The organism is Halobacterium jilantaiense (assembly GCF_900110535.1).
Lineage (GTDB): Archaea > Halobacteriota > Halobacteria > Halobacteriales > Halobacteriaceae > Halobacterium > Halobacterium jilantaiense.
In genome coordinates this window covers 604,341-711,985 of sequence record NZ_FOJA01000001.1, presented here as the reverse complement: position 1 = coordinate 711,985, position 107,645 = coordinate 604,341, and the positions used below count along the sequence as shown (strand labels likewise).

General features: G+C 69.3%; 122 protein-coding genes (2 of these 122 cut by a window edge). 63 read left to right on the top strand and 59 right to left on the bottom strand.

The features are described 5' to 3' along the window. On the top strand, positions 1–72 hold the 3' portion of the coding sequence (locus BMW35_RS03730) for a hypothetical protein (RefSeq protein WP_089668059.1). 132 nt of this gene lie to the left of the window's left edge; the window shows 72 of its 204 coding nt (coding positions 133–204); its start codon lies beyond the left edge, outside the window; its stop codon occupies positions 70–72. On the opposite strand, the gene BMW35_RS03725 is transcribed toward BMW35_RS03730, so the two are convergent. The 6 genes from BMW35_RS03725 to BMW35_RS03700 form a co-directional block, all read right to left on the bottom strand. After that, positions 47–367: a hypothetical protein gene (locus BMW35_RS03725; RefSeq protein ID WP_089668058.1), complete on the bottom strand. Its 321-nt coding sequence runs from the start codon at positions 365–367 to the stop codon at positions 47–49. The two genes, BMW35_RS03730 and BMW35_RS03725, sit on opposite strands and share 26 nt — an antisense overlap. After that, positions 367–2,748, bottom strand: coding sequence for a penicillin acylase family protein (locus tag BMW35_RS03720; protein WP_089668057.1), 2,382 nt, complete (start codon positions 2,746–2,748; stop codon positions 367–369). The genes BMW35_RS03725 and BMW35_RS03720 overlap by 1 nt, the downstream gene beginning before the upstream one ends. Before the next feature lie 129 nt (positions 2,749–2,877). Beyond that, positions 2,878–3,513: a class II aldolase/adducin family protein gene (locus BMW35_RS03715; RefSeq protein WP_089668056.1), complete on the bottom strand. Its 636-nt coding sequence runs from the start codon at positions 3,511–3,513 to the stop codon at positions 2,878–2,880. Continuing rightward, positions 3,513–4,211, bottom strand: a complete 699-nt coding sequence (locus BMW35_RS03710) for an HAD family hydrolase (protein ID WP_089668055.1) — start codon at positions 4,209–4,211, stop codon at positions 3,513–3,515. The genes BMW35_RS03715 and BMW35_RS03710 overlap by 1 nt, the downstream gene beginning before the upstream one ends. Before the next feature lie 74 nt (positions 4,212–4,285). Further along, complete coding sequence (locus tag BMW35_RS03705; RefSeq protein ID WP_089668054.1) at positions 4,286–5,479, bottom strand: hypothetical protein; 1,194 nt, start codon at positions 5,477–5,479, stop codon at positions 4,286–4,288. 40 nt (positions 5,480–5,519) lie between these two features. Further along, complete coding sequence (locus BMW35_RS03700; RefSeq protein ID WP_089668053.1) at positions 5,520–6,695, bottom strand: hypothetical protein; 1,176 nt, start codon at positions 6,693–6,695, stop codon at positions 5,520–5,522. 98 nt (positions 6,696–6,793) lie between these two features. Between BMW35_RS03700 and BMW35_RS03695 the strand changes: the two genes are divergently transcribed. Next, complete coding sequence (locus tag BMW35_RS03695) at positions 6,794–7,120, top strand: hypothetical protein (RefSeq protein ID WP_089668052.1); 327 nt, start codon at positions 6,794–6,796, stop codon at positions 7,118–7,120. A 34-nt stretch (positions 7,121–7,154) separates the two neighbouring features. On the opposite strand, the gene BMW35_RS03690 is transcribed toward BMW35_RS03695, so the two are convergent. The 5 genes from BMW35_RS03690 to BMW35_RS03670 form a co-directional block, all read right to left on the bottom strand. Further along, positions 7,155–7,385, bottom strand: a complete 231-nt coding sequence (locus BMW35_RS03690) for a HalOD1 output domain-containing protein (RefSeq protein WP_089668051.1) — start codon at positions 7,383–7,385, stop codon at positions 7,155–7,157. Between the two features lie 188 nt (positions 7,386–7,573). Then, complete coding sequence (locus BMW35_RS03685) at positions 7,574–8,824, bottom strand: Glu/Leu/Phe/Val family dehydrogenase (RefSeq protein ID WP_089668050.1); 1,251 nt, start codon at positions 8,822–8,824, stop codon at positions 7,574–7,576. A gap of 75 nt (positions 8,825–8,899) precedes the next feature. After that, positions 8,900–10,072, bottom strand: coding sequence for a helix-turn-helix transcriptional regulator (locus BMW35_RS03680; RefSeq protein WP_089668049.1), 1,173 nt, complete (start codon positions 10,070–10,072; stop codon positions 8,900–8,902). A 54-nt stretch (positions 10,073–10,126) separates the two neighbouring features. Beyond that, a complete protein-coding gene (locus BMW35_RS03675; protein WP_089668048.1) occupies positions 10,127–10,939 on the bottom strand; it encodes an enoyl-CoA hydratase/isomerase family protein in 813 nt (270 codons plus the stop codon). Beyond that, positions 10,936–11,823 (bottom strand): 3-hydroxyacyl-CoA dehydrogenase family protein, encoded by an 888-nt coding sequence (locus tag BMW35_RS03670; protein ID WP_089668047.1) that lies wholly within the window; start codon positions 11,821–11,823, stop codon positions 10,936–10,938. The genes BMW35_RS03675 and BMW35_RS03670 overlap by 4 nt, the downstream gene beginning before the upstream one ends. A 401-nt stretch (positions 11,824–12,224) precedes the next feature. Between BMW35_RS03670 and BMW35_RS03665 the strand changes: the two genes are divergently transcribed. Further along, positions 12,225–12,437 (top strand): hypothetical protein, encoded by a 213-nt coding sequence (locus tag BMW35_RS03665; RefSeq protein ID WP_089668046.1) that lies wholly within the window; start codon positions 12,225–12,227, stop codon positions 12,435–12,437. Positions 12,438–12,472: 35 nt separating this feature from the next. Beyond that, positions 12,473–12,634: a hypothetical protein gene (locus BMW35_RS15485; RefSeq protein WP_177170764.1), complete on the top strand. Its 162-nt coding sequence runs from the start codon at positions 12,473–12,475 to the stop codon at positions 12,632–12,634. A gap of 42 nt (positions 12,635–12,676) precedes the next feature. Here BMW35_RS15485 and BMW35_RS03660 read toward each other — a convergent pair whose 3' ends face one another. The 3 genes from BMW35_RS03660 to BMW35_RS03650 are packed head-to-tail and all read right to left on the bottom strand — an operon-like array spanning position 12,677 to position 16,634. Beyond that, complete coding sequence (locus tag BMW35_RS03660; RefSeq protein WP_089668045.1) at positions 12,677–13,972, bottom strand: 5'-deoxyadenosine deaminase; 1,296 nt, start codon at positions 13,970–13,972, stop codon at positions 12,677–12,679. A 59-nt stretch (positions 13,973–14,031) separates the two neighbouring features. Then, positions 14,032–15,453, bottom strand: coding sequence for a zinc ribbon domain-containing protein (locus tag BMW35_RS03655; RefSeq protein WP_089668044.1), 1,422 nt, complete (start codon positions 15,451–15,453; stop codon positions 14,032–14,034). Further along, positions 15,450–16,634 (bottom strand): thiolase C-terminal domain-containing protein, encoded by a 1,185-nt coding sequence (locus BMW35_RS03650; protein WP_089668043.1) that lies wholly within the window; start codon positions 16,632–16,634, stop codon positions 15,450–15,452. The genes BMW35_RS03655 and BMW35_RS03650 overlap by 4 nt, the downstream gene beginning before the upstream one ends. Before the next feature lie 74 nt (positions 16,635–16,708). Here BMW35_RS03650 and paaK point away from each other — a divergent pair, with 74 nt between their 5' ends. The 7 genes from paaK (at position 16,709) to BMW35_RS03615 (ending at position 21,354) form a co-directional block, all read left to right on the top strand. Continuing rightward, entirely contained in the window at positions 16,709–17,992 is a 1,284-nt protein-coding gene (paaK, locus tag BMW35_RS03645; protein WP_089668042.1) for a phenylacetate--CoA ligase PaaK, read from the top strand. 43 nt (positions 17,993–18,035) lie between these two features. Next, entirely contained in the window at positions 18,036–18,422 is a 387-nt protein-coding gene (locus BMW35_RS03640) for a hypothetical protein (RefSeq protein WP_089668041.1), read from the top strand. A 29-nt stretch (positions 18,423–18,451) separates the two neighbouring features. Then, positions 18,452–18,919 carry a MaoC/PaaZ C-terminal domain-containing protein gene (locus BMW35_RS03635; RefSeq protein ID WP_089668040.1) on the top strand — a complete coding sequence of 156 codons (468 nt, stop codon included), beginning with the start codon at positions 18,452–18,454 and terminating at the stop codon, positions 18,917–18,919. Between the two features lie 89 nt (positions 18,920–19,008). Further along, positions 19,009–19,509, top strand: coding sequence for a twin-arginine translocation signal domain-containing protein (locus BMW35_RS03630; RefSeq protein ID WP_089668039.1), 501 nt, complete (start codon positions 19,009–19,011; stop codon positions 19,507–19,509). A gap of 219 nt (positions 19,510–19,728) precedes the next feature. Further along, positions 19,729–20,148, top strand: a complete 420-nt coding sequence (locus tag BMW35_RS03625; protein ID WP_089668038.1) for a DUF7979 domain-containing protein — start codon at positions 19,729–19,731, stop codon at positions 20,146–20,148. Positions 20,149–20,217: 69 nt separating this feature from the next. Beyond that, a complete protein-coding gene (locus BMW35_RS03620; RefSeq protein WP_089668037.1) occupies positions 20,218–21,090 on the top strand; it encodes an amidohydrolase family protein in 873 nt (290 codons plus the stop codon). Between the two features lie 63 nt (positions 21,091–21,153). Beyond that, a complete protein-coding gene (locus BMW35_RS03615) occupies positions 21,154–21,354 on the top strand; it encodes a hypothetical protein (RefSeq protein ID WP_089668036.1) in 201 nt (66 codons plus the stop codon). Positions 21,355–21,378: 24 nt separating this feature from the next. On the opposite strand, the gene BMW35_RS03610 is transcribed toward BMW35_RS03615, so the two are convergent. Together BMW35_RS03610 and BMW35_RS03605 are read right to left on the bottom strand one after the other, a co-directional pair. Beyond that, a complete protein-coding gene (locus BMW35_RS03610) occupies positions 21,379–21,807 on the bottom strand; it encodes a hypothetical protein (RefSeq protein ID WP_143052141.1) in 429 nt (142 codons plus the stop codon). Between the two features lie 37 nt (positions 21,808–21,844). Then, a complete protein-coding gene (locus BMW35_RS03605) occupies positions 21,845–22,471 on the bottom strand; it encodes a helix-turn-helix domain-containing protein (RefSeq protein WP_089668034.1) in 627 nt (208 codons plus the stop codon). 83 nt (positions 22,472–22,554) lie between these two features. Here BMW35_RS03605 and hutU point away from each other — a divergent pair, with 83 nt between their 5' ends. From hutU to BMW35_RS03580, 5 genes are all read left to right on the top strand, one after another. Further along, positions 22,555–24,357, top strand: a complete 1,803-nt coding sequence (gene hutU, locus BMW35_RS03600; RefSeq protein ID WP_089670333.1) for a urocanate hydratase — start codon at positions 22,555–22,557, stop codon at positions 24,355–24,357. Next, positions 24,354–25,265 (top strand): formimidoylglutamase, encoded by a 912-nt coding sequence (gene hutG / locus BMW35_RS03595; protein WP_089668033.1) that lies wholly within the window; start codon positions 24,354–24,356, stop codon positions 25,263–25,265. The genes hutU and hutG overlap by 4 nt, the downstream gene beginning before the upstream one ends. Beyond that, positions 25,258–26,496, top strand: coding sequence for an imidazolonepropionase (hutI, locus tag BMW35_RS03590; protein WP_089668032.1), 1,239 nt, complete (start codon positions 25,258–25,260; stop codon positions 26,494–26,496). The genes hutG and hutI overlap by 8 nt, the downstream gene beginning before the upstream one ends. Continuing rightward, complete coding sequence (gene hutH, locus BMW35_RS03585) at positions 26,493–28,112, top strand: histidine ammonia-lyase (RefSeq protein WP_089668031.1); 1,620 nt, start codon at positions 26,493–26,495, stop codon at positions 28,110–28,112. Before hutI ends, hutH begins: the two co-directional genes overlap by 4 nt. Positions 28,113–28,205: 93 nt before the next feature. Then, positions 28,206–28,760 (top strand): DUF8100 family protein, encoded by a 555-nt coding sequence (locus tag BMW35_RS03580; protein WP_143052140.1) that lies wholly within the window; start codon positions 28,206–28,208, stop codon positions 28,758–28,760. 19 nt (positions 28,761–28,779) lie between these two features. Here BMW35_RS03580 and BMW35_RS03575 read toward each other — a convergent pair whose 3' ends face one another. Together BMW35_RS03575 and BMW35_RS03570 are read right to left on the bottom strand one after the other, a co-directional pair. Continuing rightward, a complete protein-coding gene (locus BMW35_RS03575; RefSeq protein ID WP_089668029.1) occupies positions 28,780–29,541 on the bottom strand; it encodes an enoyl-CoA hydratase/isomerase family protein in 762 nt (253 codons plus the stop codon). Positions 29,542–29,695: 154 nt separating this feature from the next. Then, entirely contained in the window at positions 29,696–30,682 is a 987-nt protein-coding gene (locus tag BMW35_RS03570; protein ID WP_245708126.1) for a hypothetical protein, read from the bottom strand. A gap of 131 nt (positions 30,683–30,813) precedes the next feature. On the opposite strand from BMW35_RS03570, the gene BMW35_RS03565 reads away from it, so the two are divergent. After that, positions 30,814–31,491 (top strand): MBL fold metallo-hydrolase, encoded by a 678-nt coding sequence (locus BMW35_RS03565; RefSeq protein ID WP_177170763.1) that lies wholly within the window; start codon positions 30,814–30,816, stop codon positions 31,489–31,491. A gap of 12 nt (positions 31,492–31,503) precedes the next feature. Here BMW35_RS03565 and BMW35_RS03560 read toward each other — a convergent pair whose 3' ends face one another. Further along, the gene (locus BMW35_RS03560) at positions 31,504–32,139 is read right to left on the bottom strand and encodes a helix-turn-helix domain-containing protein (RefSeq protein ID WP_089668027.1); all 636 of its coding nucleotides are present in this window, start codon (positions 32,137–32,139) and stop codon (positions 31,504–31,506) included. 83 nt (positions 32,140–32,222) lie between these two features. Here BMW35_RS03560 and BMW35_RS03555 point away from each other — a divergent pair, with 83 nt between their 5' ends. Genes BMW35_RS03555 through paaE form a run of 5 tightly spaced genes read left to right on the top strand, consistent with a single transcriptional unit; the run spans position 32,223 to position 34,816 of the window. Then, positions 32,223–33,161 carry a Phenylacetic acid catabolic protein gene (locus BMW35_RS03555; protein WP_089668026.1) on the top strand — a complete coding sequence of 313 codons (939 nt, stop codon included), beginning with the start codon at positions 32,223–32,225 and terminating at the stop codon, positions 33,159–33,161. Next, complete coding sequence (gene paaB, locus BMW35_RS03550; RefSeq protein WP_089668025.1) at positions 33,161–33,481, top strand: 1,2-phenylacetyl-CoA epoxidase subunit PaaB; 321 nt, start codon at positions 33,161–33,163, stop codon at positions 33,479–33,481. Before BMW35_RS03555 ends, paaB begins: the two co-directional genes overlap by 1 nt. Then, positions 33,481–34,263 carry a 1,2-phenylacetyl-CoA epoxidase subunit PaaC gene (gene paaC / locus BMW35_RS03545; RefSeq protein WP_089668024.1) on the top strand — a complete coding sequence of 261 codons (783 nt, stop codon included), beginning with the start codon at positions 33,481–33,483 and terminating at the stop codon, positions 34,261–34,263. The genes paaB and paaC overlap by 1 nt, the downstream gene beginning before the upstream one ends. Beyond that, the gene (gene paaD / locus BMW35_RS03540) at positions 34,260–34,652 is read left to right on the top strand and encodes a 1,2-phenylacetyl-CoA epoxidase subunit PaaD (protein ID WP_089668023.1); all 393 of its coding nucleotides are present in this window, start codon (positions 34,260–34,262) and stop codon (positions 34,650–34,652) included. Before paaC ends, paaD begins: the two co-directional genes overlap by 4 nt. Continuing rightward, positions 34,649–34,816 (top strand): 1,2-phenylacetyl-CoA epoxidase subunit PaaE, encoded by a 168-nt coding sequence (gene paaE, locus BMW35_RS15480; RefSeq protein WP_177170762.1) that lies wholly within the window; start codon positions 34,649–34,651, stop codon positions 34,814–34,816. The genes paaD and paaE overlap by 4 nt, the downstream gene beginning before the upstream one ends. Positions 34,817–35,009: 193 nt before the next feature. Here paaE and BMW35_RS03535 read toward each other — a convergent pair whose 3' ends face one another. After that, entirely contained in the window at positions 35,010–35,327 is a 318-nt protein-coding gene (locus BMW35_RS03535) for an EthD family reductase (protein WP_089668022.1), read from the bottom strand. A gap of 77 nt (positions 35,328–35,404) precedes the next feature. Here BMW35_RS03535 and BMW35_RS03530 point away from each other — a divergent pair, with 77 nt between their 5' ends. Continuing rightward, a complete protein-coding gene (locus tag BMW35_RS03530) occupies positions 35,405–36,157 on the top strand; it encodes a ribonuclease H-like domain-containing protein (protein WP_089668021.1) in 753 nt (250 codons plus the stop codon). Positions 36,158–36,235: 78 nt separating this feature from the next. Next, positions 36,236–37,711: a phosphomethylpyrimidine synthase ThiC gene (gene thiC, locus BMW35_RS03525; protein ID WP_089668020.1), complete on the top strand. Its 1,476-nt coding sequence runs from the start codon at positions 36,236–36,238 to the stop codon at positions 37,709–37,711. Here the strand turns inward: thiC and BMW35_RS03520 are convergent. Next, positions 37,708–39,321: a GAF domain-containing sensor histidine kinase gene (locus BMW35_RS03520; protein ID WP_089668019.1), complete on the bottom strand. Its 1,614-nt coding sequence runs from the start codon at positions 39,319–39,321 to the stop codon at positions 37,708–37,710. The genes thiC and BMW35_RS03520 overlap by 4 nt on opposite strands. A 93-nt stretch (positions 39,322–39,414) precedes the next feature. On the opposite strand from BMW35_RS03520, the gene BMW35_RS03515 reads away from it, so the two are divergent. After that, positions 39,415–39,738: a DUF5789 family protein gene (locus BMW35_RS03515; protein ID WP_089668018.1), complete on the top strand. Its 324-nt coding sequence runs from the start codon at positions 39,415–39,417 to the stop codon at positions 39,736–39,738. Between the two features lie 125 nt (positions 39,739–39,863). Then, positions 39,864–40,886 (top strand): NADP-dependent oxidoreductase, encoded by a 1,023-nt coding sequence (locus tag BMW35_RS03510; protein ID WP_089668017.1) that lies wholly within the window; start codon positions 39,864–39,866, stop codon positions 40,884–40,886. A 180-nt stretch (positions 40,887–41,066) separates the two neighbouring features. Here the strand turns inward: BMW35_RS03510 and BMW35_RS03505 are convergent, their stop codons facing one another. The 5 genes from BMW35_RS03505 to BMW35_RS03485 all read right to left on the bottom strand — a co-directional run bounded on the left by BMW35_RS03505 (position 41,067) and on the right by BMW35_RS03485 (position 46,449). Further along, positions 41,067–41,261: a hypothetical protein gene (locus BMW35_RS03505; RefSeq protein WP_089668016.1), complete on the bottom strand. Its 195-nt coding sequence runs from the start codon at positions 41,259–41,261 to the stop codon at positions 41,067–41,069. Positions 41,262–41,375: 114 nt separating this feature from the next. Beyond that, positions 41,376–42,056 (bottom strand): phosphoglycolate phosphatase, encoded by a 681-nt coding sequence (locus BMW35_RS03500; protein WP_089668015.1) that lies wholly within the window; start codon positions 42,054–42,056, stop codon positions 41,376–41,378. 34 nt (positions 42,057–42,090) lie between these two features. Continuing rightward, positions 42,091–43,521, bottom strand: a complete 1,431-nt coding sequence (locus BMW35_RS03495; protein WP_245708125.1) for an MATE family efflux transporter — start codon at positions 43,519–43,521, stop codon at positions 42,091–42,093. Positions 43,522–43,621: 100 nt separating this feature from the next. Continuing rightward, complete coding sequence (locus BMW35_RS03490) at positions 43,622–44,728, bottom strand: M24 family metallopeptidase (RefSeq protein WP_089668013.1); 1,107 nt, start codon at positions 44,726–44,728, stop codon at positions 43,622–43,624. 56 nt (positions 44,729–44,784) lie between these two features. Then, positions 44,785–46,449 carry a right-handed parallel beta-helix repeat-containing protein gene (locus BMW35_RS03485; RefSeq protein ID WP_089668012.1) on the bottom strand — a complete coding sequence of 555 codons (1,665 nt, stop codon included), beginning with the start codon at positions 46,447–46,449 and terminating at the stop codon, positions 44,785–44,787. Between the two features lie 171 nt (positions 46,450–46,620). Here BMW35_RS03485 and BMW35_RS03480 point away from each other — a divergent pair, with 171 nt between their 5' ends. From BMW35_RS03480 to BMW35_RS03470, 3 genes are all read left to right on the top strand, one after another. Next, a complete protein-coding gene (locus BMW35_RS03480) occupies positions 46,621–46,878 on the top strand; it encodes a hypothetical protein (protein ID WP_089668011.1) in 258 nt (85 codons plus the stop codon). A 102-nt stretch (positions 46,879–46,980) separates the two neighbouring features. Then, entirely contained in the window at positions 46,981–47,913 is a 933-nt protein-coding gene (locus BMW35_RS03475; RefSeq protein WP_089668010.1) for a winged helix-turn-helix domain-containing protein, read from the top strand. A gap of 89 nt (positions 47,914–48,002) precedes the next feature. Next, on the top strand, positions 48,003–48,434 hold the full coding sequence (locus BMW35_RS03470; RefSeq protein WP_089668009.1) for a zinc ribbon domain-containing protein: 432 nt from the start codon (positions 48,003–48,005) through the stop codon (positions 48,432–48,434). 9 nt (positions 48,435–48,443) lie between these two features. Here the strand turns inward: BMW35_RS03470 and BMW35_RS03465 are convergent, their stop codons facing one another. After that, the gene (locus BMW35_RS03465) at positions 48,444–49,034 is read right to left on the bottom strand and encodes a TetR/AcrR family transcriptional regulator (RefSeq protein ID WP_089668008.1); all 591 of its coding nucleotides are present in this window, start codon (positions 49,032–49,034) and stop codon (positions 48,444–48,446) included. A gap of 176 nt (positions 49,035–49,210) precedes the next feature. Between BMW35_RS03465 and BMW35_RS03460 the strand changes: the two genes are divergently transcribed. From BMW35_RS03460 to BMW35_RS03445, 4 genes are read left to right on the top strand one after another with little or no spacing between them, the layout of a single operon-like run. Next, a complete protein-coding gene (locus BMW35_RS03460) occupies positions 49,211–49,810 on the top strand; it encodes a TetR/AcrR family transcriptional regulator (protein WP_089668007.1) in 600 nt (199 codons plus the stop codon). Next, on the top strand, positions 49,810–51,306 hold the full coding sequence (locus BMW35_RS03455) for an MATE family efflux transporter (RefSeq protein ID WP_089668006.1): 1,497 nt from the start codon (positions 49,810–49,812) through the stop codon (positions 51,304–51,306). The genes BMW35_RS03460 and BMW35_RS03455 overlap by 1 nt, the downstream gene beginning before the upstream one ends. After that, entirely contained in the window at positions 51,306–52,127 is an 822-nt protein-coding gene (locus tag BMW35_RS03450) for a hypothetical protein (protein WP_089668005.1), read from the top strand. Before BMW35_RS03455 ends, BMW35_RS03450 begins: the two co-directional genes overlap by 1 nt. After that, positions 52,124–52,555, top strand: coding sequence for a hypothetical protein (locus BMW35_RS03445; protein ID WP_089668004.1), 432 nt, complete (start codon positions 52,124–52,126; stop codon positions 52,553–52,555). The genes BMW35_RS03450 and BMW35_RS03445 overlap by 4 nt, the downstream gene beginning before the upstream one ends. Before the next feature lie 24 nt (positions 52,556–52,579). On the opposite strand, the gene lhgO is transcribed toward BMW35_RS03445, so the two are convergent. Next, on the bottom strand, positions 52,580–53,779 hold the full coding sequence (gene lhgO, locus BMW35_RS03440; RefSeq protein ID WP_089668003.1) for an L-2-hydroxyglutarate oxidase: 1,200 nt from the start codon (positions 53,777–53,779) through the stop codon (positions 52,580–52,582). Between the two features lie 195 nt (positions 53,780–53,974). Here lhgO and BMW35_RS03435 point away from each other — a divergent pair, with 195 nt between their 5' ends. Further along, positions 53,975–54,598, top strand: a complete 624-nt coding sequence (locus tag BMW35_RS03435) for a DUF6663 family protein (RefSeq protein WP_089668002.1) — start codon at positions 53,975–53,977, stop codon at positions 54,596–54,598. Positions 54,599–54,607: 9 nt separating this feature from the next. On the opposite strand, the gene BMW35_RS03430 is transcribed toward BMW35_RS03435, so the two are convergent. After that, positions 54,608–55,522, bottom strand: coding sequence for a ketopantoate reductase family protein (locus BMW35_RS03430; RefSeq protein ID WP_089668001.1), 915 nt, complete (start codon positions 55,520–55,522; stop codon positions 54,608–54,610). A 154-nt stretch (positions 55,523–55,676) separates the two neighbouring features. Between BMW35_RS03430 and BMW35_RS03425 the strand changes: the two genes are divergently transcribed. Next, positions 55,677–56,588: a DUF7261 family protein gene (locus tag BMW35_RS03425; protein WP_089668000.1), complete on the top strand. Its 912-nt coding sequence runs from the start codon at positions 55,677–55,679 to the stop codon at positions 56,586–56,588. 42 nt (positions 56,589–56,630) lie between these two features. Continuing rightward, positions 56,631–57,101, top strand: a complete 471-nt coding sequence (locus BMW35_RS03420) for a carotenoid biosynthesis protein (RefSeq protein WP_089667999.1) — start codon at positions 56,631–56,633, stop codon at positions 57,099–57,101. A 27-nt stretch (positions 57,102–57,128) separates the two neighbouring features. Here the strand turns inward: BMW35_RS03420 and rtcA are convergent, their stop codons facing one another. Further along, positions 57,129–58,142, bottom strand: a complete 1,014-nt coding sequence (gene rtcA / locus BMW35_RS03415; RefSeq protein ID WP_089667998.1) for an RNA 3'-terminal phosphate cyclase — start codon at positions 58,140–58,142, stop codon at positions 57,129–57,131. A gap of 82 nt (positions 58,143–58,224) precedes the next feature. Here rtcA and BMW35_RS03410 point away from each other — a divergent pair, with 82 nt between their 5' ends. Then, on the top strand, positions 58,225–58,773 hold the full coding sequence (locus tag BMW35_RS03410; protein ID WP_089667997.1) for a DUF1684 domain-containing protein: 549 nt from the start codon (positions 58,225–58,227) through the stop codon (positions 58,771–58,773). Positions 58,774–58,845: 72 nt separating this feature from the next. On the opposite strand, the gene BMW35_RS03405 is transcribed toward BMW35_RS03410, so the two are convergent. Continuing rightward, positions 58,846–59,820, bottom strand: coding sequence for a transcription initiation factor IIB (locus tag BMW35_RS03405; protein ID WP_089667996.1), 975 nt, complete (start codon positions 59,818–59,820; stop codon positions 58,846–58,848). Between the two features lie 321 nt (positions 59,821–60,141). Here BMW35_RS03405 and BMW35_RS03400 point away from each other — a divergent pair, with 321 nt between their 5' ends. Together BMW35_RS03400 and BMW35_RS03395 are read left to right on the top strand one after the other, a co-directional pair. Beyond that, entirely contained in the window at positions 60,142–60,729 is a 588-nt protein-coding gene (locus BMW35_RS03400; protein WP_089667995.1) for a response regulator, read from the top strand. Between the two features lie 4 nt (positions 60,730–60,733). Beyond that, complete coding sequence (locus tag BMW35_RS03395; protein ID WP_089667994.1) at positions 60,734–62,659, top strand: sensor histidine kinase; 1,926 nt, start codon at positions 60,734–60,736, stop codon at positions 62,657–62,659. Between the two features lie 12 nt (positions 62,660–62,671). Here the strand turns inward: BMW35_RS03395 and BMW35_RS03390 are convergent, their stop codons facing one another. Both BMW35_RS03390 and BMW35_RS03385 read right to left on the bottom strand, forming a co-directional pair. After that, positions 62,672–63,106, bottom strand: coding sequence for a DUF7112 family protein (locus BMW35_RS03390; protein WP_089667993.1), 435 nt, complete (start codon positions 63,104–63,106; stop codon positions 62,672–62,674). A 44-nt stretch (positions 63,107–63,150) separates the two neighbouring features. After that, positions 63,151–63,453 carry a hypothetical protein gene (locus BMW35_RS03385; protein ID WP_089667992.1) on the bottom strand — a complete coding sequence of 101 codons (303 nt, stop codon included), beginning with the start codon at positions 63,451–63,453 and terminating at the stop codon, positions 63,151–63,153. A gap of 258 nt (positions 63,454–63,711) precedes the next feature. Here BMW35_RS03385 and BMW35_RS03380 point away from each other — a divergent pair, with 258 nt between their 5' ends. Continuing rightward, positions 63,712–63,942 carry a DUF8142 family protein gene (locus BMW35_RS03380; RefSeq protein ID WP_089667991.1) on the top strand — a complete coding sequence of 77 codons (231 nt, stop codon included), beginning with the start codon at positions 63,712–63,714 and terminating at the stop codon, positions 63,940–63,942. 12 nt (positions 63,943–63,954) lie between these two features. Here the strand turns inward: BMW35_RS03380 and BMW35_RS03375 are convergent, their stop codons facing one another. Continuing rightward, the gene (locus BMW35_RS03375) at positions 63,955–64,581 is read right to left on the bottom strand and encodes a cyclase family protein (RefSeq protein ID WP_089667990.1); all 627 of its coding nucleotides are present in this window, start codon (positions 64,579–64,581) and stop codon (positions 63,955–63,957) included. Positions 64,582–64,693: 112 nt separating this feature from the next. Between BMW35_RS03375 and BMW35_RS03370 the strand changes: the two genes are divergently transcribed. Next, the gene (locus BMW35_RS03370) at positions 64,694–64,996 is read left to right on the top strand and encodes a hypothetical protein (protein WP_089667989.1); all 303 of its coding nucleotides are present in this window, start codon (positions 64,694–64,696) and stop codon (positions 64,994–64,996) included. Here the strand turns inward: BMW35_RS03370 and BMW35_RS03365 are convergent. The 3 genes from BMW35_RS03365 to BMW35_RS03355 are packed head-to-tail and all read right to left on the bottom strand — an operon-like array spanning position 64,987 to position 67,684. Then, positions 64,987–66,210 (bottom strand): metal-dependent hydrolase family protein, encoded by a 1,224-nt coding sequence (locus tag BMW35_RS03365; protein WP_089667988.1) that lies wholly within the window; start codon positions 66,208–66,210, stop codon positions 64,987–64,989. The genes BMW35_RS03370 and BMW35_RS03365 overlap by 10 nt on opposite strands. A gap of 35 nt (positions 66,211–66,245) precedes the next feature. Then, positions 66,246–66,938 carry a DICT sensory domain-containing protein gene (locus BMW35_RS03360; protein ID WP_245708124.1) on the bottom strand — a complete coding sequence of 231 codons (693 nt, stop codon included), beginning with the start codon at positions 66,936–66,938 and terminating at the stop codon, positions 66,246–66,248. Between the two features lie 47 nt (positions 66,939–66,985). Continuing rightward, positions 66,986–67,684 carry a DICT sensory domain-containing protein gene (locus BMW35_RS03355; protein WP_089667986.1) on the bottom strand — a complete coding sequence of 233 codons (699 nt, stop codon included), beginning with the start codon at positions 67,682–67,684 and terminating at the stop codon, positions 66,986–66,988. Between the two features lie 92 nt (positions 67,685–67,776). On the opposite strand from BMW35_RS03355, the gene BMW35_RS03350 reads away from it, so the two are divergent. Continuing rightward, entirely contained in the window at positions 67,777–68,223 is a 447-nt protein-coding gene (locus tag BMW35_RS03350; protein ID WP_089667985.1) for a universal stress protein, read from the top strand. A 114-nt stretch (positions 68,224–68,337) separates the two neighbouring features. On the opposite strand, the gene BMW35_RS03345 is transcribed toward BMW35_RS03350, so the two are convergent. From BMW35_RS03345 to BMW35_RS03330, 4 genes are read right to left on the bottom strand one after another with little or no spacing between them, the layout of a single operon-like run. Continuing rightward, the gene (locus BMW35_RS03345; protein ID WP_089667984.1) at positions 68,338–70,320 is read right to left on the bottom strand and encodes a SpoVR family protein; all 1,983 of its coding nucleotides are present in this window, start codon (positions 70,318–70,320) and stop codon (positions 68,338–68,340) included. After that, positions 70,307–71,605: a YeaH/YhbH family protein gene (locus BMW35_RS03340; RefSeq protein ID WP_089667983.1), complete on the bottom strand. Its 1,299-nt coding sequence runs from the start codon at positions 71,603–71,605 to the stop codon at positions 70,307–70,309. Before BMW35_RS03340 ends, BMW35_RS03345 begins: the two co-directional genes overlap by 14 nt. After that, positions 71,596–73,806, bottom strand: a complete 2,211-nt coding sequence (locus BMW35_RS03335) for a PrkA family serine protein kinase (RefSeq protein ID WP_089670331.1) — start codon at positions 73,804–73,806, stop codon at positions 71,596–71,598. Before BMW35_RS03335 ends, BMW35_RS03340 begins: the two co-directional genes overlap by 10 nt. Positions 73,807–73,859: 53 nt before the next feature. After that, positions 73,860–75,914 carry a PrkA family serine protein kinase gene (locus BMW35_RS03330; RefSeq protein ID WP_089667982.1) on the bottom strand — a complete coding sequence of 685 codons (2,055 nt, stop codon included), beginning with the start codon at positions 75,912–75,914 and terminating at the stop codon, positions 73,860–73,862. Positions 75,915–76,285: 371 nt separating this feature from the next. Between BMW35_RS03330 and BMW35_RS03325 the strand changes: the two genes are divergently transcribed. From BMW35_RS03325 to BMW35_RS03310, 4 genes are all read left to right on the top strand, one after another. After that, on the top strand, positions 76,286–76,840 hold the full coding sequence (locus BMW35_RS03325; RefSeq protein WP_089667981.1) for a class I SAM-dependent methyltransferase: 555 nt from the start codon (positions 76,286–76,288) through the stop codon (positions 76,838–76,840). A gap of 50 nt (positions 76,841–76,890) precedes the next feature. Then, on the top strand, positions 76,891–77,607 hold the full coding sequence (locus BMW35_RS03320; protein WP_089667980.1) for a GAF domain-containing protein: 717 nt from the start codon (positions 76,891–76,893) through the stop codon (positions 77,605–77,607). A gap of 75 nt (positions 77,608–77,682) precedes the next feature. Further along, entirely contained in the window at positions 77,683–77,991 is a 309-nt protein-coding gene (locus tag BMW35_RS03315) for a PadR family transcriptional regulator (RefSeq protein ID WP_089667979.1), read from the top strand. A gap of 63 nt (positions 77,992–78,054) precedes the next feature. Beyond that, positions 78,055–78,504, top strand: coding sequence for a DUF7522 family protein (locus tag BMW35_RS03310; protein WP_089667978.1), 450 nt, complete (start codon positions 78,055–78,057; stop codon positions 78,502–78,504). Here the strand turns inward: BMW35_RS03310 and BMW35_RS03305 are convergent. From BMW35_RS03305 to BMW35_RS03280, 6 genes are read right to left on the bottom strand one after another with little or no spacing between them, the layout of a single operon-like run. After that, positions 78,498–79,139: an RAD55 family ATPase gene (locus tag BMW35_RS03305; RefSeq protein ID WP_089667977.1), complete on the bottom strand. Its 642-nt coding sequence runs from the start codon at positions 79,137–79,139 to the stop codon at positions 78,498–78,500. The genes BMW35_RS03310 and BMW35_RS03305 overlap by 7 nt on opposite strands. Positions 79,140–79,178: 39 nt before the next feature. Next, positions 79,179–80,120 carry an NAD-dependent epimerase/dehydratase family protein gene (locus BMW35_RS03300; RefSeq protein WP_089667976.1) on the bottom strand — a complete coding sequence of 314 codons (942 nt, stop codon included), beginning with the start codon at positions 80,118–80,120 and terminating at the stop codon, positions 79,179–79,181. Between the two features lie 37 nt (positions 80,121–80,157). After that, the gene (locus tag BMW35_RS03295) at positions 80,158–81,060 is read right to left on the bottom strand and encodes an SDR family NAD(P)-dependent oxidoreductase (RefSeq protein WP_089667975.1); all 903 of its coding nucleotides are present in this window, start codon (positions 81,058–81,060) and stop codon (positions 80,158–80,160) included. 60 nt (positions 81,061–81,120) lie between these two features. Further along, a complete protein-coding gene (locus BMW35_RS03290; RefSeq protein ID WP_089667974.1) occupies positions 81,121–81,540 on the bottom strand; it encodes a universal stress protein in 420 nt (139 codons plus the stop codon). Positions 81,541–81,577: 37 nt separating this feature from the next. Beyond that, positions 81,578–82,756: an inorganic phosphate transporter gene (locus BMW35_RS03285; RefSeq protein ID WP_089667973.1), complete on the bottom strand. Its 1,179-nt coding sequence runs from the start codon at positions 82,754–82,756 to the stop codon at positions 81,578–81,580. 33 nt (positions 82,757–82,789) lie between these two features. Further along, positions 82,790–83,602, bottom strand: a complete 813-nt coding sequence (locus BMW35_RS03280) for a hypothetical protein (RefSeq protein ID WP_089667972.1) — start codon at positions 83,600–83,602, stop codon at positions 82,790–82,792. Positions 83,603–83,768: 166 nt separating this feature from the next. On the opposite strand from BMW35_RS03280, the gene BMW35_RS03275 reads away from it, so the two are divergent. Continuing rightward, positions 83,769–84,347: a tRNA (cytidine(56)-2'-O)-methyltransferase gene (locus BMW35_RS03275; protein ID WP_089667971.1), complete on the top strand. Its 579-nt coding sequence runs from the start codon at positions 83,769–83,771 to the stop codon at positions 84,345–84,347. On the opposite strand, the gene BMW35_RS03270 is transcribed toward BMW35_RS03275, so the two are convergent. Then, positions 84,344–85,081, bottom strand: a complete 738-nt coding sequence (locus BMW35_RS03270) for a hypothetical protein (RefSeq protein ID WP_089667970.1) — start codon at positions 85,079–85,081, stop codon at positions 84,344–84,346. The two genes, BMW35_RS03275 and BMW35_RS03270, sit on opposite strands and share 4 nt — an antisense overlap. A gap of 109 nt (positions 85,082–85,190) precedes the next feature. Between BMW35_RS03270 and BMW35_RS03265 the strand changes: the two genes are divergently transcribed. Genes BMW35_RS03265 through BMW35_RS03250 form a run of 4 tightly spaced genes read left to right on the top strand, consistent with a single transcriptional unit; the run spans position 85,191 to position 87,814 of the window. Then, positions 85,191–85,709, top strand: a complete 519-nt coding sequence (locus BMW35_RS03265; protein ID WP_089667969.1) for a transcription factor — start codon at positions 85,191–85,193, stop codon at positions 85,707–85,709. Then, positions 85,709–86,380: a DUF2110 family protein gene (locus tag BMW35_RS03260; protein ID WP_089667968.1), complete on the top strand. Its 672-nt coding sequence runs from the start codon at positions 85,709–85,711 to the stop codon at positions 86,378–86,380. Before BMW35_RS03265 ends, BMW35_RS03260 begins: the two co-directional genes overlap by 1 nt. Then, positions 86,377–87,093: a DUF5803 family protein gene (locus BMW35_RS03255; RefSeq protein WP_089667967.1), complete on the top strand. Its 717-nt coding sequence runs from the start codon at positions 86,377–86,379 to the stop codon at positions 87,091–87,093. The genes BMW35_RS03260 and BMW35_RS03255 overlap by 4 nt, the downstream gene beginning before the upstream one ends. A 34-nt stretch (positions 87,094–87,127) precedes the next feature. Then, positions 87,128–87,814 (top strand): competence/damage-inducible protein A, encoded by a 687-nt coding sequence (locus tag BMW35_RS03250; protein ID WP_089667966.1) that lies wholly within the window; start codon positions 87,128–87,130, stop codon positions 87,812–87,814. 194 nt (positions 87,815–88,008) lie between these two features. Here the strand turns inward: BMW35_RS03250 and BMW35_RS03245 are convergent, their stop codons facing one another. After that, positions 88,009–88,377 carry a DUF7522 family protein gene (locus BMW35_RS03245; protein WP_089667965.1) on the bottom strand — a complete coding sequence of 123 codons (369 nt, stop codon included), beginning with the start codon at positions 88,375–88,377 and terminating at the stop codon, positions 88,009–88,011. 83 nt (positions 88,378–88,460) lie between these two features. Between BMW35_RS03245 and BMW35_RS03240 the strand changes: the two genes are divergently transcribed. Further along, positions 88,461–89,543, top strand: a complete 1,083-nt coding sequence (locus BMW35_RS03240) for an ATP-NAD kinase family protein (protein ID WP_089667964.1) — start codon at positions 88,461–88,463, stop codon at positions 89,541–89,543. A 10-nt stretch (positions 89,544–89,553) separates the two neighbouring features. On the opposite strand, the gene BMW35_RS03235 is transcribed toward BMW35_RS03240, so the two are convergent. Continuing rightward, on the bottom strand, positions 89,554–89,724 hold the full coding sequence (locus BMW35_RS03235; protein ID WP_089667963.1) for a DUF5786 family protein: 171 nt from the start codon (positions 89,722–89,724) through the stop codon (positions 89,554–89,556). 109 nt (positions 89,725–89,833) lie between these two features. On the opposite strand from BMW35_RS03235, the gene BMW35_RS03230 reads away from it, so the two are divergent. Then, positions 89,834–90,862, top strand: coding sequence for a phosphate signaling complex PhoU family protein (locus BMW35_RS03230; RefSeq protein WP_089667962.1), 1,029 nt, complete (start codon positions 89,834–89,836; stop codon positions 90,860–90,862). Here BMW35_RS03230 and BMW35_RS03225 read toward each other — a convergent pair. Next, positions 90,855–91,547, bottom strand: coding sequence for a cupin domain-containing protein (locus BMW35_RS03225; RefSeq protein WP_089667961.1), 693 nt, complete (start codon positions 91,545–91,547; stop codon positions 90,855–90,857). The genes BMW35_RS03230 and BMW35_RS03225 overlap by 8 nt on opposite strands. A 46-nt stretch (positions 91,548–91,593) precedes the next feature. Continuing rightward, positions 91,594–92,028, bottom strand: a complete 435-nt coding sequence (locus tag BMW35_RS03220; protein WP_245708123.1) for a DUF7528 family protein — start codon at positions 92,026–92,028, stop codon at positions 91,594–91,596. A 143-nt stretch (positions 92,029–92,171) separates the two neighbouring features. Here BMW35_RS03220 and BMW35_RS03215 point away from each other — a divergent pair, with 143 nt between their 5' ends. The 5 genes from BMW35_RS03215 to BMW35_RS15250 all read left to right on the top strand — a co-directional run bounded on the left by BMW35_RS03215 (position 92,172) and on the right by BMW35_RS15250 (position 94,620). Next, positions 92,172–92,357, top strand: a complete 186-nt coding sequence (locus tag BMW35_RS03215) for a DUF7525 family protein (RefSeq protein ID WP_089667960.1) — start codon at positions 92,172–92,174, stop codon at positions 92,355–92,357. A 40-nt stretch (positions 92,358–92,397) separates the two neighbouring features. After that, positions 92,398–92,622: a DUF7123 family protein gene (locus tag BMW35_RS03210; RefSeq protein WP_089667959.1), complete on the top strand. Its 225-nt coding sequence runs from the start codon at positions 92,398–92,400 to the stop codon at positions 92,620–92,622. Between the two features lie 47 nt (positions 92,623–92,669). Beyond that, positions 92,670–93,101 (top strand): SRPBCC family protein, encoded by a 432-nt coding sequence (locus tag BMW35_RS03205; protein ID WP_089667958.1) that lies wholly within the window; start codon positions 92,670–92,672, stop codon positions 93,099–93,101. Between the two features lies 1 nt (position 93,102). Then, the gene (locus tag BMW35_RS03200) at positions 93,103–93,900 is read left to right on the top strand and encodes a carbon-nitrogen family hydrolase (RefSeq protein WP_089667957.1); all 798 of its coding nucleotides are present in this window, start codon (positions 93,103–93,105) and stop codon (positions 93,898–93,900) included. Positions 93,901–94,011: 111 nt separating this feature from the next. Then, positions 94,012–94,620, top strand: a complete 609-nt coding sequence (locus tag BMW35_RS15250; RefSeq protein ID WP_143052139.1) for a hypothetical protein — start codon at positions 94,012–94,014, stop codon at positions 94,618–94,620. Between the two features lie 219 nt (positions 94,621–94,839). Here BMW35_RS15250 and BMW35_RS03190 read toward each other — a convergent pair whose 3' ends face one another. Together BMW35_RS03190 and BMW35_RS03185 are read right to left on the bottom strand one after the other, a co-directional pair. After that, a complete protein-coding gene (locus BMW35_RS03190; RefSeq protein ID WP_089667955.1) occupies positions 94,840–96,354 on the bottom strand; it encodes an aldehyde dehydrogenase family protein in 1,515 nt (504 codons plus the stop codon). Between the two features lie 78 nt (positions 96,355–96,432). Continuing rightward, a complete protein-coding gene (locus BMW35_RS03185; RefSeq protein ID WP_089667954.1) occupies positions 96,433–97,284 on the bottom strand; it encodes an RIO1 family regulatory kinase/ATPase domain-containing protein in 852 nt (283 codons plus the stop codon). 254 nt (positions 97,285–97,538) lie between these two features. Here BMW35_RS03185 and BMW35_RS03180 point away from each other — a divergent pair, with 254 nt between their 5' ends. The 4 genes from BMW35_RS03180 to BMW35_RS03165 all read left to right on the top strand — a co-directional run bounded on the left by BMW35_RS03180 (position 97,539) and on the right by BMW35_RS03165 (position 101,117). Next, on the top strand, positions 97,539–98,681 hold the full coding sequence (locus BMW35_RS03180) for an acyl-CoA dehydrogenase family protein (RefSeq protein WP_089667953.1): 1,143 nt from the start codon (positions 97,539–97,541) through the stop codon (positions 98,679–98,681). A 177-nt stretch (positions 98,682–98,858) separates the two neighbouring features. After that, positions 98,859–99,173 carry a hypothetical protein gene (locus tag BMW35_RS03175; RefSeq protein WP_089667952.1) on the top strand — a complete coding sequence of 105 codons (315 nt, stop codon included), beginning with the start codon at positions 98,859–98,861 and terminating at the stop codon, positions 99,171–99,173. Positions 99,174–99,447: 274 nt separating this feature from the next. Continuing rightward, on the top strand, positions 99,448–100,347 hold the full coding sequence (locus BMW35_RS03170) for an ABC transporter ATP-binding protein (RefSeq protein WP_245708122.1): 900 nt from the start codon (positions 99,448–99,450) through the stop codon (positions 100,345–100,347). After that, the gene (locus tag BMW35_RS03165) at positions 100,344–101,117 is read left to right on the top strand and encodes an ABC transporter (RefSeq protein WP_089667950.1); all 774 of its coding nucleotides are present in this window, start codon (positions 100,344–100,346) and stop codon (positions 101,115–101,117) included. Before BMW35_RS03170 ends, BMW35_RS03165 begins: the two co-directional genes overlap by 4 nt. 65 nt (positions 101,118–101,182) lie before the next feature. On the opposite strand, the gene BMW35_RS03160 is transcribed toward BMW35_RS03165, so the two are convergent. Then, positions 101,183–101,611, bottom strand: a complete 429-nt coding sequence (locus tag BMW35_RS03160) for an FAD synthase family protein (RefSeq protein ID WP_089667949.1) — start codon at positions 101,609–101,611, stop codon at positions 101,183–101,185. After that, complete coding sequence (locus BMW35_RS03155; RefSeq protein WP_089667948.1) at positions 101,608–102,099, bottom strand: JAB/MPN domain protein-containing protein; 492 nt, start codon at positions 102,097–102,099, stop codon at positions 101,608–101,610. Before BMW35_RS03155 ends, BMW35_RS03160 begins: the two co-directional genes overlap by 4 nt. A 138-nt stretch (positions 102,100–102,237) precedes the next feature. On the opposite strand from BMW35_RS03155, the gene BMW35_RS03150 reads away from it, so the two are divergent. After that, on the top strand, positions 102,238–104,130 hold the full coding sequence (locus tag BMW35_RS03150) for a Hef-associated nuclease (protein WP_089667947.1): 1,893 nt from the start codon (positions 102,238–102,240) through the stop codon (positions 104,128–104,130). A gap of 20 nt (positions 104,131–104,150) precedes the next feature. On the opposite strand, the gene BMW35_RS03145 is transcribed toward BMW35_RS03150, so the two are convergent. The 3 genes from BMW35_RS03145 to BMW35_RS03135 all read right to left on the bottom strand — a co-directional run. Beyond that, the gene (locus BMW35_RS03145; protein WP_089667946.1) at positions 104,151–105,686 is read right to left on the bottom strand and encodes a phospholipase D-like domain-containing protein; all 1,536 of its coding nucleotides are present in this window, start codon (positions 105,684–105,686) and stop codon (positions 104,151–104,153) included. A gap of 75 nt (positions 105,687–105,761) precedes the next feature. Then, positions 105,762–107,057 carry a HEAT repeat domain-containing protein gene (locus BMW35_RS03140; RefSeq protein ID WP_089667945.1) on the bottom strand — a complete coding sequence of 432 codons (1,296 nt, stop codon included), beginning with the start codon at positions 107,055–107,057 and terminating at the stop codon, positions 105,762–105,764. A gap of 58 nt (positions 107,058–107,115) precedes the next feature. Then, positions 107,116–107,645 carry the 3' portion of a protein sorting system archaetidylserine synthase gene (locus BMW35_RS03135; protein ID WP_089667944.1) on the bottom strand. It continues 148 nt past the right edge of the window, so only the last 530 of its 678 coding nucleotides appear in the window; the start codon falls outside the window, past its right edge — the gene reads right to left on this strand; its stop codon occupies positions 107,116–107,118.

The window sequence follows — 107,645 nt, the reverse complement described above, 5'->3', positions numbered from 1 at the left end:
TTCGCAATCGCCGGCTTCGGACTGCTCGTTCTGGTGACGTTCCTCCTCACGCAGTACTCCCGTGGCTCCTGAGGCCGTGTGCGAGCGCACCGACGACGCCCAGCGCGAGCGGGATGCCGACGCTCGCGTACAGCAGCAGGCCGGCGTCCCAGTACGCCGCGAGCCGGTCGGCCCGCCACAGCGTCCCGAGGAAGACGACCCACGCGAGCGCGCCGAATCCGAGGCCGGCGGCGAGCGCGCGCGGCCACGTCGACGCGAGCACGCCGACCGCAATCCCGCCGACGAGCAGCCCGAGCCAGTGGACCGACGCGAGCGCCAGCGACGCGGCGACGGCGACCACCGCGACCAGCGTCCGCTCGCGGTCCATCAGTCACCACCCCCGAACTCGATGCTCGGCCCCGCGAACTCCCGGTCGAAGCCGTAGTACTGGCCGTCCGCCCACGCCCGGAGCTGGTCGTGATACTGGGCGCTGAACGGGTCGCCGTCGTTGCCGCCCGGGAGGACGACGGACGCCTCGCCGTCGTCGCTCATCGGGAGGACCATCCGCCAGGAGCTCCCGGTGTCGCTGTCCCGCCGGAAGTTGTTCAGCGTCGCCGGCGACCCGTCGGTCGGCACGCCCGGGTAGTTGAGGAACGACTGGCCGAACGGGTGGTCGAGAGACGCCTCGTTGTACTCGCCGTAGGTCTCCCAGCCCTCGTCTTCGAGGCGGCCGACGGCTGTGTCGAGGGCCGTTCGCATCGCGGCCGGCGCTGAGTCCGGCGTCGCCTCTCGGTCGAACCACGGCGAGGAGTCGAGCGTCACCGTCACCCAGTCGCTCGGCCAGTAGTCATCACTCAGGTCCGCCGCCGCAAAGCCGTCGGCGTACAGCGCCTCCCGGTACGCGTCGAAGAAGACCGCGAACGCCAGCGCGCCGTCACTATCACGGTCCATTCGGTAGTCCCAGTCCGGCAGCGCGTCGAACGGCGACCCCGCGGCTGCAACGTCGGTCGCGTTGAGGAGCCGCGGAACCAGCCGACGGGCGCGCGTGTCCAGAGTGTCCCGCTGGAGGTCACGCATGTCCTCGGGAGTCATTCCGCCATCCTCGGCCCAGTCGTCGAGGACCTCGTAGAGGCGTTCGCCGCGGAACGGCGGGCTGTAGGACTCCGCGAGGTAGTAGCCCGGGTCGTCGACGATGCGCTGGTTCGCCGTGCCGACGTAGTCGGGGTTCACGACGCCCGGCTTCTCCTCGAACGGGACGAAGCCGTCCCAGGACGACTCGCCGTAGGGCGTGTACCCCCGCCACTCGCCCTCGCGGGCGGAGCCGTCGAAGACCTGCCAGCCGGGCACGCGCTCTCCGTCCGTGTACCGGTACGGAACGCGGCCCGTGACCTTGTGGTAGGTGTTGCCCTCGCGGTCCGCGTAGACGACACACTGCGTCGGCAGGTCGAAGTCGCGGGTGGCCGCCCGGAAGTCGTCCAGGCCGTCGCTGTGGGCCATCGCGTAGACGGCGTCGGTGGTCGCCGTCGCCGAGAACCCGGTCCACGCGACGCCGACCTCCTCGCCCTCGCGTTCGACGACCGGCCCGTGGACGGTCTTGCGCTTCGTGACGGTGACGTCGTCGGCACCGTCGACCTCGATGGTGTGCTCGTCGGTCTCGAACGCCCGCCACTCGTCGCCGTAGCGGTACCGGTCGCCGTCCGTCTCGTACGTGTAGCAGTCGAGGACGTCGACGCCCGCGTTCGTGAACCCCCACCCGCCAGCGTGGTTCTCCCCGATGATGACGAACGGTACGCCGGGGAAGGTGACGCCGCGCACCCAGCCGTCGCCCCAGTCGAGGTGCTGCTGGTACCAGACCGGGGGCGCGAGCAGCGACAGGTGCGGGTCGTTCGCCAGCAGCGGCTCGCCGCTCTCGGTGTACTCGCCGCCGACGACCCACGAGTTCGACCCGACGCCGGGCGGCGACTCGAAGCCCGACAGCCAGCCCGCGAGTTCGCTTGACACCGGCCGCGACTCTCGGGACTCGCTTCCGCCACCGCCGCCGCTCCCGGCACCGCCGGCGGTGCTGACGCCGTCCCGCAGAATGGGGCTGTCGTGGTCGTAGCGTCGCGGGAACAGGTCGGCCACGCCGTCGCCGAGCTCGCGGGCCAGCACCGACCGCCGGAGCGACTCGAAGCTCCCCGTGAGCGTCCACGATATCTGTAACTGCAGGAGCAGGGTGTCCTCGGGCGTCCACGCGGCCGGCTCGTAGCCCAGCAACTCGAACTCCGGCGGGAGCGTCTGGTCCTCCTGGGCGGCGTTCACGCCGTCCACGTACGCCGACAGCAGGTCGGCGACCTCGGGGTTACGGTCCTGTACGGCCGCCCAGTTCGCGTCGGCGGCGCGCGCGAAGTCCATCTGCACGCGGAACTCGTCGGAGTCCAGCGCGGCGTCGCCGACGACCGCCGACAGCTGGCCGCGCATCAGTCGGCGCTGGAGGTCCATCCCGAACAGCCGGTCGGTGCCGTGGGCGTACCCGACGGCGTGGTAGAGCGCGGCCTCGTCGTCGGCTTCGATTCGAGGCACCCGGTGGCCGTCGTACTGGAGGGTGGCGTCGCCGTACTCGCTGTCCACTCGGCCGGGCGGCTCGTCCGTCGTCGACGCCCATACGCTCCCCGACAGCGGTGAGAACTGGTCGAGGTACGTCGACGCCGGCGTGAAGAACCCGCCCGCCGCGACGCCGCCGAGGACGGCACCGATCAGGCCACGTCGCGCGGTGTCAACGTCGTCCATACCCCGGCAGTGTCGGCCCGCGGACCATAACTGTGCAGGATGCTGGTGCGTCACACACTCAGAGAGAGAGAGCGGGTGGGCGGTGTGCAGCGGGGGCGGAGAATCAGCAGCAGTGACCGGGCGGCGTGACTACACGTCGGACTGCCCGTAGGACTCGAACTTCTCCTCGACGGCGGCCAGCTGTTCGTCCGTGAGCTCGTTCGGCTCGCCGTGCTGGCGGGCCTGCAGGTAGACCCTGCAGAGCTCCTCGACGTGGACGGTGTTCTCGATGGCCGTCGGGAGGTCCTCGCCGACGGCGACGAGCCCGTGGTTCGCGAGGATGCAGGCGTCCGAGTTCGCTTCCTCCATCTCCGCGACGACGAGTTCGGCGAGGTCGTCGGTGCCGTAGGGCGCGTAGCCCGCCACCGGCACCTTCCGGCCGACCGCCGTAATCATGTAGTGGACGGGCGGCAGTTCCTCGCCGAGCACCGCGAGCGTCGACGCCCACGGCGAGTGCGTGTGGACGATGGCACCCGCGTCCAGCCGCTGGTAGATGCCCGTGTGCATCGGCACCTCGCTCGTCGGCTCCATCTCCCCCGCGACGACGTCGCCGTCGAGCGTGACGACGGGCACGTCGCTGGCGTCGAAACCGTCGTACGGGACGCCGGTCGGCGTCGCCGCGAACCGGTCGCCGTCGCGGACGCTGAGGTTGCCCGTGCGGCCGGGGGTGAGGTCACTCAGGGACGGTGCGTGGTCGACGACGGCGACTCGTTCGCGTGCCAGCATTACAGTACTACCTCCGTAATCTCGGGGAACGATTCAATCCTGTGGTCGGGCCGCTCGCGGTGGTCGAGGTCGGTCGCGTCGCTGTTGAACAGCACCGTCGTCAGTCCGAGCGCGTTCCCGCCCTCGACGTCCGCGGACACCGAGTCCCCGACCATCACGGTCTCGCTGGGCTTGACGTCCAGTTGCGCCATGGGCAGCGTAAACATCACACTGGAGGGCTTCTCGCGGCCCGTCTCCTCGCTGGTCATCACGAGATCGACGTGGTCGCTGATACCCAACTGCTCGATTTTCTTCATCTGGATGCGCGTCGTCAGATTCGTCACCACAGCCACCGCCAGCCCCGCATCTTGGAGGGCCGCCAGCGTCTCCACTACGCCGTCGAAGAGCTCCATCTCCTCGACGTACGCGTCCCAGTACGCCTCGCCGAGCGCGAGCGCGTCCTTCGCGCTGTGCGTCCCGGTGTGAATCTGGATGGCGCGCTTGAAGTAGAGGAACCGCTCGTGGGCGCTCGCCGTCCCCGCGAGTTCGCGTTTCACCTCGCGGCGGGCCTCCATGTAGAGCTCCTCGAAGGCCTCGCGGCTGGAATCGTAGCCCAGGTCTCGGGCTGTCTCCCAGGCCGCTGCCTTCCCCGCCTCGTTGCACTCCGCGTAGGGGTAGAGGGTGTCGTCGAGGTCGACGAACACCGCCTCGTAGGTCATGCGCATCGGTCCACGCTGGATTCGGTTAACTCCTCGGTCACCGAGCGGGACCCCTCAACGACTGGCGCGGCGGCTCACGACTCCTCGAACGGGTACGTACCAGCGTCTGCCGACAGCCGGTAGCTGACGTTCCCGTGGACGCCAGTGAGCCCTGCGCTCCCGAAGGTGTACTCCCCGCGCGTCGGGTCGTCGTGGAGGGCGAACGACGACGCGCTCCCGTCTGCGCCCGCCGTCACGTAGACGGTATCACCGGGTTCGAGGCGCTCGTCGGTCGCGACAGTCCCTTTCACGTCTCCGCGGCTGGGGTGTCCGGGACCCAGTTCGGGGTCCTCGCTCCCGGTGAGTTCGAACGACGTGTTCGCCGGCACGGCCGCCCCGCCGGTGTTCCGAATCTCGACCGTGTGGTTGTCCTCGACTATCGACAGCGAGAGGTGTGGGGTAGAATCGACCCAGGACGGCGCCCCGCACCACTCGACGTCGGTGGTCAGCGTGTTCGAGATGTCGTTTCGTCGCTCGTCGTCTTCGCCGGCCAACTGGACGACAGTGGCGTCGACGTCGTAGATGACGCCCTCCGGCGTCACGAGTACGGTGCCGTTCGTGATGTGGCCGGTGTCCAGTGAGTCCTCACTGGTGGTGAGCTGGACGAACGTCCGGTCGCCGCGCTCGACGGTGCCGTTCACGCTGTAGCTCCCGCCCTCGAGCACCGCATAGAAGCTGTTCTGTGGACTCCCGATACCGTCGTAGCCCGTCCACGCACTGATGCCGGCAGTGGTGGCGTTCTGGTAGACGATGTGCCGCGTCTCGTTGTCGAAGGCGACCCGGGCGAAGCCGTTGGAGTCACCTCTGTAGAACTCGGTACGGAGTCGCTCGCCCTCGGGTCCTTCCTCGAGCGTGCTGTAGAACGGCGTCCGCTCCGGCCCGTGTGTCAGCGTCCGGACCCTCGTCTCGTTCGTGTCCCCTATCGTGGCCTCGAGTCTGAACTGCATCGACGTGTTCGCGACCACGGCGAAGTGCGCATCCAGCAGCGTGGAGGCGTTCACGAGCGTGCCGTTGTCCGCGACGCCCGGCGGGTACTGCTCCACTGAGGCGTCCGGCGACCACGTGCCGGAGTCGATAGTACGCTTAGACGTGTCGTAGGTGCAGGTCTGGGTGTCGTTGGTGGGCGACGAACTGGTATCGGTCGGTGTCAGCCCGCCGAGACAGCCGGCAGTCGCGAGGAGGGCGGCAACGGCGACGGCGAGCGCCGCGCGTCGTGTTGGGAGGGTCACAGGACAAGTTGGCGCGGCCAACTTGTAAATGCGGCGTGCTCTACCCCGCCCAGTCCGGCGGCTCGATGCCCGTCAGCAGACGGTAGTGGGCGCTCTCGCTGCCGCCAGTGACGCCGACGACCCCGAACGTGTACTCGCCACGCGTCGGGTCGTCGTGGAGCGCGAACGACGACGGGCTCCCGTCGGGGCCAGCAGTCACGTAGACGGCTTCACCCGGTTCGAGGCGTTCGTCAGTCACGACAGTTCCGTTCTGCTCACTGCGCACGGGGATGCGAGAGCGTGTTACGCGTTCTTCCTGTCCGTAGACGCGGAACGACGCGTTCGCCGACAGAGCTGCTCCGCCAGTGTTCCGAATCTCGACAGCGTGGCGGTCCTCGACAATCGACACCGAGAGGTGTGGAATAGAGTCGAACCAGGACGGAGCCCCGCACCACTCGACGTCGGTGTCCAGAGACATCGACACCTCAAAGCGTTCCCCGGCATCGTCGCCGGTGCCCTGAGCGCCTGAGATGTCGACATCGTAGATGACGCCGTCGGACGTGACGAGCACGCGCCTAGTGCCGTGTCCGGTATCCAGCAAATCCTCGTCGACCGTGAGTTCGACGAGCGTCCGGTCGCCGCGCTCGACAGTGCCGTTGACGGAGAATTTTCCGTCGTAGAGTAAGTTGCCGATCTGGTCCTCTAGACCCCCGAACGTTTCGTAGCCCGTCCACGCAGTGATGCCGGCAGTGGTGGCGTTCTGGTAAACCGTGTGCCACGTCTCGTTCGGCGGCTCAATCCTGGCGAACCCGTGGGAGTCCGTCTGGTAGAACCCGGTCCGGTATCGTTCGCTGTCGGGCCCTTTCGCGGCCGTGCTGTAGAACGGCACCCGTTTCGGCCCGTGTACCAGCGTCTGGACGCGGTCCTCTCGCGAGGATTCGAGCCTGAGCGCCATCGACGTGTTCGCGGTTGTGGCGAAGTGCGCATCCAGCAGCGTGGAGGGGTTCACGAGCGTGCCGTTGTCCGCGACGCCCGGCGGGTACTGCTCCACCGAGGCGTCCGGCGACCACGTGCCGGGCTCGGTGGTGGACCTGTTCGTGTCGTACGTGCAGTTCGTGGTGTCGGAAGTGGACGACCCACCGGTATCGGTCGGTGCCGTCACGCCGAGACAGCCGGCGGTCACGAGGAGGAGGGCGGCGGCAACCGCGAGCGCCGCGCGTCGTGTCGGGGAACGCATACGATGGGGCAACCACGCCGCAACGCAAAAGTAACACGGCTCGGCCACCGGGGTGTCACACCCGAAAGCATATTGCGTGTGACGGCTCAGGTCGAAATATGAACTATCGCGTCCTCGTCTCGCCGGCCCTCTACGGCGGCAGCGCGGCCGCAGTCGTCGCCGCGGTCGGGTACTCGCTCGCTATCTGGCAGTCCGTCACGGTCTACATGCCGACCACCATCTTCGTCGCCGGTGGACTCAGCGCCTTCGGACTGCTCGCTGGCAGCTCCAGCATGAACGAGTCCTCGGAAGACATCGAGGTGTCCACCGGTGGGGACATCACGTCCGCTCCCACCGAAGCCGGGACGCCGCGCCGCCTGCTCCTGCTCTGTTTCTCGGTCGGTCTCGTGGTCGCGGGGATTCTCGGCGTCACGCTGCTCGGGTGATCGTCTGCCCGCGGTACGACTGCAGCGACGCCCGCTACGACCACGTCGTGGACGCCCGTCGAGACAGCGCCACGTCCCCGTCGCTCGTCACCTTCACGGCGAAGCCCGCGTACGTGAACGAGAGGTGGCCGTCGTCCAGGCTCTGGACGACGGCGTCCAGTTTCTCCGGGTCGATGCTGTCGTACAGCGGCGGGAGGTCTACGACGTCGCTGTCCCGCCGTGCGGCGATCCGAGTGAGAATCTGCTCCGAGGGGGAGGCGCTCATTACAGCCCGCAAACAGAAACTATTATTTAAATATCTAGCATTATTCCAGCGGTTTCTCCGAGAGACTAGGTCTCAACGCTCAGAACGGACGAAGCGGTGCCTAGCCAGTGTTACACGTCCGCCCAGAATCGCCGGCAGAGTTCACCAGACTGTAGGACCCTCGGCCGACCCGAGCCGTCGCTGCCGCGTTACGGGAACAGGCCGCGGTACTCGTGGGCGTCGGCGCTGCGTTCGAGCGCAATGGTGTACGCGGCGGTGCGCAGCGTCGGGATGTTCCGGGCCTCGTAGGCTCCGAGCATCTCGTCGAACGCCTCGGTGAGCCGCTGGCGGAGGTCGCGGTTGACCTCCTCGACGTCCCAGGAGTACTGCTGGCTGTTCTGCACCCACTCCAGGTAGGAGACGATGACACCGCCCGCGTTCGCGAGGATGTCCGGGACGACGGGCACGTCGCGCTCCTCCAAGACCTGGGCGGCGTCGAACGTCGTCGGCCCGTTCGCGGCCTCGACGACCACGTCGGCTTCCAGTCGCTCGGCCACGTCGACGGTGATGACGTCCTCGATTGCGGCCGGGATGAGGGCGTCGACGTCCAGCGTCAGCAGGTCGTCGTTCGAGATGGTCTCGGCGTCGTAGCCCTCCAGGCGGCCGCCGTTGGACTCCGTGTACGCCTGCACGTCCTCGATGTCGAGGCCGTCAGGGTCGTAGATTGCGCCCGTGACGTCCGAGACAGCGACGACGTTCGCGCCGCGCTCCGTCAGGAGGTCGGCGGTGACGCTGCCGACGTTCCCGAAGCCCTGGATGGCGACGTCCGCGCTCTCGATGTCGGTGTCGAAGTACTCGAAGGTCTCCTCGGTGACGATGGAGACACCGCGACCGGTCGCCTCCACGCGGCCCTCGGTACCACCGATTTCGGGCGGCTTCCCGGTGACGACCTCGGGGACGGCGTACCCCTGGTAGACGGAGTACGTGTCCATCACCCACGCCATCGTGCGCTCGTCGGTGTTCATGTCCGGGGCGGGGATGTCGGTCTCCGGGCCGATCATCCGGCGGATGCCCTCGGTGTACCGGCGAGTGAGCTGTTCGATCTCGTTGTCGGAGAGGTCCTTCGGTTCGCAGACGATGCCGCCTTTCGCGCCGCCGAACGGGAGGTCGACGAGCGCCGTCTTCCACGTCATCCAGCCGGCGAGCGCCGAGACCTCCTCCTCGGAGACCGTCGGGTGGTAGCGGATGCCGCCCTTGTATGGGCCGCGCGCGCTGTCGAACTGGCAGCGGTACGCGTCGAACACTTCGACGCTCCCGTCGTCCATCCGGACCGGGAGGCTGACGGACAGCGTTCGCTCGGGCGATTTCAGTCGTTCGAAGATGCCGTCGTCGATGTCGACGTACTCGCGGGCCTGCTCCATCTGCGCGAGCATGTTGTCGAGGGGACCGCTCTCGGACATACTCCCGCAAAATTCGCCGCGGTTGAAGTACGTCTCGGCTCGCTCCCGCCGTGACACTCGACGGCACGCACCCGGTTACTCGTCGAGGTCGTCGGCGTCCGGCAGCTTCAGGACGTTCTCCCGACCGATTCGGAACTTCTCGATGGTGCCCTCGTCCTGCATCTCGTTGACGACCTGGCTGGTCTTGGCCTCGGTCCAGTCCAGGACCTCGACGACGGCCTGCTGTTTCGCGCGGCCGCCTTCCGACTCCAGGAACTGCTCGACGCGCTCCTCGTTGCTCAGCAGCTCGGACGGCGGGCCGTCGTCCGTCTCGTCTCCGCTGCCGTCCGCCCCGCTGGCTCCGGGTCCGCCACCGCCAGTGTCGGCGTCGACAGCGCCGCCGGGGTCGTCGTCCGGCCCGCGCTTCTGGAGGTACAGCCAGCCGCCGCCACCCACCACGAGGACGGCGACCACCGCACCGACCGCGGCCGGCACGAACAGACCACTCGTGTCACCGCCGCCACTGCCACTGGTTCCGTCGTCGCCACCAGTCCCGCTGCCGTCGGTGGTCGTCGCCGCCGTCGTGGTCGGCTCGGGTGCCGGCGCGACCACGACCCGGGGCTGGTCCGCGCCGAACTCCAGCGGGCCGCTCCACTGCACGGCGCGTTCCCGGGGCTCGCTCCCAATCGGGTCGACGGAGTCGAGCGCGTAGCCGCTCGGCCACGACACCGTCAGCGACGTCTTGTTGTCGAGGTAGAAGCCTTCGAGGGCGTCACCGGCCGTCACGGTGTCACCGTCGACGGCCGCGAAGCCCTGCCACTCGAAGCTGTAGGTGACGTCTCCGAGCGAATCCTCGTTGAGGCTGTTGACGCGCGTGGAGACGGAGACGTTGTCCACGGCCATCTCGCGGTCCGTCGCCTTCGCCGCGGCGTCGACGGTGTTCGTGATTCGGTCGCGGAACCGGTCGAGGTACTCCGAGGTGTTCTCGTTGATGTCGGCCCAGAGTTCCTCGAAGGCCTGGGTCTCGTTGTCCGTCTCCAGCGTCATCCGGTAGGTGAACTGCCACTGAGCGTCACCGTCGGCCTGCAGGTCGGCACCCAGCGAGACGGTGTCCGGGTCGAAATCCTGCGGGAGTCCGAACGGCGACTCCTGGGCCGACGACTCGGCTGCCGCTCCGGTGGCGGCTGCACTGGCGGCCGACGCGCCCGGTGCGACGGCGCTCACCACGACGACGGCGACGACCAGGCAGGCCGCCACTCCTCGCTCCATACTCGCTTCGATGTGGGGCGCGCTTGAAAGAATGACGGCTCGGCGGGGGAGCTGTCAGCGGCTCTGCCAGTCGGGCTCGCGGCCCTCGAGGAAGGCGTCGATGCCCTCGTCCTTGTCGGCGGTCGCGAACAGGCCGGCGAACAGCTCGGCCTCGTACTCGATGCCGGACTCCAGGTCCATGCGGCCGGCTGCCTTCACCGCGTCCTTCCCGCGTTCGAGCGCGAGCGGGCTGTGGTCCGCCATCGACGCCGCGAGGTCGCTGACGGCGTCGTCGAACGCTTCGTCGCCGTGGACGTCCTCGACGAGTCCGATGTCCTCGGCTTCGTCGGCGTCGACTAGGTCGCCGGTCAGCACGAGCTTCATCGCCTGGCCCTCCCCGACCAGCCGGGGGAGGCGCTGGGTCGCGCCGCCGCCCGGAATGATGCCCAGATTGATTTCGGGGCTGCCGAGTTTCGCGTCCGCGTGGGCGACCCGGATGTCGCAGGCGAGCGCCAGTTCGAGCCCGCCGCCGAGCGCGTGGCCGTTGAGGCGCGCGATGACGGGCTGGCGGAGCGACTCAACCGTCTCGTACACCCGGGGGCGCTCGCTCGCGCGGCGCTGCTCGACGGCGTCGCGCTCCCGGAGTTCGGTCACGTCCGCGCCCGCGACGAACGCGCCCGACTCGTCGCTCCCGGTCAGCACGACGACCCGGAACCCGCTGTCGTCGACCGCCGCACAGACCCGCGTCAGCTCCTCGCGGACCTGTCCGTTCAGGGCGTTTCTCGCGTCGGGTCGGTCGATGGTGACGGTGACGACCTGTTCGGGGTCGTCCTCGGTGACGGCGACGAACTCGCAGTCGGCTGCTGCCGCACTCGGCGACTCGGTCACGCGTCGTCACCCCAGTCGCCCGAGACGCCGACTCTTTCCCCGTCCTCCCAGACGTAGAACCCCTCGCCGGTCTTCTTCCCGAGTTTGCCCGCGCGGACCTTGCGCTTGAGTATCTGGGGCGGCCGGAACCGCTCGCCGAGTTCGTCACGGAGGTGTTCGAGGATGTCCAGTCGCACGTCCAGCCCGACAACGTCTCCGAGTTCGACCGGCCCCATCGGGTGGTTGTAGCCGAGTTCCATCGCCTGGTCCACGTCTCGGGGACTGGCGACGCCCTCCTGAAGCATCCGCATCGCCTCCACGCCCAGCGAGACGCCGAGCCGCGAGGACGCGAACCCGGGCGAGTCAGCGACCTCGACGGGCGTCTTCTCGATACCGTCGACGAACTCGGCCGCGAAGTCGAGGGTCTCGTCGCTGGTCTGCTCGGCGACGACGACTTCCACCAGCGCCATGATGTGGACCGGGTTGAAGAAGTGGAGCCCGACGAACCGCTCGGGCGCGTCGAGGGCGGCCGCAATCTCCGTGACGGGGAGACTGGACGTGTTCGACGCGAGGACGGCGTCCGCTGGCGCTGCGTCCTCGGCTTCACCGAGCACGTCCCGTTTGAGTTCGACGTCCTCCGGGACCGCCTCCACGACGAGGTCGGCCTCCGACACCGCCTCGGCGAGGTCGGTCGTCCCCGTGATGCGGGCCAGCGCCGCCTCCCGTTCTTCGGGCGTGACTTTCCCCCGTTCGACGCCGCCCCGGAGGTTCTCGTCGATTGCGTCGACGCCCTCGCCGACAACGTCCTCGTCCACGTCTCGGAGCGTCACGTCGTGGCCCGCCATCGCCGACACCTGGGCGATGCCGTGCCCCATCGTTCCCGCGCCGAGTACTGCTACGTGCATGCCACGAGGTACCGCGCGCCCCGTCAAAAAGGTGGACCGTTACGCGAGCGCACCGAGGACCGCCCCGCAGACCGGACACGCCGGCTCGGCCTCGGTGCCCGCGACCGAATCTGACTGCCCCGTCCAGCCGCAGGCGGGACACATCACTGGTTCCGACATTCCGTCTGTGCGTCCAGACGCCGGCCGGAAAAGCGTGGTGCCGAGTAGCACAGCCCGAAGAGACTTGTTCGCTCCCACAAACCCATCAGTATGGTCGTCTCCACCGAGTCGGTCTGGGACCAGGCGGTCGAGGACGCCTTCCAGAACTTCGTCCGCGAGTACGAGTCTGCCGTCGTCTACGCCGACCCCGTCCCCGGCGAGTAGCGCGTCTTTCAAGCGCCTCCCGCTCCTCCCGCCGAGAGATGCCCGACTCCGACCCGGCGACCGCCGACGCCCGGTTCTCCCCGCAGCGCGCCCTCGACTGGCTGCGCGCCCGCCTCGTCCCCCGGATGGACGCCAGCGACCGGGTCTCCGACGAACTCGCCGCGCTCACCGAGGAGCTGCTGCGCGCGGACCGCGACCCCGACCGGGCGACCGAGAAGCTCGACGACTGGGTGGACTCGCGGACGGAATAACACGGAGTCTTCAGACAGACGGTGGAACAGCCGCCATGGACTGGCGCGTACTCGTCGCTGGGTTCGTCGTCTGTGTCGGCCTCGTCGCCGGCTGGAGCGCCACGGAGACAGTCGGTGGCGCGGTGTCCGCTGCCGGCCTGATCTCGGCGCTCTTCGCTGTCGGCTGGCTCGTCGACAGGTACGTCTACGGCCTGTGACCACTCGTCTGGCGGCACCAGCGCGGCCGTTCCGCCGGAGAATCAGAGTTCGGCGGCGAATTCTCGCGCGCGCTCCCGAACGCTCTCGGCGTCCATCCGGACGTGCTCGCCGCCGCGGTAGAGCACGTCGCCGTCCACCATCGTCAGCGTCACGTCGTCGCCGTGGGCGGCGTACACGAGGTGCGAGTACGGGTCGTGGATGGGCGTCGACCGCGCGTTCTCCGTGGTGAGACCGACCACGTCGGCTTTCCAGCCCTCGGCGATGCGTCCCGCGTCCTCGAATCCTGCCGCTTTCGCGCCGTTCCGGGTCGCCATCTCGAAGACGGTGCGTGCCGCCAGCGCCGTCGGGTCGAGTTCCTCGACTTTCCCGAGCAGGCTGGCCTGCCGCATCTCGGTGAAGGCATCGAGGGTGTTGTTACAGGGCGGGCCGTCGTTGCCGAGCGCGACGTTGATACCGCGGTCGAGGTAGTCCTCGATGGGGGCGACGCCCGACGCGAGTTTCATGTTCGAGGACGGGCAGTGCGTCACGTGGGTCCCCGTCTCGGCGAGCAGTTCGCGTTCGCTCTCGTCGGTCCACACGCAGTGCGCGAGCACCACGTCCTCGCCCGTCAGCCCGACCTCGTCCAGCCAGTGGACGTTCCGCTTGCCGGTCTCGTCCTCAACGGTCTCGATTTCGCCCTGGTTCTCGCTGGCGTGCGTGTGGATGCGGACGCCGTACTCGTCGGCGAGGTCGCGGCAGCCCCGCAAGCACGCCTCCGTGCAGGAGACGGCGAACCGGGGCGTGACGGCGTACTGGATGCGGCCGCCGCGAGCGCCGTCCCACTCTCTGATGAGCGACTCGGTCTCAGCGAGCGCCTCGTCGGTGTCCTCCAGCAGGCCCTCCGGCGAGTCCTTGTCCATCAAGACCTTCCCGAGGCGGGCGCGCACGCCGCTGTCTGCGGCCGCGGCGAACGCCTCGCCTGCGTGGTCGACCGAGAGGTGGTCGACGACGCCCGTCGTCCCGGACTCCACGAACTCCAGGTACGCGAGATCGGCGGCCGCCCGCATCTCCTCGGCCCCCATCGACGCCTCCATCGGGAGCACGTGGTCGAACAGCCAGTCCAGCAGCTCCTGGTCGTCCGCGATGCCCCGCCCGAGACTCTGCACGGAGTGGACGTGCGCGCCCACGAGCCCCGGCGCGAGCACGTCCACGTCGACGCGCTCGTGGTCGGGGTAGGCGTCGGTCAGGTCGTCGCGGTCGCCGACCGCCGCAATCCGGTCGTCCTCGACGACCACGGCCCCGTCGTGGAGCACGCTGTCGGCGTCCCGAACCACGGTGTCGGCGCTCAGTAGCGTCATTCCCTCACTCCGTACGCCGCCGCCCCCTCTAAGGGGTTGCGGTCCGCCACGCGGGGCCGTCAGCCCCGCCGCGAGTCCGCGGGCACCGCCTTCGCGCCGTACCGCCGGACGCCCTCCTGGTCGTACAGCACGCGGGGCACGACCACCACTTCGTCCCCGATGCCGGGGGTGTCCCCGTCCGCGAGCACGACCTGGACGGGAACGCTGACCTCGCCGCTCCCCTCACCGCGGCCCTCGAACGAGACGATGGCGCTGCCGTACTCGCCGCTGCGCGCCTGCTGGGGCGCGAACTCTGGCGGCGCGCCGCCCTGCGAGATGGTCGTACTCGTCTCGACGGTGCCCCGGGTCCGAAGCGGCGCGTCCTCGTAGCCGTCCGTCGCCCCGCAGTCGCCGCAGGCACCCTCCGGCGGGAATCGGAGCGCCGAACACGACCGGCAGCGCCCCGCGACGAGCCGGTGGCGGGCCGCGAGCGTGCGCCGATACGAGGGGACGCTGACGGACGCACCGCCACCCGCCGGCGGCCCCGAGTCGAAGTCCCCGCGTCGGCGGCGCGCACCGGCGAACGACAGCTCTCGGTCCCCCGCGACGGTGGCGCGGACTGGAATCCCGCGCTCGGCGACGACGCGGAACGCGTGGCTCGCCGCGCCGCTCCCGTGGGTCGCCAGCAGCACGCTCCGAGCCCCGTCCCGGAGCGCACCGGCGAGGCCGAGCAGCGCGCTCGCTGCACCCGCGTCGCCGACCCGCTCGACGACGCTGCCGGCGGCGACTGTGTCGGTGTCGAGGCCGAGCGCGCCAGCCACTCGGTACGGCAGGTCGCCGTCGGGTGCCTGGAGCGCGGCCGCGTCGACGCCGCTCGTATCGAGGCCCTCGACCGCACCGGCGAGCGTCTCGCGGAACGCCTGCCGGTCGTAGCTCGTGACGCCGAGCCCGGTCGTCTGGGCGCTCCCGCGCTCCCGGAACCGGGTGCCGGGGTTCGTCGTCGTCCGGCTCCCCCGCCCCGCCACCCGGCCGGGGCCGTCGCGGTCGAGGACGACAGCCGCCGCACCGGCACCGGCGGCGTGGCCGAGCGCCTCGTCGTCGATGCCTTGAGGCGTGTCGCTGGCGACGACGAGCGTCGGCGCGTCGCGCTCCAGCCCCGCCGCGAGCGCCGCGCCGCCGGCGTCCGTGCTCCCGCCGAACTGCGCGCTCTCCGTGTGTTCGCCGAGGCCGAGCAGGCTGCGCAGCCGACTCGTTCCCGCCTCCTCCTCGTAGGGAAGCGTCGTCGACGCGAGGTGGAGCGCGTCGACGGACTCGGGGTCGAGACCGGCCGCGTCGAGCGCGCGCTCGCCGGCTTCGGCCGCCATCGTGAGCGCGTCCTCGTCGGCGTCCGGGACCGCGACCGCCTCGACGCCGCGGGCGTGACACTGCCCGAGCGCGTCCGCGATTGCGTCGGTCGGGAGCCGGAACCGGGGGACGTAGGCTCCGACGCCCGCGACCCTCATCGCTTCCCCTCCCGGTCGGCGTCGCCCTCCAGAATCGTCACGACGGCCGCGCCGCCGCTCCCGCCGACGTTGTGCGCGAGCCCGACCTCGGGGCCGTCGAGCTGTCGGTCGCCGGCGCGCCCGGTGAGCTGTTTCCAGAGCTCCGCGACCTGCCCGGCACCGGTGGCACCGATGGGGTGGCCTTTGGCCTTCAGGCCGCCCGAGACGTTCACGGGGAGGCGGCCGTCGCGCTCGGTGACGCCGTCGCGGAGCAGCGCCGGCGCGTCGCCGCGCTCGCAGAAGCCGAGGTCCTCGTAGGCCAGCAGCTCCGCGATGGCGAAGCAGTCGTGGACCTCCGCGAAGTCGACGTCGTCGGGGCCGCGGTCGGCCATCTCGTAGGCCGACTCGGCGGCGCGCTCGCTCGCGGGAATCGCGGTGTAGGTGTCGCGCTCGAACAGCCCGACGCGGTCGCTTGCAGCGCCGACGCCGGCGACCCGGGCGGCGTCGAGGGTCGAGTGGTCCTCGGCCACGTCCTCACTGACGACGAGAACGGCGGCAGCACCGTCCGTCGTCGGACAGCAGTGATAGAGCGTGAGGGGGTCCGCGACCGTCGCGGCGTCGGTGGCGTCGTCGAGGCTGCACTCGAAGCGGAGTTGCGCGTGGGGGTTCTCGCTGGCGTTGGCGTGGTTCTTCACGGCCGCCCTGGAGAGGTCGTCGACGGTGGCGTCGTCGTACTCGTCGAGGTACGCGCGAGCCATCTGGGCGTACGTCCCCGCGAACGTCGTCCCGGTGAGTCGTTCCCACTCGGTCTCGCCGCTGACGCCGAGCCAGTACTTCGTCGCGTCGTCGCTGGCGTCGGTCATCACCTCGTAGCCGCCCGCGAGGACGACGTCAGCCATCCCCGACTTCACCGCCTGCACGGCGTTCCTGACGGCGTAGCCGCTCGCGGCGCAGGCGTTCTCCACTCTCGTTGTCGGGACCGAGAGGCCGGCGAACTCGGTGACGGCCGGCCCCGAGAGCCCGAGTTGGCGGCCGCCGACGCCGAGCGTGCCGACGACTGCTTCGTCGACGTCTCCGCGGCAGAGGCCGTCGGCACTCGCCAGCGTTCGGTCGACGGCCGTGGCGAACAGCGACCGGTAGGACTCGTCGGGGAACGACCCGAAGTCGGTCTGGCCCGCCCCGACGACGTACGCGTCTCGCATGTTTCGGAGTTCTCCGCCCTCCCTCATAATCTTCCCCCGAAGAACTATCGGGGGCCGCGACGCCTGTGGTACCGATGCCCACGGACATCGAGTGCGCCCCGCCGGACGAGCGCCGAACACTACAGAACGAACGCTTCCGAGACACGGTCGAGCACGCCTACGAGAACGTCCCCTTCTACCGGACGGCGATGGACGACGCCGGCGTCCACCCCGACGACGTCGACGGCGTCGCCGACGCCCCGAAGCTCCCGACGACGACGAAAGCGGACTTCCGGGACACCTACCCGGACGGCCTGTTCGCGGTGCCTCGGGAAGACGTCGCCCGCGTCCACGCCTCCTCGGGCACCACCGGCAAACCAAAGATTGTCGGCTACACGCAGTCGGACCTCGACGTCTGGGCGGAGGTGTCGGCGCGCTCCCTGCGGGCCGCCGGCGTCACCGGGACGGACACCGTCCAGAACGCCTACGGCTACGGGCTGTTCACGGGCGGGCTGGGCATCCACGCCGGCGCTGAACGCCTCGGCTCGGAGCTGATTCCCATCGGCGGCGGGAACACCGACCGCCAGCTCGACTTCCTCGAAGACCTCGGCAGCGACGTGCTCACCTGCACGCCGTCGTACGCGCTCTACCTCGCCGAGCACGCGGACGAGCGCGGCGTGGACCTCGCGGACCTCCCGCTGTCGACGGTCGTGTTCGGCGCGGAGCCCTGCACCGACCCGATGCGGGACGCCATCGAACAGCGACTGGACGCCGACGGCGTCGACATCTACGGGCTCTCGGAGATCATCGGGCCGGGCGTCGCCGTCGAGTGCGTCGACGCCAAGGACGGCCTCCACGTCTGGGACGACCACTTCTACCCGGAGGTAATCGACCCCGACACCGGCGAGGTGCTGCCCGAGGGCGAGGAGGGCGAACTCGTCCTCACGACGCTCTCGAAGGAGGCGCTGCCCGTGCTGCGCTACCGGACCGGGGACATGACGACGCTCACGTCCGGCGAGTGCGAGTGCGGCCGCACCACGGTCCGCATGGACAACGTCACCGGCCGCACCGACGACCTGCTCATCGTGCGCGGCGTGAACTGCTACCCGAGCGAAATCGAGGCCGTCGCTCTCGACACCGAGGGCGTCGCGCCGCACTACCGCATCGACCTCTACCGAGAGCACGAACTCGACCGCATCGAGGTCACGGTCGAGACCGACCCGTGCTTCGACGGCGACACCGACGCGCTCCACGACGACCTGCTGTCGCGGCTGTCCAGCGTGCTGTCGTTCACGCCCGACGAGCTCACCGTCGCGCCGCCGAACAGCATCGACCGGCAGGCCACCGGGAAGGTCAAGCGCGTCTTCGACCACCGCTGACGCGTCGGTGGGTTCAAGCGACCGGCGCGAGCACGTCGTGGCAATGAGTTCACTCGCAGCCCGCTTCCGGGCGTACCTCGGGAGCGCCGACTTCGCCGTGACGGCCGGCGCAGTCGTCGTCGCGCTCGTCGCGGGTGCCGTCGCCTTCGAGACGCTGCCCGGGGACACCGACGGCTACTTCGTCGTGTTGCTGTCGGGGGTCGCCGTGCCGGGATTCGGCCGCGACCAGTGGCAGCGCCCCTTCGAATCCCGGGGGCGAGCGGTCGCCTGGGGTGCGGTGGGTGCGGTCGTCGCGTCGCTGTCGTACGCCGGCGTCGTGACCGCAGTGCGAGCCGTCGCCGGGGACCCGGTCGCCCCCATTCTGTCGTTCGCCGCCGTCTGGATTCTCGGGTCGTTCGCCGCCCGGACCCTCACCAACGACCCTGCATAATTATCTGGGCCTCGGGCGTCGGTGGGGGTGTGCCATACAGCTACCGACCCCACCACTTCGAGGACTTCGAGGCGGGACAGACCTTCGAGAGCGTCGGCCGCACCGTGACCGAGTCGGACTTCACGATGCACTCGATGTTCACGGGCGACTGGACGGAACTCCACTCGAACGCGGAGTACGCCGACGACCAGGAGTTCGGCGAGCGCGTCGCCCACGGCCCGATGACGTTCGTGCTCGCCACCGGGTTCGTCTACCGGTGTGGCTTCCTCGAGCGCACTGTCGTCGCCTTCCTCGGCATGAACTACATGGACATCCCCGCGCCGGTGAAGATGGACGACACCATCTCGCTGGACATGGAGGTCACTGAGACGAAGGAACTCTCCTCCCGGGAGGACGCCGGCCTCGTCACCATCGACACGGAGATGACGAACCAGCACGACGAGACCGTCTTTCAGGGGGACATGAAGTTCCTCGTGAAGCGCGACGACGGCGAGTAGCGGGCGACGGCACGACCACACGAACTGCCGTCACCGCTGCCTGGCGAACGCACAAGATACTCGTCGTCGCGCCCCGAATCGGGCGGTCGATGCCCTCCAGACGAACGTTCCTACGTGCCGCCGGAGTCGGCGTTCCCGTCGCGCTCGCAGGCTGCCTCGACTCACGCGAGCGCGTCGAAGGGTACGTGCAACTGAAGACGATACAGGCCCGCGAAACCGAGTCGAGCGAGTCCGCGTACGACACGATTATCGACATCGAGGCGACCTACGAGAACGACACGGGTCCAGAGCTGACCCGCCTCGAGGAGGACTGGGCGGCCCACTTCCCGGTGCCGCGGAAACCGACTGTCTCGGATGCCCTCCACGAGACGCTCACTGACCAGTTCGAGTCCGTGCGGTACATAGTCGGCGTCACCAGCCCCGGGTGGGCCGACGACGGCGAGTCCGTCGGCAGCTTCAACGTCGCGACGACCCGCGAGAACTTCAACCGCGTGCAGGTCCACAGCGCGGTCACGGTGTCCTCGGACGGCACGTCCCTGACGGTTCACTCCGTCGACGGCGTCTGGGACTTCGACGCGGCGGACGGATAGCGGCGGTTCGCGTAGCCCGGTCCGTCGCTGTCGTCTCCCCGCCTCGGGGCGGCTTTATCGGGTCCGGCCACCTACTCGGTAGCATGGCACTCGCCGACCTGCTCGCGGAGCAGCGCGACGGCGACAGCGAGTAACGACGCCAGCCGCCGCGGCCGACTCCTCCCGACGAAGGCGAGCGAAACGAACAAACACTTTACACGCCCTTGCGACGCCATCGACATGGTCCAAGTCCGCACTGCCCTCCCCGCAGTCGTCGGCTTGCTGCTGCTGGGCTCGTTCCTCATCGCGCCCGCCACCAGTCCGCCCGACACGTACACAGTCACGGTCCAGACAGAGGAGTACCCCTCCGACCCGGCTCCCTACGACGAGCTCTCCGCAGGCACCCAGCGCGCGTTCGACGCCGCGCTCGCGTCGAACGGCAGCGTCGAGTACACGGGTCAGGAGCGCCCGGAGAACATCCCGTTCCCCGACAGCAACGGTCTGACGAGCGAAGACATCACCTACCAGAACGAGACGTACTTCGTGCAGTACGAGCACACCATCCACGTGATGGGCATGACTCCGCTCCTCCGCACGCTCGGGTCGCTCGCGGGCGGCGTCGTCCTCCTCGCGTACGCCGGCTACCGGCGGTTCGCGTAGCCCGCGTGCGCGGCCGCCGTCTCCGCGCCCCGGGGTGGCTTTATCACGGCCGGCTACCCACTCGGTAGCATGGCACTCGCCGACCTGCTCGCGGAGGAGCGCGCCGTCGACACGCACGCCCACCAGCCGACCGCCGAGTTCCTTGAGGACGCGGGCGGCCAGATGATGGCGGACGCCGCGGCGAAGTTCGGCTCCGAGATGGAGACCTGGGACTACGAGGCGATGGTCGAGGAGTACCGCGACGCGGGCGTCGGCCGCGCCGTCCTGCTCGGCTGGGACGCCGAGACGAACACCGGGAACCCGCCGGTGCCGAACGACTACGTCGCCGAGATTCGGGACGACCACCCCGAGTTCTTCGTCGGGTTCGCGTCCGTCGACCCGCTCAAGGACGACTGCGTCGAGGAGGCCTACCGGGCCGTCGAGGACCTCGGTCTCTCCGGGTTCAAGTTCCAGCAGATCGCGCAGGGCTTCGACCCGAGCGACCCCGAACACGACGACCTCTGGGACGCCATCGAGGACCTCGGTGTCCCCTGCGTGTTCCACGGCGGGAACTCCACGCTCGGCGCGGGCGCGCCCGGGGGCCGCGGGCTCAAAGTCAAACACGGGAACCCGATGCTGCTCGACGACGTGGCCGCCGAACACCCCGAGCTCCAGATACTCATCGCCCACCCGGCGTTCCCGTGGGAGCAAGAACAGCTTGCCATCTGCCAGCAGAAGGGCAACGTCAAGATGGACCTCTCCGGCTGGCTCCCGAAGTACATCGACGACCAGGTGTTGCAGTACGCCGGCAGCGTCCTCCAGGACGACGTGATGTTCGGCACCGACTACCCGATGATTCGGCCAGAGGAGTGGCTGGACTCGTTCGCCGAACACACCGACTACAGCGACGACGTCTACCGGAAGCTGCTCTGGGAGAACGCCGAAGACTTCCTCGGGCTGTAGCCCGGATAACGCTGGCTGCAAACGAGAGCAATCTTCTTGCACCGCCCCGAGCTACCCCCGCGCATGGCACCCTCGGACTTCCCCGCCGAGTGGGACGACCCGCGGTACGTCGCCACCGTCGTCGGCGTGCTGGCGACCGGGGTACTCTACGCGTACGCGTCCACCGCGAAGAACGCCCCCACGACCGGCGATATCACCTTCGTCCTGCTGGCGGTGCTCGCCCCCGCGGGCGTGGTGTACGAACTCGCCAGACGCACCGCCTGACTGCTGGCGCAGCGAGCGCCGGCGTCAGTCCGGACCGGCGGTCGCCGTCCACCCGCCGAGCGAGCCGCCGAACGCGAACGCCGCCGCGACCACCAGCGCCGCGGCCGCGACCACGAGCCGCGGGACGTCCCGAATCAGGCGACCGGGGACGCCGGCCGTCGCCAGCGCGTAGTGGAGGTGGCGGACGACGCCGACGGTGTCGCCGTACAGCACCGCCCACCAGAACGCCGCGCCGACGCCGACGCCCACGCTCACTCCGGCCGCGATGGCTGCGGCCCGGGGCCGGCGGACCGCGAACTGGGCCGCGACGTACCCGCCGAGGACGCCGACGAAGAACACGCGGAACGCCGTGACCGACGTGGGCGGGAGGCGCGGGGGGAGTTCCCGGAACGTCGCCAGCACTGCCGCCTGAACGAGTACGCCCGCGACGACTGCGGCGACGAATCTGCGCACGTCCACGTCTCCGGCGGCCGGAGACAGAAGCGTTGCGCTACCGCTGGAGCGCGGCGCGCGCGACCTTCCCCTCGGCGCGCCGCAGGTGTTCTTCGAGCGTGGAGCGAGCGAGGCCGAAGCGCTCCGCGAGAGCCGCCGTCGTCGTCTCCCGGGGGCGGTCGTAGTAGCCGGACTCGACGGCCGCGCGAAGCACGGCCGCCTGCCGAGCGGTGAGGTCCGGGGCGGACTCGCCCGGCGCGGCCGACTGCGGCGCGCTCACGGTCTGCTTGTCGGCGACCGTGACGTCGTAGTCGGCGCGGAGGTCGTGGTACACCGCGGTCAGTGACTCCGGAGCGAGCGCCAGCACGCGGAGGTGTTTCTCGCCGTCGGCGTACGTCAGCGGCGGCACGAGGAGGCAGCCGTGGGCGGCGAGCGTGTCCTCGACGCCGTCCGACTCGGCCCGCAGGCAGGCGTCGGTGACCGCCAGCGTCGTGTCCCCCTCGTCGACGCGTTCGCGGACGCCGACGTCGGCGTCGACGGCTTCGAGCACGCCGTCGGCACCCTCGCCGCGGACGTCGAGGAGGTCGCAGTGGTCGTTGCACCAGAGCCGCATTCTCGCGTCCGTGTCGGCCGTCGCGGCGGCGTACGCGTTACCGCCGGCCAGCCGGAACGTCGCCTGCTGCACGGACGCCTTTCCCGCCTCACTGATAAATAACCCGTCGTGAGGTGGGGTGTACGCCTATGGGACTCGTCGCCGAACGTGTGGGCATGGACGCGCCAGACGCAGACTTCGAGGTGGGCGAGCCGTCCCCCGAGTGGGAGTCCTACCGGGGAGCGCCGACCGGCACCGACACCGAGTGCGAGGGCTGGCGGCAGGAGGCAGCCCTCCGCATGCTGAACAACAACCTCGACCCGGAGGTCGCCGAGAAGCCCGAGGACCTCGTCGTCTACGGCGGGACGGGCCGCGCGGCGCGTTCGTGGGACGCCTACGACGCCATCCTCGACGAACTCCGGAGCCTAGAGGACACCGAGACGCTGCTGGTGCAGTCCGGGAAGCCGGTCGGCGTCTTCGACACCCACGAGCGCGCGCCCAGCGTCCTCATCGCGAACTCGAATCTCGTCGGGAACTGGGACAACTGGGAGCACTTCCACGAACTCGAAGCCGACGGGAAAATCATGTACGGCCAGATGACGGCGGGCTCGTGGGCGTACATCGGCACACAGGGCATCATCCAGGGGACCTTCGAGACGCTCGCCGAGCTCGCGCGCGAGCACTACCCGGACAACGACGGCCTCCGCGGGAAGACCGTCGTGACCGCGGGACTCGGCGGGATGGGGGGCGCGCAGCCGCTCGCGGTCACGATGAACCACGGCGTCTGCATCGCCGCCGAGGTCGACGAGGACCGCATCGACCGCCGCATCGAGACGGGCTACTGCATGGAGAAGACCGACGACCTCGACGAGGCGATTCGGCGAGCCGAAGACGCTGCCGAGGCCGGCGAACCCTACTCCGTGGGCGTCCACGGGAACGCCGCGGACGTGCTGGAGGGGATGCTCGACCGCGGCTTCGTGCCGGACGTGGTCACCGACCAGACGAGCGCCCACGACGAACTGGAGGGGTACTACCCGAGCGGCTACACCGTCGCGGAGGCCGACGAACTGCGCGACGACGACCCCGACGCGTACCGCGAGGCGTCGATGGACACGATGGCGCGCCACGTCGCCGCCATCCTCGCGATGCAGGACGAGGGCGCGGTCGCCTTCGAGTACGGGAACAACATCCGCGGGCAGGTCGACGACCACCGGGGTGACGTGACCACGACCGCCGGCGAGACCCACGACCCCTTCGACTTCCCGGGGTTCGTCCCGGCGTACATCCGGCCGCTGTTCTGCCGCGGGAAGGGGCCGTTCCGGTGGGTCGCGCTCTCCGGGAACCCCGAGGACATCCACCGCACCGACGAGGCCGTCAAAGAGCTATTCCCCGAGAAGGACGACCTCCACCGCTGGATCGACCTCGCGCAGGAGCAGGTGCAGTTCCAGGGGCTCCCGAGCCGGGTGTGCTGGCTGGGGTACCAGAGTGACGACGGCGAGACTCCGCGGGAGTCTCGTGACGGAGGCGGTGAAACCGCCGAAGCCAGCCTCACCGAGCGCGCTCGCTTCGCCCTCCGAATCAACGACCTCGTCGCGGACGGCGAAATCGAGGCTCCCGTCGTCGTCACGCGGGACCACCTCGACGCCGGCAGCGTCGCCAGTCCGAACCGCGAGACGGAGGCCATGCAGGACGGTACGGACGCGGTCGCCGACTGGCCGATTCTGAACGCGCTGCTGAACACCGCCGCGGGCGCGGACATCGTGAGCGTCCACGACGGCGGCGGCGTCGGCATCGGGAACTCGCTGCACACGAACAACCACGTCGTCCTCGACGGCACGGACCTCGCCGCCGAGAAGGCCCGCCGCGTGTTCACCACTGACCCCGGAATGGGCGTGATTCGGCACGCAGACGCCGGCTACGAGGACGCACTCGACGAAGCCCGGGAATCGGATGTCTCCGTCCCGATGGAGGACCGATGACCCTGACTCGGACAGAGAACTGGACGGGCACGTCCTCGGACCCGAACGACGAGCAGTTCGGGGACGTAATCGAGACAGCGGTCCCGGAGACTGCGACCGACTACGACGCCGTGGTCGTCGGCGAGCCGTACGACGGCGCGGTCATCGGGCGGACAGGCGCGGCCGACGGTCCCGCTGCAATCCGCGAGTCGCTCGCGGGCGTGAAGAGCCACCACTTCGAGCGCGGCCCAGTCTCCTCGGTCGGCGACCTCGGGAACGTAGCGGTCGACGCCGACGGCGTCGCAGCGGCCCAGCGGTCCGTCCGGCAGGTCGCCGACCGAATCCACGACCTGGGTGCGCTCCCGGTGTTTCTCGGCGGTGACAACTCCCTGTCGTACGCGAACGCGAGCCCGCTGCTCGACCGGGGGTCGCTGGGCGTCGTGAGCTTCGACGCGCACCTCGACTGTCGAGAGGCGGACGGCGAGCCCTCCAGCGGCACGCCGTACCGACAGCTCTTCGAGGACGGACTGGACGCGCTGGCCGTCGTCGGCGCGCGCCACTTCGAGACGAGCACCGAGTACGCCGACTACCTCGACGAGCGGGGCGGCGAGGTCGTCACGGCGGAGACGGTGGCCGCCGACCCCGGCGGCGCGCTCGACGCCGCCCTCGCCGCGATGGGCGGCGTCGACCAGATATACGTCAGCGTCGACGTCGACGTGCTGGACGCCGCGTATCCCGGTTCGAGCGCGCCGACGCCCGGCGGCCTCCAGCCCAGAGAACTGTTCCGGCTCGTCCGCCGCGTCGCGGGTCGGCCCCGGGTCGCGGGGTTCGAGGTCGTCGAGACCGCGCCCCCGCTGGACACCGAGAACCGAACTGTCGACGCCGCAGCGCGGACGGTCGCACACTTCCTCGGGGGCCACCATGCCTGAGTTGCAGACCGTCGTCCACGGCGCGAGCGAACTCGTGGTCGGCCCAGACGACGAGGGCAGCCTGCAGGCCTACGAGGACGGCGCGCTCGCGGTCGTCGACGGTGACGTGGCAGCCGTCGGCCGGACCTCGGACCTGCTCGCGGAGTACCCGGCGGAGAACGCCGACACGGACATCGACGCGTCCGGGCAGACTGTGATTCCCGGGTTCGTCGACCCGCACACGCACGCGCTGTTCGCGGGCGACCGCAGCGACGAGTTCGCCCAGAAGCTCCGGGGCAAGCCCTATCAGGAGATTCTCGCCGAGGGCGGCGGCATCCTCCGGACCGTCGAGGCGGTCCGGGAGGCCAGCGACGACGAACTGGTCGCGAATCTCACCGCGCAACTCGACGCGATGCTCGCCCACGGCACGACGACAGCCGAGGTGAAGACGGGCTACGGGCTCGACACGGAGACAGAGCTACGGATGCTGGACGCCGTCGAGACCGCGGCGGCCGACCATCCGGTCGACGTGGTCGGGACGTTCCTCGGCGCGCACGCCGTGCCGGACGGACGCGACACCGAGGACTACGTCGACGAGGTGGTCGCGGAGCAAATCCCTGCCGCCGCCGACCACGGCGCGGCCGAGTTCTGTGACGTGTTCTGCGAGGAAGGCGTGTTCACCATCGAACAGTCCCGGCGCATCCTCGAAGCCGGGCGGGAACACGGCCTCACGCCGAAGATTCACGCCGAAGAGTTCACGCGACTCGGGAGCGCCCAGCTCGCCGCGGACCTGAACGCCGCGAGCGCCGACCACCTCCTGCACGCGAACCGGGAGGACGCCGAGGCGCTCGCCGATGCCGACGTGACGCCCGTGCTGCTGCCCGGCACCGCGTTCTCGCTCGGCGAGGACTACGCCGACCCCGAGCAGTTCGCAGCGGCCGGCGCACCGGTCGCGCTCGCGACGGACCTGAATCCGAACTGCTACTCGCAGTCGATGGGGTTCGCGGTCGCGCTCGCCTGCAACGGGATGCGGATGGCACCCGCGGACGCGCTGCTCGGCGCGACGGCCCACGCCGCCACCGCAATCGACCGGGAGGACGGAACGGGGACGCTCCGCGAGGGGACGGCCGCCGACCTCGTCGTCGTGGACGGCCCGAGCTACGTCCACGTCCCCTACAACTTCGGCGTGAACAGCGCCGAGACGGTGCTGAAGGACGGTTCGGTTGTGGCGTCGGGAGGTGAGCGCGCGTGACCGACGTGCTCGTCGACGGCGAGAGCCTCACGCCCGAGGACGTTGAGGCAGTCGCCCGAAACGACGCCCGCGTCGAGATTCCCGAGGACGCACGGGCCGCGGTGCGGGCGTCCCGCGAGCGCGTCGAGGACGTCCTCGACGGCGACGAGGCGGTCTACGGCGTGAACACGGGCTTCGGGTCGCTCGTGGACACCCGCATCGAGGCCGACGACCTCGAAGCGCTCCAGACGAACCTCCTGCGGAGCCACGCCGCCGGTGCCGGGGACGAACTCGGCCGCGAGGCGGTTCGCGCGCTCCTCCTCACGCGGCTGAACGCGCTCGCCAAGGGCTACTCCGGCATCCGCGAGGACGTGCTGGACCTGTTCGTCGGCATGCTGAACGAGGGCGTCCACCCCGTAGTGCCGTCCCGGGGGAGCCTCGGCGCGAGCGGCGACCTCGCGCCGCTCGCCCACCTCGGGCTGGTGCTCATCGGAGAAGGGGCAGCCCGCGTGTCGCCACGCGACACGGAACGAGCGAGCGGAGAACCGCGAGCCGACGTGGACGGTGAACGGCTGCCGGGCGACGAGGCGCTCGCCGCGGCCGGCCTAGAGCCCGTGACGCTGCGCGCGAAGGAGGGACTCGCGCTCATCAACGGCACACAGCTCACGACGGGGCTGGCGGCGCTCGCGCTGCTGGACGCCGAGCGCGTGCTGCGCGCCGCGGACGTGGCGGGCGCGCTCACGACCGAGGTGACGATGTCGACGACCGCGAACTGCGACCCCGCAATCCACGAGGTCCGGCCGCACGCCGGGCAGGCGGCGAGCGCGCGCAACGTCAAGCGCCTCACCGCCGACAGCGAGGTTGTCGAATCCCACCGGAACTGCGACCGCGTGCAGGACGCGTACTCGATTCGGTGCCTCCCGCAGGTCCACGGCGCGGCCCGGGACGCACTCGGTCATCTCCGCGAGGCCGTCGAGGTCGAACTGAACAGCGCGACCGACAATCCGCTCGTGTTCGACGGCGACAGCGTCGACTCACGGGCCAGCGGCACCGACCGCGCCGCGGTCGTCTCCGGCGGGAACTTCCACGGCGAGCCCCTGGCGCTCAGGCTGGACTACGCCGCGAGCGCGCTCGCCGAACTCGCCGCAATCAGTGAGCGCCGCACCGACCGCCTGCTGAACCCCGAGATTCAGGAGGACCACCTGGTGCCATTCCTCTCTCCGGAGAGCGGCCTGCACTCGGGGCTGATGATTCCCCAGTACACCGCGGCGTCGCTCGTGAACGACCTCCGGTCGCTCGGCCGGCCGTCGACGGACAACACGCCGGTCTCCGGCAATCAGGAGGACCACGTGAGCATGAGCGCCGGGTCGGCGTACAACGTCCGGGAAGCCGCCGAGAAGGCCGGCACCGTCGTCGGCGTCGAACTGCTCTGTGCGGCACAGGCCCGCGAGCTCGTCGACGGTGACCTCGCGCTCGGCGCGGGCACAGGGGCCGTCTACGACCTCGTGCGGGAGGTGTCGGACCCCGTGACTGTCGACCGCTCGCTCGCCGGCGAGATGGAGACGGTCGCGGACCTGATTCGCGAGGGACTCGTCGACGAGTCCGTGGCGCGCGCGCTGGGGGAGGGGCTGGAGTAGGGCGGTCTCGTCGCCCGCGAACGACCCACACCGTACTTACGGCTCAGTCGAGTCGAACCCCTCGTGAACGAGGTTCGAAGAGCCAGGCTGTCGATGGCTGCGGTGGTCCCGCTCGCCCTCCTCGGCGGTGCGCTCGCACTGGTCGTCGGGTACGACACCCTCGCTGTGATTTTCGCCTGCCTCGCTTCCATCGGCGTGCTCGGGTACCGGCTCGTCCCCCGGTACGCGTACCTGTACGAGATTCCGACGGAGGTGGACCGCTCGTCGAGCAGGACGTTCTTCGCGTCGCTGTACAAGCTCGCTATCTTCTGCGCCGCGTCCGTGACACTCGGGTACTTCTGGGTGGTGTTCGACTGGGTGACGGTCGCGACGCTCGTTGGCCCCCCGCCGACGCTACCGCTGGCCGCGCTCAGCGTTCTTCCGGGTGTGTTCCTCGGAGCGGGCGTTCCTCTCCTCGCCCAGAGAGACATCGTCTTCCATCGGCTGGAGGGGTCCCAGACCGGCCAGTTTGTCGGGAACACAATCACATTCGGTTCGCTCCTCTCGCTTCTGACCTGGGCTCGGGGAGCCGTCTCCGGTTTCGTCGCCGCCTACGTCGTCAGTCGACTCGCCGTGCTGGTGGGTTGGCAGGTGGCAGCCGGCGACTGACGACGGCCCGACGGTTCGCTCAGAACTCCGGTTCTCGACCGTTGAGGAACGCCGAGACACCTTCCTCGTGTTCGTCGGTGTCGTAGGCGTGGCTCTGGAGGAGATTCTCGTGGTCGAGGGCGTCGCCCCACTCCTTCCCGAGGTTGTCGTGGAGCGCCTGCCGGATGATGCCGATGGTCTCGGTGGGGCGCGCTCGGAGCGTGTCGAGCAGGGCCTCGATTGTGGCGTCCAGTTCGTCCTCCGGGACGGCCTCGTTGACGAGGCCGAGGTCGGCGGCCTCGGCGGCGTCGACGAACTCCGCCGTGAACGCCAGCCGCTTGGCCGCGCGCAGGCCGACGAGCTTCGGGAGGAGGTAGCTGCCGCCCGTGTCGGGAATCAGGCCCACGCGGACGAACGCACACGAGAACCGGGTGTCCGGGGTGGCGTACGCGAAGTCCGAGAGCGCGACGAGCGCGAGGCCGGCCCCGACGGCGTCCCCGTCCACCTTCGCGACGAGTGGGACGCGGGCGTCCATCGCGGCCTCGGCGAGCCGACCGAAGGAGTCCTCGACGGTCTCGTAGTAGTCCCGAACGGTGCCGTCGCGCTCCGCCATCGTCTGCACGTCGCCGCCCGCGGAGAACGCCGGGCCCTCGCCAGCGAGCACGACTGCGTCGTAGGTCTCGGGGTCGACGGCTTCCAGTTCGGCCGCGAGGTCGGCTGCCACTTCGGTCGTGAACGCGTTCATGACGTCCGGCCGGTCGAACGTGATGCGGCGGACGCCGTCTGTCGTCTCGGTGTGCACGCCCGTGGGTTCCCCGCGGAGGCTGATAACTCTGTGCGGCTGACTACGAGTGTCTCGACACCGTATCGCTCTGACTCCAGATGGTCGTTCAGCTTGCGCGTGACCCGCTGCCGGACAACCGAGTCGAAACCATCGGTCACCCCTCCGGGCTCTGTCAGGGGGTGAGAAACGCGCCGACCCCAGCCAGCGAGCAGAGCGCCGTAACGAGGAGCGGGATGCCGTACAGCTGTATCAGGTACGCGCGCCGGTATCTGCTGTCCAGCTCCGACGGCGAGGCTCTGGTGATGACGGGGTCGATCGATTCGGTCCCCTGTAACCGCACGCGCTCGTTCTCGGTCCCGCTGACTCTCCCGACCACGGTCACGGTCTCTCCCGCACTCACGGTCGTCTCCTGGAACTGCACCGTTCCTTCCGGGGTCCGGATGGCGTTCAGGAGCCGACCGAGCAACCCCGGCTGCTCGGTGGTCTCCGCCTCGAAGTCGACCCGGGCCCCGAGTTCGTCGTAGCCCTCTGGCCACTCCTCGCTGGGAGTCAGCCTGTCCTCGAACTCGGGCGGGTCGAGTGCCCTCGCAATCGAATCGAGAGCCGAGTTCTCGATAGACCCGAGCAAGTGCTTGAGTTCGTCGGTGGCACTCAGCGCGTTCTCTCTGCTGACGTCGCTGATTCGGATGTCTCGGGTCTCACCCGCAACCACCAGAGTCTCGGCGTCGATTCCGATGCCTGCGACGGACCAGTAGGACCGGCCATTGAAACTATCGTACCTGCGGAGTACCCCCATCTTCCAGAAGGCCAGTTTGCACTGCGTGGACTGGACGGGCGAAGTGATGGTCCCGCCGGTGTCTCTTATTCGACCAGACAGTTTCACCAGTTCGCCGTCACTGACCGTGGCCGACGGCAGCACTGGGAGGTCGGTCAGCGCGCGGTACTTCTCCCGAACCTGCCATCCCCGGTATATCAACGGCGAACCGAGTGCCACGAGGACCACGAACAGCACGAGGGCGCTACCGGCGGCCTTGCCAGCCCGGGCCGTCTCGGTCGCGGTCAGGATGTCGTGCGGAGTGTAGCCGGGATGCACGTTCGAGATTGGGTCCGGGGGGCAGGGGGTTAAAACCGGCGAGGCTGCCGGGCTGAGGCGCGACACGGTCGGTGACGTATTCCGGGTACGCGGCTTCGCACGCCGGGCACGCTATCGGAACTGCCTGCTCGCCCCAGGCAGAGCGGTAACGGGTGGCCACGGACACACTTTTGTGGAGTGCTTCGGACAGTGCGGGCGTGCCAGTCCCCGAACACGTCCACGTCTGCCCGCAGACGCTCGAACTCGACGACCGGCCCGACCCGACGTTCAACCCCGCGGCGGTGGAGACGGACCGCGGCCTCCTGCTCGTCGACACCGGTGTCCCGGGCGAACTCGACCAGTGGCGGACGAACCTCACCGACGCCGGCTTCGCCCTCGACGACGTCTGGGGGGTCGCGCTCACACATCAGGACGCCGACCACGCCGGCGGCCTCGCCGCCATCAGCGACGCCGTCGACCCCGTCGTGTTCGCGCACCCGACCTGCGCGCCGTACGTCGACGGCCGGAAGCAGCCCGTAAAGATTCCCGAGGAGAACGGACGCTTCCCCGCAGCACCGGTCCACGTCGAGGTCACTGGCGGCGCGCGCTTCGACACGCACGCCGGTCCGATGGCGGTCGTGGAGACGCCGGGCCACGCCCCGGGCCACGTCTCGTACCACTTCCCCGAGGCCGGCTTCCTCGTGTCCGGGGACGCCCTCCACTGCCCCGAGGGCGACCTCGACGGCCCTCGGTTCCCGATGGACGAGGCGACCGCCGTCGAGTCGATGCGCGAACTCGCCGCCCGGGAGTTCGACACGACGCTCTGCCAGCACGGCGGCGTCGTCGAGGAGGGAACCGACGCGCTGAATGCGGTTCTCGCCGACCGCGGCGACTGAGCGGCGCTCGACCTACAGGGCACCGGCGAGCAGCCGGTCGAGGCCGCGCCGGAGGCGTTCGAGGTACGCGGACTTCGAGACGCCGAGCGCGGCGGCCACGTCGCCGGCGTCGGCGTCCCGCGGCACCGAGAAGTAGCCCATTCCGTGTGCGGTGCGGAGGGCGTCGGCCTGCGCGGGCGTGAGCCCCCAGCGCTCCGCGACGGCGGCGTCGCCGCGCTCGCCGATGGGGTAGGTTCGTTCGAGAGTGACGCCGACCGTGTCGCCGGCGGCCGCCAGCACCGCCTGGAGCACGTCACGGCCGACGACCGCGCCGGCGACGCTCGCGTCGCCGTCCCGGTAGTGCAGCGAGTCTACGAGCAGACCGGCGTCCGTGAGCTCGTGGACGACGCAGGGGTGTTTGGAGAGGCAGCGGTACGTGTACCGGTCGTCGTCTCGGGCGAGGTGGAGGTATCGCACGCGGTCGTCGCCGTCCAGCGCGGCGGCGAGGCCGTCGCCGTCGGTCGACGAGAACTGGAGGAGCGCGTAGCCGTCCTGTCGGAGCTGTGGCGGGCGGGCGTCGACGCTCGCGCCGGTCGCTCGCGTGGCGTCGGCCAGCGGGCAGTCGTCGCCCGCGACGGCGAACTCCACGAACAGACACTCCCCGATCACGGGTCCACGTTCGGCAGCCCGCGTTATGAAGCCCGCGTATAGACGGGTCAACGACTACCCATGTGTGTCCCTCACAATCGTACATGAATATCGAAGCCGTGAAGGAGCGAGCCGGCCCCCGGGAGTTCAGCCCCGCCGACGACCTCCCGCGAGAGTACAGAGAGGCCGCCACGCGCATGATTCAGTTCCACGCGAACAGCGAAGTGATGGGTGGCTACCTCGACAAGGAGTTCACGCGAATGGCTCCGTCCCTCGACCGGAAGCTGGCGTGTACGGCGAAGTGCCAGGACGAAATCGGGCACGCCCAACTGCTCTACCGGGCGGCAGAGAGCCTCGGCGTCAAATCGCGAGAGCAGATGCTGGACGAGCTACAGAACGGGGAGGGGAAGTTCCTGAACTGCTTCCACTACCCCGTCGACTCGTGGTACGAAGCGCCGATGATCGACTTCTTCGTGGACGGCGGCGCGATGCGGCGGCAGGCCACGCTGAAGAACACGTCCTGGGAGCCGTACGCCCACGCGATGGACAAGGTCTGCTTCGAGGAGGGGTTCCACGTCAAGCACGGCGAGGACATCCTCCGAGAGCTGATGCGGTCCTCGAAGGCCAACCAGGAGCGCACCCAGAAGGTGTTCGAGCGGTGGTGGCCGCGCATCCTCCAGTTCTTCGGGCCGACGAACGACGAGTCCCACCACGACGACTTCGCCCAGCAGGTCGGGCTGAAGACCGTCTCGAACGACGAACTCCGGAACTCCTTCCTGAACATGTACGTGCCGAAGGCCGAGAAGTACGGGCTGGAGATTCCCGAGTACCCCCGCATCTTCGAGCGCGACGACGGCACGATGGCCGTCCGCGAGGAGGACCTCGACTGGGACGAGTTCTGGACCATCGCGAAAAACGACTACCCGGGCAGCGAGGAGCAGATCGGCAGCCGACGCCAGCGCCAGAACGCCGTCGCGTGGGTCCGTGAGTCGATGGACGACTGGGAGACCGGAAGCGGCCGGGCGGCCGCGGGGGCGGACTGATGATCTGGGAGGTATTCCGCCAGGAGGAAGCCGGCGACCGCCACACGCACTGCGGGAACGTCCACGCGCCCGACAAGGAGATGGCGACGCTGTTCGCGCAGGTCCAGCACGGCCGCCGGATGCAGACGAACTCGCTGTGGGTCGCACCGAAAGAGGAAATCGGGGAAGTGGACGCCGAGGACACCGAGTTCGGCGGGACGACGGACAAGTCCTACCGGTGGGCGATCACCTACAACAACATCGACGCGAGCTTCGCCGAGGAGGTCGCGGAATCGGAGGCCGACCAGGAGGAACACGCCGAGAAGCGGGGTGGGACGTGATGGAGCCAGCCGAGGCCGAGCTCTTCCGACTGGCCGACGACGAGTACGTGCTCGCGGAGCGCTACGCGGAGTGGCAGATTTTCGCGCCCACCCCCGAGTCGGACCTCGCGCTCGCGAACATCGCCCAGGACGAGTTCGGGCACGCGCGGCTCTGGTACGACCTCCTGGAGGCGGAGTACGGCTACGACGAGCCCGACCTGCTCTGGGAGCGCGACCCGGCGGATTTCGTCCACAGCACCCTCGTGGAACTGGAGACGCCCGAGGGCGACTGGGCGGACACGGTCGTCCGGGGCTACCTCTACGACGTCGCCGAACGGCTCCGGCTCGACGCCCTCGAAGACTCCTCGTTCGAGCCCATCGCGGACCGCGTGCCGAAGGTCCAGGGCGAGGAGGAGTACCACCGCGAGCACGCCCAGTCCTGGCTGGACCGCCTCACCGACAGCGCGGACTCCCGGGAGCGCGTCGAGGCCGCGGTCGACCGGCTGTTCCCGCACGCGATGACGCTGTTCGCGCCGACCGTCGACGAGGACGAGATTCTCGACGCCGGCATCCGGTCGCGGTCGCTGGCCGACCTCCGCGAGGACTGGCTGGACGAGGTCGTGCCGTACCTCGAATCGCTGGGGGTCGCGGTTCCGGACCCCGCCGACGTCGTGCGGCCCGAGCCCCTCGGCAGGGACGGCAGCCACACCGACGACTGGTTCGACCTCCACGACGAGGTCACCGCGACCTACCGCGAACTCGGGTTCGACGAGCCCGCCGAACTCCGGGGTGAGAACGCGTGAGTTCCGACGCCTGCGCGTACACCGACTACGAGGACGGCGAGGTGCCGGCGGGCTTCCCCCGGACGGGCGAGGGCGCGACGGGCGCGGAAGCAGAGGTCTGGGCGGCGCTCCGGGAGGTCGAGGACCCGGAGATGCCGGTCTCCATCGTGGACCTGGGGCTGGTCTACGACGTGAGCGTCGACGGCGACGAGGCCGCGGTGGAGATGACGCTGACGTACACCGGCTGTCCGGCGAAGGACATGCTGACGAACGACGTCAGGTGCGCGGCGCTGACGGCGTCGGGCGTCCAGACGGCGTCGGTGTCGATTCAGTACTCGCCGCCGTGGTCCGTCGAGATGGTGACCGACGACGGGAGAGAACAGCTGCGGGAGTTCGGACTGAGTGTATGAGGGGTGTCGACCCGAGCGCGTCGGCCGGCAGCGAGGACGAAGCGGCGGCGTGTCCGTACTGCGGCTCGACGGACACCGAGCGCGACCACCCGAAGGGCCCGGGGCTCTGCCGGTCGATGCACTTCTGCCGGAACTGCGAGCAGCCCTTCGAGCAGTTCGGGTGACCGCGGCCGACCCCGGTCCGAGCCATACTAGCCCACACCTTACCACGAAGGGGGAAGATTGAGGTATGGGGGACGATAACTCCGTAGTGTTCACCGGCAGTTCTACAGCCCCGGTGGACGTGCCTCTGACATCGGGCGGCCGCTGCCCACGGCTGCCCACTTTCACACTCTCCAGCGTGCCGCTACGCGATTCTCAGGCCTCGAACTCGACCTGTTCCTCGACGTACAGCGTTTCGCCCGCCTCCATGTCGGCGAACTCGGCGGCGTCCGCCTGCACGGCCTGACCGACCTCCGAGTCGAAGGCGTCTGCGAGCGCGCCCATGTCCTCGAAGGACAGCTCGACGACGCCGTCGTGGCTCGACCGCTCGGGGTCGTTCGGCACCGCGGTCACGTACTTCTGGAGCCCCGGCAGGTCTTTCGCCATCTCGGCGTGTTCGCCGCGCCACCGCTCGACGAACTCCTCGTGGGTGTAGTCGTCGCGCTTCACGAGCAGCTGGACCATCTTGACCATGCGACAGACTCCGGGGCGCGGGGGCTTGGTAGTTCGGGACCGCGCCGCCTATGTGCGGCCCCGTCCAGTACTCGGGTATGCGCGTCGAGAACTCCTTCCTGCCCGCGTCGGGCGTGGGAGAGCGAACCGAACGCCGGCTCTGGCAGACGGGGGTCACGCACTGGGACGACTTCGACGGCGACGGCCCCGGCGTCGGGGACGCCACCGCCGAGAACATCTACTCGTTCATCGACGACGCCAGGCGCGCCCTCGACGACGGGGACACCGGGTTCTTCGCGGACGCCCTGCCGAACGGCGAGCTCTGGCGGCTGTACGAGAACGTCGCCGAGGACGCGGCGTTCTTCGACATCGAGACCACGGGGCTGGACGAGCGGACCAGCGAGGTGACGACGGTGAGCGTCCACCGCGGCGGCGACACGACGACGCTCGTCCGCGGCAGCGACCTCACCGCCGAACGACTGGGCGACCTCTTGGACGCGCCGATGGTGGTGTCGTTCAACGGGAAGCGCTTCGACGCGCCGTTCCTCGAGCACAACTTCGACGTCTCCGTCGACGCCCCGCACCTCGACCTGATGTACCCCTGCCGCCGCCTCGACCTCGACGGCGGGCTGAAGCAGGTCGAGCAGGACCTCGGCGTGGCCCGAGAGGGCGTCGAAGACGTCGACGGCCGGGAGGCCGTCCGGCTCTGGCGGCGCTACGAGAACCGCAACGACGAGGCGGCGCTCGACCGGCTCGTGGAGTACAACCGCTACGACACCCAGAACCTCCAGACGATTCTCGACGACGTGGCGGAACGGCTGCACCGCGACGTCTTCGAGGCCCACGTCTGAGCGGCTTCTCGCGGTTGTTTCGGCCGGCAGCCGCGCGACCACCGCCATTTATTATCTAGTGGTATCACTGGCTAATTCATGCCGACACAGCTCGAACACGCCCGAGACGGAACCGTCACCGACGCCATGCAGCGCGTCGCCGACCGCGAGAACCGCGACCCCGAGTTCGTCCGCGAGCAGGTCGCGGACGGACAGGTCGTGATTCCCGCGAACCACCACCACGACGCCCTCGACCCGATGGGCATCGGTCGCGAACTCGCCACCAAGGTCAACGCCAACATCGGGAACAGCGAGACCACGGGCGGGCTCGACGAGGAACTCGAGAAGCTCCACACCGCCGTCCACTTCGGCGCGGACACGGTCATGGACCTCTCCACCGGCGACAACCTCGACGAGATTCGCACGGCGAACGTCGACCACTCGCCGGTCCCCGTGGGCACCGTCCCCATCTACGAGGCCGTCACGCGCGTCGACGACGTCGTCGACATCACTGCCGACCTCCTGCTCGACGTCGTCGAGAAGCAGGCCGAACAGGGCGTCGACTACATGACGCTGCACGCCGGCGTGCTCGCCGAACACCTCCCGCTCACGGACGGCCGCACCACCGGCATCGTCTCCCGCGGCGGCTCCATCCTCGCGCAGTGGATGGAGGAACACGGCGAGCAGAACCCCCTGTTCACGCACTACGACGAACTCTGCGAGATTCTCCGCGAACACGACGTGACCATCTCGCTCGGGGACGGCCTCCGCCCCGGGTCGCTCGCCGACGCCAGCGACGACGCGCAGTTCGCCGAACTCGACACGCTCGGCGACCTCACGCGGCGCGCCTGGGACCACGGCGTACAGGTGATGGTCGAGGGCCCCGGCCACGTGCCGATGGACGAGATTCGGGAGAACGTCGAACGCCAGCAGGAGGTCTGTGACGGCGCGCCGTTCTACGTCCTCGGGCCGCTCGTCACCGACGTCGCGCCCGGCTACGACCACATCACGAGCTCCATCGGTGCCACGGAGGCCGCCCGCGCGGGCGCGGCGATGCTCTGTTACGTCACGCCGAAAGAACACCTCGGGCTGCCCGACGCCGAGGACGTCCGCGAGGGCATGGCCGCCTACCGCATCGCCGCCCACGCCGGCGACGTCGCCAACGACCTCCCGGGGGCCCGCGACTGGGACGACGCCGTCTCCGAAGCCCGGTACAACTTCGACTGGGAGCGCCAGTTCGACCTCTCGCTCGACCCCGAGCGCGCGCAGGACTACCACGACCAGACGCTGCCCGGTGACAACTACAAGGACGCCCGGTTCTGCTCGATGTGCGGCGTCGAGTTCTGCTCGATGCGCATCGACCAGGACGCCCGCGCCATTGAGAACGACGACGCCGAGACGGACGCAAGCGAGGACAGCGAGTCCGCCGGCATGACCGGACTGACGGGGTCGACTGACCTCGACACGTCCGCCGCCGCGGAAGTGAACCTCCCGCCGACCGGGACGCACGACGACGCCGACCTCCCCGAGGAGTCACCGGTCGACCACTCGCAGGCCAGCGGCGACGACGACTAGAGTTCGGGCTCGAACTCCACGCCGCGGACGTCGAAGCGCGCACCGCCGCCCTCCGCGTCGGCGGCCGACACCGTCCAGCCGTGGGCGTCGACGATTGCCTCGACGATGCTCAGGCCGTACCCGGTGCCCTCCGGTCGGGTCGTGTACCCCTGCTCGAACACCTGCGCCGTCTCGATGTCACCGAACCCCGGGCCGTCGTCGACGACGCTGAAGCCGGCGTCGCCGCCACCCGCCTGCGGGTCGACGCTCGTCACGGTGACTGCGATGTCGTCGCCGCCGTGCTCACGGGAGTTCCGGAAGAAGTTCTCGAAGACGGTGCGCAGGCGCTCCGGGTCCGCCGACAGATACTCGCCCGCGTCCGTTTCCACGGTCAGCGTCGCCGTCTCGGGGAGTGCGGTCGACGCGGCTTCCTCCGCGACCTCCCGCAGCGAGACGGTTTCTGGGTTGCCGACGACCGCGCCCTCGCTCGCGAGGCTGCGGACGTCCTCGACGAGTTCCGCCATGCGGTCGACCGCGGACTGCGCGTCTGCCACGGCCTCGGCACCCGAGTCGCCGGCCGCGATTTGTGTCGCCGCCAGGTCCAGGTGTCCGGACGCGACGTTCAGGGGATTCCGGAGGTCGTGAGCGACGACGCCCGCGAACTCCTCTAGGCGGTCGGCCTGCCGGGCGAGCTGTTCGCGTTCGCGTTCGTGTTCGAGTTCGTGCTCCAGCCAGCCCGCGAGCGCCGACACGAACGCCTCGTCGGACTCCGTAATCGGCGCGGCGCGGGGCTCCCGGTCGGCGAAACACAGCGTCCCGTGCGTGGTGTCTCCCAGCCGTATCTCCGCGCCGATGTAACACTCCAGTCCGAACACGTCGTACGCAGGGTCGTCCGCGAACGGCGTCTGCCAGACGTCTTCCATCACCGTCGGTGACGACTCCGCGATGGTCTCCTTGCAGTAGGCGTCTCCGAGGTCGGCCTGCTCGCCCGGCTGCAGCAGCGGGTGGTCGCCGACGGACGCCCGAACCAGCTGGACGCCGCCGTCGATTTTCGTGTAGAACCCCACGTCGAGTCCGAGGTGGTCACTGCCGAGTTCGAGCACGGTCTGCACGCGCTCCCCGAAGCTGTCCTCGTCGTCCGTCGTCGAGTCGTACAGCGCCGCCAGCGCGTCCAGCGTCGCCTCGGCCTCGCCGTCGTCCGTCGCCGTCTCGCGGTGCCCGGTCACCGCCACCGCGAACACGTCCTTTCGGGTGCCGGCGTCCGCGACTGCGGGCGCGGGCAGCGGCTGGAGGTCGAGGTCGACAGTCACCGTCTCGCCGTCGCTCGCCTCGTGGGTCGTCGTGAACTGCCGGCGCTCGCCACCGACGGCCGCCGCGACGTGCTGGCGGACGGCGGCCTGAACCTCGGGGTCGTGGTCGAACCACGGCGTCTCCCAGAAGAGCGCGCCCTCGACGTCCGCCCCGGACGCGTCCACGAGACTCCGGGCAGCGGCGTTCGCGTACTCCAGACTGCCGTCCGGCGACAGAACGCCCGCGTAGCACGTCTTCGAGCCGTAGAGGAGGTCCGCGAACTCCCGGAGCAGCGAGCGCTCGGAGGGAGGGGGTTCGCTCCCCGGCAGGCTGTCACTCATTCGGATGCCAGACGATTGGTCCCCACGGGCGTAAGTCTGCCCCCTGCTCGCAGGTGCCGTGGGTTTTTGTCCAGCAGGGCACAACGCCCGGCCATGGCAGCGCGTCCACCGACGGGAGACGACGACGGAGACGCCGAGCCGGTCGTGTTCGGTATCGCCACCGTCGACAAGCACCTCCGCGATGCCGGGGTCTCGTTCCCCGCCACCGGGGAGGACGTGGTCGCTGCACTCGGCGACCCCGAGGTGAAGTGCGGGCCGAACGGCCCCACCGTCGCGCTCTCCGCGGTCGTCGAGCGCACGGGCCGCAGCGAGTTCGAGACGCGCCGCGAGTTCCTCGACGCCCTGTACCCCGAGTTCGAGCGCGAACGGACCCAGAGCGGCGGCATCGTCTCCTGGCTGCGGTCGCTGGTGTCCTGACCGCGGTCGCCGGGGGGCTTCGTCTCGGCGTCTCGTGATTCTGTCGAGTAGCGTGTCGTCCGTCCGCACCCGGAAGGCGCTGCTGGAAGCACAACCGGTCTCCGTCCGGGAGTGCGAGCAGGGGTATGCGCGACGCTAACCGAGAGTGGGTGTTCGCACAGCGCCCCGACGGCGAACCGGACATGGACAGCTTCGAACTCCGCGAATCGGACGTGCCCGAGCCGGAGTACGGCCAGTTGCTCGTTCGCGTGCGGTACCTCTCCGTCGACCCCTACATGCGCGGTCGGATGCGGGACGCCGAGTCGTACGCCGAGCCGTGGAGCGTCGGCGACGTGATGGCGGGCGCAGTCGTCGGCGAAGTCGTCGAGAGCCGAAGCGACGACTACGACGCGGGCGATGTCGTGACGGGCAACGGTACGTGGGGCGACTACAGCGTGCTCGACGCCGACAGCGTCGCCCCTGTCGACCCGTCGATTGCGGACCTCCCGGCGTACCTCGGCGTCCTCGGAATGCCGGGCCGCACGGCGTACTTCGGGCTGCTGGAGGTCGGCGAGCCGAAGCCCGGCGACACGGTGGTCGTGTCCGGCGCGGCGGGCGCGGTCGGCTCCGTCGTCGGCCAGATTGCGAAACTGAACGGCTGCCGCGTCGTCGGGTTCGCGGGCACCGACGAGAAGGTCGAGTGGCTCACCGACGACCTCGGCTTCGACGCCGCCGTCAACTACAAGCAGGTCGACGACTACGGCGCGGCGCTGGACGACGCGGCCCCCGGCGGCGTCGATGTCTACTTCGACAACGTCGGCGGCCCCATCACTGACGCCGTGTTCCCGCGGCTGAACGTGGACGCTCGCGTCGCCGTCTGCGGCCAGATTGCCCACTACAACGACGAGGGCGTTCCGACAGGCCCCCGGAAGCTCCCGCAGCTCATCGCGTCGCGGGCGAAAGTCAAGGGACTGCTGGTCGGCGACTACGTGACGCGCTTCGAGGAAGCCAGCGAGCAGCTCGGCGAGTGGGTCGCGACCGGCGAACTCGGCCACCGCGAGACGGTCGTGGAGGGGCTCGACAACGCACCCGACGCCTTCCTCGGGCTGTTCTCCGGCGACAACATCGGCAAGCAGGTCGTTCGCGTGTCGGACCCCGCCGACGACTGACGACAAACACAGCCGACCAGACACTGGCTGCGTCGGGCATCTACGAGAGGGCAGGGCCTGGAGACGCCGATCCTCGACGACCCACGAAGGCGGCTCTCGCGAGGGCTCGGAGCCGAACCCGAGCGGGCCGCATCGGTCACGCCGAGTTCGGGCGGGAACGCCGGAGTGGTTGTCGAGCCCTCAGAAGAACACCTTCAGAATTCCGTAGAGCGTCCCGGCTGCGAGCACGAGACCGATGACGACACCGGCTTCCACGCCTAAGTGTTTGCCACCGATGAACATGCCGAAGCTGAACGCGATTATCGTTGGGAGCGTTAGCAAGCTGAATTTCAGCTCCAGAGCCACCATCTCCGCGTAGTCGTCTAGCAATCCCATAGCGAGTCCGTCGCCTCGTCGTCTGATAAACCCCGACGGGCATTCTCGTGTGCGCGAAGCCGAGGGTCTGCCAGACAAGCGGGAGTTGAGCGGCCGAACAACGGCGTCGAGTGACTACTGCGGCGAGCGAATCCGCTCGACGGCCGCGAGGAAGCCGTCGCCGTACGTCTCCGCCAGAACTTCGCCGGCCGCCGCTTTGGCGTGTTCGTCGGCGTTCCCGACGGCGTAGGACTCCCCGACCGTCTCGAACAGTTCGACGTCGTTTGCGGAGTCGCCGACGGCCGCGAACTCGGCGACGTCGACGCCGAGGCGCTCGGCGACCGCGGGGAGCGCGTCGCCCTTGCTCATCCCGTCGCTCTTGACGTGGTACGCGAAGCCGGTGTCGACGACGTGGAGGCCGTGGCGCTCGGCAATCTCCGAGAGTACGTCCAGCGGCCTGTCGCGGCGGACGGCGAGTTCGGTCTCCCGCCAGCGGTTCGTCAGGTCGGCGTCGCCCCAGCCGAGGTCGTGGCCGGCGTCCTCGAACTCCGCGGCGACCTGGTCGGCGGCGCGGCGGTCCCCGAAGTAGACGAGTTCGTCGTCGACGTACGCGACGCCGCCGTTCTCGGCGACGACGCACTCCTCGACGCCGACGAACTGGCAGAGCGCGATGGGGTACGGCAGGGCCTTCCCGGTCGCAATCACGACCGGCGCGTCCCACTCGCGGAGCACGTCCATGACGCGGCTGTCGATGGAGCGGTCCTCGCGGCTGAGCGTGCCGTCGATGTCCACGGCCAGCGGCGGGTCTTCGGCCATACTCCGAGTCGTCGCCACGCGCCCTTAGGGGTTCTCAGTCCGCGGCGTCCGGCCGATACTCGCGGCTGATGGCCCGCCACTTCCCGGTGCCGAACCGGTAGTAGTTGACGACCGCGGGAACGCAGGTCTCCGCGAACAGCGAGAGGTAGACGCCGAGCATCCCGAGCTCTGTGGTCGCACCGAGATAGACCAGCGGGATGGCACCACCGAACATCCCCAGAATCCGGGAGTAGAACGGCCACCGGGTGTCGCCCGTGGCGTCGAGTGCGCCCGCAGCGGCGGCGCTGATGCCCTGCGGAATCACCGCGAGCGCGGCGACGTAGACGAGGTCGACGGCGATGGGAACGCTCGGGTCCGAGGGGGACTCCACGAACAGCACGACGATGTCGGTCGCGAACACCCCGACGACGGCCGCGAACAGGACGTAGGTCGCGACCGAGAACAGCGTGATTTCACGGCCGTAGGCGGCAGCGGTGTTCTCCTCGCCCTGCCCGAGTTCCTGGCCGACGAGGCTGGACGCGGCGAGTCCGAACCCCCAGCCGGGCGTGTTCATGATGCCGAAGATGCGGCGCGCGACGACGTAGGCGGCGACCACCGGTTCGCCGAGCAGCGCCATGAACGCGAGCAGCGGGAAGCGCGCCGCCGTCCAGACGGAGTTTCGGCCGACGACGGGCAGCCCGATTTCGACGACGTCCCGGCACTCCTCGCGCACCCAGTACGCGCCGAACGGCGAGACGGTGACGGGGAACGCGCCGACGAGCGGGAGGCCGCCGCGGGCCAGCCCGACGACGAACGCGCCCGTGACGACGACGTTGCTGACGACGGTGCCGAGGCCGGCACCGACCACGCCCATGCCGAGGCCGAAGATGAAGACGGCGTTCAGCCCGATGTTGATGACCGCGCCGCCGCCACGCAGCAGCATCGCGGTGTAGGCGTCGTCGGCTCCGATGAGCGCGCGGCTGCCGACGAGATTCAGGCCCGCGAACGGCACGCCGAACGCGAGCACGCGGAGGTAGTCCGCGCCGTACTGGGTGGACTGCTGGCTGTCGGTGAGCAGGCCGATGAGGAACTCGGGGTAGAGGTAGAACGCGGCGGCGACCGGGAGCGTGGCGGCGACAGTGAGCGCGGCGCTCGACCGGATGGCCTGCCCGAGCTCGTCGAACGCGTCCGCGCCGAAGCGCTGGGAGACGAGCGCGATGGTGCCGGCGGCGAGCCCGCCGCCGATGCTGAACGCCGCGCCCCAGTACGGTCCCGCGTACCCGACGCCGGCGATGGCGGTCGACCCCAGCGCGACGCCGACCATCGCCACGTCCGTCGCGCTCTTCGACATGCGCGCGACGCCAGTGACGATGCGCGGCCACGCCAGCTCGGAGGTCCGGCGTGCGCGCTCCTCGGAGATGAGTCCGAGCCGCGCGATGGCGACGCCGACCGCGCGAAGCAGCCAGCTGAACGGGTTGGGGACCACGAGTACGCCTTCGTCCGAGAGGGACGGACAAAAACGCAACCATTTCGGAACGAAACACCTCTAACGCGTTTCACCGTCGCTTCGCCGACCCCCGTCGGCTTCAGGCTCGCCAGCCGTGGTCCGAGTCGTTGAGGCGCTCGCAGCCGTCGGCCGTGACCACCACGAGGTCCTCGATGCGGACGCCGAACTCGCCGGAGAGGTAGACGCCCGGTTCTATCGAGAACACCATGCCTTCGTGCAGTTCTCGGTCGTTGTCCGAGACGATGTAGGGCTCTTCGTGGACCTCCAGGCCGACGCCGTGGCCGGTCCGGTGGACGAACTCGTCGCCATAGCCCGCCTCCTCGATGACGGACCGCGCGGCGGCGTCGACCTCGCCCGCGGTCACCCCGGGCTCGACCGCCTCGACGGCGGCCTGCTGGGCCTCCCGGACGACCTCGTGGACGCTCTCGAAGTCCGCCGCCGGGTCGCCGGCGAACACGACGGTCCGGGTCTGGTCGCTCGGGTAGCCGTCGACGCGCGTCCCGAAGTCACAGACCACGGGGTCGCCGGCCTCGATTTCGCGGTCGCCGTGCGTGTGGTGGGGCTTCGCGCCGTTCGGCCCGCTCCCCGTGATGACCTCGAAGGAGACGCCGGTGCCGCCGTGGGCGGCGAGGCGGTCGGCGACGAAGTCCGCGAGTTCGCGCTCGGTCATCCCGACGGCGTCCGCGCCGAGGCCCCGGACGTCGTCCATCGCGGCGTCGGCGGCCGCGCCGGAGCGCCGGAGCGCGTCGAGTTCGGCGTCGTCCTTCCGCACGCGCAGCGGCGCGAGTACCTCGTCGGCCAGCCCCCAGGTGGCGTCTGGCAGCGTCTCCCGCAGCGACTGCGTGAACCGCGCCCACATCGTCGGGTCGACCAGCAGTTCGCCCTCGTCCATATCGAGGTCGGCAGCCGCGTCCGCGACGAGCGACTCGGGGTCCTCGCTGTCCGTGTACGTGCGGACGTCCGCGACCCACGTCTCCTCCCGGAGCTGCTCCGCGTAGAGTGCGGGCGCGACGAACGCCGGGTCGCCCTCGCTGGGCACGAACAGCACGAGGTGGCGCTCCGACGGCGTCTCGTCGAAGCCGCCGAGGTAGGAGAGGTTCGGGCTCGGGAACAGGACGACGCCCGCCGCGCCGGCGTCCTGAAGTCGCCGCTGGCAGTCTCGCGTGCGTGTCTCGAAGACGCTCATACCACAGTCTCGCGTCGGTTCGCCTTCAATCCCACCGAGGCGGACGAGCCGAGGGGCTACTCCTCGTTTGGCTCCGGAATCTCGTCGGTCACGTCCTCGCCGTCCAGTTCCAGAACGTAGTCGGCGGCCGACGCGGGCGTGTAGAACTCCACGACCTCGCCGTCCACCTCGAAGGCGTCGCCGGCGTTGCTCCCCGTCGACCCGACGACCGTGACGGTGCCGTCGCCGTTGTCGACGACGCTGTCGCCGCTGTCGGCGGCCACGTCGTCGGTCTCGACGCCCTCGGCGTCGCCGTCCACGACGAACAGGTAGCTGAAGTCGTCGTCCGTCGTCGCCTGCACGACCAGCGTCCCGTCGCCCGGGGTCTCGCCATCCGTCTCCCGAGTCTCGTCGCGCTCTTCGTCCTGCCCGCGCTGCTCGGACTCGTCGCTCGGTCCGGACTGGCCGTCCTCGCTCTCCGGGCCGCTCGGTGCCGTCCCGTCCAGCGCGACAACGGTTCCGTCGCCCGTCACGGTCCCGGAGACTGTCCCGCTGTCCCCGTCCGCGCTCGCGCCGGCGACCTGCGCCCAGTCGGTGCCGTCGTACCGCCAGAGGCTGCTGTCGGCCGCGTCATCGACGGACAGCGTGGTCGTGACGCCGGACTCGACGCCCGACAGCGAGACGCCGTCCTCGCTCGCGAGCGGGCGCGGCGGCTCCGGGAGGTCGGTGGCGTCCGCGCGCTCGACGCCCACCGGCCCGGCGTCGAACGACACCGACGCCGCGTCGCCGAGGCGGAGGCGCTCCGCGACGAACGCGCTGGCGGACTCGGAGGGCTCGTGACCGACTGCCGGACCGCCGTTCCCGGTGGCCGTGACGTTCCGGAGCGCGTCCTCGTAGGACGGCACGCCGAAGACGCCCGCGTCGTCGTTGCCGGCGACCACGCCGTCACGGACGGTGTTCCCGAAGCTGTCCGAGAACCGGACGCCGGTCCCGCGGTTGTCGCCGACGCGGGCGTCGACGAGGACGTTGTCGCCGGTGTCAGTCGAGAAGTAGACGCCCGCCCCGCGGTCGGCGTCGCCGCCGTTCCCGGTGGCCGTGACGTTTCGGAGGGTGTTCTCTCGGGAGACGGTGAGCACCGACACGCCGTACTCCCCGTTCCCGGCTGCTGCCACGGTCCGAAGCGTCGAGTTCCGGGTCTCCCAGAGCGTCACGCCGTCGCCGTTGCCCGTCGCCGTGACGTTTCTGGCCGTGACGTTCTCGGCGTTCGACAGCCGCAGGCCCGCGCGCCGGTTCTCTCGAACCGCGATATCGGCCACTCGGAGGTCCGAGCCGCCGCCGTCGAGCGTGCCGAGCGCGACGCCGTCGGACCAGTTCGCCGCCGTGAGGTTCCGAACGGTGACGTTCGTCAGCGCGCCCTCGGCGGTGGCACTGGCGGTCTCGCCGCGGGCGACCAGCACGCCGGTGGCGCTGGCGTTCCTGCCGGCGACGGTGTGGCCGTTCCCGTCGAGGACGACGTCGCTCGCCGCGACGCGGATGCAGGCGTCCGCCGCGGTCCCTGACACGTCGCCGGCGAGCTCGTACGCGCCCGGCTCGTCGATGGTGCGACACGAGTCGACCTGTTCGGCCGGCTGCGTCGCGCCGAGAACGGACGGCGGGACGGAGACGGCACTCAGCGGGGCGACGACGACGAGCAACACGCCGACTGCCGCGACCACCTGGCCGCGACTGGTTGGACCGTGCATGACCTGTCATGACGGGGAAGAGGCACGTCGTCCTATCGTCCGTCTTGGGGCCGCGAACCGCCGGCTCCGGGGACCGAAGCGCCCGGCTGTCTGCCGGATAGTGACCGACTGTCGCCGACTGGTCGTCGTCTACTGCCCACGCTTATGCCCGTTGGCTCCCTACCCTCGACGATGAGTTTCACAGGACGAATCGGCGACGTGGTGGCGGACCGACCGCTCGCGCTCGTGGGCGTCGTGCTCGCGCTCGCTGGCGTCACGCACTTCGCGGCCTGGACCGAGGGTGCCGGTCCCGGCGGCCAGTTCGCCGACGCGCTCGGGCAGGGGAATCTCACGGGCGCGATGCCCGAACTGGCGACCTACGCGACCGTGCACCCGGCGTACGTCGCGGCGGCCGTGGTCGGCGTCGCGCTGGTGTTCGGCGGTGACTGACGACCGTCTATCGGTGGCCAGAGAACTGCCTTCTCGTAACAGCGAACTTACAGAAATTCGTTTGCGGGAACCATTATCCGGCGCGCTCACCACAGTTCGGGCATGAGCGGTTCAGAGCAGACGCCCGAGGCCGACCTGTCGGCGGCCGTCCCCGACCCCGAAGACGGACTGCCGCCGGCCGAGGCGTTCGCCCTCCTCGGGAACGAGACCCGAATCGACATCCTGCAGGCGCTCTGGCGCGCCCCCGAGCAGCCGGTGGCGTTCTCCGCGCTGCGCAAGCGCGTCGGCATGCGGGACTCCGCGCAGTTCAACTACCACCTCTCGAAGCTCACCGACCACTTCGTGCGCTCGACCGACGACGGCTACGAGTTCCAGTACGCCGGCGAGAAGGTCGTCCGCGCCATCCTCGCGGGCACCTTCACCGACCGAGTGAGCCTGGAATTCCCCGTCGACGGCGAGTGCTTCGACTGCGGCGCAGCCCTCGAAGGCCGGTACAGCGACGAGCGGCTCGGTGTCCGGTGTTCGGCCTGCGGGACGACCTACGGCCGGTACGCGTTCCCGCCGGGGGGCCTGCGGGACCGCACGGACGCCGAGGTCGCGAGCGCGTTCGACCAGCGCGTCCGCCACCTCCACTGCCTCGCCGCCGACGGCGTCTGCCCCGAGTGCGGCGGCCGGATGGCGACCGACATCACGCCCGACGACGAGGACCGCCTCGACCTCGACGTGCGCGTCGACCACACCTGCGAGCAGTGCCAGCACACCGTTTCCTCGCCCGTCGGCCTCTCGCTGCTCGACGACTCGACCGTCGTGGCGTTCCACGCGGACCACGGCGTCGACCTCACCAGCACCGTCCACTGGACGCTGCCGTGGTGCGTGACCGACGAGACGACCAGCTACGACCCCGACCGAGACCGGGCCGTGGTCGGCATCACGCTCGGCGACGAGACGCTGACGGTCACGCTCGACGGCGACCTCCGCGTCGTCGACACCGAACGCCGCTGTGGCTCTGACGGCGACCGCACCGCGACTGTCTGACTGGCCGGGCCGCCGGCACTGTCTGGTCGTCCCGTGCGCGTCGAGAACCGGGAAGAAGGCTTATTACTTACTAACCAGTAAGTAGAATTGTGAACCGAACGCTGTCACAGAAACGGCCGTGGCTGGCGGCACTGCTGTCGGTGCTCGCCACCGGACTCGGCCACCTCTACCTCCGCCGGTGGCGGCGCGCCCTCGGGTGGTTGGCGGTCGTACTCGGTGTGAGTTACTTCCTCGTCGACCCCGCGGCACTGGACGCCGCCGCATCGGGCGAGGCGTTCGACCTCGTCGAACTCCTGCCGGTCCTCGTCGTCACCTCGCTCAGCGTCGCCGACGCGTACCTGCTCGCGTACGTCCACAACGCTGTCGCCAAGGCCACCGTCACCCCCGACGGCGAACTCTCGCACTGTCCGAACTGCGGGAAAGAAGTGGACACGGACCTGGAGTTCTGCCACTGGTGTACGGCGGAACTACCGGACGAGGACGCGCACGCAGCGCCCCAACTCGACGACGAGTCTCGGTAACCCAGCCCGCTACCGGAGTACCGCGTCGACGTACTCGCTGGCGGTCTCTCTGGCGGTCTCCAGCGCCGACGGGTCGCCGAGGACGACCGCTCGCGTGCGTGCCCCGTCGACGATGGTCATCAGCGAGCGCGTCACCCGGTCGGCGTCGACGTCCCGGAACACGCCCTCGTCGATGCCGTGGTTGACGACCGCCTTCAGCATGAACCGGACGTACTCGTCGTTCTGGCGGAAGCGCTCCCGGAACGCCTCCTTGTACGGTGCCTGACTCCGCATCTCCAGCAGCGCGACCGAGAGGTCCTGGTTCGACTGGGGTTTGACGAGCAGTTCGTCCAGCAGCAGCGTCAGCCGTTCCTCGGGGTCGGTGGTCTCGACGTCCCGAATCGTCTCGACGAACTGGTCGAGGATGAAATCGAGGAACGCCGCCAGCAGGTCTTCTTTCGTGTCGTAGTGGTAGTGGATAGCCGCGGTCGACTTCCCGTACTCCTCGGCGATGCGCTTGACAGTCAGCTCGGCGTACCCGTGTTCGCGGAGCGCCCGGTAGGTGGCCCGCATCACCTCCGCTTCGGCCTCGGAGAACTCCTCGTTCGAGGGGTCGCCCATTGTGTACCGAGTTCGCCCGCGGTCAGATAACGGTTTTGAACGTGGTCAGTCCCCGCTCAAGTGTACGCGGCGTTCAGCCGCTTTCGTCGCCACAGCGCGCTCGAACGTCGAATCTACTCGGTTCCCGGAGCCAAAGGCTTTTGACTTACTAATCAGTAAGTAGACCAAGCACCGTCATGCACGACGACCCAGCGACCGACCTCCTCGACGCGACGTACCGGGCGCTCTGCCGGCACGGGTACGCCGACCTCACGCTCCGGGACGTGGCCGCGGAAGCGAACCGCAGCAAGGCGTCGATTCACTACCACTACGACGACCGCGAGACGCTGTTCGCTGCGCTCCTCGACCACCTCTACGACGAGTACACCGACCGCCTCGACGCGGCCGACGGACAGACGCCCATCGAACACATCCGGGCGCTGTTCGACGCGAGCGCCGCCGGCGACCGAGACGGACGCGACCGGGCGTTCTGCCTCGCGATGCTCGAAGTGAGCGCGCAAGCCCCGTACGACGCCGACGTCCGCGCCCAACTTCACCGGTTCGAGGACGCGCTCACCGCGCACGTCCGCGACGCCGTCGCCGACGGCGTCGACACCGGCGCGTTCGCCGACAGCGTCGACCCGGATGCCGCCGCCGACGCCCTCGTGACGGCGGCCGTCGGCGTCCACGCCCGCAGCACGGCCACCGACTGCTCCCGGGATCGCCTCACGGCGGCGACAGTCGAGTACGTCGAAGCCCACCTCACGGCCGACGACGCAACGGAGGCGGTCCACTGATGGGGCTCCGAAGCCGCGTCAGCGCGCTGTTCAAGGGCCCGGAGGAGTTCGACCTGACCTCGGGCGGCATCGGGAAGCCGCTGTTCTTCCTGGCGATGCCCATCGTCGTCACCAACCTCTTCCAGACCGCGTACAACCTCGCGGACACCTTCTGGCTAGGGCAGTACAGCACCGACGCGCTCGCCGCCATCAGCTTCGCGTTCCCGATGGTCTTCCTGCTCATCTCGCTGGGCATGGGCATCTCCGTCGCCGGCAGCGTCCTCGTCGCCCAGTACACGGGCGCTGGCGAGGAACGGAAAGCCGACCACGCAGCCTCCCAGACGGTGACGTTCTCCGTGCTGGCGTCGCTGCTGCTCGGCGGCGTCGGCTACGTCTTCGTCGAGGACTTCCTCTCGCTGATGGGGGCGAGCGCCGACGTCCTGCCGCTGGCGACGGACTACATGGAAGTCGTCTCGCTCGGGCTCGCGGCGATGTTCGGGTTCGCGGTGTTCGTCGCGCTGATGCGTGGCTACGGCGATACCATCACGCCGATGCTCGTGATGTTCGGCTCCGTCGTCCTGAACATCGTCATCGACCCGTTCCTCATCTTCGGGTGGACCGTCGTCGAGAACGCGCCGCTGGTCGGCACCGTCTCGTTCCCCGAACTCGGCATTCAGGGGGCCGCAATCGCCACCGTGTTCTCCCGCGCGGTGGCGCTAGTCGTCGGGCTCGTCGTCATGTTCCGGGGCACCCGCGGCGTCCAGCTCCGCCTCCGCGACATGGTGCCGGAGTTCGGCGCGCTCAAGCGAATCGCCCGCATCGGCCTCCCCGCCTCCATCGAGGGGACGGGGCGCGCGCTCTCGATGAACCTCCTGCTGTTCATCGTCGCCTCGTTCCCCGACCCCGTGGTCGCCGCCTACGGCATCGGCACGCGCGTGTTCTCGGTCGTCTTCCTGCCGGCGATCGCGGTCGCCCGGGGCGTCGAGACGATGACCGGGCAGAACATGGGGGCCGGCAAGCCGGAGCGGGCCGAACGCGCCGCCGGCCTCGCCGCGAAGGTGCTGTTCGCCGTGCTCGCCGTCGCCGGCCTCGTCGTGTTCGCGTACCCCGAGCCCATCGTGTCGGTGTTCGTCGGTGCCGGGCAGGCGGACACCGCCCGCGTCGTCGAGGTGGGCGCGCAGTTCCTCCGGTACGTCGCACTGACGTTCGGCTTCATCGGCATCATGCGGGCCTACACCGGGAGCTTCCGGGGTGCCGGCAAGACGCTGACGGCGGCCGCCATCTCGGTGTTCACGCTCGGCATCGTCCGGTTCCCGGTCGCGTGGCTCACCGCCGGGCCGCTCGGCGAGACCGGCATCTGGCTGTCGTTCGGCGTCTCGAACGTCGTCGGAGCGGTCGTCGCCTACGGCCTCTACCGCCGGGGGACGTGGCGGGACACCGACCTCACCGACGACGCCGGCGGGCCTGACATCGAATCGGGCGACACCGGCACCGAACAGCCGGCCGGGGGTGACTGATGACGGGACGCCCCCGCGGGGCGCTCGGGCGAGCAGCCGTCGACGACGGCGTCGCGGACGCGCTGGCCGACGCCAGCGGCGAGTGCCTGTCTGTCGCCCGGCGGTCCGTCGAGGACCTCGGCGACCGGTGGTACGGACGCCTCGTCGCGGTCAGCCACGACGCCGTGGCCGACCCCCCTCGCTCTGACGCCGTGCTGCCAGCGGCGGTCTCGGTGGAGCTGCTCCGGGGGTACTGCCGGCTGCGCGCCTCGCTCCTGGCGGACCGGCCGGACGACCGGACGACGCTCGATGCCACGAACCAGTCGGCCGCGCTGCTGGCCGGGGACTACCTCCACGCGATGGCGTTCCTCGAACTCCAGTCGCTGCCCCGGTCCGCCCCCGACGACGGAGTCACGGTCCTCACCGACGCCCTGGAGTCGATTCGCGCTGGCTTCAGTTCGGCGTTCGCCGGCCCAGTCGACTCCGACACCGGCCCGACCGCGCTCGTCGAGCAGACGGTCGGTAGCGTCGCCGACGCGGCGGTACGCCTCGGCGTCTCGCTGAGCGGTACCGACCACGACGCGGCCGACAGCCTCGCGGCGGCCGCTCGCGACTTCGCCACGGCCCGGGGGCTCAGGCAGTTCCGAGACGCGGTCCACCAGACGAGCGTCGAGTTCCCGTTCCGGGTCGACGACGCCGCACTCCGCGAGGCGGCCGACGACCGGCACGCGGAGGCCAGCCGCCGGCTCCGCGAACTCCGCACGGACATCGACGCCGAGGGCGTGCGACGCCTCGCGCGGGCGAGCGACCGGCACGCGGCGGCGAGCAGCCCGCAGCGATGACTGCGGCCACCGTCAGCCTGCCCGTCGGCTGGTCGACGCAGGCGTCGCGGGGGCGACGGGAGACGCTCTGCGCGGAGTTCGCGCGGTCCGCGGACGACCCGCTGCTAGTCCGGCTTCGCGGCGACTCGGCCGACGCCGAGGCCGCGAGCGGCGAAGATAACGGACCCGAGACGGGGGTCGTCTACCGCCTACTGCTCGTCGTGGCGTGCGACGCCGAGCAGACGTTCCTCGCGGACACGAGCCGGTCGCTCGACGCGGCGGTGGCCGCCACCGAGTCGCTCCTCGCGGCCGTCGACCGGTCGATTCGCGAGGGCGGCCTCGACCCCGCGGCTCCGGACCCCGACGCCGCCGCAGCGGTCGCTGGCCGGTTCAGGCACGGTCCGATCCGGTATTGTCTCCGGGCGCTGTCTGGACGGCTCTCGCAGTAGTCGGCGTGGTCCCGGCGAGTGCGGTCACGCCATCGCTTCGACGCGCTCGGCGAGGTGGTCGCCGAACGGCAGCGAACACGTTAGCCCCGGCGAGACGGCGTTCAGGACGTGGACGCCGCGGTCGTCGTCCTCGACGAACACCGGCTGCTTCACGAGGTCGCCGCCCCGGGAGACGACCTGCGCTCGGACGCCCGCGTAGCTCGGCGCGAGGTCGGATTCGGTGACAGCCGGAACGAGCTTTCTCGCCGCCGCCGCGAACCGCGCCTTCGAGAACGACGTGCCGAGTTCGGCGGCGGCGACCCGCAGCATCTTCGGGGAGGCGAACAGCCGCCAGAACCCCTCGTAGGAGAGCGCGTCGCGGAGGTCGTCGAGGTCCACGTCAGTGTTCTCGTAGGCCTCCCGGCCGAACGCGAGGACGGCGTTCGGGCCGACGATAACCGAGCCGTCCGTCCGGCGCGTGTAGTGGACGCCGAGGAACGGCAACTCTGGGTCCGGCGTCGGGTACACCATCGAGTTCACCAGGTCCCGGCGGTCCGGCGGAAGCTCGTAGTATTCGCCGCGGAACGGCACGACGTGGTACCGCTCGCCGACGCCGACCGAGTGCGCCAGCCGGTCGGCGTGCAGGCCCGCGGCGTTCACGACCACGCCGGCGTCGATGGTGCCCGAGTCCGTGCGAACGCTGTACCCGCCCGCGGTCCGGTCCAGCGACGCGACTTCGGTGTCGAGGTGGAGCGTGACGCCGCGCTCGCGGGCCTCCCGGGCGAGCGCGTAGACGTACTGCTGGGCGTCGACGGACGCCGCCTCGGGACAGTGCAGGGCCTCGCGACCGGCCGCGTGCGGCTCCAGTTCGCGGAGGCGCTCGCCGTCCACGACGGTCGCGTCGACGCCGTTCGCGTCGGCCTGCGCGGCGAGGTCGTCGAGCCGACGCACCTCGGCGTCGGAGCGCGCCGCGACGACCACGCCGACCTCCTCGCAGGGGACGCCGTGCTCGTCGCAGAACGCCTTCATCCGGCGCGTGCCCTCGACGGCGAACTCTGCTTTCCGGGTGCCGGGCTCGTAGTTGAACCCCGGGTGGAGGACACCCGAGTTCCGGCCGCTCTGGTGGGCCGCGAGGCGGTGTTCTTTCTCCACCAGCGCGACGTCGAGGTCGGTTCTCCCGGCGACGTGGTAGGCCGTCGAGACGCCGACACAGCCGCCGCCGACGACCACGACGTCGTGTTCCATGGTCGCCGTGTCGCACGCCGGCGTGGAGTACGTTACGGACCACGGAGTTGTTATACTCGGTTGTAAACAAGGAAACTGTTTCCGGTAGCCAGAGCCGTTTACGTCAGTCGCCCGAACCAAAGATGGCGGCTGTCAGAGGCACGCCGGCGCGAGCGGACGGACGGCCTTTTCCCCACGCCCGCGCTATCACGGAGTATGCAGACCACGACGGCCGGTCAACACCGGGTACTCGGTGACGCGCCCGACCGCGACGGCTTCCTGTTGCTGGACCGCGCCGACCACGAGCCAGTACGGGTCGCCGCCGACGGCTACGACGGCGACCTCGCCGACGCTGTCGCCGCGCTCCGACCCGGCTACCTCGTCGACGCGACACTCGTCTGGGACGACGGCGACGCGCGATTCGAGTCCGTGGACGTCCAGAAGCGCACGCTGTTCACGTTCGCCCGGGGCGTCTCCGGGCTCTTCGAGGCCGCGCTGGAGACGATGGAGGAAGCCCACCAGGAGGGCCTCGGCGTCACCGGTCGCCCGACGTTCAGCACCGACAACGAGCCGAACGGCGCGGTCTACGCGTTCGCCCAGCAGCCCGGCGAGCGCGACGTTTTCGACGAGATACGGACGGGTGCGCTCCCCGTCGAGCCGCTGATAGACCGGCTCGACGAGGAGGACGACGACGCCCACGAGGTGTTCGTCTTCGACCCCATCGACCACGACTTCGTCGTCGTCTACCTCGTGCTCCACCGGGACTCCGTGCTCGCGGACACCGTCCGAGACACGTACGACTGCCCGCGTCCCGCGGAAGTCGACCTGGAGACGAGCTGACGCCGCCGACTAGTTCTCGTTCCCTTCTGCGAGCCGGACGAGGTCAGCGAGCGTCCGGAGGACGGGCGCATCGACGCCGTGCTCGCGCGCCCGAGCAGCGAGCGCGCCGTGCAGCGCCTCGACCTCGGTCCGGGAGCCGCGGTCGAGGTCCTGGCGCATCGAGGAGTGATTCGACGCCGTCCGCCGCGCCACCGACCGGGTCTGCTCGACGACGTCCCCGGGAACGTCGACGCCCTCGGCCCGCGCCACGGCGACACCCTCGGTGACGGCGCGCTCCAGCAGCCGCTCGCCCGCTTCGTCCCCGACGAGCGCGCCGTTCGGCACGCGAGCGAGCGCCGTCGCCGCGTTGATGCCGGCGTTCACCAGCACCTTCGTCCAGACCGCGCGCTCCGGGTCGTCGGTCACCGACGCGTCCAGACCGGCCGCCGAGAGCGCGTCGGCGACTCGGCGCACGAACGCGTCGGTCGCGCCGGCGTACCGGCCGACGGTCGTCTCGCCCTCGCCCGCGTGCCGGACGACCCCGGGCGCTTCGAGGACGGCACCGTGGGTCGTCGTCCCCGCGAGGACGGCGGCGTCCCCGACGGACTCGGCGAGCGCCTCGGCGTTCCCGAGGCCGTTCTGGAGAGTCAGGACCGCGCCCCCGGTCAGGTGGCCCGCGAGCGCCTCGGCGGCCGTGTCCGTGTCGTAGCTCTTCACGCAGACGACCACGAGGTCGGCGTCCGCCGCGGCCGCCGGGTCCGTCGCGGTGGCCGGACGGGTCGTCGTCTCGCCGCCGTCCGGGTGTTCGACGACCAGCCCCTCGGCAGCGACCCGCTCCAAGTGGTCGCCCGGTCGCCCGAGCAGCGTCACGTCCTCGCCGGCCGCGGCGAGCAGCCCACCGACCAGCGACCCCAGCGACCCCGACCCCTGTACCACCACGTGCATGCCCCGGCCTACGCCAGCCCGCACAAATAGTGGTGGGGTCGTGGAGGCCGGCGCGCGGGCGACGGCAGCCGTCTGGACGGCTCCCCGAGACGACACCAGAAGGCTCGCCGCGAGCGCGGTAACGCTTTTCCCCCCGTAGAGCCTCCCACCGGGCATGCCTCAGGGGGACGACCGCGACGGGGACCGCGGCCAGATGCTGCTCGTCGCGGCGCTCGGCCTCGCCGTCGCGTTCGTCGCGCTCGCGCTCGTCCTCAACGCCGTCGTGTTCACGGAGAACCTCGCTACGCGGAACCCCGACGCCGCCGACGACGCGCTCGCCTTCGAGGGCGCGGTCACCGAGGGCGTCGGCGGCCTCCTCGCCGAGACGAACCGGCACAACGACACCGACTACGCCACGCTGGACGATGCGCTCCGGGCCGGCGTCGTCGCGTGGGACGCGAACGCCAGCCGCCTCACTGCCGCGGACGGAACGGTGACCGCCGTCGAACTGCGTGCCGCGACCAACGGCACCCGCATCGTTCAGGAGACTGCGGGAGCGTTCACCGCCGACGACGGTGCCACCGCGTGGATGGTCGCTGGCGACGTCTCCGGCGTCCGTCGGTTCGTCGTGGTCGCCGACCCTGCCTCGACCTCACCGGTGTCGGTCAACGTCTCGGACGGCGACGGCGACTACTGGCGCGTCGACGTGGCCGACGACGGCTCCGGCGACGCCACCGTCACCGTCACCGAGAACGGCAGCACCGTCACTATCCCCCACGACGACGCTACCGTCGCCGTCGACCTCACCGAGGGGACGGTGAACGGGTCGGACGCCGGCGTCACGTTCGCCGCCGGCGTCGACGCCCCCTTCGACGTGACCGTCAGCGACGGCGACCGGGCGACCGGCCGCTACCAGCTGTTCGTCGACCGCGAACTCGGAGCCTTCGCGACGGACGCCCCGACCACGCGGCCCGCCATCTACCGTGCCACCGTCGACGTCACGGTCCACCGGTCGTCGGTGACCTACGAGTCCCCGGTCGCGCTCGCGCCCGAGGACGCACCCGGCAACGACACGCTCACCCAGTGAGCGCACCGACCGACTTTTAGCGTGGGCCGACGCCGTTCCCGTATGCCGAACACGCGCACCTTCGTCGCGAGCGTGCTCGCCCTCTGGGCCGTCGCGCTCGCCACCGCCGTCGTCACGTGGCCGCTGGACGCGACGCTCGCGCTGTTCGTCGGCGGCGCAGCAGTCGCGTACGCCGCGGAACTCGTCGTGATTCAGCTCGGCTGGCTGGAACACCACGTCGGTCCGAAGCTGCTCGGCGTGCCGCTGTACGTGCTCGCCGGCTGGACCGGCACCGTCTACGTCGCCTACCGGTTCGCGCTGCTCGCGGTCGAGGGCTGGCTCGCGGTCGCACTCGCTGCCGTGCTCGCGACCGGCTACGACGTCGCCGCCGACCCCAAGGGCGTCGCGGACGGCCACTGGACGTACCACACCGACCTCGGCGGGCCGGCCTACCGGGGTGTCCCCTGGTGGAACTTCGCCGGCTGGCTCGCCGTCGCCGGCGCGACCGCTGGACTGGCGTCGCTGTTCCTCTGAGAGCGTCCGCGAAGCGTCGGCCGCGCGTCAGGCCGAGATGACGACCGCGTCGCCGTCGTCCTCGACAGTCACGTCGTAGCCGAACTCCCCGAGCAGGTCGACAACCGTCTCCACGTGTGTCGTCACCTCGGGCGCACGCACCTCGCCGCCGGCGACCGCGAGAATCGGGACGAGCTGGTCTGCGAGGTGGCCGTCGACCGCGGCGTCGCCGTCCTCGAACTCGGCGAACGCCTCGGCGGCCGCCTCACCGACTTCCTCGGCGGACGTCGTGCGGTCGCCGAGACCCGTGAAGCCCGCGCGGGACTGCTCGTACTCCGCGGCGAGCACGACGGCCGACCCGACCGAGTCCGCCTCTGCGTACTCGATTTCGTGAGTCGCGTCCGGCGCGGCCGCCTCGGCCTGCCGCTCCGCGACGTCGTCTTCGGCCAGCGACGCCTCCGCCACGGAGTACGCGGTCAGGGACTCGCGAGCGCCGCGCTCCGTGAGCGAGAGCGGGGCGAACTCCGAGGGATGGACCGTCAACGTCGCCTCGCCGCCGCCGCGCGGATAGAACCCGCGGCGGTCGACCGAGACCTCGGCTTCGAGGCCGTGCTCGCGGAGCAGCGGCAGCTTCACGTGCCGGAAGTAGTCGAACGGCGGAGCCCACTTCGCGTCCGTCCCGCCCGTGAGCGACGCCTCGATCGGCTCCTCGAGGGCGGTCGCCACCGGCAGCAGCGCGTCGAACACCAGCGGGACGGAGCCCGCCGTTCCGACCTCGACGCTCGTCGACCCGCCGAGTACTGGCTCCTCCTCGTCGGCCTCTTCGGCTGCCACACGCGGCTCGAATGTGAACGCCTCCGAGCCGACTTCGACTCCCTCTGTCGCTGCGTCACAGATGTCGGCGACGGCCTCAATAGCGGCGCAGTGCTGGGCCTGCAGCCCGGGGTTCGACCGGGCGCGCCGCACGTACCGCATCCGGAAGGGCTCTCCGGAGACCGCCGCGCACGACAGCGCCGTGCGGACGAGTTGACCGCCACCGGAACTCCCGTCGAGAACGTGCATACCTACACCAGGGACTGGACCAGTCAAAAGGGTGTCCGTCCGCGTCGCCACAGTTAGGGTGGTCGGCCGAGACACTGCACCCATGAACGAGGACTTCGACGAGGCCGAGTGGCGGGAGCGCGTCCGCGAGTTCCGCGCGGAGAAAGACGACTTCTTCGGCAGCCACGACCAGTCGCCGATTCCGCCCGAGGACCGCGAGGGCTTCGACGGCCTCGACTACTTCGACCCCGACCCCGAGTTCCGAGTGACGGCGAAGTACAGCGCGGTCACGGACACCGAGTCCGTCGAACTGGAGACGACGCAGGGGCCGCCCGCGGAGTACACGCGGGCCGCCGTCCTCGGCTTCGACCTCGACGGCGACCACTACACCCTGACGGCGTTCCACGTCGAGGGCGAAGACACGCTCTTCGTCCCGTTCACGGACGCAACGAACGATGACGCGACCTACGACCGCGGCCGATACCTGGACGTCGACCCAGCGGACGCCGACGACGGCGACCCCATCGCGCTGGACTTCAACCTCGCGTACAACCCCTTCTGCGCGTACAGCGACAACTTCGCGTGTGCAGTGCCTCCGTCGGACAACCACGTACCCGTCGCTGTCGAGGCCGGCGAACGGAACTACGCGTAGCTGTCGCTGCGTGGCGGCGTCCGGCGTAGAGAGAATTAGACGAGTGTACCGAGTAGAGCGCTCGACACGGTTCTAGGCGGCCGCTTCGGTCGCTTCCAGGAGCTCCTGGTAGCGGTTCCGGATGGTGACCTCGCTGACGTCCGTGACGTCGCTGACCTCGCTCTGGGTCACCTTGTGGTTGGTGAGCAGGCTGGACGCGTAGATGGCCGCCGCGGCGAGGCCGACCGGGGACTTCCCGGACGTGACGCCGTCCTTCTGGGCGTTCTCGAGGAGTTCCCGGGAGCGACGCTCGACCTCGTCCGGGAGGTCGAGTTCGCTGGCGAACCGCGGGACGTACTGCGAGGGGTCCGCGGGCGCGACCTCAAGGCTCAGCTCGCGCACGATGTAGCGGTACGTGCGCTTGAACTCCATCTCGTCGATGCGGCTGACGTTCGCCACCTCGTCGATGGAGCGCGGCGTCTGCAGCTGGCGGGCCGACGCGTAGAGGGCAGCCGTGGCGACGCCCTCGATGCTGCGGCCGGGGAGGAGGTCCTCGGAGAGCGCGCGGCGGTAGATGACCGACGCCGTCTCGCGTACCTCCTTCGGGAGGCCGAGCGCGGAGGCCATGCGTTCGATTTCGCCGAGGGCCTGCTTGAGGTTGCGTTCCTTGCTGTTGCGGGTGCGGAAGCGCTCGTTCCACTTGCGCAGCCGCTGCATCTTCTGACGCTGGTTGGACGAGAGGCTGTTGCCGTAGGCGTCTTTGTCCTGCCAGCCGATGTTCGTCGACAGCCCCTTGTCGTGCATCATGTTCGTCGTCGGCGCGCCCACGCGGGACTTCTGGTCTTTCTCTTTGGAATCGAACGCGCGCCACTCCGGCCCGCGGTCGATGCCGTCCTCCTCGACGACCAGCCCGCACTCGACGCAGACTGATTCGCCGTGCTCCTCGTCGTCGACGACCTGCCCGCCGCACTCGGGGCAGGTCAGGACGCTCTCGTCGGTCGTCGACGTGGATTCGTTCTCTGTCTGGCGCTGGTCACTGCTGTAGGTTCGGATTGTACTGTCACTCATTATGGTTGAAGCGCCGGGCAACAACCGACTCCCCGCCCGGCTCGTTGTGATGCAAAGTAATAGCGACAAGCATATAAATGTTTCGCGGTCGTGTGGTTAGTTCTCATGCCGAGAACGCGTCTGATAGGAGCTATTCTACACGATTAATGGGTTTTTTGGCCAGCCAAAGGATTACGTTCAGGTAACCCCAATCAGCGAAAGCCTTTTAACTTAATTCTCGGGTGGTACCGCTCCGTCGTGACCGCCACGTCCGACGAACTGAGACTCAGGGAGAAACCTTTAACTTGGCAGGTTCGACACGTATCGCAAGGAACCGCTTGTATGACCGACGAAGTGGCGGAAGTTTTGGTGGTGGACGACGACGAGGCGCTCACGGACGTCTACGCAGCGTGGCTTGGCGACGAGTACAACGTCGTGACTGCTACGACGGGTACCGTGGCGCTCGACACCCTCGACACTGACGACGTCGACGTAGTTTTACTCGACCGTCGCATGCCTGGGCTCTCCGGGGAAGATGTCCTCGAACGCATCCGGAACGCGGAGTACGAGTGCCGTGTCGCGATGGTTACCGGCGTCCGTCCGAACACGGACGTCGTCGAACTCGGCTTCGACGAGTACCTGCTGAAACCGGTCGACCGCGAGGACCTCAAGGCCACCGTCGAGACCTTACTCGACCGCTCGAAGTACGACGACAAACTCCAGGAGCTGTACTCCCTGATGTCGAAGCGCGCCCTCCTCGAATCGGAAGCGGAGGACGGCAGCGTCCAACTCGACGACTCCTACGACAACCTCGTCGACCGCATCGAGAACCTCCGCGAGCAAATCAACGAGACGGTGACCGACTTCGGCCACGACGACTTCCGGGTGGCGTTCCGCGACCTCCCGAACGGCCAGACCGGCAGCGACTGACCGAATGACTCACGAACGGCGCTTGCTCTCGAACGTTCGCGGGGCGGCCCACAGGGCCGACTGTGTCACTGGGTTACACGAGGCGGTCTGCCGTGCGGTCGTCGACAGCGGCCCCGACTACGCGTACGTCTACGGACCCGGCGTCGAGGCCACGGCGGGTATCGAGGACCCAGACCCGCCGGAAACGCCGCCGGACGCGGAGCACGTCGAGACAGTCGACGCAGACCCGGGCCGCGAATACCACGTCCCCCTGAGCGACGGCGACGACCGCCACGGCACGCTCGCATTCGCTGCGGACGACTCCGTCGACTCGTCGGACACCGACACCCTCCTCGCCGTCGGCAGCACGGTCGCGCTCGCCGCCGGGAAACTCGAGGCAGAGGCCGACAACCGCGACCTGGACGCGGACCTCGAAGTCGAACGCCGCCAGTTCCGCAAACTCCACAGCATCGCCGCTCAGATGGTCGGCTGCGAGGAAGAACAGTCCATCTACCATCTCGCCATCGACGCCGCGGAGAACATCCTCGAGTTCGACATCTGTGGCATCGACGTGGCGCGCGACGGCTATCTCGTCCCGGTCGCACTCTCGACCGGACTGGACTCCGAGGACTCCATCCGGCGGCCGGACGACGAGGGTATCGCCGGACAGACCTATCAGGACGACAAGCGCATCATCGTCGACGACGTGACCGACCACGAGGTCGCCGAACCCGCCAACGACGCCTACCGGTCGCTGCTCAGCGTCCCGATTCAGGGCATCGGCGTGTTCCAGGCGGCCGCCGAGCGCGAAGCCGCGTTCTCCGAGCGGGACGCCGAACTCGCCGAACTCCTGATGTCCCACGTCGGGGAGACACTCAGCCGGCTCTGGTCCGACCAGGCGCTCCGGGAGAGCGAACAGAAGTACCGGACCGTCATCGAGCAGAGCCACGACGCCGTCACCATCCACCGCGACGACGGCTACGACTTCGTGAACCCGCGTGGCACCGAGCTGTTCGGTCGCGACGAGGACACCATCCTCGATATCGACGTCCGTGACGTCGTCCACCCCGGTGACCACGAGAAGCTCACGACGGTCGCCGACGGCGCGGCGGAGGTCGGCGACCAGGAGACGTTCGAGGCGCGCGTCCAGCGGCCCGACGGCGATGTCCGTCACTGTGAGTTCTCCACGACAATCATCACCTACCAGGGGGAGCCAGCCGTGCTGGCGTCCATCCGCGACATCACCGAACGCAAGGAGCGCGAGCGGGAACTCGAACGCCAGAACGAGCGCCTCGACCAGTTCGCGGGCGTCGTCAGCCACGACCTCCGCAGCCCCCTGAACGTCGCCTCGGGGAGCCTCGACCTGGCGCGAGAGACCGGTGACCCGGAGCACTTCGACCGGGCGGCGAACGCTCTGGACCGCATGAATTCGCTCGTCGAGGACGTGCTCGCGCTCGCCCGCCAGGGCCGCCTCGTCGACGAGACCGAGCCGGTGTCACTCGCGGACGCCGCCAGCGACGCCTGGAGCTCTGTGGACGCGCCGGAGTCGACCGTCCGCTTCGAGGTCGACAGCGCGCGCGTCGAGGCCGACCACGGCCGCCTCCTGGAACTCTTCGAGAATCTCTTCCGGAACGCCGTCGAGCACGGCTCGACGAGTCCTGACTCGCAGGCCCGCCCAGACGCCGTCGGAGACGGGAGTGACGGCGTCACCGTTACCGTCTCCGCGCTACCGGACGGTTTCGCGGTCGAAGACGACGGACCGGGCATCCCCGAGGACTCTCTGGACAACGTCTTCGAACGCGGGTTCACGTCCACGGACGACGGCACGGGCTTCGGGCTGGCCATCGTCCGGGAAATCGCCGAAGCCCACGACTGGCGGGTCGACGCGGTGCCGACCGACGGCGACCGCGGCGCGCGCTTCGAGGTCACTGAGGCCAGTATCCTCGACTGACCGACGCCGCAGCTACTCGTCGTCGAGCGACGCCGCGATGTCCGCCAGTCCGGGGTCGGGCCGGCCGGTCGACTCGTAGGTCGCGTCTGCGCCCGGTGCCCGTACGCCGTACTTGAACTCCGCCTCGACGACGTCGACGTGGACCGACCGACCGGCTTCCAGACCCACGTCCTCGACCCACTCGCCGAGCCGGTTCGTCGCAGCGCCCGGGTCGCGGGCCTGACTCGGCGTGTCGTAGGCTCCCCTGAACACGGGCGTCCCGTCGGCAGTCTGGTCGACGCGCGCCCGATGCTCGCTGCCGCCGAGAACGACTCGAACCACGTCTCCGACCGGGAACGACGCGTCGCTGTCAGCTGGCAGCCGGACCTCCAGACGGCGCGTGCCGCCCGCGCGCTCGACCGTGCCCACGACCGATAGCAGGCTCTCGTGGGTGACGTACTCGCTCACGCGCCCTACTCCGAGCGCGTCGGTGAAAACGCTCGCGGTCCCGTCTACGTCCAGTCGCGGCGGCGGTCCTGGACGGCTGCCCAGAGCTTGACCGTGCCGCCGAGGATAGCGGCCCCCGCCGCGAAGATGAGCGAGAACCACACGAGGAGCGCGCTCATGTTGTTGCCGATCTGCTGGGTGGCGACCGAGTGCCACGCCAGCCCGAACGCCGTCGTGAGGGTGAACACCAGCGCCGTCTTGATGGCGAGTTCGTACCGCTCGAAGAGTCTAGTTGCGCCTCGAAGCCCCTGGACGACCTCTGATTCCGCACCGGTCGCGGTCGAGGAGTCCGAGTCGAACCAGGACATTCTATTCGCCCCATCGGGCGCTGCACGGAAGAGGGCTGGGTCGAGTTCCGGGCCGGACTCCGGTTTCAAACTCGAGGCGAACACGACCGCTCGCGTCCGCTCGAGAGACCGCCGCGTTGAGGGGACTCAACGCCGACAGACGCGTCGTCTCAGAACCACTCCCGAACCGACACCGTATACGGAATGTGATACGGGAAACGAGACGGCTGTTCGACGGGAGCCGGTTGGCTTTTGCTGGTGGCCCGCGAATCGCCGTGTATGGACGTGCCGACGCCGACGGACGGGGGCTCGGGTAGCCGCAAACAGGCGGGCCTCGCCATCCTGCCGTTCCTGCTGCTCGGCATCGCCGACATCGTACTCCTCCTCAAGTGGGGCCTGAACCCGCTGTGGGGGTTCGTCATCTTCCCGCCGATTCTGTTCATCAGCGTCCTCGGCTGGATCGGCTTCAAGTCCGGATTCATCCGCAGCCAGGGCACCGTCGAGGAGTGACCGGGGCTCCGCTCAGGGCTCGGCGACGACCCTGGCGGGGGCACCGTCCGCGTCGACCGGCAGCGGGTACGCGTGGACGGTGACGCGCTCCGGCAGCCCGGCCAGATTCGTCAGATTCTCCAGAATCGGCAGGCCGGCACCGAGCAGCGCGTGGTGGGCGGGGTAGCCGGCTGGCTCGTCGTCGCTCGCGTTCGGTGACGGAGACGGGTCCACGCTCGGCGCATCGAGGCCGACGGCGCACCCCTGGCTCGCGCAGCGCTCGGCGGCCGCCGCCGAGAGGTAGGGGTGGTCGAGGTACTCGTCTGTGCCCCAGTAAGTCGCGAATCCCGTGTGAACGAGGAGGAGGTCGGCGTCCGTGTCCGGGACGCGCTCGGAGGGAACCGGCTCGCGGTCCCCGAAGTCTGTACAATCGAGGACGCGCGCGTCGAATCGGAAGTCCGCGACGTCGAACGCGCCGAGCGAAGCGCCGTCCTCGCACAGGTGGCTCGGCGCGTCCACGTGCGTCCCCGAGTGCGTGCTGCAGGCGAGTTCGGCGACCCGGTAGCCGTCCTCGGTCATCGTCGCGTGCGGCGTCACGCGCACCGGCGGGTCACCGGGGTAGGGCTGGCCGGCGGTCAGGTCCTGCGAGAGGTCGCGCATAGACTCGATAGGGCCGGGAGTGTCCTGAATCCTAGGCCGCGCCGTGCGCGCTCGCTACCCTCCGTCGCCGGCCGTGGGGAAGGATTAAGACCGACGTGCCGCAGGACTCTGTATGGAACTGGTCGCGGCCGCGCCCTACCTCGCGCTCGCGGCGGCGCTGTTCACCGGCGGGTGGGTGCTGTACAGCGCCGGCTCGGTCGAGGTGCTGCCCCTGTACGACGCCGAGGCAGCGACCGACCCGGCGGCGCTCGCGGTCGTGCTCGCGCTCTCGCTGACTGCCTTCGGCGTCGCGACGCTCGCGTTCGCCGCCGTGCAGGCGGCCGGCCGGAACTCCGTCGTGGTCGTCGCGACCTACGGCGTGGTCGTGCTCTGCATCGCGATTGCGACGGCGTGGCGCACTCGCGCCTACGAGTAGCCGTCGACGCGCTCGCCGTCCACGTACGTGGCCTCGACGTCCCGCACCGCGGAGATGTCCGCCAGCGGGTCCCCAGACAGCACGGCGAAGTCCGCGCGCTGGTCCGCTTCCAGGGTCCCCACGTCGTCTCGCGGGAGCGTGCGCGCCGACACGCGCGTTCCCGCCTGAATGGCCTCCATCTCGGTCATCCCGATCTCGTCGACGAACAGCTCCATCTCCAGGGCGTTCTCCCCGTGGGGAACCAGTTCGGGCCCCATGAAGTCCGTGCCGGCCGCGACGGGGACGCCGGCCTCGTAGGCTCGCTCGACGGCGTCGAGGTGCGACTCGCGGGCCGCTCGCGACTTCTCCAGCCCCCACTCGGGGACGCCGTAGTCGTCGCCGCGCTCGGTGATGCGGTGCATGATTGCGAGCGTCGGCACGAACGTCGCGTCTCGCTCGGCCAGCAGGTCGAGGCCCCGGTCGTCGAGGTGGAACCCGTGCTCGATGGTGTCGACGCCGTTCCGGAGCGCGGCCACGATGCCGTCGGCACCCTGCGCGTGCGAGGCGACCTGCACGCCGACGCGCTCGGCCTCCTGTGTCATCGCCGCAATCTCGTCGTCCGTGAACTGGCGGACGTCCGGGGTGTCGCGCTGGCTGAGCACGCCGCCCGTCGTCATGACTTTCAGGCAGTCGACCCCTTCGCGGAGGCGCTTCCGGGCTTCCTTCCGGCACTCAGCCGGCCCGTCGGCCAGCGTCGACAGCGGCGTGCCGTCGGCCACGCGCTCGTGGGGGACGCCGTGTACGTCGCCGTGGCCCGCGGTCTGGGAGATTGCTCGCCCGCTCGTGAACACCCGCGGCCCCGGCACCTCGCCGTCCCGGACGGCGGCGCGCAGCCCCAGGCCGACGGAGCTCCCGAGGTCGCGGGCGCTCGTGAACCCGGCGTCGACCAGCCGCCGGAGGTCTGTGGTCGCGCGCGCCGCGGCCTCCGAGTCCGGCGTCGCCAGCCAGTCCTCGATGTTCATCGAGCGGGCACCCTGCAAGTGGACGTGCGCGTCCACGAACCCCGGGACGATGGTCGCGTCCGGGAGCGATTCCCTGTCTGCGTCCGCGGGCGCGTCGACGTGCTCGCGTGGCCCCGCGTCGACGACTTCGCCGTCGTCGACCACCAGCCGCGCGTCCTCGACGGCGTCGTCGCGTCGCCCGTCTACCAGCCGTCCCGTGTCGAACACTCGCATACCGGCGGGTCGGGGGCCCGCAAGAAAAGCGTTGGTTACGTCTCCGCCCGCAGCGCCGCCAATCCGTCCGCCACCAGATCGTCGTCGAACGTCCAGAACCCCTCGAATCCGTCCGACTCCTCGACCGCCAGCAGCATCGCCGACTCGCCCGCCTCGTCGGCGTCGAACAGCACGAACCAGGTATCGAGGAACGCCGCCGACTCTCGCTCGTGAACCGTCAGCGACGACGGCAGGGACACCGCCGCGTCACGCTGCCCGTACACGTGAACGTCGAGGTCGGTGCCCGCCAGCCGCTCGTACACCCGACGCTGGTCGCGGAGCTTCGACAGCCGCTGGAATCCGGCGTACAGGCTGCCGTCCCCCAGCCGCCACGCGCGGTCCTCGACCTCCCGGGTCGCCTGAAGCATCTGGCGGCGGTCGTAGGACACGAACGTCGTCTGGTCGAGGTGCGAGAGCAGTTCGGTGTACGACGCGCCGTCGCCGACGCCGCGTTCGAACCCCCGCGTCAGGTCTCTGAGCGCGTCGAGACCGACGGTCACGAGCTCTGTCCCGTCCGGATCGGACAGCACGACCCGCTCGTCGCCGGTCGACTCCTCCGCGACTGTCACGCTCTGGGACGCGAAGTACGACCGAGCGGCCGCAACCAGTTCGCGTGCGCCCTCGGCGTAGACGGTGAGAACCCGATTCCGCCCCCCGATGTCCGCGACCACCTCCCGAAACCCCGTCACGTCGAAATCTCTCCCAGCGTCACGGAAATAGCTTCGGAAGCCGGCCATCACGCCCGCTCACGGAACTCGCCCAGCACGCCGAGCGCGCGCTCGACGAGGTCCGGCTCGTACGTCCAGAGGCCGTAGAATCCCTCGCCGCGCTCCTCGGCGAGCAGCGCCGAGGACTGCTCGCGGTTCCCGCCGCCGTCGAACACCACGAACCAGGTCTTTGCCACCTCCTCGGTGTCGATACCGAACACCGAGAACGGCGTCGCTCCCAGGTCCTCGTCCGGCACCCCGTAGACGTTGACGTCCAGCCCACTGGTCGCCAACTGCTCGTAGGTCTCTCGCTCGGTCACGACGTTCGAGAGCGCCTGGAACCCCGTGTGGAGTTCGCCCTGATTCGCCCGCCACGCGCGGTCCTCTATCTCGCGGGACGCCTGTGTCATCTGGCGGCGGTCGTAGGACGTGAACGTCGTCCGGTCGAGGCACGCGAGCAGCGGGCTGTACGGTGCTGCCTCCCCGACCTCGTGGAGGTCCCGGGAAGTCAGCTTGCGGAGCGCGTCGGCATCGACCGACGCCAGCTCTTCGCCGTCGTCCGAGAGCACGGCTCGCGGGCCGCTGTCCGTCCGCTCGTGCCGGACGGTGACGTGCTGGGACGCGAAGTACTCCCGGACCGCGTCCACCACGTCCGCTTCGGCCGGGGCGTAGACGGTGAGGGTCTTCTCCCGCCCCCGAACCTCTGCAATCAGACGCCGGAGACTCATCGACGGCACTTCTCCCTACCCCTACAAATGCGTTGTTCATGTCTACGACTGGCGCACCACCTTTTATTGTCGTGGGTTCCGCCGTCCCGGGTATGGAACGAGCGATTGCAGTCGTCGAGGCCAGCGACTCCGCGAAAGAGCTGGTCCGAGAGGCGGGTGAACTCGCAGCCGGTGTGGATGCGGAACTCGTCTTGCTGCACGTCACAACCGAAGACGAGTACAGCGACCGCCGCGAGTCGATGGCGAGCATCCCCGACCTGAACGTCAACTACACCATCGACGAAGCCCAGGACGGTGCCCGGACGTTCGCGAAGGACATCGGGCGGGACGTCCTCGGCGATGTCGACATCGAGCCGGAGGCCGCCGGCCGGGTCGGCGAGAAGGGCGACGAGATTCTCCAGTTCGCCGACAGCACCGACGCCGACCACATCTTCCTCGCGGGCCGCAAACGCTCTCCCACCGGGAAAGCCATCTTCGGGGACGTCACCCAGCGCATCATCCTCGAGTTCGACGGCGCGGTCACCGTCGTCACGACCTGATTCTTCCCGACGTTCGAGACACAGGGAGCAACTCTCGCTGTGACCTGACGAACCGCCCGGACCGTCAGCGACAGCGCGACGGCCGGTTCAGGTGTCGCCGCGTCGCCCGCCGGCTCACAGCCACTCCTCGGGCTTCGTATCGTAGTCGAGGTCGTCCGCGGCGAGGTGGTCGACCTCTCCCCAGTCGAGTTCCGAGTGCTCGACTTCCTCGCCGTCGTACCGGAGCTTCAGTCCGACTTCTTCCGGCTCGGGCTCGCGGTCGTTGCGGCGCGCGCGCTTCCGCTCGGCGTCCGTCACGCGCTTGGTAACCGTGTGCAACACGACGGGCCGCCCCCACAGCTCGAAGACGCGTTCGAGCGTCGCCTCCGCCTGGTCGAGGTCGAGCATCACGCCGTTGTACTCGTGGCCGAGCAACAGCTCCCCCCGGTTCTCGTGGTTCGCGTCGTACACCGCGATGGTCGGCTTCCCGAGGTTCGTGAACCGGAGCAGTAGCTTGCGTTTCACGTCCTCGGCGGCCGTGCTTGTCGCCCGGAAGTCGCCGCGGGTCTGGCTGAACTCGTAGGCGAAGTAGTCATTGGCGTCGACGAACTCCTGTGTGAGGAACTCGTCGACGAACGTCACGTCGTTGTGGCTCTCCCGGACCGCGTACATGCGGTCCCAGCCCGCCGCGAAGTCCACCTCCGCGAGCGCGTCCTCGACGGTCGCGTACCGCTCGGTCTCGAAGAGGTAGCGGCTCACGGACTCCAGTTCGTCCCGGGTCACGCGCCCCAGGAACCCGCGGTACTGTGGTTTCGCGAGCGAGTAGTGCCGTCTCGCCAGCCCCTCGTAGGTGAACAGCTTCCAGGGGGAGCGCTCGACGTCCAGCTCGCGCTCGCGAGCGGCCGCCAGCGCGCCGAAGTCGACGTACTCGCCGGGCAGCGACTCGACTGCGTCTAGGTCGTCGGGGTCGACTGCCGCGAGCGCCGCGGGCGGCTCCAGCGCGTCCGCCACCGCCTCGAAGTCGACTGTGTCGTGGAAGTTCCGCCACGTCACGCCCTCCACGCGCAGCAGCCGTTCGAGGACCTCCCGGCGGTTCGCGCGGTTCTCCACGTACTCCCAGAGCTCCTTCCCGAGCTTGTAGGGGTTGAACCCCGGGCTGTTCAGGACGCGGGCCTGGTGGTCGGCGTAGTCGAGGAACTCCTCGGCGTCCGCGAACGCCTCCTCGCCCATCATCATCGACTCCCAGTACGCCGCCCAGCCCTCGTTCATCACTTTCGTCGTGCGCTGGGGCGCGAAGTAGTACGCCTCCCGCCGCAGCATCTCCACGAGTTCGCGCTGCCAGTCCTCGAACTCGACGGCCTTCTCGGCGTCCTCGTCGAACGTCCGGCCGTGCTCGCGGAGGAACGCCAGGAGATCGTACTCGGGCTCCTCGGGGAACCGGATATCGCCGTCGACCTCGTCGACGCCCTCCAGCCAGTCCTCCGTGAACACCTCGTCGCGGACCTCGTCGCTGACGCCGAGCGACGCCAGCGTGTCCGCGAGCGCGTCCGGGTCGCTGCCCTCGGGGTCGCGCTCGAACGCCCGCCGGTACTCGATGTTGTCCTCGATGGTGAGCACGGTGTCGACGAACCGCTCGACCGCCTCCCGGCCGATGTCGGGGTCTTCGAGGAAGTCCTCGACGCGGGTCGCGTGTCGCTCCAGCATCGCCGCCGCGTTCGGGCCGTCGCCGTCCGCGAACAGCCCGAACCAGCGGTTGTTGTTGAAGAAGTCCGCGTGCGCCTCGACGTGCGTGATGACGGCCTTCTGGTCGGCGAGGTCGTTGCTCACCTGCAGGAAGGCGTTCGAGGGGTCGTCGTTGTTCACGATTTCGAACGCCTTGCCGCCGAGGAACTGCGTCTGCTTGCGTTGCTGCTCGTACTTCATCCCCCACCGCCAGTGCGGGTACCGGGTCTGGAAGCCGTCGTACGCGATGAGTTCGTTCATCTCATCGTGGTCCACGACCCAGTACTGGACGTCGTAGGGGTCGAGGCCGAGCTTCCGGGCGAGCGCGTTCGCCTCCCGGGCGGGCTCGGCGAGTTCGGTGGCCGTCTCCCGCTTCTCTGGTTCAGGTCTCGTCATTGTCCTCGGTGCTCAGGATGGTCTCGATGGCGTCCATCACGTCCCCGGGCTCCGTGACCGTGGTGACGGCGACGCCGTCGCCCTCGCCGAAGGCGTCCCGGAGCTTCCCCGCGTGGGTGCCCGTCTGGACGCCGTCGGTGGGCTGTGTCTCGACGTACGCGTGGAGGTTCGCGTCGATGTCCCGCATCAGGGGGATGACGTTCTCCTCCGTGTCGTCGTGGCTGTTCTCGCCGTCGCCGGCCGCGAACACGTACCGGTTCCACTCCGAGAACGGGTAGTCGTCGAGGACCTCCTCGGCGAGGTCGTAGGCCGTCGAGATGCGGGTGCCGCCGCCGGACCGGATGCCGAAGAACTCGCTGCGTTCGACCTCCCAGGCGTCGGCGTCGTGAGCGATGTAGACGAACTCGGCGTTGTCGTACTTCCCCGTGAGATACCAGTCCAGCGGGGTGAACGTGCGTTCGACGAGCTCGCGCTTGGCTTCCCGCATCGACCCGGAGACGTCCCGGATGTTCACGACGACGACGTTGCGCTCGCGGCGCTCCACCATCTTCGGGTGCCGGAAGCGCTCGTCCTCGCGGCGCAGCGGCACCTTCCCGGCACCGCCGCGGCGGATGCGCGCCTGCGTCGGTTCGGCGTCGAGTTCGGCCTCCATCTCCTCGATGGACGCCCAGTGGTCGGGGTCGTCGACGCTCCGTTCGCGCTCCGCCAGCCAGGCGCGCGAGACCGGCACGTTCTGCTCGCGCGCCCACTCGAACACCTCGTCGACGCCCCAGTCTCGGACGCGGAGCGCCTCGGCGACGTAGTCCTCGTCGAAGTCCATCGCGATCTTGCGCTTCAGGCCCTGCTTGTAGAGGTGCGCGAAGTCCAGCGTCCCGCGGGGGCCGCGGCGGGCGGTGTCGTTGAACGCGCCCTCCGTCTCCTCGACGACCTTCTTGCCCTTCGGGTCGAGGTCGAGGCCGAGGCGGTCGTCGAGTTCCTGGGCGAACTCCTCGGGGTCCATCTCGTAGTACTCGTGGTCGCCGGACTCGTCCCCCGCTTCGTCCCCGTCTCCGTCGCCGTCCTCGGGTTCGCCGACCTGGTCGCCGGGCTCGGCGTCGCCCTGCCCGACGCCGCCCCGGTCGAGTTTGTCGTACTGGAACTCGGGGAGGTCGACGAGCTTGATGGGGACGCGGACCGAGTCCGGGCCGCTGCCGCCGAGGTCGCCGTACTGGATGAACTCCGCGAGGTCCTGCCGGCGCTCCTCGCCGACCTCCCGGAAGCGTTCGAGGTCTTCTCTCAGTCCCATCCGTCGGCCACCTCCGCGACCACCGTCCGGGACGCCAGTTCGGCGCTCGCCGGCGAGTAGTCGCGCTCCTCGACGAGGTACTCGATGGTTCGGTCCTTCACCGCGGCCGTCTCCGTGCCCTCCGGGGGGTCCGGCCACTGCGCGGGGTCGAAGTCCGGGTGGACGCGCCGGACGTCGTCCCAGTCGTTGCCCGCGAGCACGTCCCGCAGCACGGGCACCGTCGAGAGGTCGACGTCGTGGGCGTGGAACTCGTCGTCGCGGTGCTCCCACGCGTGGCGGGTGACCGAGGTCATCACGGTGTCCTCGCGGAACTCGCGGACGGCCTCGCCGGGGTCGTTCCCGAGGTAGTCGCCGTCGTCGAAGCGGCCCAGCGTCTCCGTCTCGAAGACCTTCATCGCGAGCGCGTCCGGCTCCTCCTGCTCGCCGCGGGCGTTCTCGACAGTGTCGTCGGTCGCCCACGCGTGGACGTGATCGACGTACTCCTCGACCTCACTCTCGCTGGCTCCCTCCTCCGAGAGGATGGCTTCGAGGACATCGACCTCCTGACGGTCGTGGACGTGAGCCGTGACGGCGCGCAGGCGCTGCTCGAACTCGCCGCGTTCGGCCTCCGAGAACACGGGCGCGTCGGCGAGCCCCGCGACCAGTTCGTCGAGGACGTCGTCTGGCGTGACGACGCGCTCGACGGCCAGTTCGGGGTGCGAGCGGTCGGCGTCGGCGTGCAGGAGGTCCGCGAGCACGTCCCGCGTGTACGTCACGGGGATGCCGTTCCCGCCGTCGTCGTCGCCGTCGAAGTCGAACTCGTCGGCCTCGCGGCGGTCCTCACCGCGCCCGACGAACCCCCGGTCGAACACCAGCGCCTTCTCCACGAGTGTGAGGTCCTCCGGGCGGTCCTCGGCGTCGAGGCGCGTCACGACGCTGTACATCGCGGCCGCCTCGATGGCGTGCGGTGCGAGTTCGCGGTCGGTCGGCCCGTCCTCGTCACGCACCGAGACGGTCACCGGCTCGCGCACGCGCTCCGCGAGCACGTCCGGGTCCGTCGTCGTCCACACTTCGGAGTCGCCCGTGAGCTCGCGCCGGAGGAGCTGCGCTTCGAGGCTGACCGAAGTGAGGTAGCCGAACTCGTGTTTGGAGAGCCGACGCTTGAGCGCCTTCAGGGGGTCGAACCCCTGCCGGTCGTCGTGCTTGTTCAACTGGGCCTCCAGGTCGAGGTTCGAGATGACGACCAGCTGGGTGTCGAGGTCCATCCCGATGCCCTTGTCGAGTTTGACGCGGCGCTCGTCGGGGACGTTCAGCAGCTTCTGGAGCAGGTCGGCGTGCTGGCTGGCGTCCTCCACGACGGTCAGACAGCCGTTGCCTTGTGAGAGCACGCCGTCGTAACTGAACGCCTGGGGGTTCTTCCGACCCTTCGAGTCGAGCTTGCCCAGCAGACCCGCGACCCAGGAGCCGACGAGCCGTTCCTTCGGGCTGCCGGCGTCCTCCGAGTGCAACACGCCGACACCCTGCCCGCGGTCGACGACGTAGTTCTTCACGCGCAGGTGGCTCGGGTCCGTGACCGCGGCGAACAGGTCCTCGACGCCCTCGCGGCGGTACTGCTCTTCGAGGTAGTCGTAGGCCTCCCGCGAGAACGGCGGCAGGTCCGCGTCGGCCCGGAGTTCGTCGGTCTCGCCCCGGTGTTCGTTCAGGTCCGCGAGCAGTTCCTTCCGGACTTCCGCGGGGAACACGGACAGCGGTGCCGCCTGCACGGGGCTCTCGTACCAGTCCTCCTCCCGGTCGACGGGCTCCTCGCCGTACGTGAGTCCCGGGGACGCTTCGGCGTCCGAGATGTTCCACTCCACGGTGTACCGGCGGCCCTCCGGAGTCTTCGAGAACTCACGGAGGCCGTTGACGAGGCACCGTTTCAGCTCGGACTTCCCGGTGGCGGTGGGGCCGGCGAACCAGAGGATGGTCTCGGCCTTCCCCCGGCCCGCCGCGATGGCCCGCAGGTCGTCCACGAACGCGTTCAGGGTCGCGGTGTTCCCGAGGACGGCGTGCTCGCCGTCGTTGTGCGGGTCGTCGAAGAACCGGTACCGCTCCAGTTCCTCGCCGTTCTCCACGACTGTCCGGGTCCCCTCGCTCTCGACGGCAGCGAGCAGGTAGCGGCTGGCGTGGGCGGCCGCCAGCGGCTCCTCGAACGCGCGGTCGACGTACTCCGCGAGGCTCATCGGCTCGTCGTAGGCGTCCCGCAGCGTGCGGTCCGCCCGCGCGACGTAGTCGGTCACGACTCCAGTTCCGCTTTCGCCACCTCGGCACCGGCGAACTCCAGGACCTCGCGAGCGCCGTCCTCGCTGTACCCGCGGTCCACGAGCGCCGCCACCCACTCGTTGTCCTGTTCCTCGTCGACGTCGGCGTTCGACACCAGTGCCGAGAAGTTGATGTTGTGCTTCTTGTCCTCCCAGAGCTTGCGCTCCAGCGCGCGCCGCAGGCGGTCGTTGTCCTGGGGGTCGAAGGGCTCGCCCTCGCGGGCGCGCCGGCTCACCCAGTTCGAGACCTCCTGCCGGAAGTCGTCTTTGCGGTCGCGGGGGACGCCGAGCTGCTCCTCGACGGCGCGCAGGAACGTCTCGTCCGGGTCCTGCTCGCGGCCCGTGAGCTCGTCGGCGACGGTGTCGTCGTCGATGTACGCCATCACGTGGTCCATGTACTTCTCGCCCTGCCGCTGGATTTCGTCTAAGTCGTAGGCGAGCGCGTGCCGGACATCCTCGATGGCGCGCTCCTTGTACTCCTCGCGGACGAGTTCGAGGACGCGCTGGTAGTCCTCGACCTTCTCCTCGGGGATGGAGCCGTGCTGGGGGAGGTTGTCCTCGAGGCGGTTGAACACCGTCAGCGGCGACAGGAACCCGCGCTCGCGGTCCATCGACTCCATGATGGCGGCCGCGATTTCGTCGCCGACGAACCGCGGACTCACGCCGGCCATGCCTTCGCGGTCGCCGGCGTCCTCGGCCTCCTCTCGGAGCTTCTCCGGGTCGACGTCTTCGACGTCGTCCAGCTCGCCGTTGTACGCCTTCGCCTTCTCCAGCAGCCCGATGTTGTCGGTGTCCGGCTCCCGGACGCGGGTCAGCACGCCGAACAGCCCCGCCATGTCGAGCGTGTGCGGTTCGACGTGGACATCCGGCACGTCCGCGTTCGACAGGAGCTTGTCGTAGATGTTGGCCTCCTGCTCGTACTCCAGGACGTACGGGAAGTCGACGCGCTTCGTGCGGTCGTTGAACGCCTCCATCTTCTCGTCGGCGCGCTTGTCCCGGTACTCGGGCATGTTCGTGCGCCCGAGGATGACCTGGTCGATGTCGATTCGGGGGTTGTTCTTCGGCTTGATGGTCTGCTCCTGGGTGGCGTGCAGGAAGTCGTAGAGGAACTCCCGCTGGAGCTTGAGTAGCTCCTCGCCGGAGAAGATGCCGCGGTTGGCGTTGCAGAACGCACCCGCGTAGTCGAACGCCCGCGGGTCGCTCTCGCCGTAGACGGCGAGCTTCGAGTAGTTGACGTCCCCGGTGAGCTCGGTCTCGTCCTGGTTCTTCTTGTCCTTGGGCTCGAACGTCTCGATGCAGTCTCTGCGGTTCTCGCTCGCGACGAGGCGGGTCACCTCGACGTGGTTCTCGAGGACGGCCTGCAGGTCGTCGTCGTAGTGCGCGAGTAGCTCGTCCATGTAGAACTCGCTCTCGGGGTCGAGGGCCTGCTCGTTGCGCAGCGAGTAGGGGGCGTCGAGCTCCTCGTTCAGGTCGTCGATGACCTGCTGGCGCTGTTCCTGCGGCAGCAACACCAGCGGGTCCTGGTGCATCGGGGAGACGACGGTGTCGTCGTTGGGGTCCTGGTCGTCGATGACCGAGCAGAGGTCCGTCCAGCGGAAGGTGTACAGCCGGCCCTCGTCTCGGGCGGTGTAGTCCTCGTAGTACCGCCGGACCTGCCGGTCGACGTCGGACTTCCCCGAGCCGACCGGCCCGAGGAGGAGGATGATGCGCTTCTCCGGGCCAAGCCCGCGAGCCCCGCTTTTGACCTTGTTGACGAACTCGTGGATGGACTCGTGGACCTCCCGTCCGAAGAAGGTGTTCGCACCCTCGCCCAGCGGGTCCTCGGATGCGAGTTCGTACTCGACGACCCCGTCCTCGGTGGTGGTGCCGTAGTGGTCGAACATGTCCGCGAGCCGCTGGTGGGCGTTGCGGGCGACCTTGGGGTCCTCGTACAGCGTTTCTAGGTACCACTCGAAGCTCCGGCTGTCGCGGAGGTCAGAGGGCACCGACGCTTCGTACTGCTCGCTCAGTCGGTCGAGGGTTTCCGTCATGTTGGTTGTGTGTGTCTCGGTGCCACACCCGGGCGTGCAACCGGGTCGTCAGGGGTCAGCGACAGGGGACGGCCGCCGGGCGGTACACCGGCACTACTATTACATTGGTCATTGCTAGCGTAAAAGCTCGTCGCCTGTTGGCACACCACATAGACGACGGGCTCGGACGCGCTCGACCGACAATCGCCAGTCCGTCCGGACATTTCCGGGTCGACTAGACGGCACGGAGCCCCACCAGTCGCGCCCTTGCAGGCGCGTGTATCAAAAGTAAACTCCGACGAGAGCGCCGCCTCCCGGTAGGCTGTCCCGACTTCACGGTCGCAGCGACGACCGAGCAACGCTTTTCGCGGCGGCGACGCAACGCCGACCCGATGGGCTTCCACACCTTCGACGCCGACCGCGCCGCCAAGCTCGAGGACCCCGACCGATTCCGCTTCTGCTCCCGGGAGGAGTTGCTCGCCGGCCTCGACCCGAACCCGGACGACCGAATCGCCGACCTCGGCAGCGGCACCGGTTTCTACACGCGGGAGCTCGCACCGCTCGTCGACACCGTCGAAGCCGTCGACGTTCAGGCCGAGATGCACGAGTTGCTCCGCGAGTACGGCCGCCCGGCGAACGTTTCGCAGGTCACCGCGGACGTCGCCGACCTCCCGTTCGCCGCCGACGCCCTCGACGGCGCGGCGTCCACGATGACGTTCCACGAGTTCGCCACGCCCGACTCGCTCGCCGAACTCCACCGCGTACTGGAGCCCGGCGCTCGCCTCGTCGTCGCCGACTGGACGGCGACCGGCAGCGGCGAGGACGGGCCGCCCGTCGCGGAGCGCTACGACGCCGCGGACGCCGAGTCCCTGCTCGCCGACGCGGGGTTCACCGTTCGGGAGGCTGCCGACCGCCTCGAAACGCTGTTCGTCGTCGCGGAGGCCTGAACGCTGCCGGAGTGAACGACCATAAGTGCGGTCGGTCCGAATGCGACGACATGGACCACGACTCGTACCTCCGGGCCATCGGGCTCCCGGACTACGCCGACGCCGCCAGCGACGCCGCCCGCCGCGGCGCGTCGCTGGTGGCCCGGCCACCCCACGAGACAGTCTCACTGGAGACCGTCGAAGACCGGTACGTCTACCCCGTCCCCGAACTCGGCGAGGACGGCACCTGCGGCGTCGGTCTCGCGGACGACCCCTACAACCTCGCACCAATCTGCGGCCTCGAGTACGACCCCGAGCGCCTCCGCGACCACCCGAACACCGCACGTCTGGTCGCGCTCCAGTCCACCGTCGAGTCGCTCGCTGCGGAGACCGACCCGGACTGGCTCGGGGTCTACCGGCGCGCCACCAACCCCGACGGCGAGGAAGTGCTCGTCAAGGAGGCCTACGTCGGCGAGCCGTCCCGGGCGGAGTTCCCGCTCACGGAGTCGTTCGCCGAGCGGTCGAACAACTCCACCGTCGGGCTATCGGGCGACGCCGTGCTCGTGGAGAGCGTCGACGACTACGACGGCCCCTACTACGAGTGCGACGACAGTGTCCAGAGCGAGTTCTGCTGTCCCGTTCTCGCCGGCGGCGACGTCGTCGGCATCATCGACGCCGAGGCCCACGAACCCGACTTCTTCACGGAGGAGCGCGTGCTCGCCATCGCAGGGGCGTGCGGAGCACTCGCGGACTCCGACCTCCTCACGCCGCCCCGCGTCGAGGCCTGACGCGGACGCGCCGCCTATTTATCCGTTCCGCCAGAGCGTTTAATATAGTTGAGTCGAATTACGATAACTAGACTGATGGACGACCTCACTGGATTCCAGCGAGACCTACTCGTCGTCGCGGCCGGCCTCGACGAACCCAACGGCCTCGACATCAAAGACGACCTCGAAGACTACTACACCGGAGACATCAACCACGGCCGCCTCTACCCGAACCTCGACACGCTCGTCGAGAAGGGGCTTCTGGAGAAGGCGAAGGCCGACGAGCGGACCAACCGCTACCTCCTGACGGACCGCGGCCACCGCGAGCTCCGGTCGCGGCGCGACTGGGAGGACCAGTACCTCTCCGACATCGTCGACGACGAACAGACGCTCACAGCCGACTGAGACAGCGTCCGCCTCGACCGCATGGACGGAAGATTCACGGCACCCGGGGCCGATGAACCTCGTATGTCCGCTGAGACGCTCGCCGCCCACATCCGCTCGCTGGATGCCGGCGAGCTCCGTTCGGTCGTTCACTACGACGGCGACGACTACGACGTCGTCTTCAAATCCAATCGCGTCGACGAGGAGTTCACGGACGCCGAGTACGAGGAGGTCGCGAAACACCTCGTGTTGAAGGGCCTCGACGACGGCTTCGAACAGCCCGAGTTCGCGCGGTTCGGCCACCTCGACGCGACTGTCCGCTGGTTCCACGGCGTCGTCGCGGTCCAGGTCCCCCTCGACGACTGGAGCGGCGTCATCGTCTCCTTCGACCGCGACTCCATCACGGACACGAGCGCGCTCGTCGAAGAGATTCTCGCGTTCCTCGAAGACGGGTTCCACGACGGTGCCGAGAGCGACGGCACCGCGGAAGAAGTCGCCGAGGAGTTCGCTGCCGAGTTCGAGGACAGTCAGTAGTCGACCCACTCGCTCCGCCCCGAGCCGAGCCCGACCACGCGGAGCTGCGTGCCGTCGTCGCCCCGTCGCGTCTGCACCATCGCGTCGTACAGCGGTGCGAGCCGGTCGAACATCTCCCTGTTGCTGTTGTCGAGGACGCCGATGCCCAGCCAGTCCAGGCGTTCGACGTGCCCGGCGTACACGTGCAGGAACCGGTAGACGCGACGCACGTCGGCGTACATCAGCATCGTGGACACGGTGGAGACGGCGAACCGGGCTCGGACGCCCTCCCGTTGGAGGTGCTGGAAGATGCCGCCGAGCCGGATGCCGATCTCGGTGACGTCGCCCGGCGACGGCACGTACTTCACCAGGTCGTCGTTCTCGACGTGCTCGCCGCCCTGCCGGGTCACGCAGTCGACGATGCCGCCCCGGCCGTCCTGAACGGCCTCCCAGATTTCGGGTGCCTGTCGCCGCAGCGACTTCACGGAGTCCCGGGTGCCGACGACCGCCGCGCCCTCGCCCTGCCGGCACCCTTCCGCGAGCAGCGAGCGAGCGAGCCCGCGCTTCCCCGTCAGTGGCGGCCCCGCTACCAGGAGATTCGTGCCCGCTGGCACCGTCTCGACCGGTAGCTGGTCGCCGACGTCGTACTCCGTCACGACCCGGGGTACGCGGGCCGGCGGAAAAAGGATTGCCTACTACTCGCGTTCCGCCCGAATCTCCGGGGCGAGTCCCTCGGCCGCCCGCCGGACGGCCTCGTCGCTGGACAGCGAGGGCTCCCAGCCGAGCGCGGCGAGCTTCTCGATGGAGAGCCGCATCTTCGGCACGTCGCCGGTCCAGCCGCGGTCACCGCCGGTGTACTCGTACTCGGGGTCGAGACCGAGAACGTCGGCGACGATGTCGGCGATGGCGTTCACGGACGTCGTCGTGCGAGTGCCGAGGTTGTAGATGTTCAGGTCGTCGTCGGCGTGCTCGACGACGTGCGTCATCGCGTCGATGCACTCCTCGACGTGCAGGTAGGACTTCTCCTGGCGGCCGTCTCCGAGGATTTCGAGGGTCTCCGGGTCGTCCAGCAGCTTCTCGATGAAGTCCGGGACGACAGTGCCGCGCTGACGGGGGCCGACGATGTTCGCGAACCGGTACACCCACGACTGGATGCCGTAGCTGTGGGCGTACGTCGAGACGAGTCCCTCGTCTGCGAGTTTGCTCGAACCGTAGACGGAGATCGGTTCGAGTGGCGCGTAGTCCTCGGGCGTCGGCATCGGCGCTTCGCCGTACACCGTCGACGACGACGTGAACGCCAGTTTGTCGACGCCGACCTCGCGCATGCGTTCGAGGACGTTGTACGTCATCGCGCCGTTCTCCTCGAACAGCTGTCGCGGGTCGCCGTAGTTCGTGTCCGTGTACGCCGCGAAGTGGAAGACGGCGTCGACGTCTTCCGTGATGACCGCGGCAACGTCGTCCTCGTCACGGACGTCCCGCTCGGCGAACTCGACACCGTCCGGGACGGCCTCGCGGCTGCCCTTCGAGAGATTGTCCACGGCGAGCACGTCGTTGTCGTCGGCGAGCGCGTCCGCGAGGTGGCTGCCGACGAGCCCCGCGGCACCCGTGACGACGACGCGCTTGTCCGAGAGTTCCATACCGGGGGGTCTACGCCAGCCCGAAAGTGCGTTCTGGTTACTGGCCGACGCGCCGGTCCAGCGACTGACTGACACGCTCCTCGCTCCACGCCCAGAGGTCCGCAGCGAGGCCGTCGTCGCGGGCCGGCTCTGCGGGGTCGACCGGCCGGCAGTCCCGGTAGTACGCGCCGCTCTCGACCGTCTCGGCGGCCGCGAGGAACGTCGGGGTGACGGCGGCCGACGCGGCCGAGTCGACTCTCCCGAAGGTCAGCGGCCGGGGCAGCAGCGAGAAGACGCGCATGACGGCGCGGACGGGCAGCGAGCTGTTCCGCCAGAGCCCGCTGTCCGGCACGAACCCCGGGTGGCAGGCGACCGCGTCGGGCCCGTCGAGGCGTCGGGCGAGCGCTCGGATGAACAGGGCGTTCGCGAGCTTCGACCGCGAGTACGCCGCGAACCCGTCGTAGTCGGCCAGCGAATCGAGTTCGTCGACGTCGAGGTCGGCGCGCCGGTGGACCTCTGACGAGACGGTGACGACGCGTCCGCCGCCAGTGAGGTGGTCCCGAAGCGCGGTAGTCAGAGCGAACGGCGCGAGGTGGTTGACGTGGAGCGTCGCCTCGACGCCGGCGTCCGTCAGCCACCCGTCGTCGAAGTGCGCGCCGGCGTTGTTCACGAGCACGTCGAGTTCGTCGGTCCGGTCGCGGACGGCCTCTGCGAGGTCCGCGGCGGCGTCGAGGTCGGCGAAGTCCGCTCGCAGGAACTCGCTGTCGACCCCCAGATCGCGGAGCTGATTCGCGACCGCTTCGCCCCGGTCGCGGTCGCGGCCGTGCACGAACACGTCAGCGCCCAGGCGGCCGAGCGAGAGCGCGACCTCGCGGCCGACGCCGCCCGTCGCACCCGTGACGAGGACCGTCTGGCCGGTGAGGTCGCGGTGCCGGACGCTCGCTCCGTCTTCCGGTCGCATACGTACGCCTTCGGCTCGGGGGTGGTCAAACCCCCGCTCCGTGGTACCGCCGAGCGCCGGCTACCGGACGACTGTCACCGGCACGGGCGCGTTCTCCACGACCTTCGTCGCGACGTTCCCCACGAGCAGCCGCTCGCGGAGACTGCTGCTGTGGCTGCCGAGCACGACCACGTCGTGGTTCTCGGCGTGCTCGACGATGACGCTCGCCGGCTTCCCGAGGCCGATTTCGGCGTCCGCGCTGACGCCGCACTCGTCGGCGAGTTCGCGGGCGGGACCGAACACTTCCTCGGCTTCCTCGAGGATGGCCTCGTCGAGGTCGTCTTCGAGTGCGAGTTTCGCCGCGGACCCCATCATCGGGGACGCCTCCCCGGCGACGTACAGGAGCGTGATGTCGTCGTCGCCGTGGACGTCGAGCGCGTACTCTAGCGCGCGGGTCGCGAGCTCCGAACCGTCGACCGGCACCAGGACGCGTCGAACCATGGCCGTGGTACTGTCTGACGAGGGATAAACTAGCGCGTCAGAATCCCCAGATGGGGAGGAAGCGGAACGCGAGGTACGCGCCGACCGTGCCGACCAGCGGAACGAGGTTCTGCATCGCGATGACTCGGACCGTCGTCCCGGGGTCGAAGAGGTCGCCCGCACTCGGGATGTCGGCGGCGTCCTCCTCGCCGATGGCGGGCACTTCCTCGTCCGCGTCGTCGGCGGCCAGCCCGCCGACCGACACCTGTACGTCCGAGTCGCCCTGCATCACGCCCTGTACGCTGACGGGCCGGGTCGCCCGCCCCCAGCCGAGGCCGACGATGCTCACCGTCGCGATGACGACGAAGCTCGCCGGGATGCCGATTGCCGACAGGAAGATGACCAGCGTCGCGCTCACCGACGCCACCACGATGGCCGCCGTGAGCGGGAGTTCCGTGATGTCGCTGCCCATCGTCTCCAGCGTGCGGCGGGCGATGGTGAACGCGCCGAGCCCGACCGCCGCGCAGCCGATGAGGATGGCGGGGTTCATCTCGATGACGCCGCTGCCGACCAGCGGCGCGATGGCGTTCGCGATGTTCGACGTGCCCGAGGAGAACGCCATCAGGCAGCCGATGCTGATGACCGTGATGACGCCGTACAGCTCTCGGCGGTTCGTCGTCTCCTCCGCCCGAGGAACCGGAATCGCGCCGGAGCGGTCGACCTCCAGCAGCGGCGGGTCGCTGCGCTCCATCGCGACCCGGCGGTGCAGGCGAGCGTAGAAGTACCGGCCGATGATGAGCGACACCCAGAACCCGATGACCGGCGCGACCACCCACCAGATGGCGATTTCGCCCATCACGGCGACGTTGAGGGCGTCCCGGGCGAGCCCGAGGCCCGCGATTGCGCCGACGGCCGTCATCGACGTGGAGGCCGGCACACCCGCGTAGTTCCCGACGAACAGCGCCAGCCCGATGAAGAACAGCACGCCGATGCTCGCCTCCAGCGTGAAGATGCCGGGCTGGCTGACGAGGTCCGACCCGAGCGTGTCGACGACTCGCCGGCCGAGCGTCCACGCCCCGATGAAGAAGAACACCGTCATCAGGCCGGCTGCGGCGGGCTTCGACAGCGCGTCCGCGCCGACCGCGGGGCCGAACGCGGGCCCCGTCGTCGACCCGCCGACGTTGAAGCCGACGAACACCGCGACCACGAGTCCAGCGACGAGGAGGACGCTAACCATGCTGGGGCCTCCGTGCCCGGGTGACGGGTCCGGTCACGACGCCACCTCGCTGCTGGCGTCGTCGTCCTCGTCGTCTTCGTCGTCGCTGTGCTCCGCTTCAGCGAGGCGTTCGTCGACAGTCTCCTCGACTTGCTTCTCGACGGTCTCGCTCACGGTCTCCTCGACCTGCTTCTCGACGGACTCCTCGACCTGCTTCTCGACAGATTCCTTGACCGATTCTTCGACGGACTCCTTCATGGACTCCTCGACAGATTCCTTGACCGATTCTTCGACGGACTCCTTCATGGACTCCTCGACAGACTCCTTGACGGACTCCTCGACGGTCTCGCTCACTGTCTCGTCCACAGTCTGCTCCACGGTCTCGCCGACCGTCTCGTCGACTGTCTCTTCGACGGTCTCGCTCACCGTCTCGTCCACAGACTCCTTAACCGATTCCTCGACGGTCTCGCTCACTGTCTCGTCGACTGTCTGTTCGACCGTCTCACCGACGGTTTCCTCGACGGTCTCGCTCACCGTCTGCTCGACCGTCTCCCCGACAGTCTCGTCCACGGTCTGTTCGACAGTTTCGGTGACTGTCTCGTCGACTGTCTGCTCGACCGTCTCCCCGACAGTCTCGTTGACGGTCTCCTCGACAGTCTCACTGACCGTCTCGTCGACGGCCCGGGTCATCCACTCGGGGTCGAAGCGCGCCATCTTCCACGCGATGTGGAGGACGTACGCGATCAGCACCCCGAACCCGAACGCCAGCCCCGTCTGGGTGCCGACCTGCAGAATCAGGCCGACGGCCGCGAACAGCAACACCCCGTACGCGAGGTCGGTCAGGCTGTCGACGCGACTCGGATTCACGATACCACCACTCCCGCACCTGTCTCGTGCGAGACCCGTTGCAAGCGGCGATGTGACGTACTCGGCGACAATGTTGTTGCCAGATACCATCCCGAGTGGGATAGTGATTCCGATGGGGTGGACGGCATCCGAAACGCGTACCCCGACAGACCGACACCTCGAAGCCATGAAAGGCGAACCCGAAGTCGCGGTGCTGCGGTACGGCCACCGGCCGGGTCGCGACGACCGTATGACGACCCACGTCGGGCTCACTGCGCGCGCGCTCGGAGCCGACCGAGTGCTGTTCCCGGACAACGCCACCCAGTCCGCGGAGACCGTCCGGGACATCACCGGCCGGTTCGGCGGCCCGTTCGACGTGGAACTCACCGGGGAACTGAACGCGACCGTCGAGAACTGGGGCGGCGTCGTCGTCCACCTCACGATGTACGGCGAGCGCGTCCAGGACGTGGAAGGCGACGTGCGTGACGCTCACCGGAACGAGCCCCTGCTGGTCGTCGTCGGCGGCGAGAAGGTGCCCGGGGACGTGTACGAGGCCGCCGACTGGAACGTCGGCGTGACAAACCAGCCCCACAGCGAGGTCGCGGGGCTCGCGGTGTTCCTCGACCGACTGTTCGACGGCCGCGAACTCGAACAGGACTACGAGAACGCCGAGCGGCGCGTCGTCCCCGAGGAACTCGGGAAGCACGTCGTCGACGTCGGGGACGAGGACGCCGCTGATAGTGGGGCCACCGACGGCGGCGATTAGCTGCCGCCCGCGGTCAGCAGACGGAGTGGTCGCAGCAGACGCGAGAGCGCGCGCCGTGGCCACGACACCACAGAATCGGTCGCCGACCACTCGCCGTCGCTGCGCCGGTAGCGTCGCTTGTGAGCATTGTCTGGGTCAGTGGGTTCGTCGCCGACTGCATCGACGACGCCCGCTGTCTCCAGCGCGTCGAGGTCGTCCTCGACGGACGCCACGGGCCGGTCGAGCTCGGCAGCAATCGCTTCCGGCGTGGTCGCTCCGTCGTCTATCGCTCGCCCGACTTCGCCGAGACTCCGGAACGCCCGCAACTCGGACGCGAACCCGCCGTCGGCGAGGCCTGCTAGCTCGTCGGCTGTGTCGTCTCCCGGCGACTCACTCGCGTCGGGATGGCCGGCGCGACGCGCCGTCCAGCCGTCGAGGAGGAACCACGGCCCCGCGACGAACGCGACGACAGCCAGCGGCGGTGGAGCGGAGCCGACGCCCGCGAGAGCCCACCACCAGCCGCCGACGGCGACGAACGCCGCACCGAAGGCGAGGTGGCGGACGGCAGTGGGTGTCCCGCGGTGGTCGGCGTAGTCGGTGGCAAGCGTCGTCCCCGACGCGGCGACGACCACCGCGACAGTCATCGGCCAGGACTCTCCGAACGCGAAACGGAACACAACGGCGAGGACGACGGCGGCAACCGCCGTCCGTCGGAGGGTGCCGTCACGGTACGCGGCGGCGAGGAACCCGGTCACAGTGACACTAAACGGGAACCGGCCACTAAAGCCGTTCGTGGGCTCGCAGCGACCGCGAACGCCCCCGGAGTGACAAGACTTAATGGCGCGCCGGCCGCCGTTTCGAACAATGGCTTTTGAGGACCTACTCGACGACCCCGTGGTGCAGAAGTACCTCCACGAGCTGGTCGGCCCGAAGGGGATGCCGGTAGCGGTGTCCCCGCCCGACGGCGAGGTGACGGACGAGGAGCTCGCCGAGCGACTCGGCCTGGAGCTCAACGACGTGCGGCGCGCGCTGTTCATCCTCTACGAGAACGACCTGGCGACCTACCGCCGGGTCCGCGACGAGGACTCCGGCTGGCTCACCTACCTCTGGACGTTCGAGTACGAGAACGTCCCCGGGAACCTCCGGGAGGAGATGGACCGACTGCTGGAGGCGCTCGTCGAGCGCCGCCAGTACGAACTCGACAACGAGTTCTACCTCTGTGAGGTGTGCTCGATTCGCTTCGAGTTCGGCGAGGCGATGGACCTCGGCTTCGAGTGTCCGGAGTGTGGCTCCGCGGTCGAGGCGATGGAGAACACGGACCTCGTCGAGGCGATGGACGAACGCATCGAGGACCTCCGGTCCGAGCTTGCGGTGGAGGCCTGATGGTCGTTCTCGCGACGAAGCTGTACGTCTCGGGCGACGCCCGGGAGAGTGCGCTCGACGGCCTGCGGTCGCTGGTGAACAACGACGTCGGCGACCTCGACGTGGACGTCGAACTCGGAGTCCGACACGACGACTTCCCGACGGTGACGCTGGACGGCCCCGACGAGGTGGCGGCGCGGAACGTCCTCGCGGAGACGTGGGGCGAAATCACGCCCGAGTTCGAGGCGGGCGAGACCTACGTCGGCACCTTGGAGTCCTGGGACGACGACGGCTTCGTGCTGGACGCGGGCCGTGACGTCCGCATCCCCGCGGACGAACTCGACCTCGGGCCGGGGTCGCCGAGCCAGATTCGGGAGCGCTTCGGGCTCGTGCAGCACGTGCCGATGACCTTCGAGTACGGCGGCGACGACTCGTCGTCGCTGGCCGACGCGGAGCGCGACCGGCTCTACGACTGGACGCGCGGCTCGGGCCGCCTGAACGTGAACAGCGCGACCCGCGGCCAGGTGCGGGCGACGGTGAACCGAGCCGGCCACGCTCAGGACATCGTGACCGTCGAACGCCTCGGTCTCCTCGAGCAGAGCGTCGTCTGCAAGGACTCGACGGACCCGCCGGGGCTGCTCGCCGCCGTCGGCGAGCACCTCCGGTCGGAGCTGCTCGCAGTCGTTCCATGAGGAAGGTCTGGGTCGCTCTCGCGGTCGTCGCGCTCGCGGTCAGCGCCGGGTGTCTCGGCGCTGGCGGCGGTGGCGGGCCGTCCGACGAACGGCTCGCCGAGAACGCGACCTACGAGTGGAACCAGACCGTGGACGTCCACGTGAACGTCACCGACGGCCAGTACGCCGTCGTCGCGGGCGTCGACAACAAGAGCAAGGTGCGGTTCACCCGCAGGGGCGGCTTCGGTGGCCGGAACCCGCTGCCGATTTCCGCCGTACAGTTCCGGTACCCGAACGGCACCGTGGTCGACAGCGAGGACATCGACGTGTCGACGAAGGACGCCCGGACCGTCGTGACGTTCCCGCAGGACAACGGAACGTTCGCGTACACGTCGCCGGCGGGCAGCCGAAAGGCGACCGTGCAGGTCGGCTTCGAGGGCTCGCACGAACTCGTGCTGCCGCCGGGGATGCGCGTGTCCTTCCCGGTTCTCGGGTACGTGGAGCCCGGCGGCTTCGAGAAGTCCGTCGAGGACAACCGCGTCAACGTGCGCTGGGAGTCGGTGGACGCCCGCAGTATCGACACGCGGTACTACCTCGACCGCGACCTCCTGCTGTTCGGCGGCGCTGCGGCCGTCCTCGGGCTCGTGGCGGTCCTCGGCGTCGTCTACTACCGGCTGCGCATCCGGCGGCTGGAGGACGAACGCGAGGACGCCGGCCTCGACCTCGAGAAGTAGGGGGCTTTTCTCCCGGGAGCCCCAACGGCGGGGCATGCAAGTGGCGCTGGTGACGGTCGGTGACGAGTTGCTCGCCGGCGACACGGTGAACACGAACGCGGCGTGGCTCGGCGAACGACTCGGCGAGCGCGGCGTCACCGTCGGCCGGACGGTCGTCGTGCCGGACGACGTGGACGCCATCCGCGAGGAAGTGAGCCGGCTCTCGGAGCGCTACGACGCCGTGCTCGTCACCGGCGGCGTCGGCCCGACCCACGACGACATGACGATGGACGGCGTCGCCGCAGCGTTCGACCGACAGGTGGGCGAGCACGAGGAGGCGCTCGCGTACTTCGACCGCCACGACACGTACGCCGCCGAGGACCTCACTGAGGGGACGACTCACCTCCCCGAGGACGCGCGGCTGCTGGAGAACCCGGCCGGCGTGGCACCGGGCGCGGTCGTGGAGAACGTCTACGTGCTGCCGGGCGTCCCCGACGAGATGAAGGGGATGTTCGAGACGGTCGCCGGGGAGTTCGCCGGCGAGGGCACGCACGTCGAGGAGGTGGTCGTGGACGCGCCGGAGAGTTCACTCATCGACGCTGTCGCGGAGCTCCGGGCGGAGTTCGACGTGACAGTCGGCAGCTATCCGGGCGAGGAGGTGCGCGTGAAGATACAGCACCCGGACGCCGAGACGGCGCGGGCTGCCGCGGACTGGTTCGAGGAGCGCGTTCAGGAGGAGTGACGCGACGACGCTGCGGCGCTCAGCGGTAGAGGTACGCCATCCAGCCGACAGTCAGTACGAGGCCGAGAACCGTGACGACCCAGCCAGTGAGGTTCGGTGGGAGCGACGAACTCGCTTCGAGTGGCGTGAACATACGCGTTCGTTCCGACGGCTCGGTCTTTAACGCTTGGTTCCGGCAGCGCCGGGCGGCCCCGTCACGCGTCGTGTTCGTGGACGAGCGCGATGATGTCTCGGGCGTTCACGTCGGCGTCGTCGTCCAGAGAGACGAGGTAGCCGGTGGCTGGCGCGGTCGGCACGTGAACGACAGACCCCCGGTCGAACAGCCGAACGGTCGCGCCCAGGTCACCGAGTTCGTAGAGCCGCTCCTGGTAGTCGCTCTCCAGTTCGTTCAGTGCGAGCTCTTCGGCGATGGCGTCGAGGTCGCCCTCGTCGTAGGCGTCCTGGAGTTCGTCGCGCACGTAGTCGAAGGTCCACTCGTCGGCGCTGTGGTGGCCGACGGTTCGGAGTGAGTCGCCGACGTGGTCGTGGAGTGCGTCGACGAGCTCGGTCGCAATCCCAGCCATACTGCCAGACTCCCCGGGAGCCCTTTCACGGTTTCGACCGCGACGACCGCGTGGCTTTTCGGCCCGCAGTCCGACTCTCGGGTATGCGTACTGTCGGCGTCGTCGTCAACCCCATCGCCGGGATGGGCGGCCGGGTCGGCCTGAAGGGAACGGACGGGAAGGTCGCGGCGGCCCGCGAGCGCGGTGCAGAGCCGCGGGCTCCCGAGCGCGCACGGGCCGCACTCGTGGCACTGCGCGACCACGCGCCCGAGACGCGCCTCTTGACGTTCGGCGACCCGATGGGGGCCGCCGAGGCGCGGGCGGCGGGCTTCGACCCAGACGTCGTCGGTGAGCCAGCGCGCGCGCCGGACACTGCCGCGGAGACGACCGCCGAGGACACCCGGGCGGCCGTCGCGGCGTTCGTCGACCGCGGAGCCGACCTGGTCCTGTTCGTGGGCGGCGACGGAACCGCGACGGACGTCGCCCAGGCGCTCGACGACCTCGACGCGGACGTCCCCGTGCTGGGCGTCCCGGCGGGAGTGAAGGTGTACTCGTCCGTGTTCGCGGTGCGGCCCGAGGCGGCCGGTCGCGTGGCGGCCACCTTCGAGGAGACGGAGACCCGAGAGGTGAGTGACATCGACGAGGACGCGTACCGGGACGGCGAGGTCCGGACCCGTCTCCGGGGCGTCGTCGAGGTGCCGGTCGCGGAGGACCTCCAGTCCGCCAAGCAGGTCCACTCCGGGAGCACGGGCGCGCTCGCTGCAGGGGTCGCGGCGAGCGTCGAGGACGGCGTGACGTACGTGCTCGGTCCGGGCGGGACCGTCGGCCGAATCGCCGAGGAACTGGGCGTCGACGGCTCGCCGCTGGGCGTGGACGTCTACCGGGACGGTGAACTCGTCGTGCAGGACGGCAGCGAGAACGAGATTCTCGGGGCGCTCGGCGACGAGAACGTCGTCTACGTCTCCCCCATCGGCGGCCAGGGGTTCGTGTTCGGCCGCGGGAACCACCAGATATCGCCCGCGGTCATCGAGCGCAGCGAGGTCCGGGTCGTCGCCTCGCCCCGCAAACTCGACGAGACGGGCGTGCTGCGCGTGGACACGGGCGACGAGGGCGTCGACGAGTCGCTACGCGGCTGGACGAACGTGCGAGTCGGTCGCTTCGAAGAACGAATGGTGAAAGTCGTCTGAGCTGCCGCCGCTAGTCGTCTTTCATCGACTGCAGCTGGTCGATGAGTTCGTCGCTGTCGGCCTCGGAGTCGAAGGAGATCTCCCCGTCGTGGTCGTTCTCGTGGACGCTGACCCCTCGGTCGTCGTCCGTGTCCACGCTCTGGTCCTTCTGTTCGGACTCGTCGTAGCTACCAAAACCCATACTCGACCCCAGGCGCGGCCCACGGAAAAGTACGCCGCATTCCAGCGCCCTTGTCCGTGTATAAGGTCTCGTGGGAAAAACTAAGGTGTGGGGTCTCGTCGGGTGACACATGGAGACACGGAAGGTCCAGCGGCTCGGACCGTCGACGCTCGCCATGACGCTGCCGGCGGAGTGGGCGCGCAAACAGGATGTCGAGAAGGGCGACGAGGTCACCGTCCGAGAGAGCGGGAAAGGCTCACTCGCGGTCACGCCCGAGTCCGCACACGGCGAGGACACCGAGGCGACCATCCACGCCGAGAACTTCGACGCCAGCGCCGTCGAACGAGCTATCGTCGGGCAGTACGTGCTCGGCCGACGCGTCATCCACGTCGAGAGCGAGGACGCCCTCGACTCCGCGCACATCAACGCCGTCTACAAGGCCGAAACCCAGCTCATGGGTCTCGGCGTCGTCGAGGAGACACCGAACCGCATCACAATCCGGTGCTCGGTCGACCCCGAGGACTTCGACCTCGACAACCTCCTCGAACGCCTCGAGAACACGGGCTCGACGATGCGCGGCGAGGCCGTGAAGGCGCTCGCCCACGGCAACCCTGACCTCGCGCAGCGCGCGCTCAACCGCGAACGCCAGGCGAACAAGATTTTCGTCCTGCTGCTGCGGCTCATCTTCACCGCGTTCGACGACCCGAGCCTCGCTCGGGCAGTGGGCCTCGACGACGGCTTCCCGCTCATCGGCTACCGGAGCGTCGCGAAGAACCTCGAACTGGTCGCGGACAACGCCGAGGACATCGCGGAGATCGTGATGGAGGCCGACGGCCACACGCTCGACGTCGACCAGGGGACGATGCGGCGCATCCGCGAGTTCACCGACAAGGTCGACGACGTGACGGCGAACGCGGTCGCTGCGGCCGTCGACCGCGACTACGACGCGACCGTCGAGGTCCGCGACCAGTTCGCCGAAATCGAGGACCGAGAGGCCGAGATTCTCGCCGACCTCCCCGAGATGGGCAACGACGACCTCTTGGAGGTCCGCGAGGTCCTGGTGAGCCTCCAGCAGTCCGCTCAGTACTCGATGCGGAACGCCGAAATCGCCGCGAACCTCGCGCTGAACGAGCAGTCCGACCACACCACCATCAACTGAACGTGGGCTGCTCGACGGTCTCCCTCCAGTAGGCGTCGGAGACGTACTCCTCCCGTACCGCCCGGTGTCCGAGCAGCTTCGCGACTCGGCCCACTGTCGCCCACAGCACGCGCTGGACGACGTGCGGCGCGACCTGTAGTCTGGTCTCTGCACTGAGGGCTTCACTCGACACGAGTGCGTACAGCGGTCCCGGTTCGCCGTACTTGTCGTCGGAACCGAACGTGCCCTCGTGGTCGAGCCCGGAGACCGTGTACTGCGTCAGGACCGTCTTCGCCCACGGCGGCTCGACGCGGAACGCGACGACGCCGTCGGTCTCGTTCGCGAAGTTGTGCGGCACGCCCGGGTCGACGGTGTACGACTCGCCGGGCCCGAGCGTCCGCGGGTCGCCGTCGACGGTGACGGTCAGTTCGCCCCGCAGTGCTTCGAACGTCTCGTCGCGAGTGCGGTGGACGTGGGGCGGCAGGACAGTGGCGTCCGGGCCGAGCCAGAGCACCATCTCGGGGCGGTCGGCGTCCGGGTCGTCGAGCAGCACGGACCACGTCCGGCTCCCGGGGGCCGACGCGAGTGCGTGTGGCGACTCCCGTAGCAGGTCGGCAGCGCGGCTCTCCGGGTCGAGTTCCAGAGCGGGGCCGGCAGTCGGCTCACCGTGCGCGTCGAGCGGGCGACCGGTCGTGTGGAGGGACACACCCCAGAACCGCTGCGGCGTCGGAAAAGCGTTCGGGCCCCTTCGCTCACGGTCCCTTCTCTGCGGTCAGCGGACGCTGGACCGCCAGTGACGCGGGGAACCCCGGGTGTTCGACGAAGTGCCAGACGAGCATGTGGCGTCGCGAGCCGGTGACGCAGTCCAGGTCGTCCGCGACGAAACGCTCGGGCAGGCCGTCGAAGACGCGCCACAGGTCATCGAAGGACTCGAAGACCGTCGAGTTCCCCGTGGTCTCGGCCGCGCGGCGTTCGACCACGTAGCTGCCGTCCGACCGGTAGACGCCGGTCGTCCGACCGAACGACTGGCGCTCGGTCAGCGCGTCACCGACCGCCGACCGCAGTTCGGCGGCGGCAGCCCGGGAGAGCACGAGCCGGTCGCCGTCGACCGACAGCTCGACGCCGTCGTCGGTCGGTTCGGCGTCGACCGAGTCGCTATCCGAGAACGCGACCAGGAGCGCTGGCACTCCGTTCCATACCCGAGCCGTGTCGACGAACCGTGAAAAGTGATTGGCTACCCTGCCAACGGTTCGCGTCCCAGCAGTCTGTTGTCCTCGGTGCCCGGCGGCGAGTAGAACGAATTAAGGCACGGCACCGACAATCTCGCGGCATGACGACTCAGTCTGCCGACGAGACGGACATGGGTGTCGGCATCGGCATCGTGCTCGGGTTGGTCACGGTCGCCGCCGCTGCGTACGCCTTCGTATCGCCGGGACAGTTCCAGACCGCAGTCGGGTTCGGTGCCGCCGTGACACTCGCTGCTACGTCTGTCGCTGCCATCCACATCTGGGGGTAGGCGGAAAACCGTTAAGCCGACGAACCACCTAGTGGCGACAATGAGCGACTACACCGACGAGGAACGTCGCATCCTCGACTACCTCCGGGAGAGCGTCGACCGGGGTGAGCGGTACTTCCGTTCGAAGAACATCGCCGAACACCTCGGACTCTCCTCGAAACAGGTCGGTGTGCGACTCCCGGAACTCGCCGAGAAGAGCGAGGAGGTCGACATCGAGAAGTGGAGCCGGTCGAAGTCCACGACCTGGCGGGTCGAACCCGCCTAGACCCCCGGAATCGGCGGCTTTTTGCTGGCGGACCCGGAAGTGCCGGTATGACTGTTCGGGTCGAGCGCACGTTCGAGTTGTCGGTGTCGCCCGCGGACGTCTGGGCGTTCATCTCCGACCCGGAGAAGCGCGCCGACGCAATCAGTGTCGTGGACAGCTACACGACCGGTGGCGACACGACGACGTGGCACGTCGCACTCCCCATTCCGGTCGTCCGCAGCACCATCGACGTGGAGACCCGCGACGTGGAAGTCGACCCGCCGACGTTCGTGAAGTTCGTCGGGAAGTCCGGCATCTTCAACGTCACCGGCGAGCACGAGATCCACGAAGTCGAGGGCGGCGGGTCGACGCTCACGAACCGGTTCGTCGTCGACGGCAAGGTTCCGGGTGTCGAGCAGTTCTTCAAACGGAACCTCGACGACGAACTCGACCGCCTCCAGCGGAAACTGGAGGAGGACGGGAAGACCGGTGGCGACTGAGATGCGGCTCGCGCTCGCCCAGCTCGACGTCGAGGCTGCGGCGGTGGACTCGAACCTCGACCGCGCCGAGGACGCCATCCGGGAGGCCGCCGCCGAGGGCGCGGACCTCGTCGCGCTCCCCGAACTGTTCGACGTCGGGTTCTTCGCGTTCGACTCCTACCAGCGGGAGGCGGAAGGTCTCGACGGCGAGAAGCTGACGCGGATGCGGGAGGTCGCGGCCGACGCCGGCGTCGCGGTGCTGGCCGGCAGCGTCGTCGAGGACCTCGCCGAGTCCGAGGGCGGGCCTGCCGACGACGGGCTGGCGAACACGAGCGTGCTGTTCGACGCGGACGGCGAGCGCCGCCTCGTCTACCGGAAACACCACCTGTTCGGCTACGAGTCGGCGGAAGCCGAACTGCTCGTCCCCGGCGAGTCCGTGCCGACCGCGGACCTGCTCGGGTTCACCGTCGCGACGACGACCTGCTACGACCTCCGGTTCCCCGAGCTCTACCGCGACCTCGCCGACGACGGCGTCGACCTCGTGCTCGTCCCGTCCGCGTGGCCGTACCCCCGCGTCGAGCACTGGAAGCTGCTCCCGAAGGCTCGCGCCGTGGAGAACCTCGCGTACGTCGCCGCCGTGAACGGTGCCAGCGACTTCGGCGACGACGCGCTCGTCGGTCGCTCGGCCGTCTACGACCCCTGGGGGACGACGCTCGCCGGCACCGGCGAAGACCCCACCATCGTCTACGCGGACCTCGACCCCGAGCGCCCCGCGAGCGTCCGCGAGGAGTTCCCCGCGCTCCGCGACCGCCGGCGCTGACGGTGCTCCTCACTGAGTCGCTGTGTCGTCTCCACTCCACCCGCCGGGATACGTGAATTTAAGTACGGGCGAGCACTACTCGTTACTGCCGGAAGCGACGCTTTTCTCGTCGTGACGGCAACAACGCTCCGCGCCCGCACCCACCGCCACCACCGCGCGGCCGCGACTCCGGGACTCGCGGCCGCGCACTCGGCGTCCACCTCCTCTCCCATCCTCGGCCCGCCCAAAGACGTTTCACGGCAGCGCCGGTACCGTCGCGGCGTGCCGTCCAGAGTGACACGCCGCGCCGCCCTCACTGCCACCGCGAGCGGTCTCGCAGCCTTAGCTGGGTGCTCCGCGCTTGGGGGCAGTGGCGACGGCGGCGACGACCGGATGGAGTTCGCGCTCGACACGTTGCTGGCCACCAACAAGGACTCGGTCTCTCACACGCTCCACCTGCAGGTCTCCTACGACGGCGACCCGATATTCTGGCAGTCCTACGACCTCGGGACGGAGGGCAACGACAGCGACCCGCCAGCCGACCTGCTGGCTGACCACGACTGGCCCGAGGAGCCAGGGACGTACGCAGTCCGCGCCCGCGTCGACGACGCGGAGACCTGGGAGACCTTCACCGAAGTGAACAGCCGCGACTGTGCGGTCCTGTTCCTCCACATCGTCGAGGGCGGCGGCGTCGCCGCGCTCAGCAAGGCCGACAGTTCCTGCGACGAGGGCGAGGGGTGACGAGAACCGGCTCCGGGAGCCGAGCGAAGCCAGCGTCACCTGGCACGGACGCGCCGCCGGCCCGAATCCGTGGGCGCTACCGTCAGTCGTCCTGCGTCTTGCTGTCCGCGTTAAGCCCCTGGCCATCTGGGTGTCCGCCAAACCCTCCCTCGGCACTCGGTATCCTCGTGCCTCGGTCGCCCCTGGAGATTCCGCTAGGCGCGGAGATGCCCGCCGGCTTCAGTCGTCCTGGGTCTTGATGTCCGCGCTGAGGCCCTGCGCCATCTCGATGTCCTTCGAGTTGTTGAGCGTCCAGGCGGTGCGCTCGGTGACGGCCTCGATGACCTCGCGGGCGCTCGGGTAGCCGTTCCCGGACTTCTTCACGCCGCCGAACGGCAGCTGGACCTCCGCGCCGATGCACGGGAGGTTGCCGTACGCGAGGCCGACTTCGGCGTTGTCGCGGTAGTAGTTGATCTGTCGGTAGTCCTCGCTGATGACGGCACCGGCGAGACCGTACGGGGTGTCGTTGTGGATTTCGACGGCGCGCTCGATGTCACCGGAGTACTCGATGAGCGCGACGTGCGGCCCGAAGACCTCCTCCTTGATGGAGCGCAGGTCCGGGTCGTAGTCGACCTCGTAGACGAACGGGCCGACCCAGTTGCCGTCCTCGTGACCCTCGGGAATCTCGTCGTCGCCGAGCTCCGTGCGGTCGACGAGGACGTTCTTCGCCTCCTCGCGAGCGAGGTCGTTGTACTTCTGAATCTTCTCGACGTGCTCCGGCTCGATGGCCGGACCCATGAACGTCCCCTCGTCGAGCGGGTCGCCGACGGCGACGTCTTTCGCGACCTCGACGTAGCGCTCCTTGAACTCGTCGTAGACGTCCTCGTGGACGATGAGGCGCTCGCTGGAGACGCAGCGCTGGCCCGTCGTCTTGAACGAGGACATCACGGCGGAGTGGACGGCGATGTCGAGGTCCGCCTCCTCCGTGACGACGATGCCGTTCTTCCCGCCCATCTCACAGGCCGCGAGCTTGCCGGGGTCCTCGGCGACCTTCTGACCGACCTCCTGGCCGACCTCCGCCGAGCCGGTGAACAGCACGGTGTCGACGTCGTCGTGGTCGACGATGCGGGCACCGGCGTCGCCGAAGCCCTGCACCATGTTGAACACGCCCTCGGGGATGCCGGCGTCCTCGAACATCTCGGCGATGATCTGGCCGCACCACGGCGTCTGCTCGGCGGGCTTCCAGACGACCGTGTTGCCCTCGACCAGCGCGACGGCCATGTGCCAGAACGGGATGGCGACCGGGAAGTTCCACGGCGTGATGCAGCCGACGACACCCCGGGGCTTCCGGCGCATGTAGGCGTCCTTGTCCGCGATTTCGGACGGTACCACGTCGCCCTTCGGGTGGCGGGCGTCGCCGGCCGCCCACTCGACCATGTGCCACGCCTCGGCCACGTCGGCTTTCCCCTCGGAGATTTCCTTCCCGCACTCCTTGGTCACGACTTCGCCGAGCTCCTGGTGGCGGTCCTTGAGTTCGTGGTAGATGTCCCAGAGGTACTCCGCACGCGCGATGCGGGACATGGACTGCCACTCGTCCTCGGCGGCGTCGGCGGCCGCGATTGCGTCCTCGATGTCCTCGGGCGTGCCCTGTCGGAACTCGCCGAGGGTCTCGCCGTTGGCCGGGTTGGTGCTCTCGAAGGTATCGGTGCCGTGGCCGTCCACCCACTCGCCGTCGATGTAGTGCTGGTACGTCATCGGCAAAACCTGCGTGGCACACGGTGAAAAAGATAGGCCTTCCATGGGCGGGAGGGCGACGCCCCACCGTGGTCACTGCTATCGTGTCGCGTCCTCGGCGTCGGTGGCTGCCTGCTCGATCTGGCCGGCGAGCGCCGCGGCGTCGAAGGAGTGGTCCGGCCGCATCTGCACGAACCCGAGGAAGTCCTGGGCGCGCAGCAGCGCGTCCGCCGGTCCGTCGACGTCGTGGGCGTCGTCGTCCACGCTGTAGTGTTCCAGTGCGGGCCGAACCGTCGTCTGCGCGCCGACGAGTGGCTCCAGGGCTGCGAGCGCACACGCCAGGTCGTAGGCGCGGGCGTCCGCGATGCCGTCGCCGTCGACGTTCGTCGCGTCGATGAAGTAGAGGTCACCGCCCGACACGAGGACGTTCTCCGCGCGCAGGTCGCCGTGTGTGACGTCGTTAGCGTGCATCACGGACAGCGACTCGAACAGCGCGGACGCGTGCTCGGCGACCTCCTCGGCGGGCAGTTCGTCGAGCGGCGCGAACTCCGGGATGTAGTCGAGGACGAGCACGCCCAGCCCATCAACCTCGAAGGCCTCGATGGGTTCGGGGGCGTTCACGCCGAGGTCGCGGAGCTTCCGCGTGGCGTCGAGTTCGTGTTCGGCCATCTCGACGGGGCCGTCGAACGCCTCGAAGAACCCCTCCGTCCCGCTGGAGAACACGCCGAGGTTCCGGGCACCCGTGAACAGCGCGTGGACGAGCGCATTCTGCCCAGTGACGACTTTGACGAACCAGCGGTCGTTGACGACGCAGGGCGTCGACAGCCAGTTGTCCGCGTCCATGAAGGAGACGCGGACGGTGTCCTGGTCGTAGCGCTCGCCGAGCTCGCGGGCGACCGCCTCCAGGGAGTCCCACGGGACGGTGCCGCGGGCCAGCCGTCGGATGCTCACACCGCTACTTCGAGGGCCCGTGACATAGGTCCGGCGACCACCGCTGCAGGGCGACGGGTCGCCACCGCGGACACCGACCCGAACCCCGGTGCGTTCCACCGACCAGTTCTCGCGAGTGGCGTGCCCGCGGCCGCCCACGCGTTCTGAAGCCCGAGTGGCTCGCTGGACGTAGCCCCGAGTGCGCCGGCCGGAGCGCTACGGTGTCACACACCGGGTTCCGGTGTGTTTATGCAGCCGGTGGCAAATTTTGTCCCATGGACTTCGACCTCCCCGACGAACACCGGATGATTCGGGACACCGTTCGGGAGTTCTGCGAGGAAGAGATCGAGCCGATCGCGTGGGACATCGAGGAGGAGCACCGCTTCCCCGCGGAAATCTTCGACGAGCTCGCCGACCTCGACATGATGGGGGTCCCGGTCAGTGAGGAGTACGGCGGCCTCGGCGGCGACCAGCTCATGTACGCCACCGTCACCGAAGAGCTCGGTCGCGTCTCGGGCTCCATCGGCCTCTCGTACGCCGCGCACGTCTCGCTGGCCTCCAAGCCCATCGAGCTGTTCGGCACCGAAGCACAGAAAGAGGAGTGGCTGCGCCCGCTCGCGGAGGGCGAGTACCTCGGGTCGTGGGCGCTCACGGAGCCCGAGAGCGGGAGCGACGCAAGCGACATGGACACGATGGCGGAGAGAGACGGCGACGAGTGGGTGCTGAACGGCACCAAGCAGTTCATCACGAACGCCACGGTCGCCGGCAGCGTGCTCGTGAAGGCCGTCACCGACCCCGAAGCCGGCTACGACGGCATCTCGACGTTCATCGTCGACCCCGAGGCGGACGACGGCTTCGAGGTCACGACCGAGTGGGACAAGATGGGGCTGAACGCCTCCCCGACCTGCGAAATCAAGCTCACCGACTGCCGAATTCCCGAGGACCGGCTGCTCGGCGAGGAGGGCGACGGCTGGGAGCAGACGAAGAAGACCCTCGACGGCGGCCGCATCTCCATCGCCGCGCTCTCGACGGGGCTCGCGCAGGGTGCCTACGAGTCCGCGAAGTCCTACGCGACCGAACGCGAGCAGTTCGGTCAGCCCATCTCGCGGTTCGACGCCATCCGGAACAAGCTCGTGGACATGCACCGGAAGACCGAGCGCGCCCGCCTGCTCACCCACCGAGCCGCCTCGAAGTACGACAACGGCGAGTCAGTCACCCGCGAGTCCGCACTCGCGAAACTCGACGCCAGCGAGGCCGCCCGCGAGGTCGCCGAGGACGCCGTCCAGACGCTCGGCGGCTACGGCTACACCACTGATTTCGCGCCCCAGCGGTTCTTCCGCGATGCGAAACTGATGGAAATCGGCGAGGGAACGTCCGAAATCCAGCACCTCGTCATCGGCCGCGAAATCGGACTGTAGACTGCGTCCGGTCGCTGCGGGCCGCCGCTCTGGCCGCTTCTGATTCCGTGTCGAGTCTGCTCCGAGACCTCGTGGAGCTCCACCCAGTAGTACGTTCTCGGTGGCACGGGGCCTGCGCCACTCGTAGATAACCCAACACTACCGAGGAGTTATCAAACTGTTCGACGACTCACCCACGTGGCCGCCCACAGCCGCTCCAGTCGCACAATCGGCGCGCGAGACGCCGGACTCGGTCTCCTGAGCCTCGTCTCGGTCGCGCTCACCGTCGTTGCACAGGTCGCGTGGATGATTGCCTTCGACGCCTCGGGGCTGGACGCGTACGCACCGTACCCGCTGTTCATGCACGTCCTCCCCGCACTCACGGTCGCACTCGTCCCTGCGGTCGCTGTTCGGTACTACTACACACTGAAGACCGCTCTCCTCGCAGGCGTCGCTGTCCTCGCTGCGAGTGCTGTCCTCTCGACGGTCACCGTCCGGCTGTTCATGTTGTGAGTGGCCGGACGCTGACCCCGCCGTCTGCGCGTCCGACTTCGATGACGCTGCCGGAGCGGTGTCGACGCGCCGTCCGGCGGCCTCGAATCGTCGAACTATCTGCGTCCGTTTTCGGCTGCCACGTACGCTTAACTACGTTCCCCGAGTAGCAGACCGACGATCAAGGATGTGTCCCCGACCGACTCCCCCTCCACGAGACGACCCTGCAGTTTCGGTCTCGGCACTCACGAAAACCTACGCGGGCGAATCAGGGCGCGTCACCGCCGTCGACGGTGTGTCGTTCGACATCGAGTCCGGGCAGATTGTCGGACTGCTCGGCCCGAACGGCGCTGGGAAGACGACGACGGTCAAAACTGTCCTCGGACTCGTCACACCCACGAGCGGCTCGGTCTCCATTCACGGCGTGCCCGTACACGAAGCCCGGTCACGCGCGTACGACTACGTGAGTTCCGTTCTCGAAGGCGCGCGCAACGTCTACTGGCGGCTGAGCGTCCGTGAGAACCTCGCGTTCTTCGCCGGCCTCCACGGCATCGACCCACGGGAACGCACCGACAGGCACGAAGCGATTATCGACACGCTCGGACTCACCGGGAAAGCGGACGAACCGGCACAGAACCTCTCCCGCGGCATGAAGCAGAAAGTCGCCCTCGGCTGCACGCTCGCTCGTGAAACGCCCGTCCTCTTCCTCGACGAGCCGATGCTCGGCCTCGACGTGGAGACGACCCGCGACCTCCAGACCGAACTCCGACGCCTCGCCCGCGACGAAGACAAGACAATCGTACTCACGAGCCACGACATGGACGTCGTCGAAGCCGTCTGCGACCGCGTTATCGTCCTCAGTGACGGCACCGTCGTCGCCGACGATTCCGTCGACAACTTACTCGACGTCTTCCAGTCCCAGTCGTACCGCGTCCAGCTGACTGGCACTCCGCCGGCGCACCTCCGAGAAGCGCTCGACGCCCGCTTCCGCGTGCTCGACTGGCGGACCGACACCGGCGACGCGGCGTTCGACGTTGCGCTCGCGGGGAGTGCAGAGTTCTACGAGTGCGTCGACGTGCTGCGGGCGGCAGACGCGACCGTCCGGTCGTTCACTGAAATCGAGCCCGACCTCGAAGACGTCTTCGTCGACCTGACTACGGCCACCTCACTGCCACCAGAGGAGGCGGAGCCATGAACCGGCATCTCGTCCTGTTCCGCGTGATTGCGGGTAAATCGGTGGCACTCTCGCGTCGGTACTTCGTGAACACCCTGATGGGGTTCGTGACGCTGTACGTGTTCTTCGCACTCGTCTTCTTCGGCGGGCAGTTCGTGGCCGCAGACCTGATTTCGCGGTCAGTCGGGCCGCTCGTCGTCGGCTACTTCCTCTTCACGATGGCAGTCTCGGCGTACGCCGACCTGACACACGACCTGACCGACGAGGCGCAGTGGGGGACGCTGGAACAGTTGTCGATGTCTCCGTTCGGCTTCACAGAGGTCGTGGCGGTGAAGACCGCGGTCAACCTCCTGGGAACGTTCGCGACCGGCATCGCCCTCCTCGTGTTGATGATGCTGACGACGGGGACGCGGCTATCTGTCGCACCGCTCTCACTCGTCGTGCTCGGGCTGCTGACGCTGCTCCCGGTCGTCGGGCTCGGATTCGCCTTCGGAGGGATGGCGCTCGTCTACAAGCAGATCGAGAAGGTGTTTCCGCTGGTGCAACTCTCGTTCGCTGGCCTGATCGCGCTGCCAGTCGAGGAGCACGCGCTGTTGAAACTCCTCCCGATGTCGCTGGGGAGTCACACAGTGCAGCGCGTGCTGACAGACGGACTCCGCCTGTGGGAACTACCGGCGTTCGACCTCGTGTTGCTGGTCGGGCAGTCGGGCGTCTATCTCGCGATTGGACTGCTCGTATTCCGGGCGGGAACGGCGAAAGCACGCGAACGAGGCGTCCTCGGACACTACTGACCCGGGCGACGACAGCACCTGAGAGTGGTCCGGGAAGCACTCTGTGGCGTCCGCGAATGCTCTGCCTACCCGCGCTGGTCGAGAATCATGTCGACGATGTCGCCCGACGACAGCACCTCGTCGTCGTAGCGTTTCTCGCGGGACGAGGCGCGCTCGACGGTGCAGTCGACGCCGCGCTCGGCGAGCTCGGCTTCGATTGCTGCTTCGTCGTGGTGCTGGTCGAAGCCGAGCGCGATGACGTCGGGGTCGATGTCCTCGATTGGCGCGAAGATGTCCTCCGGGTGGCCGATGCGGGCCTCGTCGACGGGGTCGAGAGCGGCGACGACGTCGCGGCGCTGGCGGTCCGGCAGCACCGGCGGTTCCTTGTGGGTGACGTTCGCGCGCCGGGCGACGATGACGTGGAGTTCGTCGCCCATGCCGGCGGCGTCCTCCAGATAGTGTACGTGGCCGGGGTGAACCAGGTCGAACGTGCCCTGTGCGACGACCCGTGTCATTCCCGTCTCAACTCCTTGTCGATGTCCGTCTGCGTGAAGTCGAAGAACTCCTCGTCGTCGGGGAGGTCGACGTCCAGCACGTCCAGCGTCGTGGGTTCGCCCTCGCTGTCGAACGCCCGCCAGCAGTCCCGTCCGTAGGGGTGGCCGAGGATGACGTGGACCTGCCCCTTCCCGAACATCGCCCGGTCGGCGTCCGAGGGCGCGAGCACGCCGTTCGGGTGCGAGTGGATGCTCCCGACGTTCCGCAGGTCGTTGGGGACCTGTGAGGAGCCGAACGTCGCGCTCACGGGGTTGGTCTCTGTGCCTGGCACGACGAGCACGTCCGTGACGACGTAGCCCTCGTCCTCGCGGAGGTCGAGGTCTTTCGCCGGCGTGGCGCGCAACAGGCCGAGGTACTCGTCGGGGTGGGAGTCCTCGGCGGCCTCTCGCGCGAACTCGAGTGCGTCCGTCGCGATACCGAGCACGGACGGCCGCCCACCGAACAACATACCTCGAAGTCCACGCCCGCGAAAGTTGAGCGTTCCGACTCCGGTGTGACGGCGCGGCGACCCGACGCCCCACCCGCCAGCCGACGCGAGAACGAACCTCGCAGGAGTTAAACCCGGCGGCACCAATCCCTAGGCAAGATGACTGACGCCACCGTGGACGGCGAGGCCGAAGGGCCGACCGTCGTCCGCCTCCGCCCCTCCTGTACCACACAGGAGGTCGACGCCGGCGAACACTACCACGCCACCGTGAACGGCGTGGTGGAGTACGGCGCGTTCGTCGACCTCTCCGAGCACGTCTCCGGCCTCGTCCACGAGTCCACGTTCACTGGCGACCCCGACCTCTCGGTCGGCGACGACGTGGTCGTCCATCTCACGGAAGTTCGGGACAACGGCGACCTCAGCTTCGAGCTCGCCGACCTCGACGACTTCGAGACCGTCGAACGCAGCCACGCCTACGACCGCACCGCCGCCGCCACCGTCGGCGACCGCGTCGGCGACACCGTCCACGTCGAGGGCGAAATCGTCCAGATCAAGCAGACCGGCGGCCCGACCGTCTTCCGCGTGCGCGACGAGACCAGCGCCGTGCCCTGTACCGCCTTCGAGGCGGCCGGCGTGCGCGCCCACCCCGACGTCGAGGTCGGCGACATCGTCCACGTGAAAGGCGAAGCCGAGGAGCGCGAGGGGACCTTCCAGGTCGAGGTCGCGACACTAGACGTCCTCGAAGGCGGCGAGGCGGCCGACGTGGCGCGTCGGCTCGACGCCGCGTTCGCCGAGCAGGCCGACCCGGTCGAGACGGAGACGCTCGTCGACTGGCCCGCGCTCGAACAGCTCGTGCCGGACCTCCAGTCGGTCGCGCGCACGCTCCGCCGCGCCGTCCTCGAAGGCCGTCCTATCCGGATGCGCCACCACGCCGACGGCGACGGCATGTGCGCGAGCCTCCCGGTGCAGTACGCGCTCCGACAGTTCATCGAGGACACCCACCAGGACGACGACGCCGCCCGCCACCTCCTCAAGCGCCTGCCGAGCAAGGCTCCCTACTACGAGATGGAAGACGCCACCCGCGACCTCAACTTCGCGCTGGAGGACCGCGCCCGCCACGGCCAGAAGCTCCCGCTGCTGCTCATGCTGGACAACGGCAGCACCGAAGAGGACACGCCGGCGTACAAGACGCTCGACAACTACGACATCCCCATCGTTGTCGTCGACCACCACCACCCTGACCCCGAAGCGGTCGACCCCCTGGTCGACGAGCACGTCAACCCCTACCTGCACGGCGAAGACTACCGCATCACCACCGGGATGCTCTGCGTCGAACTCGCGCGCATGATCTACCCCGGGCTCACCGATGACCTCGAACACGTCCCCGCGGTCGCCGGGCTCTCGGACCGCTCGAAGGCCGACGCGATGACGGACTACCTCGACCTCGCCCGCGAGGCCGGCTACGACGAGGACTTCCTCCAGCAGATGAGTGAAGCCCTCGACTACGAGGCGTACATGCTGCGCTACGACCACGGCACCCAAGTCATCGCGGACATCCTGAACGTCGACGGCGACGAACAGCGCCACCGCGAACTCGTGCCGTTCCTCGACCGACTCGCAGACGACGCCGTCGAGGACCAGCTCGACGCCACCGAGAGCCACGTCGAACACGAGCGCGTCGCCAGTGGCGCGAACCTCTACCGCATCGACGTGGAGAACCATGCTCACCGCTTCACGTACCCCGCGCCCGGCAAGACGACGGGCGAAATCCACGACCGCAAGGTCGAGGAGACCGGTGAGCCGGTCATCACCATCGGCTACGGCCCGGACTTCGCGGTCCTCCGGTCGGACGGCGTGCGCCTCGACATCCCGACGATGGTCGAGGACCTCAACGACGAACTGCCCGGTGCGGGCGTCTCCGGTGGCGGCCACCTCGTCGTCGGCTCCATCCGGTTCGTGCCCGGGATGCGCGAGCGCGTCCTCGACGCGCTCATCGAGAAGATGGCCGAGGCCGAACTGGACGACGACCTCCGCAGCGCCCCGCAGCGGTAGCGCAGTCGTAGCACTCCGAATCAGGCTTCGAAGTCGATTCTCGACGCTGCCGCGACGCCAGCCAGCGCCGCTGCTCCGACCACTGCACCCAGTCCTACTTGGAGCCGCCACGCGCCGCCCCGCCAGTCCGCGCGGAACGCGCGCCGGTAGTAGTCACCGACTGCGGGGTCCTCGACGACCAGTATCACTTCGCGGTTCTCCGTGGCGGCGTGGTCGTTCCAGTTCAGGCTGCCGACGACGGCCTGCTCGCCGTCCACGACGGCACCCTTCACGTGGACCTTCTCGAAGCGCGACCGGGGGTCGACGAGCTTCGCCTCCAGGTCCAAGCCTTCCGCGGTGGCGATTCGGTTCAGGCGCTCCGTCGTGTTCCGGTTCTCCGCCTCGTTGTACCACCGCCCGGAGAGCAGCACGCGAACCCGGACGCCGCGCCGGGCGGCGTCGATAGTCCAGTTCGTGAACGCGCCCCCGGGGTTGAGCCGGGGCTGTTCGACCAGCAGCGATTCGTCTGCGGACTCGACGAGCTCTCGGACGCCCGTCCGTGCGTTCTCGGGCGCGAGCAGCACCTCGACGCGTTCGGCTCGCGTCTCGACCGGCGGGAACCGCGTCGGGTAGGAGTCGTTCGCCGGTGTTCCGTCGACGGTCGTGAAGTTCTCGCGGACGGCCTGCCACGGCTTCGCGTCCGGCCAGCCGGTGTCCGCTCGGAACACGTCGGCGAGGTGGGCTGCGACCGTCGCGTCGTCGACGGCGACCCCCCAGCCGCGGTTGCCGTGGCCGCCGGTTCCGGACGGCTTCCAGTTCTCCGAGAGGACGACGGCGCGGTCGTCGGCGACGGCGTACTTCGCGTGGTGGAAGCTGTACCGCGCCCGCTCGCCGTCGAGGACGCGCACGTCGACGCCCGCTGCTCGGAGCGCGCTCAGTCGCTCGCCCTCTGGACTGGGTGCGCCACCCGCCACGCCTCCTTCCACGAGCACGCGCACGTCCACGCCATCGCGTGCGGCGTCGGCCAGTGCGCCCGCGACGCGCGTCGACGTGAACGTGTAGCCGGCGAGGTAGAGCCGGCTCTCCGCGGAATCGACGACGTCAAGCGGCGGGCCAGCGTCGTCCGGGAGCGCGAATGCGGACACCGAGACGTTCCTCGCGGTCGTCGGCGCGAAGTCCGTCGCGCCCAGCGGCGTCCACTCGTCGCCGTCCCACTGTTCCGCCGTCGGCGCGTCCTCGTAGGCGAGGGCGTCGACGGTCCGGTTCGGGGCTCGGAGTTCGACCCGCTCGCCGGCGTTCGACAGCGAGAGCGTGCCAGACAATCCGACCACGGGGTGTGTGGTGCGGTTGCGGGCGTCCGCCGGGTCCGTCGACAGCGCGACCGTCCCCGAGAGCGTTCGATTCGGCAGGGCCGCCGACGAGTCCTCGTCGGCGACCGTCCAGCCAGTAGTGTTCGTCGGCTCGGCGAACTCCACGACGACGAACTCGCCCGCGTCGCCGTCGCTGGCGGGATTCGGAGCGACGCCAGTGATTGCCGCCGACGCGAGCAGCGCCGCGACCGCGAGACGCACGAGCACGACACGGGGTGGTCCCGCGCTCGCACTTGAACCTACGCGTCGCTGTCGGCCGGGACGGACGGGGAGAACGAGCGGCTACGCGGTCGCTTCCGCGGGATCGTCGTCGAGCGCCTCGGCCGCGGTCGAGGCCTCCTGCTCCACGAGGAACGACCGGTCGTCGGCGTACTCCGCGGCCGCCGACAGGGCGTCCTCGGTGCCAATCTGGACGAGCGCCCACGCGGCCGACGCCCGCACCGTGTCGGAGCCGTCGTCCGCGAGCACGTCCGAGAGCGGCGCGACGGCCCGCGTGTCACCGATGAGGCCGAGCGAACGCGCGGCCTGACTGCGCACGTCGGAATTGTCGGCGACGAGCTGGTCGGCGACCAGCTGCGTGCTGTCCTCGCTGCCGATTTCGCCGACGGCCTTCAGCGCGGTCGTCCGGAGGTTCGGGCTGCCCTCCTCCTCGACGTAGTCCTCGACGTGTTCGAGGCCGTCCTCGCTGCCGATCTTCCCGACAATCTCGATGGCCGTCGTGTCGCGGCGGGCCGCCCGCTGGCCGACCTCGTCGAGGGCCGCCTCGTTGCCCATGCGGACCAGCGACTCGAGGCAGTGGCGCTCCATGAAGTCGGAGTCGCCGAGGTGCTCCAGACAGAGCAGGACCATCTCGACGTTCCCGCGTTTCTCCCACTCCTTCAGTGCGGTCCACTCCGGCGGGAAGTCCTTGTGCTTCTGCCCGATGACGTCGTAGTAGCCCTCCGCGCGGAGCTTCTGGCGGACGGAGAGGTCGTCCCACTCTTGGGCGTCCTCGACGCCGGTGTCGAGGCCGTCGGCAGCCTCGACGAGTTCGGCGACGGTCTCCGCGTCCTCGTCGGCGTCGAGTGCAGCCGCTTCGACGGCGTCGACGACCTGGTCGAGGTCCGCGCGGAGCGCAGCGGCGTCCGGGTCGCTGGTCGCCGCGAAGCTCTCGTCGAGCGCGTCGGCCGCGTCGTCGAGGAAGGCCGCGACCGCCTCGGCGAGGTCGGTTTCGCCCTGCTCGGTCCAGCGCGTGGACTCGATGGTCGACTGCGCCTCCTCGACGGTCTCCACGACGTCGCTGGCGTACGGACCGCGCTGTTCTTCGAGGCCGTCACGGAGCTCCGAGAGCCGGTCCTGCAGTTGCTCCTCGCGGCTCTCTTCGTCCTCGTCTGGCTCCGGGAGGTCAGCCGCCTCGACATCGGCTTCGACGGCGTCGAGTTCGGCTTCGACCTCGTCGAGGTCGGCCTCGGTCTCCGCCGCGTCGAGGTCGGCCTCGGCGTCGTCCAGCCGGGACTCGAGCGTGTCCGGGTCGACGGCGCTCTCCGTCTCGCCGGCCTCTTCGGTCGTCTCCTCGGGTTCCTCGTCCCCGTCGCTCATGCAATCAAATTCCGCCAGCGCGCCTATGAGCGTTTCCCTTCGGACCGCCGCGAGTCCGCTACGTCGACCGCCAGTAGAACCGCGGGGAGAACAGGAGGTACGCGGCGGCCCACGCGAGCAGCGCCTTCGGGAACACCCGCGAGAACTGCGTCGGCGCGAGCACCGCGCCTGCCTGCACGGCACCCATCGCGAGCGCGTCGCGGGCGAGGAGGTCCGGGTACTCGACGGTCGACACCATCAGCACTGTGAGAACACCGAGTCCGGCGACGACGAGTCCGGGCGCGTCCAGTCCGGCGAGCACGCCCGCGGCGAGCAGCGTCGCGGCGAGCGTCGTCTGCACGCCCTCGGTGTGGTCGTTGCCCGTGTCGTAAGCGGTGTAGAGACCGAGCCGGACGACCCCGGCCGCGACGAACAGCGCGCCGACCGCGACGGCAGCGAGCCCCGTGGCCGTCTCCGCGCCCCAGGCGTCGTGTGCGACCACCACCGCGATGAACGCCGGCGCGACGCTGAACGACGCGACGTCCGCCAGCGAGTCGAGGTGTTCGCCGACCGGCGTCGACCCGAACTCGCGAGCCACCAGGCCATCCA

Bases quoted from the DNA above. Each gene is read 5' to 3' on its own strand.
- BMW35_RS15485 (WP_177170764.1), top strand. From the start codon at position 12,473: ATGGACTGGCGCGTACTCGTCGCTGGGTTCGTCGTCTGTGTCGGCCTC.
- BMW35_RS03435 (WP_089668002.1), top strand. From the start codon at position 53,975: ATGCAGACCACGACGGCCGGTCAACACCGGGTACTCGGTGACGCGCCC.
- BMW35_RS03315 (WP_089667979.1), top strand. From the start codon at position 77,683: ATGGACGACCTCACTGGATTCCAGCGAGACCTACTCGTCGTCGCGGCC.
- BMW35_RS03300 (WP_089667976.1), bottom strand. From the start codon at position 80,120: ATGGAACTCTCGGACAAGCGCGTCGTCGTCACGGGTGCCGCGGGGCTC.
- BMW35_RS03365 (WP_089667988.1), bottom strand. From the start codon at position 66,210: ATGCGAGTGTTCGACACGGGACGGCTGGTAGACGGGCGACGCGACGAC.
- BMW35_RS03275 (WP_089667971.1), top strand. From the start codon at position 83,769: ATGAAAGGCGAACCCGAAGTCGCGGTGCTGCGGTACGGCCACCGGCCG.
- paaB (WP_089668025.1), top strand. From the start codon at position 33,161: ATGATCTGGGAGGTATTCCGCCAGGAGGAAGCCGGCGACCGCCACACG.
- BMW35_RS03340 (WP_089667983.1), bottom strand. From the start codon at position 71,605: ATGGGACTGAGAGAAGACCTCGAACGCTTCCGGGAGGTCGGCGAGGAG.
- BMW35_RS03380 (WP_089667991.1), top strand. From the start codon at position 63,712: ATGGACGTGCCGACGCCGACGGACGGGGGCTCGGGTAGCCGCAAACAG.
- BMW35_RS03615 (WP_089668036.1), top strand. From the start codon at position 21,154: ATGGCACCCTCGGACTTCCCCGCCGAGTGGGACGACCCGCGGTACGTC.
- BMW35_RS03680 (WP_089668049.1), bottom strand. From the start codon at position 10,072: ATGGAGCGAGGAGTGGCGGCCTGCCTGGTCGTCGCCGTCGTCGTGGTG.
- BMW35_RS03290 (WP_089667974.1), bottom strand. From the start codon at position 81,540: ATGGTTCGACGCGTCCTGGTGCCGGTCGACGGTTCGGAGCTCGCGACC.
- BMW35_RS03210 (WP_089667959.1), top strand. From the start codon at position 92,398: ATGAGCGACTACACCGACGAGGAACGTCGCATCCTCGACTACCTCCGG.
- BMW35_RS03620 (WP_089668037.1), top strand. From the start codon at position 20,218: ATGGCACTCGCCGACCTGCTCGCGGAGGAGCGCGCCGTCGACACGCAC.
- BMW35_RS03640 (WP_089668041.1), top strand. From the start codon at position 18,036: ATGAGTTCACTCGCAGCCCGCTTCCGGGCGTACCTCGGGAGCGCCGAC.
- BMW35_RS03510 (WP_089668017.1), top strand. From the start codon at position 39,864: ATGCGCGACGCTAACCGAGAGTGGGTGTTCGCACAGCGCCCCGACGGC.
- BMW35_RS03410 (WP_089667997.1), top strand. From the start codon at position 58,225: ATGAACGAGGACTTCGACGAGGCCGAGTGGCGGGAGCGCGTCCGCGAG.
- BMW35_RS03385 (WP_089667992.1), bottom strand. From the start codon at position 63,453: ATGTCCTGGTTCGACTCGGACTCCTCGACCGCGACCGGTGCGGAATCA.
- BMW35_RS03715 (WP_089668056.1), bottom strand. From the start codon at position 3,513: ATGCTGGCACGCGAACGAGTCGCCGTCGTCGACCACGCACCGTCCCTG.
- BMW35_RS03265 (WP_089667969.1), top strand. From the start codon at position 85,191: ATGGCTTTTGAGGACCTACTCGACGACCCCGTGGTGCAGAAGTACCTC.
- BMW35_RS03165 (WP_089667950.1), top strand. From the start codon at position 100,344: ATGAACCGGCATCTCGTCCTGTTCCGCGTGATTGCGGGTAAATCGGTG.
- BMW35_RS03655 (WP_089668044.1), bottom strand. From the start codon at position 15,453: ATGAGGGTCGCGGGCGTCGGAGCCTACGTCCCCCGGTTCCGGCTCCCG.
- BMW35_RS03335 (WP_089670331.1), bottom strand. From the start codon at position 73,806: ATGAGCCTCGCGGAGTACGTCGACCGCGCGTTCGAGGAGCCGCTGGCG.
- BMW35_RS03460 (WP_089668007.1), top strand. From the start codon at position 49,211: ATGCACGACGACCCAGCGACCGACCTCCTCGACGCGACGTACCGGGCG.
- BMW35_RS03695 (WP_089668052.1), top strand. From the start codon at position 6,794: ATGAACTATCGCGTCCTCGTCTCGCCGGCCCTCTACGGCGGCAGCGCG.
- BMW35_RS03420 (WP_089667999.1), top strand. From the start codon at position 56,631: ATGCCGAACACGCGCACCTTCGTCGCGAGCGTGCTCGCCCTCTGGGCC.
- BMW35_RS03200 (WP_089667957.1), top strand. From the start codon at position 93,103: ATGCGGCTCGCGCTCGCCCAGCTCGACGTCGAGGCTGCGGCGGTGGAC.
- BMW35_RS03685 (WP_089668050.1), bottom strand. From the start codon at position 8,824: ATGTCCGAGAGCGGTCCCCTCGACAACATGCTCGCGCAGATGGAGCAG.
- BMW35_RS03465 (WP_089668008.1), bottom strand. From the start codon at position 49,034: ATGGGCGACCCCTCGAACGAGGAGTTCTCCGAGGCCGAAGCGGAGGTG.
- BMW35_RS03520 (WP_089668019.1), bottom strand. From the start codon at position 39,321: ATGAGTGACAGCCTGCCGGGGAGCGAACCCCCTCCCTCCGAGCGCTCG.
- BMW35_RS03515 (WP_089668018.1), top strand. From the start codon at position 39,415: ATGGCAGCGCGTCCACCGACGGGAGACGACGACGGAGACGCCGAGCCG.
- BMW35_RS03445 (WP_089668004.1), top strand. From the start codon at position 52,124: ATGACTGCGGCCACCGTCAGCCTGCCCGTCGGCTGGTCGACGCAGGCG.
- rtcA (WP_089667998.1), bottom strand. From the start codon at position 58,142: ATGCACGTTCTCGACGGGAGTTCCGGTGGCGGTCAACTCGTCCGCACG.
- BMW35_RS03150 (WP_089667947.1), top strand. From the start codon at position 102,238: ATGACTGACGCCACCGTGGACGGCGAGGCCGAAGGGCCGACCGTCGTC.
- BMW35_RS03530 (WP_089668021.1), top strand. From the start codon at position 35,405: ATGCGCGTCGAGAACTCCTTCCTGCCCGCGTCGGGCGTGGGAGAGCGA.
- hutU (WP_089670333.1), top strand. From the start codon at position 22,555: ATGGACGCGCCAGACGCAGACTTCGAGGTGGGCGAGCCGTCCCCCGAG.
- thiC (WP_089668020.1), top strand. From the start codon at position 36,236: ATGCCGACACAGCTCGAACACGCCCGAGACGGAACCGTCACCGACGCC.
- BMW35_RS03250 (WP_089667966.1), top strand. From the start codon at position 87,128: ATGCAAGTGGCGCTGGTGACGGTCGGTGACGAGTTGCTCGCCGGCGAC.
- BMW35_RS03480 (WP_089668011.1), top strand. From the start codon at position 46,621: ATGAGTTTCACAGGACGAATCGGCGACGTGGTGGCGGACCGACCGCTC.
- hutG (WP_089668033.1), top strand. From the start codon at position 24,354: ATGACCCTGACTCGGACAGAGAACTGGACGGGCACGTCCTCGGACCCG.
- BMW35_RS03665 (WP_089668046.1), top strand. From the start codon at position 12,225: ATGCCCGACTCCGACCCGGCGACCGCCGACGCCCGGTTCTCCCCGCAG.
- BMW35_RS03355 (WP_089667986.1), bottom strand. From the start codon at position 67,684: ATGAGTCTCCGGCGTCTGATTGCAGAGGTTCGGGGGCGGGAGAAGACC.
- BMW35_RS03190 (WP_089667955.1), bottom strand. From the start codon at position 96,354: ATGACGTACCAGCACTACATCGACGGCGAGTGGGTGGACGGCCACGGC.
- BMW35_RS03375 (WP_089667990.1), bottom strand. From the start codon at position 64,581: ATGCGCGACCTCTCGCAGGACCTGACCGCCGGCCAGCCCTACCCCGGT.
- BMW35_RS03235 (WP_089667963.1), bottom strand. From the start codon at position 89,724: ATGGGTTTTGGTAGCTACGACGAGTCCGAACAGAAGGACCAGAGCGTG.
- BMW35_RS03485 (WP_089668012.1), bottom strand. From the start codon at position 46,449: ATGCACGGTCCAACCAGTCGCGGCCAGGTGGTCGCGGCAGTCGGCGTG.
- BMW35_RS03245 (WP_089667965.1), bottom strand. From the start codon at position 88,377: ATGGCTGGGATTGCGACCGAGCTCGTCGACGCACTCCACGACCACGTC.
- BMW35_RS03310 (WP_089667978.1), top strand. From the start codon at position 78,055: ATGTCCGCTGAGACGCTCGCCGCCCACATCCGCTCGCTGGATGCCGGC.
- BMW35_RS03155 (WP_089667948.1), bottom strand. From the start codon at position 102,099: ATGTTGTTCGGTGGGCGGCCGTCCGTGCTCGGTATCGCGACGGACGCA.
- BMW35_RS03180 (WP_089667953.1), top strand. From the start codon at position 97,539: ATGGACTTCGACCTCCCCGACGAACACCGGATGATTCGGGACACCGTT.
- BMW35_RS03255 (WP_089667967.1), top strand. From the start codon at position 86,377: ATGAGGAAGGTCTGGGTCGCTCTCGCGGTCGTCGCGCTCGCGGTCAGC.
- paaE (WP_177170762.1), top strand. From the start codon at position 34,649: ATGAGGGGTGTCGACCCGAGCGCGTCGGCCGGCAGCGAGGACGAAGCG.
- BMW35_RS03430 (WP_089668001.1), bottom strand. From the start codon at position 55,522: ATGCACGTGGTGGTACAGGGGTCGGGGTCGCTGGGGTCGCTGGTCGGT.
- BMW35_RS03295 (WP_089667975.1), bottom strand. From the start codon at position 81,060: ATGCGACCGGAAGACGGAGCGAGCGTCCGGCACCGCGACCTCACCGGC.
- BMW35_RS03325 (WP_089667981.1), top strand. From the start codon at position 76,286: ATGGGCTTCCACACCTTCGACGCCGACCGCGCCGCCAAGCTCGAGGAC.
- BMW35_RS03400 (WP_089667995.1), top strand. From the start codon at position 60,142: ATGACCGACGAAGTGGCGGAAGTTTTGGTGGTGGACGACGACGAGGCG.
- BMW35_RS03725 (WP_089668058.1), bottom strand. From the start codon at position 367: ATGGACCGCGAGCGGACGCTGGTCGCGGTGGTCGCCGTCGCCGCGTCG.
- BMW35_RS03140 (WP_089667945.1), bottom strand. From the start codon at position 107,057: ATGAGCGACGGGGACGAGGAACCCGAGGAGACGACCGAAGAGGCCGGC.
- BMW35_RS03555 (WP_089668026.1), top strand. From the start codon at position 32,223: ATGAATATCGAAGCCGTGAAGGAGCGAGCCGGCCCCCGGGAGTTCAGC.
- BMW35_RS03240 (WP_089667964.1), top strand. From the start codon at position 88,461: ATGCGTACTGTCGGCGTCGTCGTCAACCCCATCGCCGGGATGGGCGGC.
- BMW35_RS03370 (WP_089667989.1), top strand. From the start codon at position 64,694: ATGGAACTGGTCGCGGCCGCGCCCTACCTCGCGCTCGCGGCGGCGCTG.
- BMW35_RS03700 (WP_089668053.1), bottom strand. From the start codon at position 6,695: ATGCGTTCCCCGACACGACGCGCGGCGCTCGCGGTTGCCGCCGCCCTC.
- hutI (WP_089668032.1), top strand. From the start codon at position 25,258: ATGCCTGAGTTGCAGACCGTCGTCCACGGCGCGAGCGAACTCGTGGTC.
- BMW35_RS03425 (WP_089668000.1), top strand. From the start codon at position 55,677: ATGCCTCAGGGGGACGACCGCGACGGGGACCGCGGCCAGATGCTGCTC.
- BMW35_RS03260 (WP_089667968.1), top strand. From the start codon at position 85,709: ATGGTCGTTCTCGCGACGAAGCTGTACGTCTCGGGCGACGCCCGGGAG.
- BMW35_RS03350 (WP_089667985.1), top strand. From the start codon at position 67,777: ATGGAACGAGCGATTGCAGTCGTCGAGGCCAGCGACTCCGCGAAAGAG.
- BMW35_RS03710 (WP_089668055.1), bottom strand. From the start codon at position 4,211: ATGACCTACGAGGCGGTGTTCGTCGACCTCGACGACACCCTCTACCCC.
- BMW35_RS03160 (WP_089667949.1), bottom strand. From the start codon at position 101,611: ATGACACGGGTCGTCGCACAGGGCACGTTCGACCTGGTTCACCCCGGC.
- BMW35_RS03450 (WP_089668005.1), top strand. From the start codon at position 51,306: ATGACGGGACGCCCCCGCGGGGCGCTCGGGCGAGCAGCCGTCGACGAC.
- paaC (WP_089668024.1), top strand. From the start codon at position 33,481: ATGGAGCCAGCCGAGGCCGAGCTCTTCCGACTGGCCGACGACGAGTAC.
- BMW35_RS03345 (WP_089667984.1), bottom strand. From the start codon at position 70,320: ATGACGAGACCTGAACCAGAGAAGCGGGAGACGGCCACCGAACTCGCC.
- BMW35_RS03580 (WP_143052140.1), top strand. From the start codon at position 28,206: ATGGCTGCGGTGGTCCCGCTCGCCCTCCTCGGCGGTGCGCTCGCACTG.
- BMW35_RS03690 (WP_089668051.1), bottom strand. From the start codon at position 7,385: ATGAGCGCCTCCCCCTCGGAGCAGATTCTCACTCGGATCGCCGCACGG.
- BMW35_RS03205 (WP_089667958.1), top strand. From the start codon at position 92,670: ATGACTGTTCGGGTCGAGCGCACGTTCGAGTTGTCGGTGTCGCCCGCG.
- BMW35_RS03405 (WP_089667996.1), bottom strand. From the start codon at position 59,820: ATGAGTGACAGTACAATCCGAACCTACAGCAGTGACCAGCGCCAGACA.
- BMW35_RS03215 (WP_089667960.1), top strand. From the start codon at position 92,172: ATGACGACTCAGTCTGCCGACGAGACGGACATGGGTGTCGGCATCGGC.
- BMW35_RS03660 (WP_089668045.1), bottom strand. From the start codon at position 13,972: ATGACGCTACTGAGCGCCGACACCGTGGTTCGGGACGCCGACAGCGTG.
- BMW35_RS03650 (WP_089668043.1), bottom strand. From the start codon at position 16,634: ATGCGAGACGCGTACGTCGTCGGGGCGGGCCAGACCGACTTCGGGTCG.
- BMW35_RS03670 (WP_089668047.1), bottom strand. From the start codon at position 11,823: ATGCACGTAGCAGTACTCGGCGCGGGAACGATGGGGCACGGCATCGCC.
- BMW35_RS03455 (WP_089668006.1), top strand. From the start codon at position 49,810: ATGGGGCTCCGAAGCCGCGTCAGCGCGCTGTTCAAGGGCCCGGAGGAG.
- BMW35_RS03535 (WP_089668022.1), bottom strand. From the start codon at position 35,327: ATGGTCAAGATGGTCCAGCTGCTCGTGAAGCGCGACGACTACACCCAC.
- BMW35_RS03500 (WP_089668015.1), bottom strand. From the start codon at position 42,056: ATGGCCGAAGACCCGCCGCTGGCCGTGGACATCGACGGCACGCTCAGC.
- BMW35_RS03395 (WP_089667994.1), top strand. From the start codon at position 60,734: ATGACTCACGAACGGCGCTTGCTCTCGAACGTTCGCGGGGCGGCCCAC.
- BMW35_RS03230 (WP_089667962.1), top strand. From the start codon at position 89,834: ATGGAGACACGGAAGGTCCAGCGGCTCGGACCGTCGACGCTCGCCATG.
- BMW35_RS03720 (WP_089668057.1), bottom strand. From the start codon at position 2,748: ATGGACGACGTTGACACCGCGCGACGTGGCCTGATCGGTGCCGTCCTC.
- BMW35_RS03625 (WP_089668038.1), top strand. From the start codon at position 19,729: ATGGTCCAAGTCCGCACTGCCCTCCCCGCAGTCGTCGGCTTGCTGCTG.
- paaK (WP_089668042.1), top strand. From the start codon at position 16,709: ATGCCCACGGACATCGAGTGCGCCCCGCCGGACGAGCGCCGAACACTA.
- BMW35_RS03475 (WP_089668010.1), top strand. From the start codon at position 46,981: ATGAGCGGTTCAGAGCAGACGCCCGAGGCCGACCTGTCGGCGGCCGTC.
- BMW35_RS03505 (WP_089668016.1), bottom strand. From the start codon at position 41,261: ATGGGATTGCTAGACGACTACGCGGAGATGGTGGCTCTGGAGCTGAAA.
- BMW35_RS03330 (WP_089667982.1), bottom strand. From the start codon at position 75,914: ATGACGGAAACCCTCGACCGACTGAGCGAGCAGTACGAAGCGTCGGTG.
- BMW35_RS03490 (WP_089668013.1), bottom strand. From the start codon at position 44,728: ATGAGCGTCTTCGAGACACGCACGCGAGACTGCCAGCGGCGACTTCAG.
- BMW35_RS03285 (WP_089667973.1), bottom strand. From the start codon at position 82,756: ATGGTTAGCGTCCTCCTCGTCGCTGGACTCGTGGTCGCGGTGTTCGTC.
- BMW35_RS03320 (WP_089667980.1), top strand. From the start codon at position 76,891: ATGGACCACGACTCGTACCTCCGGGCCATCGGGCTCCCGGACTACGCC.
- lhgO (WP_089668003.1), bottom strand. From the start codon at position 53,779: ATGGAACACGACGTCGTGGTCGTCGGCGGCGGCTGTGTCGGCGTCTCG.
- BMW35_RS03630 (WP_089668039.1), top strand. From the start codon at position 19,009: ATGCCCTCCAGACGAACGTTCCTACGTGCCGCCGGAGTCGGCGTTCCC.